The sequence below is a fragment of the Streptomyces sp. NPDC054883 genome (genome assembly GCF_053610645.1).
The window spans coordinates 1-93403 of the sequence record NZ_JBSGYT010000030.1 but is presented as its reverse complement, the minus strand read 5'-3'; the positions used below and the strand labels follow the sequence as shown (position 1 = coordinate 93403).

Here is a 93403-nt window from a genome sequence, read left to right as displayed (position 1 = left end):
GTGCCGGACCATGGCCGGCACCGCCGCGGAGGTACGGACCGTCCGTCAGGAACGGGCTCGCTCGAAGACCGCGACCGTGCGGGACGGAGTGCGGAATTCGCCCGTCGCGGTGTCGTACGCCGCCTGCTTGACCGTGTTGTCGGCGCCCGCCGCCTGTACCGGGTGGAGGGCGTAGGGCGTGCCCGCGAGGGACGCCAGGCGCTGGGACTGCGCGGTGGGGGTGGCGTTGAAGACCACCACCAGGTCCCCCGCGGTCATCGTGATCACCCCGGGCGTCTCGGCCGTCCCCGACAGCGGGAACGCCACGCCCGCCTGGACCGCCTCGGCCGTGGTGAGGGCGAAGGCGGGTTCCGTCGTACGGATGCGCAGCAGGTCGCGGTAGGCGGCCGAGGCACCGGCGATCTCCGTGCAGCCGGGGGCCGGGGTGGTCAGCAGGGGCTTCGCGTAGGGCCACTTGGCGCGGTTGTCGGCGGCGGGCGGCAGGCCCCGGCCGAAGCCGTTGCCGTCGTGGCAGTCCCAGTGGATCGCGTTGAACCAGTCGCCGCTGTCGAAGGAGTTGCGGTCCAGCGACTTCGAGCGGAGCAGGTCCGTCCCGGCCTGGGACAACGACGGGCCCTGCGAGAGGGTGGCCACGGCCAGGGCCAGGACCTGCATCCGGGCCCGGTCCGCGGCCGGTGTCCCGGCGGGCAGCTTGTACGTCAGGGCGTCGGCCAGCGATTCGTTGTCGTGGGCGTCCGCGTACGCGAGGGCGTCGCCGGGGGCGGCCGCGTACCCGGCCGGGGCGCCGTTGTAGTCCAGCTCGGAGCCCTTGATCCGGCGGCCGGCGGTGTCGGTGAAGGCGTACGAGGCCAGGTTGCCGGTCAGCCCCACCTTGATCAGGTCCTGGTCGTGCAGCAGCCGGGCCCGCTGCTGCTCCGGGTTCCCGTTCGCGGCAGCCGGGTTCGGGTCGGTGAACAGGCCGGAGGCGAAGCCCTGTACCCGCGGGTCCTCGTCGAAGGGGCCGCCGCCGCGGACCGCGTCGCGGGAGCGGTCGGAGAAGGTGGCGATCCCGGTACCGGCCATGTTCCGCTGCGTGGCCTGGACGAAGCGGGCGTCGTCGGCGACCTCGCCGAAGTTCCAGCCCTCCCCGTAGAGGACGATCCGCTTGCCGTCCACGCCGTCCTTCTCGACGGTCAGGGCGTCGAGGGCGGCGCGCACGGCGAGGATGCCGGCCTTCGGGTGGTGGCCCATCAGGTCGAAGCGGAAGCCGTCGACCTTGTACTGCTTGGCCCAGGTGACGACCGAGTCCACGACGAGCCGGCCCATCATCGCGTTCTCGGGGGCCGTGTTGGCGCAGCAGCTGGAGGTGGCGACGCTGCCGTCGGCGAGCAGCCGCTGGTAGTAGCCCGGGACGATGCGGTCCAGGACGGACTTGTCCGACTGCCCGGCCGCCGCCGTGTGGTTGTAGACCACGTCCATGACGGTGCGCAGCCCGGCGCCGTTCAGCGACTGCACCATGCGGCGGAACTCGACGGTGCGGGCGGTGCCGTTCGGGTCACTGGCGTACGAGCCCTCGGGCACGGTGTAGTGCAGCGGGTCGTAACCCCAGTTGTAGGCGTCCTTCGCGGCCGCGGCCGCCACGCACGCCTGCTGCTGTTCCGAGTCCGGGGCGTAGACCTTGAGGTCGCAGGCCGGTTCGGTGCGGTCGGACGGCTTCTCCGGGATGGTGGCGATGTCGAAGGAGGGCAGGAGGTGCACGTAGGAGGTGCCCGCGGCGGCCAGCTCGCGCAGGTGCCGCATGCCGGCCGAGGCCGTGTCGGTGAAGGCGAGGTACTGGCCGGGGTGGGCGGAGGTGCGGTCCGCGACGGAGAAGTCCCGGATGTGGAGTTCCTGGATCTGCGCGGAGGTGAAGGGGACGGGCGCGGGCTTGCGCAGCTCGCGCCAGCCGGGCGGCGCCAGCCCGGGGTCGGCGAGGTCCGCCACCAGGCTGTGGGTCGAATCGGTGGTCAGGGCGGTGGAATACGGGTCGGTGACCAGGTTGCGCACCACCTGGCGGACGGTGGGGGCCCAGACCGTGACGGCGTACCGGTAGCGCTTGCCCGTCCAGTTCCGCTCGCCGCGCACCGACCAGACGCCGGTGGTGTCGTCGCGGCGCATGGCGACGTCACGGCCGTCGAGTTCGAGGGAGACCTGCTGGGCGGTGGGCGCCCACACCGACAGGGTGGGGCGGCCGTCCTTGAAGACGGGGCCGAGCGGGGTGTCGTTGGCGTACAGGTCGTCCAGGACTCCGGCGAGCTGCACTCCGGTCGCGGCCAGCACGGCGCCGTTCGCGGCCCGGGCGCTCGCGACGAGCTGGCCGCGCAGGGCGGCGCGGACACGGTCCCGGTCGCGGGGGTCGACGGTGTAGGCGGCGTACGAGGCCAGGTGCGGGAACTTCTGCTGCTGGGCGGCGGTGAGCCGGGAGCGGTTCAGCCGCAGCCACTGCGCGCCGGCCTCGCGCAGGACGCCGTTGTCGGCGGTGACGGCGCCCTCGCGGGAGGCGAGGAGCTGTACGGAGGCGGCCGCCTCCGGGGCGTTCCAGGCGACGGTGTCGCGGTCGATCCAGACGGCGGCGGCCTTGGTGAGGTCCACGGCGGCGGCCGATCCGGCGGGCTGCGGCAGCAGGTACTTCTCCCGGCCGCCCAGCATCCACACCTCGTGGCCGGTGGCCCGCAGGTCCAGGGACTGGTCGGTGGGGAGGTCCTTCTCGTCGCCCTTGTGCAGGATGTAGCTCAGGCTGGTGGCGCCGGCGGCGAGGGGGACCTCGTAGACCGCGCCGTAGGAGTCGGTGCGGACGGGCCGGAGCGGCTTGGTCCAGTCGGTCGGGGTGGCTGCGCCGGTCCAGACGTGCAGGCCCCAGTCGTCGTAGGCGCCGTCGGGGCGCTGGTAGTGCAGGACGGCTTTGGCGGTGTCCTGCGGCGGGTAGGCGGGGCGGTCGGTGCGGGCGGCCTCCTGGCCCTGCTCCAGCCAGATTTCGCCGGACGTGGTCACGTCGAGGGTGCGGTCCGCGCTGACGTCCTTGGTTCCGTCCTTGTCGATGACGAGGTAGCCGAGCGAGGACGCGCCGGGCTTGAGGCGGACGTAGGCGAAGGCGCCGTACGCGTCACGGCCGGTGAAGCCGTGCCCGGCGGGCCAGGGAGTGGCCTCGCCGTCCGCGAGGTCGCCCCAGGCGTACAGCCGCCAGTCGGTGTAGTCGCCGTCGGGACGGTGGTAGTGGACGACGGCGTACTCGCGCTGCGTGGCGGTCGGGAGCTCGACGGGCGGGGCCTGGCCGGCGGTGGAGGCGGCGAGGGCGCTCGCGGTGTGCCCGGCGGCGTCGATGACGACGGCCTTGTAGCGCAGGGGCGTGCCGGCGGCTGCGGTGACGTTCTGGGTGACCTTGTACGGGGCGTGGTCGGCGGAGCCGAGGACCCGCCAGGGGCCGGTGCCGCTCTGGGCGGCGAAGACGACCCGGCCCTGGCCGGCGCCGGCGCCGGTGACGTCGGCGGTGAGCTCGACGGTACCGGTGGCCGCCGCCGGGGCCTTGAGGGTGAGCGCGGGGCGGGTGGTGGGGGCGGCGAGCGGGGTGGCGCCCTGGAGGACCACGGAGCCGAGGGCCGGGACGGTGACGGTGAGCTTCCCGGCGGCGTCGGCGCGCGGGGTGGCGGCGCCGCCGTACAGGGTGCGGTACAGGGCGCCCGCGGGGGCGTCGAGCGTGACCGTGCGGGGCTGGTCGCCGTTGTTGGCGGCCACCAGGTACTCGGTGCGGCTGCGGGCGTCCGTACGGGCGAAGGCGTAGACGGAGCCGTCGGAGAAACGCTCGCTCTGGACGCCGTCGCGCAGGGCCGGGTGGTCCTTCGTCAGCTTCGAGAGAGCACTGATCTCCTTGTAGAGGGGGTGCTCCGGATCGTAAGCATCGCTCGCGTGGGTACGGGCGGTGCCGAGCTGGTCGTCGTCCAGGTAGTCGGCGACGCGGGTGGCGAACAGCGGCTGGCGGGCGTCCTTGTCGCCGCCGGAGCCGGTGAAGCCCTGCTCGTCGCCGGAGTAGACCACCGGGTTGCCGCGGGAGAGGAACATCAGCTCGTTGGCGAGCCGGTAGCGCGCGAGCAGCTCCTGCTCCCCGGCCCCCGGCCGGTCCTGCTTGAGGAAGGCGCCGAAGCGGCCCATGTCGTGGTTGCCGAGGAAGGTCACCTGCTCGTAGGCGTTGGCCTTGTCGGTGGTGTACCGGTAGTCGGCACCGAACACGGAGGCCAGCCGCCCGGCCCCCGCGCCCTGCGAGGCGTAGGCCCGGATCGCGTCCTGGAGCGGGAAGTCGAGGGTGGCGTCGAGCCGGCCGCGGGTCACGTACGGGGAGGTGACGGCGGTGTCGGCGGAGTACACCTCCCCGAACATGAAGAAGTTCTTCCGGCCGCGGCGGGCCGCGTACGCGTCGAGGGCGGTCGCCCACTGGGTCCAGAACGGGGTGTCGACGTGTTTGACGGTGTCGATGCGGAAGCCGTCGACGGCGAAGTCCGAGACCCACTTCTCGTAGATCTTCTCCATGCCGCTGACGACCTCGGGACGCTCGGTCCACAGGTCGTCCAGGCCGGAGAAGTCGCCCTGTTCGGCGGATTCGCCCGCGAAGGTCGAGTCGCCGCGGTTGTGGTACATCGCCGGATCGTTGAGCCAGGCCGGGGACTTCAGGTTCTTCTTCGCCTCGGGGACGAAGGGGGTGCGGGGGAAGGAGCCGGGTCCGGTCGCGGGGAACCTCCGCTTCCCGTCGGCGTAGTCCGCGTCGTCGAAGGGCACCCCGTCCTTGGTCAGGTAGGGGAAGGCGCCCTTCGACAGGTAGCCGTGGGAGCCCTCCCGGTAGTCCACGACATCGGCGGTGTGATTGGTGATGACGTCGAAGAAGACCTTCATCCCCTTCCTGTGCGCCTTGTCGATCAGGCGCTCCAGGTCGGCGTTGGTCCCGAAGTGCGGGTCCACCTGCGTGAAGTCGGTGATCCAGTAGCCGTGGTAGCCGGCCGAAGCGTCGTTCCCCGTCCCTTGCACCGGCTGGTTCTTGAAGATCGGCGCCATCCAGATGGCCGTGGTGCCGAGCCCCTTGATGTAGTCGAGCCGGTCCGTCAGCCCCTTGAGGTCACCGCCCTGGTAGAAGCCCTTGTCCGTCGGGTCCAGACCGGTCTCCAGCCGGCTGCCGGTCAGCCCGCCCCGGTCGTTGCGCGGGTCGCCGTTCGCGAACCGGTCGGGGAGGACGAAGTAGAACTGCTCCCGGGTCAGGTCGTGGCGGGCGGGCTCGGCCGCGAGCTTCGCGTCCGGGGGCGGGGGCGGTGGCGCCTTGGCGGCGGCCGCAGCCGGAAGGGCTGGCAGGAACGTCACGGCCAGGGCGGCCGCGAGCACTCCTGCGACGACGGGGCGTATCACTGCGGATCTCCTCGGAGGGGACGGCGGAAGGTCAGCCGCGCCAGGCGTCGGTCAGCGTGACCTTGCCGTCGGCGGGCACGGTGGCGGTGCGGTTGGCACCGCTCTCCCAGGTGACGTTCCCGGACGCGTCCTTGCGGAGGTACTTGTACGCGAAGGCGGTCCCGGCCGGGAGCGTGACGTCGAGCTTCCAGACGGGGTAGGCCGCCGGGTCGAGCTTGAGGGCGCCGCCGGTGTTCCAGTTGCCGAGGGCCGCCTGGTCGCCGGTGACGTAGGTGTTCTCGCCGGGGACGGTGGTGGCGGTGACGGCGAACGAGGCCCCGGCGGCGGCCGGGGCGGAAGACACGGAGCAGGTTCGGGCGCCGGTGTGCAGGGCGAGCGCGGTGCCGGCCGCGAGGGTGGCGGTGAACTGGCCCGACGAGCCGACGGTGACCGTCCGGCCGCTCTGCACGTCGCAGTAGGCGCCGGCCGGCAGGGAGGTCTGGAAGGTCCGGGTCAGGGACGAGGCCTCGTGGTTGATCGCGACGTACGCCTTCGCCCCGCGCCCGAAGGCGATCTGGTCGCCCCCGTTGTCCCACCAGTCGGTCACCGCCTGGCCGCGCGCCGCGTTGCGGAAGGCGACCATGGAGGAGATCTCCCGCCAGGCGTGCTGGCACTTCCAGCCGTCGGCGTAACAGGCGTTCACCGCACCGCCGTTCGGCGGACCGGCGTCCTTGTCGGTCCACTCGTAACCGGAGTGGACGTCGGGCGAGCCGTAGGGCCAGGCCAGCATGAACACGTTGGCGAGGGCGTAGTCGGAGCCGTACTTGTAGTTGAGGGTGTCGCCGCCGCGCTCGGTGTCGTGGTTGTCGACGAAGACGGCCGCCTGCCCGGCGGGCAGGTAGCCCCACGCCTCGCCGAAGTTCTTGAGGTACGCCAGGTTCTCGCTCTCGAACACCCGCTTGAGGTCGCGGGCGTAGCGGAACTCCTGGACGTCGCCGTTGCCGAGGTACTCGGTGGGCGAGACCGCCTCGCCGGCGCCGTAGATCGCCTCCTGCTTCCAGTAGGCGTTCGGGTCCGTCAGCCGGGACTTTATGTTCGCGAGATCGGCGGCGGGCATGTGCTTGGCGGCGTCGATGCGGAACCCGTCGACCCCGAGGGAGAGCAGGTCGTTGAGGTACCCGGCGATCCGCCCCCGCACGTACTCCTCGCCGGTGTCCAGGTCCGCGAGCTGCACGAGCTCGCAGTTCTGGGCGTTGGCCCGGTCCCGGTAGTCGGAGACCGTCGCCCGGCAGTCGTCCATGTCGGAGCCGGAGTACAGGCCGGGGTAGCCGTACTTCGTGTACGAAGTGCCGCCGGTTCCGACCCCGTCGGCGGCGGCCATGTGGTTGATGACGGAGTCGGCGACGACCTTCACCCCGGCGGCGTGACAGGCGTCGACCATGGCCTTGAAGGCGGCCCGGTCACCGAGCCGCCCGGCGATCTTGTAGCTGACGGGCTGGTACGAGGTCCACCACTGCGGCCCCTGGATGTGCTCCTGCGGCGGCGAGACCTGCACGTACCCGTACCCGGCGGGCCCCAGGCTCTCCCGGCAGGCCTTGGCGACGGAGTCGAAGCGCCACTCGAACAGCACGGCGGTGACGTCCTTGGCCCCGGGCGCGGCGGCCGCGGCGGGGGCCGCCTGTGCGGTGACGCAGGCGACGGCGAGGACGGCGGCGGCGAGCAGGGCTCCGGGGGCGCGCGGGATCGGCGGCATGGGGGGGTTCCTCCTGGCGGAAGAGGCTCGGAACAGGCGGGGACGGGCGTTGAACAGGCGGGGATTGCAGCGACCGTAGGTGCCGGACGGAGCAGCTGCAAGACCTTGCGCAAGAGATTGCAGAAATGTTTCCCGCAGGTGTCGCCCCCGGGGCGCCCGGCCGCGCGCCCCGCCCGGCCCCCCACGCCCCGGCCCACCGCCCCGGGGCGCCGCTCCGCCCGGCGCGCCACCGCCCCGGCCCCCGCGGTCCCGGATATCCGGGGAAATCGCCCTCGCATTTTCCTCATACCTGTCGCGGCAAGCACAGAATTGCGGAGCGGACCCGATGAGCATTTCCCCCCTTCGGGCGTACCCGGACGTTTTTCCGCCGCCTGCCCGGCGATACCGTGCTACTGTGATTTCAGTTGCAGTTGTGGTTCCCAAACTTTCAGCCCCACCCGCCGGACGAAAAATCCGGCGGAAGGCTTCTGTGTGCCGGAAATTTCCGGGCGGGCGATCATCGGCGACTCGAGATCCGCACAGTGCGGACTCTGGGCTGTGCCCCAAAGGAGATTCAACATGGCTAATGGCACCGTGAAGTGGTTCAACGCCGAAAAGGGTTTCGGTTTCATCGAGCAGGAGGGTGGCGGTCCTGACGTGTTCGCCCACTACTCGAACATCGCCTCCCAGGGCTTCCGCGAGCTCCAGGAAGGCCAGAAGGTGACCTTCGACATCGCGCAGGGCCAGAAGGGCCCGACCGCCGAGAACATCGTCACCGCCTGACGCTGACGCATCACCACGCAGCTGGGGCCCGCACCTTGGGGTGCGGGCCCCAGCTCGTTGCGTTACCCCCCGTCTCCGCCCGCCTCCCACGGCCCGCGCGAGCACGCACCGGGTGCCCTGCTCTCCCCGGATTTCCCGCCCGAATGGCGGCCGCCCGCGCGGCATCCATTACGGCGCACACACCACGGCATTTCGGCCGGCATTCGATGCCCCCACTGCCGTTCGCATTCAATCGGCTCGTTCCTGTGAATTCGCGCGACTATTCCGCCGCTGAATTTCCTCGACGCGTGCCGTCCCGTATCGAGGAAGGTTCAGCATGAACCGCACACGCACGAACGACCGCTCTTCCCGCGCCCCCCGCACGACCGGCGGCTTCGCCGGTCGCGGCAGCCGTTTCGGCTCCCCCGCTCCCAGCCGCTCCGGCGGCGCGGGCCGCCCGGGCGGTTACGGCCGCCGCCCGGCCGCCCTCCAGGGTGAGTTCGCCCTGCCCGTCACCCACACCCCGGCACTGCCCGCCGTCGAGGCCTTCGCCGATCTCGACATGCCGGAGCAGCTGCTGGCCGCCCTCGGCGCCGAGGGCGTCTGCGTACCGTTCCCGATCCAGGGCGCGACGCTCCCCAACACCCTCGCCGGGCGCGACGTGTTGGGCCGCGGCCGCACCGGCTCGGGCAAGACCCTGGCCTTCGGCCTCGCCATGCTGGCCCGCACGGCGGGACAGCGCGCGGAACCGCGCCAGCCGCTCGCGCTGGTCCTCGTGCCCACCCGCGAACTGGCGCAGCAGGTCACCGACGCGCTCACGCCCTACGCCCGCTCGCTGAAACTGCGGCTGGCCACGGTCGTCGGCGGAATGTCGATCGGCAAGCAGGCGAGCGCGCTGCGCGGCGGCGTCGAAGTCGTCGTAGCCACTCCCGGGCGCCTCAAGGACCTCATCGACCGCGGTGACTGCCGCCTGAACCAGGTCGCCGTCACCGTGCTCGACGAGGCCGACCAGATGGCCGACATGGGCTTCATGCCCCAGGTCACGGCCCTGCTCGACCAGGTGCGCCCGGAGGGCCAGCGGATGCTGTTCTCCGCGACCCTGGACCGCAACGTCGACCTCCTGGTCCGCCGCTACCTGACCGACCCCGTCGTGCACTCCGTGGACCCCTCGGCCGGCGCGGTCACCACGATGGAGCACCACGTGCTCCACGTCCACGGCACCGACAAGCAGGCCACCACGACCGAGATCGCCGCCCGCGACGGGCGCGTGATCATGTTCCTGGACACCAAGCACGCGGTGGACCGGCTCACGCAGGACCTGCTGAACAGCGGCGTGCGCGCCGCGGCGCTGCACGGCGGCAAGTCCCAGCCGCAACGCACCCGCACCCTCGCGCAGTTCAAGACCGGGCACGTCACCGTGCTGGTGGCGACGAACGTCGCGGCCCGCGGCATCCACGTCGACAACCTCGACCTCGTCGTCAACGTGGACCCGCCGACCGATCCGAAGGACTACCTCCACCGCGGCGGCCGCACCGCCCGTGCCGGCGAGTCCGGCAGCGTCGTCACCCTCGTCACCCCGAACCAGCGCCGCGACATGGCGCGCCTGATGGCCGCCGCCGGGATCACCCCGCAGACCACCCAGGTCCGCTCGGGCGAGGCGGAGCTGAACCGCATCACCGGCGCGCAGGCCCCGTCCGGCGTCCCGGTCACCATCACGGCGCCCCCGGCCGCCCGCACCTCCCGCGGCGGCGCCGCCCGGCGCGGCCGCCGCCGGCCCTTCGGCGCAGCAGCGTAGAACCGCTCACAGCCCTCCCGACAGTTCCCTCCCACCCCTCTGTGAGGTCTCATGCGCTGCGTCATCGCCCGTTTCCCCTTCGAGCTCACCAAGAGCGGAGTGCTGGAGGCGATGAAGGGCGTCAAGCCCGAACCGGTCACCGGTGAGTCCGTGATCATCGGGCGCCGCCAGTACCCCGTGAAGCAGGTGGGCGAGGTCGTCACCCGCCAGGACCGCCGCGACTTCAGCTCCGGCGAGGTGACCCGGGCCATGACGGCCCTCGGCTTCACCTGCCGCACCCTCACCCCCCTCCGCCCGGCCCCCTCCCTCACCCCCCTCGAAGCCGCCTCGGCCCTCCTCGGCTCCCCCACCCCGGCCTGATCAGAGGGCTCAGCGCCCCAGCCGGCCGCAGCCGCCGGCTGGGGCGCTTCCGGTGCGAGTTCCGCAGCCGGCCGCACGCCGTCGGCTGCGAACCCCCGTCAACGAGCGGCGACAAGGCCGTCCACCAGGGCTCGGAGCCCATCGAGGTAGGTGTCTTCGGCGGTGAGCGGCGCCCAGTGGTCCGCGACCTGCGCCAATCGGGGCAGTTCGGCCGGGTCGAGATCGGCGAAGACCCGCTCCCGGTAGGTGAGCCGGTCATCGTCCGCGCGCCGCCGGGCCGCCGTCGCCCGGACCACGATCTCGCCGGCGGTGTAGTACCAGATCGCGCGGTAGCCGTGCACGGCCCGTTCGGGGCGCAGGCCGCATTCGACCAGGCCGTCGACGATCTGCTCGACGAACCACAGGGCGGACGCGGACATCAAGTCGTCGGCGGTCAGCACCTCCACGATCCAGGGGCAGGCGGCGAGCGCCTCGTGGATCGCTGCGGCGGCGACGACGATCCGCTCCCGGGGCTCGACGGGCAGTTCGGGTCGGTGCAGCGTCCGCGCCGCGTAGTCGTCCAGCAGCAGGACGAGCAGTTCTTCCTTGTTGCGGACGTGGTGGTAGAGCGCCATCGGCGTGCTGCCGATCTCCGTGGCCAGCCGTCGCATCGTCAGCCGGCCCACGCCTTCCGCGTCCACGACCCGGCGGGCCGTGTCGACGACCTCCTGGCGGGAGATGCGGGGAGGCCGGCCGAGGGCTTTGCGCGGTGCGGGCGGTTGCGGCATGCCCCCCATCATCCCCCAGGTGTCGACAGCGGCCCTTCCCTGGGGTTACTTTCCTTACGTGTATAAAAACGTACCCGGGCGCCCTGCCGCCGTGTCGGCGGCAGCCGCCACCGCCCAGTTCGGCATCGGCGTCGGACTGGCCCTGGCGCCGGTCGCCGCCGCCCTCTTCGTGCTCGCGGCCGTCGTGGCGATCGGCGTGCTGCCCGCCCCCGGACCGCGACACCTCACCCGCGCCGACCCGACTGGAAGGAACGCCGTCATGACGACGACACCCGTCTCAGCCATCGACCTGTTCGCCTCGGCGCTCCACATCCACCCCGACGGCGATGTCCGTGCTGCCGAGCGGCGGATGACGAGCAGCGACGGCGGAGCCTGGCAGATCGCGACGTTCCACGCGGAGACCGACGCCGACGTGCACGCCGACCACTGGGAGATGCACCCGGAGGCGGAGGAGGCGGTGTGCTGCCTGACCGGCGGTGTCCGCCTCTACTTCCGTCCCGCCGGGACCGGTGCCGCCGAGGACGTGGTGCGGCTGCGGGCGGGTACGGCCGTGATCGTCCCCCGCGGTCGCTGGCACCGCCTGGAGCTGGACGCCCCCAGCGACCTGATGTCGATCACCCTTCGCCAGGGCACCCGCCTCGAAAGGCGCACCGACACCCGCTGAGCGGAACGTGGCCCTGGGGGCTCTGCACCTTCGGGGCACGGTGGTCATGATCCGCGCCGACCGCACGACCGGGAACTCAGCCCATGGCCGGCCGCGGCGCCGTAGGTTGACCCCCTCGCTGCGCTCGGGGCTCCCTGGGACTCCGCCCCAGGCCCCGCGCCTCAAACGCCGGCGAGGCTGCAGTGTCAGGCGGCGCCCGGTCCTGCCGGGGAGCTCCGGCAAGGCTGAAATAACGGCCCGCGGACGCCGTCCCGCAGAAGCGCGTAGCGATCTGCGGCGCCGTAGGCGGGCCCCCTCGCTGCGCTCGGAGCTCCCTGAGGCTCCGCCCCAGAGTCCCCGCTTCCATCGCCGGCGGGGCTGGATTGTGAGCCCGAACGGCCCGGCCGTTCTTCGGGGGCTTCCCGGCAGTCTTTGGCTTTTCGGGGCGGGACGGACAGTCAAGGGTGGCCGGAGGCCATCGCGAAGCGACGCGACGAAGGAGCGCCCTTGACGGGCCGGACCGACACGAAAGGACAGTGGACTGACGGGAAACCCCCAGCACCTCACCGACCCCCCCAAGGGGACACCGCCCCCGGACAGCCGGCGGGCGGGCAGCCGCCGCCCCGCCCGGGCGCCGCGCAGGGGAAGAAGCGGGCCCGCACGGGAACCCCGTACCCCACGCTGCCACCAGCCGCGCGGGCTCCGTACCCCACCCTGCCACCAGTCCGCCCGCGCGCAGCCCCCTACTCCCCCGGCCCCTGCCCCGTCGACCCGCGGACCACCAGCTCCGGCTGGAACACGTACTCCGTGCGCTGGACCGGGGTGCCCGCCACCGCCTCCAGGAGGGCTCCGACCGCCGCCGTCGCCATCGCGCGGACCGGCTGGCGGACCGTCGTCAGCGGCGGGTCCGTGAAGGCGATCAGCGGCGAGTCGTCGAAGCCGACCACCGACACGTCCTCCGGCACCCGCAGCCCCCGCTCGCGCACCGCCCGGATCACCCCCAGCGCCATCGGGTCGCTCCCGCAGACGATCCCGGTGCACCCCCGGTCCAGCAGGGCCCCGCCCGCCGCGTGGCCGCCCTCGACCGTGAACAGGGTGCGCTGGATCAGCCCCTCGGCTTCCGCCCCCGGGACCGCCGCCACGAACCCCTGCTCCTTGCGCGCCGACGGCACGTACCGCGTCGGCCCGATGGCCAGCCCGATCCGGCGGTGGCCCAGGTCCTCCAGGTGCCGCACGGCCATGTCCGCCGCCGCCCGGTCGTCCGGGGAGATGAACGGGGCGTTCACCGCCTCGTTGAACCCGTTGATCAGTACGAACGGCACCCCCCGCGCCGCGAGCCGCTGGTAGCGCGCCGGATCGGCGGACGCGTCCGCGTGCAGGCCGGACAGGAAGACGATCCCGGTGACCCCCCGCTCCTCCAGCTGCTCCACCAGTTCGTCCTCGGTGGCCCCGCCCGGCGTCTGCGTGCACAGCACCGGGGTGTACCCGTGCCCCGCCAGCGCCTGCTCGATGACCTGCGCGAACGCCGGGAAGATGGGATTGGTGAGCTCCGGGATCAGCAGCCCCACCAGGCCGTTGCTGCGCCGCTTGAGCCGCACCGGCCGCTCGTAGCCCAGCAGGTCCATGGCGGCCAGCACCCGGTGCCGGGTGCCGGCCGCCACGCCCGCCTTGCCGTTGAGCACCCGGCTGACGGTCGCCTCGCTGACCCGGGCCTGCGCGGCGATGTCCGTCAGCCGCAGCGGGGAACTCACCCCAGCCACCACACCGCGCTGTCAGCGGGGAGGACGCCCGGATCGGCCAGCTCCGCGCTGGCCAGCAGTACCCGGCCCGCCACCGGCGTCCGTACGGCCTCGGCCGTCGTGTTGACCGTGCAGACGAAGGCGCCCCGCCGGAAGGCCAGTACGCCGGCCGGCGCCTCCAGCCACTCCACCGCGTCGCCCGCCCCGAGCTCGGCCCGCTCGCGGCGGATCCGCAGCGCCGCCCGGTACAGCTCCAGCGTGGAACCGGGGTCACCGGTCTGCGCCTCGACGCTCAGCCCCGCCCACTCGGCCGGCTGCGGCAGCCAGCTGCCACCCTCCCCGAAGCCGTACGGGGCCTCGGTCCCGGACCACGGGATCGGCACGCGGCAGCCGTCGCGGAGCCCGTCCTGGCCGTTCTCCTTGAAGAAGGACGGGTCCTGGCGCACGGCGTCCGGCAGGTCCACCACCTCCGGCAGGCCGAGCTCCTCGCCCTGGTACACGTACGCCGACCCCGGCAGCGCCAGCATCAGCAGCGCGGCCGCCCGCGCCCGGGCCAGGCTGCCGTAGCGGGTCCGGTGCCGTACGACGTCGTGGTTCGACAGCACCCACGTCGTCGGCGCCCCCACCGGCCGCATCGCGTCGAGCGAGTCGTCGATGGCGGCGCGCAGCGCGTCCGAGTCCCAGCCGGTGTTCAGGTAGTGGAAGTTGAAGGCCTGGTGCAGCTCGTCGGGGCGCAGGTAGAGAGCGGTGCGGTCCGCGCTCGGGGTCCAGGCCTCGGCGACGCCGATGCGGTCGCCCGCGTACTCGTCGAGCACCTTGCGCCAGGAGCGGTAGATCTCGTGGACGCCGTCCTGGTCGAAGAACGGCAGCACCTGGTTGCCGAGCAGCTTGAGCTGTTCGTCGCGGCCGAGGTCGGGCAGGCCGGGGGCCTTGACGAGGCCGTGCGCGACGTCGATGCGGAAGCCGTCGGTGCCGAGGTCGAGCCAGAACCGCAGGATGGAGCGGAACTCGTCCTGGACGGCGGGGTGGTCCCAGTTGAAGTCGGGCTGCTCGGGCGCGAACAGGTGCAGGTACCACTGCCCGTCGGCCACCCGGGTCCAGGCCGGGCCGCCGAAGATCGACTCCCAGTCGTTCGGCGGCAGTGAGCCGTCCGCACCCCGGCCCGCGCGGAAGTGGAAGCGTTCGCGCAGCGGGCTGCCCGGCCCCTCGCGCAGCGCCTGCTTGAACCATTCGTGCTGGTCGGAGCAGTGGTTGGGGACGAGGTCGACGATGATGCGCAGGCCGAGGGCGTGGGCTTCGCGGATCACCGCGTCGGCGTCGTGCAGGGTGCCGAACATGGGGTCGATGGCCCGGTAGTCGGCGACGTCGTAGCCGGCGTCGGCCTGCGGGGAGGCGTAGAAGGGGCTGAGCCAGACGGCGTCGACGCCCAGTTCCTTGAGGTAGGGCAGCCGGCTGCGGACGCCTTCGAGGTCCCCCATGCCGTCCCCGTTGGAGTCGGCGAAGCTGCGCGGATAGACCTGGTAGATCACCGCTTCTCTCCACCAGCCGGGCCGCGTGGCGGTCGTGGCGGGGAGTGCGTCGGCGAGGTGCTGGGTCATGGTGTCCTTGGAGAGGTCGGGCCGGAACGGGGAAGCGGGCAGGGTGGTCAGCCCTTGGTCGCGCCCGCTGTCATACCGGCGACGAGGTGACGCTGGGCGAAGAGGAAGAAGAACGCCGCGGGGATGGCGATGAGGACGGAAGCGGCGCTCATCGCTCCCCAGTTGGAGGTGTACTGGGTGACGAAGGTCTGCAGGCCCCCGGCGAGGGTGAGGTGCTCGTCACCGACCATGAACGCGGAGGCGTACGCGACTTCGCCCCAGGCCGTGATGAAGGCGTAGAAGCCGGTGACCGCGAGGCCGGGCTTGGCGAGGGGCAGGATGAGGCGCCAGAAGGTGCCGAAGGGGTTGAGTCCGTCGACGCGGCCGGACTCGTCGATCTCGACCGGGATGGTGTCGAAGAAGCCCTTCATCATCCACGCGCAGAACGGCACGGCGATGGTGAGGTAGGTGATAATCAGGCCGATGGGCTGGTTGAGCAGTCCGAGCTGTCCCATGAGGTTGTACAGCGGGACGATGAGGATGGCCATCGGGAACATCTGCGTGATGAGCAGGGTCCACATCAGCGGCTTCATGCCGGGGAACTTGAACCGGCTGACCGCGTATCCGGTGGTGGCGGCGATGAACACGCCGAGGACCGTGGTGATGCCGGCTACGAGGACGGAGTTGCCGAACCAGGTGAAGAAGGAGGTCGACTCCACCAGGTGGCGGTAGTTGTCGAAAGTGGGTTCCTTCACGAAGTCCGTGGAGATGGCGTACTTCGCGGGCTTGATGGAGGTCAGCAGGACCCACAGCACCGGGAAGACGGCGATCACGGAGGCGACGATCAGGGTGAGGTGCAGTCCGGCGGAGGCGAGCGGGGAGCGCTCGCCCCGCTTGCGTACCGGACCGGAGCGCTCGCCCGGCTTGCGCACGGGACCGGAGCGCTCGCCGCCCTTGCGTACGGGAACGTCGGCCGTCGTCACGGTCACCACACCTCTCCCTGCTTGCGCAGCGAGCGCCGGTAGACCAGCGCGAAGATCATGAGCAGGGCGAGGATCAGCACGCCCCAGGTGGCGGAGCCGGCGAAGTCGCGCGGGCTGGCCACGAAGGCCTCGCGGAAGGCCTGGGTCACGAGGATCTCGGTGGAGTCGCCGGGTCCGCCCCGGGTCAGCAGGAAGATCACCGGGAACATGTTGAAGGTCCAGATGGTGGAGAGCAGGATCACGGTCATGCTCACCGCGCGCAGTCCGGGCAGCGTGATGTGCCGGAACCGCTGCCACGGGGTGGCCCCGTCCATCTCGGCGGCCTCGTACAGCTCGCCGGGGATGGACTGCAGTCCGCCGAGCAGGGCGACCATCATGAAGGGGATGCCGAGCCAGACGTTGACGGCGATGACGGAGACCTTGGCCCAGGTCGGGTCGTCGAGCCAGGGGACCGCGGAGATCCCGCCGCCGTCGAGCAGCTTGTTGAGGATGCCGCTGTCGCGGTTGAAGAGGAACCGCCAGGCGAAGACGGACACGAAGCCGGGGACGGCCCAGGGCAGGATGAGCGCCATGCGGTAGGCGGCCCGGCCGCGGAACTGGCGGTTGAGCATGGTGGCGAGGGCCAGTCCGAGCCCGAAGGTGATCGACACGCACAGGACGGTCCAGGTGACGGTCCACACCAGCCGTTGCAGGAACACCGGGTCGGCGAGGACGTCCGCGTAGTTGTCGAGGCCGACGAACCGGTACGTCGCCTCGATGTGGTTGGCGCCGATGGTGCGGGCGACGTTGCGTTCGTTGGCGTCGGTCAGCGACAGGTAGACGCCCCGGACGAGCGGCCAGCCGATGATCACGCCGAGCACGAGCACCACCGGGGCGACCATGGCCCAGGCGTACCAGTGGGTGGCGAGGGCGCGCCTCGCTCCCCCGCGGTCGTCAGTCCTGCGGCTCCGGCCGCGGACGGCGAGGGCGTCCGTGCCCCCGTCGTCCGCGGCCGTCGCCACCGACTGGCTGGTGTGAGCAGCCATCTTCTCGTCTACTTCCAGCCCTTGAGGATCTTGCGGAACTCGGCGCCGGCCGCCTTCGCCGCGTCCTCGGGGGTCGCCGCGCCGGTGATGGCCTTGGTGTACTCGACCTTGAGGGGCTCGAAGAGCGAGCCGTTCTCGGGGATCCAGGCGCGCTCGACGGCCTTGTCCACGGCGGGCTTGAAGAACTGGACCATCTCGCTGGACTTGACGTCCGGCTGCTCGTAGGCGGCCGTGCGGGTCGGCAGCAGGCTCAGCTCCTTGGCGGACTGGACCTGCACCTCCTGCGAGGTCATGTACTCGACGAAGGCGTGCGAGGCGGCGCGGTTCTTGGAGCCGGCGTAGACGGCGAGGTCGTGGCCGCCCTGCGGGGAGCCGGCCTTCACGGAGCCGGCCGGGACGGGCGCGACGCCGAGGTTGGCCTTGTCCTTGAACTGGTCGCCGGCGTAGGTGTCGGCGACGGCCCACGGACCGTTGATCATCATGGCGGCTTCGCCCGACTTGAAGGCGGTCTGCATGTTGGTCCAGCCGTCGGTGGCGTTGGTGATCGCCGCGCCGGAGGTGACCAGGTCGCGGGCCGTCTTGAAGGCCTTGACGCCCGCCGGGTTGTCGACGGTGACCGTCTTGGTCTTCGCGTCGACCAGGTCGCCGCCCTCGCCGTAGATCAGCGGGAGGAACCAGTAGGAGTCGTCGCCGCGCAGGTACAGGCCGGCCTTGCCGGTCTTCGCCTTGATGGCGGCGGCGGCCGTCTTGACCTCCTCCAGCGTCTTGGGGGGCTCGACGCCGGCGTCGGCGAGCATCTTCTTGTTGTAGAAGAGGCCGAGCGTGTCGATGACCTGGGGAACGGCGTACGTCTTGCCCTCGTACTTGCCGCTGGCCGCGGCCTGCGGCAGGAACTCGGCGTCGACCTTCTTCACCGTGTCGGCGGGGACCTCGTCGAGGTAGCCGAGCGAGGCGAAGTCGGCGACCCAGCCGACGTCGGCGCGGATCACGTCCGGTGCTTCGGAACCACTGCTGAAGGCGTTCTTGACCTTGTTCTGGGCGTCGCCGTACGGCACGTTGACGTACTTGACGGTCACCTTCGGGTGCTTCGCGGTGAACGCCTCGGCGATCTTCTGGAAGCTGGCCTTCTCCGCGTCGTTGGAGGTGTCCCACCACGTCACGGTCCCGGAGAGCTCGCCGCCGGACTGGGTGTCGCCGCTGCTGTCCTTGGTGTCACCGCCGCAAGCCGTCGCCGCGAGTGCCAGGGTCGCGACCAGCGCGGTGGCCGCTATGCCACGCCGCATATGAACTCCTTCGATGATCCCGGCCGCTTCCTCGCGGTCCCGAGTTGCCAGGAACGTAACAAGACTGAAAGCCGACCGAAAGACCTTGCGGCAATTTTCTGCAAGTGCTGGTGATCGTTACATCCGTGTGTCCGTACGGTTGCCGCGGCTTGCTGTTAGTTCGACCCACCTTCGAGTCGTCAGGCCCGCAACCAGGGGCCGGGTGCTCGCGTTGACCCCGATATGACCCATGAGCTGACCGCGTCCCGGCTTGCAAGCGCTTCCAGCGACGGGACCGCGAACGGCGGCTGGTGGCGCGATGCCGTCATCTATCAGGTGTACGTACGGTCCTTCGCCGACAGCGACGGCGACGGCGTGGGCGACCTGCGCGGCGTCCGCGAGCGGCTGCCGCACCTGGCCCGGCTCGGGGTCGACGCCCTCTGGCTGACCCCCTTCTACGTCTCCCCGCAGGCGGACGGCGGCTACGACGTCGCCGACTACCGCGCCGTCGACCCCCTCTTCGGCGACCTCTCCGACGCCGACGACCTCGTACGGGCCGCCCACGACCTCGGGCTGCGGGTCATCGTGGACGTGGTGCCGAACCACACCTCGGACCGGCACCCCTGGTTCCGCGAGGCCCTCGGCGATCCCGCGGCGCGGGCCCGCTACCACTTCCGGCCGGGGCGCGGCCCGGGCGGGGCGCTGCCGCCCAACGACTGGGAGTCCGTCTTCGGCGGCCCGGCCTGGACCCGGGTCGCGGACGGGCAGTGGTACCTGCACCTGTTCGCGCCCGAGCAGCCCGACCTCAACTGGGACCACCCCGAGGTCGCCGAGGAGTTCGCGTCGGTCCTCCGGTTCTGGCTGGACCTCGGCGTGGACGGGTTCCGGGTCGACGTGGCGCACGGGATGGTCAAGGCCGCGGGCCTGCCCGACATCGGGCACGGCGCGCAGGCGACGCTGATCGGCACGCAGCCGCTGCCGTTCTTCGACCAGGACGGCGTGCACGAGATCCACCGCTCGTGGCGGCGGCTGCTCGATTCCTACGAGGGCGCGCGGATCGGGGTCGCCGAGGCGTGGGCGCCGACCTCGGAGCGGCTCGCGCTGTACGTTCGGCCCGACGAACTGCACCAGGCCTTCAACTTCCGCTTCCTGAACTGCCCGTGGGACGCGGTGGCGATGCGGACCGTCATCGACGAGTCCCTGGCCGCCACCGCCTCGGTGGGGGCGCCGACGACGTGGGTGCTGTCGAACCACGACGTCGTACGGCACCGGACCCGCTACGGCAGCCTGGCCCGGGCGCGGGCGGCCGCGCTGCTGATGCTGGCGCTGCCGGGGTCGGCGTACGTGTACCAGGGCGAGGAGCTCGGCCTGCCGGAGGTGGTGGACCTGCCGGACACCGTGCGCCAGGACCCGGCGTTCCACCGCTCCGCCGGGCAGGAGGGGCTGCGCGACGGCTGCCGGATCCCGCTGCCCTGGTCCGGCCAGGAGCCCCCGTACGGCTTCGGCGACGGTGGTACCTGGCTGCCGCAGCCGGCCGACTGGGCGGGGCTGAGCGTCGCCGCCCAGACGGGCGACCCGCACTCCACGCTGGAGCTGTACCGCGCGGCCCTGGAGCTGCGCCGCGCGCTGCCGGGGCTCGGCTCCCCGGACGCGGGCGGGCTGACCTGGCTGCCCGCGCCCGAAGGGGTGCTGCTGTTCACCCGGCCGGGGTTCGCCTGCACCCTCAACAGCCGGTCCGGCGCGCTCGAACTGCCCGCGCCCGGACGGCCCGTACTGTCGAGCGCGCCGGTGGAGACGGACGGGCGCACGGTGCTGCTGCCGCCGGAGTCGTGCACGTGGTGGGCATTGTGACGTGCGACCGGTACAGTCCAATCCCGTGACCGCACGGCTAGCCGACATCGCAGCCCAGGCGGGGGTCAGCGAAGCCACAGTCAGCCGCGTGCTCAACGGCAAGCCCGGTGTGGCCGCGGGCACCCGCGAGTCCGTGCTGGCCGCGCTCGACGTGCTCGGCTACGAGCGGCCGGTACGGCTGCGCCAGCGCAGCGCGGGCCTGGTCGGGCTGATAACCCCCGAGTTGGACAACCCCATCTTCCCGGCGCTCGCCCAGGTGATCGGCCAGGCGCTGACGCGGCAGGGGTACACCCCGGTGCTGGCGACGCAGACGCCCGGCGGGTCCACCGAGGACGAGCTGACGGAGATGCTGGTCGACCGCGGGGTCTCCGGGATCATCTTCGTCTCGGGGCTGCACGCGGACACCACCGCGGACATGGGCCGCTACGACCAACTGCGCGGCCAGGGCGTCCCCTTCGTACTGATCAACGGTTTCTCCGACAAGGTGCGGGCCCCGTTCGTGTCCCCCGACGACCGGGCCGCGATGCAGCTCGCCGTGACGCACCTGAGCGCCCTCGGGCACACCAGGATCGGCCTGGCGGTCGGACCGAAGCGGTTCGTGCCCGTACTGCGCAAGATCGAGGGGTTCCGGCTCGGCATGAAGGAGCGGCTCGGTCTGGGCGGGGCCGAGACGGAGGAGCTGATCCAGCACTCCCTGTATTCGCTGGAGGGCGGGCAGGCCGCGGCCGCCGCGCTGATCTCCCGCGGCTGCACGGCGATCGTCTGCGCCAGCGACATGATGGCGCTCGGGGCGATCCGGGCGGCGCGGCAGCAGGGGCTGCGGGTGCCGCAGGACGTGTCGGTGGTCGGGTTCGACGACTCCCCGCTCATAGCGTTCACCGATCCGCCGCTGACCACCATCCGGCAGCCGGTGCAGGCCATGGGGCAGGCAGCGGTCCGCACGCTGCTGGAGGAGATCGGCGGTACGCCGGCCCCGCACAGCGAATTCGTGTTCCTGCCGGAGCTGGTGGTGCGCGGATCGACCGCTTCCGGTCCCGGGCAGCGGCGGGTCTCGTAGGGGTCCGGCGTACTCCCCAGGGCTGAGCGGCTGCGCCCAAGACCGTCCCGAGGGATGATCGTGGGCAGGAAGCCATCTGGCAGACTCTTTCCCCATGGGTGAATCGAGCGTGAAGACACTGGAAACCCGGACGGACGTCTCGTCACCCCCCGTGACCGAGCAGGAGACCCGCCCGGGCTACCAGGGCACTCTCCTCGCCCGCCTGCGGGTGCCGCGCCGCCCGAGGATCTGGTTCGAGGTCCTGCTCATCGCGATCAGCTACTGGACCTACTCGCTGATCCGCAACGCGGTGCCGGAGCAGAAGACGGCGGCGCTGGCGAACGCCGACTGGATCTGGCGCACCGAGCACGCGCTGGGCATCGCCGTGGAGCACAGCGTCAACCACGCCGTCAACTCGGTGACGTGGCTGATCGTGGGCATGAACTACTACTACGCCACGCTCCACTTCATCGTGACGATCGGCGTGCTGGTCTGGATCTACCGCTTCCATCCCGGGCGTTACGCGGCCACCCGGTTCGTGCTGTTCGCGACGACGGGCGTGGCCCTGCTCGGGTACTACTTCTACCCGCTGGCGCCGCCCCGGCTGATGAACGGGCAGCACTTCGTCGACACGGTGCTCGTGCACCACACCTGGGGCTCGATGGCCTCGGGGAACCTCAAGCACATGTCGAACCAGTACGCTGCGATGCCGTCCATGCACATAGGGTGGTCGCTGTGGTGCGGGCTGACGGTCTTCGCGGTCGCGTCCGCGCCCTGGGCCCGCTTCCTGGGCCTGCTGTACCCGGCGGCGACCCTGGTGGTCATCGTCGCCACCGCGAACCACTTCTGGCTGGACGCCGCTGGCGGCATGCTCTGCCTGGCCTTCGGGTACACGGTCTCGGGCCTCTGGTACGGCTCCCTCCCGCACCGCCTGCCGCGCCGCCCCCGGGCCACGGACCCGCACCCGGTGACGGCCGCGCTGCTCGACCGGGTCCGGCGCTAGGAGCTCTCCCCTTCCCGGTAAGTGATCCGGCCGCCCGACATCGTGAGCCGGACCGGGGCCGCTGCCAGCTCGTCCGGCGGGCACCGCACCGGGTCGAGTGCGAAGGCCGTCAGGTCCGCCCGGTAACCGGCGGCGATCCTGCCCCCCACCCGCTGTTCCCCGGCCGCCAGCGCGGCGTGCGAGGTCATGCCCTCCAGGGCCATCAGCCCCGTCAGCCCCGGGCCGGCCGCGGCCGCGCCGAGCGGGCTCCGGGCGGTGGCCAGGACCTGGCGGGCGTCGTGGTGGGCGATGGGCCAGTCCGAGCCGAGTGCGAGGACGGCGCCGGCGTCGCGCAGGTCGCGGCAGCGCCAGGCCCGGCGGGCCCGGTCGTCGCCGAGGCGCCTGGACCACTCGTCGGTGTGGTCGGCGCGGGTGTACGCGGTGTGCGGGGGCTGCATCGACGCGATCACCCCGAGCTGCGCGAACCGCTCCAGCTGGTCGTCGGGAACGGTCTCGATGTGCTCGATCCGGTGCCGCGTCCGGGCCTGCGGGCCCAGGGCGGCCACGGTGTCGAGGACGTGCCGGACCGCCGCGTCGCCGATGGCGTGGGTCGCGGTGCGCACGCCGGCCGTGTCCAGGATCCGTACGGCGCGGGAGTAGGCCTCGGGGTCGGGCCAGAAGGCGTCCGTGCTCCGGCCGTGGCAGTCGGCGTGCTCCAGCCACGCCGTGCCGCCCTCGACGGTGCCGTCCATGAAGAACTTGACGCCTCCCACCCGCCAGTGGCGGCCGGACCTGTGCTGGAGCGCGATCAGCGCGGCGAGGTCCGCCCCGGTGGCGCCGGGCATGCACCAGGGGGCCAGGGTCAGCCTGAGCGGCAGGTCCGCCGCCTCCTCCACGGCGGCCAGCAGGCCGGGGACGTCGTCCCCGAGGTCCATGACGTGGGCTCCGGTGAGGCCGGTGGCCGCCATGTCGGCGAGCAGGGCCAGCAGGCGGGCCCGGCGCTCGGCGGTGGAGGGTTTGGGTACCAGGGCGGCCACCAGCTCCATCGCCGCGTGCTCGACGAGGTGGCCGGTGGGACGGCCGGTCCGGTCGCAGACGATCTCGGAGCGCTGGGCGAACGGGCGCGGCCCGGTGATCCCGGCGGCGTGCAGGGCCGCGCCGCTGGCGAGGGCGGAGTGGCCGTCGTAGAGGCGCAGGAAGGCGGGGGCGCCGGCCAGGGCGTCCTCGATCAGCTCCCGGTCGACGGGCTGCCCGGCGAACGCGTTGTGGTCGAGGCCGTGACCGGTGACCCAGCCGCCGGGACCCCGCTCGGCGGCGCGCAGGGCGGCGCGGAGCCCGTCGGGGTCCCGGACGGCGGAAAGGTCGGTTCCGGTGGCCATCTCGACTCCCCAGACGGGGTGGCTGTGGGCATCGGTGAGGCCGGGGGTGAGGGTGGCACCGCCGAGGTCGACGACTTCGGTGCCCGGGCCGAGCCAGTCGCGTACGTCGGCCTCCTCGCCGACCGCGAGGACCTCGCCCGCCCGGACGGCTACCGCGCGGGCTTCGGGGCGGCCGGGGTCGAGGGTGCGGACGCGGACTCCGGTGAGGACGGTGTCGGCAGCGGGCACGGGACATCTCCTTGGTGGGGTACTCGGGCGGTTCCGGACGCGGTCGCGCAGGCCGCTCCGGACGGCTCCGCGGCTTCCGGCGGTTCCTGGGCGAACCGCGCGTACACCTCGGGGCGTTGAGTCTCGAGCCGGCGGGCGAGGCCGAGGCCGCCGAGGAAGACGGCGGGGACGAGGGAGACGAGGACGGTGTCGACGGTGGTGGAGGCCATGGTGAACAGGCCGACCTTGGAGACGACCAGGACGATCGCGACGGCCAGCAGCACGGCCGCGGCGACCGGTGCGACGACGGTCCGCCAGCGGCCCTCGGTGTGCGTGACGCGGCGGAAGTAGACGGGTACGGCCAGCGCGGCGAGCAGCATCAGCGCCATCAGGCCGATCATTCCGGGGGTGTTCACCCAGAGCAGCAGTTGCTGGTACGGGTCCGCGCCGGCCAGGGCGAACCCGAGGACGATGACGGCTCCGAGGACGGTCTGGGCGGCGCCGGCCCGGTACGGGGAGCCGTGGCGGGGATGGATCCGCCCGAGGGCGGCGGGCAGGACGCCTTCCTCGGCGAGGGCGAGCCCGTAGCGGTTGATGGCGTTGTGGAAGGCGAGCAGGGAGGCGAAGACGCTGGTGACGATGAACAGGTGCATCAGGTCGGCCGCCCAGGGGCCGACGTAGGCGGTGATGGCGGTGAAGAACAGGCCGCCGGGGTCCTCGCCCGCGGCGGCGACGACCTCCTCGGCGCCGAACGCCTGGATGACCGTCCAGACGACGAACGCGTAGAAGAGGCCGAGGAAGGCGACGGCGATGTAGGTGGCGCGCGGGATGGTCCGGTCGGGGTCGCGGGCCTCGCGGCGGTAGATGACGGTCGACTCGAAGCCGGTGAAGGCGGCGAAGGCGAAGGCGAGAACGGCGGCGGTGCCGGGGACGAGGACGGCTCCGGGGGCGAAGGACCCGGCCGAGAGTCCGTGGGCGCCGCCCTTGAGGAGGACACCGGCGGCCAGGAGGACGAGTATCCCGGTCTCGGCGACGAGGAGGACGCCCAGCACCTTGGCGCCGAAGTCGATGGAGCGGAAGCCGCCGTACCAGACGAGGCCGAGGCCGAGGAGGGAGACGGGCAGCCAGGGCACGTCCAGGCCCCACAGGGCGTGCGCGGTGTCGGCGGTGGTGCTGCCGAGCAGGCCGTAGACGCCGATCTCCATGCCGTTGTAGCCGACCAGGGCGAGGAGGGCGGCGCCGATGCCGACGCGCTTGCCGAGGCCCCGGGTGATGTACGCGTAGAAGGCGCCGGCGCTGCGGACGTGGCGGCTCATGGTGGTGAAGCCGACGGCGAAGACGGCGAGGGTGAGGCCGGCGAGGAGGTACCCGGCGGGGGCGCCGATGCCGCCGAGGAGGATCGCGACGGGGGCGACGCCGGCCATGACGGTGAGCGGTGCGGCGGCGGAGACGACGAAGAAGGAAATGTCGGCGGTCCCGAGCGTGCCCCGGCGGAGGGCGGGTCCGGCTGCTGGTGGCGCTGGCGTTTCGGGCATGCGGAGGCACCCTTCTGCGAACGGCAGGCGGCGGGGAGACGAAAACCTAAAGGCTTTCGGTTCGCGGCAATGTAGCCTCCGGTTTTGGCGTACGGGAAGAGCTCACGGCGGGAGAAACCGATGGCACGGCCGCGCACCCCCCTGCTCGACCGGGAGCGGATTGCCACTGCCGCCCTCCAATTGGTCGCGCAGCAGGGCGAGTTCAGCGTTCCGCAGGTCGCCCGGGCGCTCGGGGTGCAGACCGGTTCGCTGTATCACCACGTGGACGGCCGGGCCGGGGTGGTGGAGTTGATACGCGAGCTGGTGTGCGAGCGGATCACCGACGACGCCCTGGCCCTGGAGCCCTGGGACCGGGCCCTGGAGGAGTGGGCCCGCTCCTACCGGTCGGCCTTCGCCGCCTACCCCCGGGCCATCCCGCTGCTGATGACCACACCGGTGCGGGCCCCGAGGGTGCTCGCGCACTACGAGCGCGCGGTCGGGCTGCTGCTGGCGGCCGGGTTCCGTACGCAGCGGGTGATGCCGCTGCTGACCGGCCTGGAGAACCTGGTCCTGGGCTCGGCGCTGGACCTGGCCGCGCCGGAGGCCATGTGGGAGCCGTCGGCGCGGACCCCGCTGCTGGCCCGCGCCCTGTCCGCGGTCGGCCCCGCCCGCGCGGACGCCGCCTTCGACCTGGCCCTGACGGCCTACCTCGGCCACGCGCGCGGCCTGTTGCAGGGCTGACGCCCCGCGCGGTGCACGGTGCCGGCCCGGGTGGGGCCGGGCGGTGTCCGCGCCGGGCCGGCCGGCACGTGGGCGATCTCCGGCCCGGTCCGGCCCGGGGCGCGCTACCCGCCGTAGAACAGTTCGTCCACGACCGCCCGGGCCCGGCGCGTGGTGCGGCGGTAGTCGTCGAGCAGCTCGCCGACCGTGCCCTCCGCGTAGCCGAGGTAACGGCCCACGGCGGCCAGTTCGCGGGCCTCCGAGGGGAAGGTGTCCCCGGCGCGGCCGCGCACCAGCATGACGGCGTTGCGGACCCGGGTGGCCAGCACCCAGGCCTCGTCGAGGATCTGCGCCTCGTCGGCCGGGATGAGGCCCGCCGCGTGCGCCGCGGCCAGGGCCTCGCGGGTCCGGGTCGTACGCAGGCCCGGCTCGTACCAGGCGTGGCGCATCTGCATCAACTGGACCGTCCACTCGACGTCGCTGAGCCCGCCGCGGCCGAGCTTCGTGTGCAGGGTGGGGTCGGCGCCGCGCGGCATCCGTTCCGTCTCCATGCGGGCCTTGAGCCGGCGGATCTCCCGGACCGCGTTCTCGCCGAGGCCCTCCGCCGGGTAGCGCAGCGGGTCGATCAGGTCGATGAACCGGGCGCCCAGTTCGGGGTCGCCCGCGACCGGTTCGGCGCGCAGCAGGGCCTGGCTCTCCCAGGTCAGGGACCAGCGGCGGTAGTAGGCGGCGTAGGAGGCCAGGGTGCGCACCAGCGGGCCGGACCGCCCCTCGGGCCGCAGGTCGGCGTCGATGAGCAGCGGCGGGTCGGCGGTGGGCAGCTGGAGCAGTCTGCGCATCTCGGCGATCACGGCCTGCGCGGCCTTCGCGGCCTCCTGCTCGTCCACGCCCTCGCGGGGTTCGTGGACGAACAGCACGTCGGCGTCGGAGCCGTAGCCGAGCTCGTGGCCGCCGAAGCGGCCGACGCCGATGACCGCGAACCGGGTCGGCAGGGTGTCGCCCCAGTGGGCCTGCACCGCGGCGCGCAGGGCTCCGCTGACGGTCGCGGCGGTGAGGTCGGAGACGGCCCGGCCGACCCGGTCGACCAGCGCTCCGGGGTCGGTTTCGGCGGGGCTGTCCTCCGTACCGTAGGAGGCGATGATGTCCGCGGCGGCGGTACGGAACAGCTCCCGGCGGCGGACCCCGCGGGCCGCGGCGACGGCGGTCTCGGGGTCTTCGGCGCGTCCGACCGCGGCCAGTACCTCTTGTCCGAGCGCCTCCTGGGTACGGGGCTGGAGGCCTTCCGGGTCGCCCAGCAGCGCGACCGCCTCGGGGGCGCGCATCAGCAGGTCGGGGGCCAGGCGCCCGGCGGACAGCACGCGGGCGAGGTTCTCGGCGGCGGCGCCCTCGTCGCGCAGCAGCCGCAGGTACCAGGGGGTGCGGCCGAGGGCGTCGGAGACCTTGCGGAAGTTGAGGAGTCCGGCGTCGGGGTCGGCGGAGTCCGCGAACCAGCCGAGCATCACGGGCAGCAGGGTGCGCTGGATGGCGGCCTTGCGGCTGACGCCGGAGGCGAGGGCTTCGAGGTGGCGCAGGGCGCTGGCCGGGTCGGCGTAGCCGAGGGCTTCCAGTCGCTGGCCCGCGGCACGCGGGGAGAGCCGGGTCTCGCCGGGGGTGAGCTGGGCGACGGCGTCGAGCAGCGGCCGGTAGAACAGCTTCTCGTGCAGGCGGCGGACGACGGAGGCGTGCCGGCGCCAGGCCTTGTTGAGTTCGGCGACGGGCTCGGTGCGCAGGCCCATGGACCGGCCGAGGCGCCGCAGGTCGTTCTCGTCCTCGGGGACGAGGTGGGTGCGGCGCAGCCGGTAGAGCTGGATGCGGTGCTCCATGGCGCGCAGGAAGCGGTACGCGTCGTGCAGCTGGGCGGCGTCGGCGCGGCCCACGTAGCCGCCGGCCGCCAGGGCGTGCAGGGCGTCGAGGGTGGTGCCGGAGTGGAGGGTGGCGTCGCTGCGGCCGTGCACGAGCTGGAGCAGCTGGACGGCGAACTCGACGTCGCGCAGGCCGCCGGGGCCGAGTTTGAGCTCGCGGTCGACCTGGGCGGCGGGGATGTTGTCCACGACGCGGCGGCGCATCTTCTGGACGTCGGCGACGAAGTTCTCGCGTTCGGCGGCCTGCCACACGAGCGGAGTTATGGCCTCGATGTACTCGGCGCCGAGTTCGGGGTCACCGGCGACGGCGCGCGCCTTGAGCAGGGCCTGGAACTCCCAGGTCTTCGCCCAGCGCTGGTAGTAGGCGAGGTGCGAGGCGAGGGTGCGCACCAGCGGGCCGTTGCGGCCTTCGGGGCGCAGGTTGGCGTCGACGGGCCAGATGGTTCCCTCGACGGTGGTCTCCGAGCAGATCCGCATGAGGTGGGAGGCGAGGCGGGTGGCGGCCTGGACGGCCTGGCCCTCGTCGGTGCCCTTGGCCGCGTCGCCGACGAAGATGACGTCGACGTCGGAGACGTAGTTGAGTTCGTTGCCGCCGCACTTGCCCATGGCGATGACGGCGAGGCGGCAGCGGGCCGCGTCCTCGGGCGCGGCGGCGCTCGCGATGCGCAGGGCCGCGCGCAGGGTGGCGGTGGCGAGGTCGGCGAGTTCCGCGGCGGTCTCGGCGAGGTCGATGGTGCCGCAGACGTCGCGGGCGGCGATGGAGAGCAGGCAGCGGCGGTAGGCGATGCGCAGGGTGACGGGGTCGTGGGCGTCGGCGAGGCCGCGTTCGAAGTCGGCGAGACCGGGGTGGAGGTCGGCGGCCTCGTAGGTGACGAGGGCGTGCCAGTCGCGGGGGTGGCGGGCGAGGTGGTCGGCGAGGGCCTCGGAGGCGCCGAGTACGCCGAGCAGCCGGTCGCGCAGCGGTTTGGCGCTGAGCAGGGTGTCCAGGAGTACGGGCAGTTCCTCGGGCTGCTGCGCCTCGGCGAGCCGTACCAGGCCGAGGAGGGCCAGGTCGGGGTCGGCAGTGGCGCCGAGCGCGTCGAGGAGCACGGGGTCGGTCCGTACGGAGGCCAGCACTGGGCCCTCCAGCAGCCGGGCGGCGGCTGACGGGTCGGTGAACCCGCTCCGCAGCAGCCGGATGAAGGTGCTGCTCCTGCGTCCCGGGACTGTCATCCCGCCGCCTCCCGCGTGCGTCGCTGCCGGGGGTGCGCCCGGCCGGCCTGGGCCGAGCCTAGCCGGAGCGGGCGGGCGGCTCACCGGGGCGCCGGGGGCCGGTGGACGGCGGGCGAGTGGGGCGCGGATTCCGGGGAGGTTCCTCCGAGGGGCGGGCGGAAGGGCTGGCGGAAGGGCCGGCGGACCCGCGCTCGCCGCGGGCCGGGCGGGCCGACGTGAACAACCTCACAGGCCTCGACGGCGGGCACGTCGGCAGGGCCGCGCCGGCGCGGGTCGCGAGGGCGGCCGTTGCCGCGTTTGCACCGGTCACCGTGGTGGGCGGCGCTCCGGCAGGCCCCTGAAAACTACCCAAAACGCCCAATATGCCCATTCAAGACTCAACATCTCATAGCGGGACGTAATTTGGCCCGCGGTACGGGACAAGCGCGTCCGGATGGCGGGCAATTGCCGCGATCGGATCCGCGCAAGGCACAATCACATCCGGTCGTTTTTCGGAAAGCACGAGTCATCGGCGACATCGATGAACCAAGTCGCCCGGATTGACCTCTCTTTGAGTGACCGCTTAGCGGTTCTTCCCGCCCGGAACGACCCCAAGGCGTGACCATGCCCATGACCCGCCGCCGCCTCATGCTGGCCGCCGCCCTGCTGCCCGTCCTGACGGTCGGCACCACCGGCGTACTCGCCATCGCCTCGGGCGAGCAGACGTCGGCCGAGGCCAGCCAGGAGCAGCACCCCGCCGCGCCCGTCATACCCGCGAGCACCACGGCGGGATCGGTGGTCCAGATCGTGGCGCACCCGGACGACGACCTCTTCTTCATGAACCCGGACCTCAGCCGGACCCTGACCGCCGGCATCCCGGTCACCACCGTCTACCTCACCTCCGGCGAGGCCGACGGCCGCAACGAGGCGGCGGGCGGCGCCGCCAAGGACCCGCAGCAGCCCGCCGACCGCGCGCACTACGCGGAGGCCCGGCAGAACGGCATCCGCTGCGCGTACGCGCAGATGGCGACCGGGGACCGCACGAGCGCCTGGCAGCGCACGGTCATACCCACCGTCGGCGGCGGCCACGCCGAAGTCGACGTCCTCCTCGCCCACCCGCAGATCAACCTGGTCTGGCTCCAGCTGCGCGAGGCCCGCAGCACGACGGCGGAGACCCCCGAGAGCCTGCGCGGCCTGTGGAACGGCGAGATACCCGCCCTGGAGGCCCAGCTGGCCTCGGGCACTCCGGTCAAGGAGCCGTTCACGTACACCAAGGACCAGGTGGTCCAGGTCATATCCGGGGTCCTGACGAAGTACCGTCCGACGACGATACGGATGCAGGACCCGACCCCCGGCCTGGAGAAACTGACCGGCAAGTACACCGACCACCAGGACCACATGTACGGCGCCCGCTTCGTGCAGGCCGGTTACGCCGCGTACGCCCGCCAGATCAGCGACCGCCCCCACTTCACGGTCCAGAACTACCTGGGCTACCACACCGGCAGCCTGCCGCACGCGCTGGACCCGCAGACGGCCGAGACGAAGATCGGCTACCTGAAGACCTACGCCTGGATGGACCACGAGAACTACTGCGACAGCGTCGCCGGCTGCGGCGACCGGAAGGTGGCCGGCAGTCCCACCGGCCGCAACTGGGCCCAGTCGCTGCGCTACGCACGCGCCGACAACACCTCCTGGATGACCGAGGGCGCCCTCGGCCGGCTGTATGCCTTCGCGGTACTGGACGGCCGGCTGGCCGTCTGGACCCGGGAGGCCGGCGGCGCCTGGACCGGCCCGGCCCTGCTGCCCGGCGAGGGCATCGACCCGGGTGTCTTCGCCACCCGCCTCCCGGACGGCCGGGTCACGGTCGTCGCGACCCGCACCGCCGTCGGCGTGCAGGGCAGGGACTACCGCCGCGACGTGGTCACCCTCACCCAGACCGTGGCCGGCGGCCCGTTCGGCGCCTGGCAGTCGCTCGGCACGCCCGAGGCGGCGGACGAGCCCGGCACCTCGGCGATCAGCGCCCCCGCGGCGGTGGTCGGCGCGGACGGCCGGCTGACGGTGTACCTGCGCGACTCCCACCGCACCCTGCGCGCGGCCGTCCAGCAGCCCTCGGGCGGCTTCGGCGACTGGCAGCACCTGGGCGGCGCGGACCTGCAGAGCGACCCGGTCGTGGCGGTGGACGCCGCCGGCCGCCGCCACCTCTACGCGACCACCAGCACCTCCGTCCTCGCCTGGACCCAGGCCGCCCCGGACGCCGCCCTCCAGGGGCCCTTCCAGACGAACCTCCCCGCCACCACGGTCCCCCTCACGGCCGCCCCCGAGGGCGCGGGCGTACGGCTCTACTTCCGCCGCCCCGACTCGGGCGTGGTCCGCAGCGCCCTGGTCCTGGCCGGCCCGGGCAGGCCGGAGGTGTCCGGCATCACCGAGGCCGGCGGCCGGGCCGGCTACGGCGCGGTCGGCGTCGCGGGCCGCCTGGTGACGGGCCGCGCCGACACCGGAACCGTCAGCACCACCTCGGTCGGCGGCCCGCCCGCCTGGGCGGAGTCCGGCATGCTCTACACCGGCGCCCCGTCCGCCACCCTCGACCGCACCGGCGCCACGACGACGGCGGTCCTCGGCCTCGACGGCGCCCTCCACACCACGACCACCCCGCCCACCGGCACCCCCCGCCCCACCTGGCACCCGGCGGTCTTCCCCCGCGCCTGACGCCCGCCCGGAGCCGCCGGGCCGGTCCGGCGGGGGCCGTCGGACTTCACGTAACGCGCGGATATCGCGACGTTCCGCGACATCCGACCCTATGGTGGCGCGGTGAACGGTTACCGGGGAGCGCAGGACGAGGAGGGGAGCGCGGCCCGGGTCCTCGCGCTGTCGGACGGCGTCTTCGCCATCGCGATGACGCTGCTGGCACTGGACGTCACGCTGCCCGCCGGGCTGGACCCGGCCGGCTTCGCGGACGCGCTGGGGGAGGTGGTGCCCAACCTGTGGGCGTACGCCCTCAGCTTCGTGGTCATCGCGGCGTTCTGGCGGGGCCACCACCAGGTCTTCCAGTACGTGCGGGAAGTGGACGGGACGGTCGTCAAGCTCGGGCTGCTGAACCTGGGGCTCATCGCCCTGATGCCCTTCCCCACGACCCTGCTGGCCGAGTACGGGGACCAGCCGCAGTCGGTGGCCGTCTACTCCGGCGCCGCCGCGGCCATCGGGGCGGCACAGCTCTTGCTGACGGTCGTGCTGTGGAAGCGCCCGTGGCTGAGCAGAACGGCGATGCCCGATTCCGTGGCGCGCAACGACGTGCTCGATCTGGCGTCGATGGTGCTGGTCTTCGCCGTCGCGGTGCCGCTCGCCTTCGTCTCCCCGACGGGCGCCCAGCTGTGGTGGGCGGTACTGGTCCCGGTGAAGGTGGTGCTGGGCCGGCGGGGCAAGCGCCTGCGCACGGCCGCCTAGGGGGGTGTCCGCGGCGGCCGAGGCATCCCGACGGTGTGCGGCGCCATTCGGGGGAAAGCGGGTGTCGCGCGCCGGGAGGCCGCGGGTGCGGCTCCTACGTTCGGCTGCCATGACGTACGAACCGGGTCGCGCCGCCGGCCCCACCCGTCGCACCGCGCTCGCCGGGCTCGTCGGCGGGGCCGGTGCCGTGCTGGCCGCCGGATGCACCCCGTCGGGTGCCCCGCCCGCGAACGCCCCCGCACCCGGTCCCTCGGAGTCGGCCTCCGCCGCGGCGGGCGGACCCACGCCCGGGGTGATGACCCTCTTCAAGGACCCCGCCTTCAACTTCAGCGCCCTCCTGGCACTCGGCGGGTCCGGTTTCGGCGCCGCCGAGGTGGGCGAGGTACTCACCGCCGTGAACGCGATCAACAAGGCCGGCCTCTCCGCCCAGACGTACACCGAGACCTTCGGGAAACTCGGCGGTCAACTCGTGGCGCCGCCCCCGGGCGGCAAGCCCGACCGGCAGACCACGCGGTTCCGGGCCCTGCGCGCCGCGCAGTACTACGGCCAGGCGCTGTTCTTCGTCCTCGGCTCCGGCGATCCGGGCAGCGAGCAGCGGCTGTACGAGTCCGGGCGCGGCGCCTGGGACGAGTTCTGCGGGCTGTGCGACCCGGCTCCGGTGACGGCGAAGGTCCCGTACGGGAAGACACCGCTGCCGGTGTGGTTCTTCCGGCCGGACACCTCGGGCGAGCCGCGCCCCACCGTGATCCTCACGAACGGCAGCGACGGGCAGGACGTCGACATGTGGACCTACGGCGTCTCGGCCGCTCTGGCGCGCGGCTGGAACGCCCTGGTGTACGACGGGCCGGGCCAGGGGCAGCTGCTCTTCGTCGACCGGGTGGTCTTCACACCGCGCTGGGAGGGGGTCGTGACACCGCTCGTCGACTGGCTCGTGGCCCGCCCGGACGTGGACCCGGACAAGATCGCCCTGACCGGACTGAGCATGGGCGGGAACCTGGCGCCCCGGGCGGCGGCCTTCGAGAACAGGATCGCCGCTCTGGTGGCGATGCCCGGCTGCCTGTCGCCGTGGCTGGGCTTTCCTGCCGAGCTCCGGAAGATCGTGACGCCGGACAAGGAGGCGACCAACACCGTCTGGAACAAGGAGGTCGTCCCCGCGCTGCCCCCGGACGCGGCCGCGACGATCAAGAAGCGCGTCGAGCCCTTCTCCGTGCCGGCGATGCTCGACGCCCGGAAGGGCAAGATGTTCGCCGACTTCTGGACTCCCGCGAAACTCATCGAGTCGATGGACATCACGAACGTCGTCGGCCGCATCAAGATGCCCACACTGGTCCTGGACTACGACTACGAGCAGTTCTATCCCGGCCAGCCGCGGCGGATGTTCGACAAGCTGACGGGTCCCAAGGACTACGTGAAACTCACTGCGGCCACCGGCGCACAGCTGCACTGCTCCCCGATGGCCCCGCAGCAGCACTGCGACGTCGTCTTCGACTGGCTGCAGGAGAAGCTGCCCGGCAGCTGACCCCGGACGGCGACGGGCCGGTGGTCGGTGACCACCGGCCCGTCGGGTCACAGCACCGGCATCATCTTGCGGAGCTCGAAGGCGGTGACCTCGGAGCGGTACTCCTCCCACTCCTGCTTCTTGTTGCGCAGGAAGAAGTCGAATACGTGTTCACCTAGGGTTTCGGCGACCAGTTCGCTGCGTTCCATCAGGGAGATGGCCTCGCCCAGGTTCTGGGGCAGGGGTTCGATGCCCATCGCGCGGCGTTCGGCGTCGGAGAGGGCCCAGACGTCGTCGTCCGCGCCGGCCGGGAGTTCGTAGCCCTCCTCGATGCCCTTGAGGCCCGCCGCGAGGAGGACGGCGTACGTCAGGTAGGGGTTCGCGCCGGAGTCGATCGAGCGGACCTCGATGCGGGAGGAGCCGGTCTTGCCCGGCTTGTACATCGGGACCCGGATCAGGGCGGAGCGGTTGTTGTGGCCCCAGCAGATGTACGACGGGGCCTCGCCGCCCGAGCCGGCGGTGCGGGACGAGCCGCCCCAGATCCGCTTGTACGAGTTGACCCACTGGTTGGTCACGGCGGCGGTCTCCGCGGCGTGCCTGAGCAGGCCCGCGATGAAGGAACGGCCGACCTTCGAGAGCTGGTACTCGGCGCCCGACTCGTAGAACGCGTTGCGGTCGCCCTCGAAGAGGGAGAGGTGGGTGTGCATGCCCGAGCCCGGGTACTCCGAGAACGGCTTCGGCATGAAGGTGGCCTGGACGCCCTGCTCCAGCGCGACCTGCTTCATGACCAGGCGGAAGGTCATGATGTTGTCGGCCGTGGACAGCGCGTCGGCGTAGCGCAGGTCGATCTCCTGCTGGCCGGGGGCGCCCTCGTGGTGGCTGAACTCGACCGAGATGCCCATGGATTCGAGCATGGTGATCGCCTGGCGGCGGAAGTCCATGCCGACGTTCTGCGGGGTGTGGTCGAAGTAGCCGGAATTGTCCGCGGGCACGGGGCGGGTGCCGTCCAGCGGCTTGTCCTTGAGCAGGAAGAACTCGATCTCCGGGTGGGTGTAGAAGGTGAAGCCCAGGTCGGAGGTCTTGTTGAGGATGCGCTTGAGGACGTAGCGGGGGTCCGCGTACGACGGGGAGCCGTCCGGCATCAGGATGTCGCAGAACATCCGGGCGGTCCCGGGGGCCTCGGCGCGCCACGGCAGTATCTGGAAGGTGCCCGGATCGGGTTTGGCGATCATGTCGGACTCGTACACCCGCGCGAAGCCCTCGATCGCGGAGCCGTCGAATCCGATGCCCTCGTCGAAGGCCTGCTCCAGTTCCGCGGGCGCGACCGCGACGGACTTCAGGAAGCCCAGTACGTCGGTGAACCACAGGCGCACGAAGCGGATGTCGCGCTCCTCGAGCGTCCGGAGGACGAATTCCTGCTGCTTGTCCATGCTTTCATCCTCGCAGTTCAGACGGCGTGTGCACCACCGCCCCCCGGAGGGGGAGCACAGTCGGGCCGGTCCAGTATCGCCACCCGTGGTTTCCGCCACATTACGCACCCCTGAAAGCTCGTGGCACCCCCGCACTGACCCCGGGCCGGTCATGAGCATTACCATCTGCGGCCATGGGGGGCTGGAAGCACACGGAGCTCGGGGGCCACACCGGTCCCCCGCCCCGGCGTGCCGCCCGGTCGGCCGCGCTGACGGTCCTGGCCGCCGCGCTCGCCTTCGGGGTGCTGCTGTGGGGTGCCGCGTTCCCCTGTGCGGGGAGCCTGGGGACCCACGGGCCCGGGACGGCCGTCACACAGGCGCACGGCCCGGCGCACGACCTGGCGCGCGGACCAGCGCGGGGACCGGCGCACGCCGACTGCGTGGCCCCGCACGAGCTTCCCGGCTGTGCGCCCCGGTCCGAGGCGCCCCCCGCCGTACTGCCCGTCCCGCCCTCGGCCCTCGCCGCGCCGGGGCCCGTGGTGGCGGCGCTCGCGCGCCCCGCGTACACCGGTCCGGTCCGGGCGCCGGGGGCGCAGGCGCGCGCCCCCGACCTGCACGCCCTCCAGGTACTGCGGACCTGACGCCGCCGGGCGCCGCCCCCGGTGTGCGCCCCTGTAGCGGAACCGCCTTCCACCCCCCTCAGCAGAAGGAAACAGGGCACATGGCCAGCAAGTCCGGCAAGACCACCCCCGACAGCACCGCCCGGCAGGCCCGCATAGCCGAGATGCGCCGCGCCGAGAAAGCACGCGACCGGCGTAACAAGATCATCGCGATCACCGCCTCGACCGCGGTCGTCGCCGCCCTCATCGGCTTCGGCTCATGGATGCTGATCAGCCAGAAGCAGAAGGAGAAGGACGCCGCCGAGGCCCGCAAGGCGCCCGTGAACGGCGAGCAGAGCTGGGACGCCAAGACGCTGGGCCGCAACCACGTCGAGACGCCCGTCAGCTACCCGATGAACCCGCCGGTCGGCGGTGACCACAGCCCCCGCTGGATGAACTGCAACGGCGACGTCTACCCGAACCCGCTGCCCGAGGTGAACGCGGTGCACTCGCTGGAGCACGGCGCGGTCTGGGTGACGTACAACGAGAAGGCCGCCAAGGCCGATGTGGACACCCTGGCCGAAAAGGTCCGCAAGACCCCGTACACGCTGATGAGCCCGGACAAGACGCAGGCCGGGGCGATCATGCTCAGCGCCTGGGGCAAGCAGCTGACCGTGGGCAACGCGGCCGACCCCCGGGTGGCGGAGTTCTTCACCAAGTACGTGCAGGGTCCGCAGACCCCCGAGCCGGGCGCGGCCTGCACCAACGGGCTGGCCGGGAAGTGACCCGGCCGCAGGGGTGGCGCGGTGTGTCCCGTACGTACTGGGGCGCGGGCGCGGCGGTCGTCGTCGCCGCACTGTTCGCGGTCGGGGCCACGGTCGCCGCCGCGAACGGCGGCGACGGGGAGGGCGGTTCGGCCGCCGCCTCCCGGGCGCCGGCGCTCTACTCGGCGGACGCGGGCTTCGCCCGGGACATGGCGGTGCACCACCAGCAGGCCGTGGAGATGTCCTTCGTCGTGCGGGACCGCACCAAGGACGAGGCGGTCCGCAGCCTCGCCTACGACATCGCCAACACCCAGGCCAACCAGCGGGGCATGCTGCTGGGCTGGCTCGACCTGTGGGGGCTGCCGAAGGTGGTGGCGGACGAACCGCCGATGTCCTGGATGGGCAGCGGGGACGGACCCGACATGCCGGGCCATGACATGGCCGGTCACGACATGGGCGGCCACGACATGGGCGGCCACGACATGGGGGGCGCCACCACCAAGCCCGGCGCGCTGATGCCCGGCATGGCCACGAAGGAGGAGCTGGAGCGGCTGGGCTCCGTCGAGGGCCGGGAGGCGGAGGTGCTCTACCTCCAGCTGATGACCGACCACCACAAGGGCGGCGTCGCGATGGCCCAGGGCTGCGCGAGCCGGTGCGCGACTCCGGCGGAGCGGAAGCTGGCCGAGGGGATGGTGGCGGCACAGCGCTCGGAGCTGGCCTTGATGGCCGACATGCTGAAACAGCGCGGGGCCGCGCCGCGCGAGTGAGGGGTGACGCCCGTACGGTGGTGGGAGGCGCCCTCGGCCGATGCCCCGTGGGGCGGGCCGTTCCAGCCTCCCACCTGGCCTTTCGTCCGGCCCCTCACCCGTACGGGCGTACCCCTTTCGGGTGGGGTCGCGTAGTCCGTCCGGCCGGACGGCGACGGGGGCGCCGGGACGGGTGCGTCCGCGCCCGCCCGTACGGCGCGCTCAGGAGGTAGACGCGATGACGACCGCCGCAGACATCATGCACCCCGGGGCCCAGTGGATCCCGGCCGCCGAAACCCTGGACCGGGCCGCGCAGCTGATGGCCCGGCTCAACGTGGGCGCCCTGCCCGTCAGCGACGAGAACGAACGCCTCTGCGGCATCATCACGGACCGCGACATCGTGGTGTCGTGCGTGGCCAAGGGGCACGACCCGTCGGTGGTCACCTGCGGTGACCTCTGTCAGGGGACGCCGCGCTGGATCGACGCCGGAGCGGACGTCTCCGACGTGCTGGACGAGATGGAGAGCCATCAGATCAAGCGGCTCCCGGTGATCCAGGACAAGAGGCTGGTCGGCATGATCAGCGAGGCGGACCTGGCCCAGAACCTCTCGGAGGAGCAGATCGCCGGCTTCGTCGAGAAGGTCTACGCCCGGCGCTGACCGGCGGGACCGGTCCACGGCGCTCGCAGGACCGCCCGTGCCACCTGGCGCGGGCGGTCCAGCATGACCAGGTGCCCGGCCGGCTCCGCGACCTCGAACATGGCCCCGAGCCGGTCCGCGAGCGCGGCCTGCCGGGCCCGCCAGCGCAGGGCCCCGCGCCCGCCCGCCGGGTCGTACGCTGACAGGACCGTGACGGGGGCGGCCGTCGGGTGGGTGGCCCGCAGCGCGAGCAGTTCGGTGGCCACATCGGGGTAGCTGACGTACTCCAGCAGGGCCCCGCGCCAGACCCGGGTGGTGCGGTAGCAGCTGCGTACGAGGTCACGTGCCGCCGGGTCGCCCGCGCCGCGGGCCCGCCCCGCCCGCACCCCGGCCCGGCGCACCGCCGGACCCAGTGCCGCCGGGATCCCGGCGGCGCATCCGGCGCGGCCGAGCAGGCGGGCGGCGCCGGTGCGCAGGGCCGCGCCCCGGGCCGCAGGGGGGAACTCCTCGATGCTGGAGTCGACCAGGACGAGGGCTGCGGTGCGGCCGGGGTGGAGGCGGGCGAAGGCCTCGGCGTGGAACCCCGCGAGGGAGTGCCCGACGACGGTGACGGGCCCGGCGGCGCCGGGCGGGCCCAGCGCGTCCAGCAGTCCGGCGATCCGGTGCGCCTCCCCCGCGGCGCTCGGCGGCGCCACGGCCGGGCCGCTGAGCCCGTGTCCGGGCCGGTCGAAGCGGACGACGGTCCGGCCGGCGGCCACGAGCAGCCGGGCGACGGGTTCCCAGTCGAACCAGGCCATCGCCAGCCCGGCGCTGAGCACGACGACGGGGCCGCTCCCCTCGACGACGGCGTGCAGCGCGACCCCGTCACCCCCGGCCGGGCGCAGGAACAGCCCGGTCACGTCCGCCGCTCCCGGTGCACGGAGTACGCCAGCAGCCCCAGCCAGGAGGCGACCAGCAGCACTTGGAGCCGCTGCCCGGCACCCAGCGCCCACGTCCCGCGCCCGGCGGTGAACAGGGCGATGGCCGACAGCGTCCAGCAGGTGGCGAGGAGTTCCAGCCCGACGAGCGCGGGCCCGTACCGGGCGAGCGGGCCGAGGCGGCGGTAGCGGCGGGCGGCGACGGTGAGGGCCACCATCGCGGTGAGCGCCCCGGCCATGGCGAGGCCGCTGCTGACGGCGTGGGCCTGATGGGTGGCCGGCACCAGCCCGGCGGTCTCCCGGGACGCGCACTCGGGGTCCACGGTCGGCGCGCAGCTCAGCGGTAGCCAGGCGTCGGTGGCGGTGGCGGCGCCGAACAGGGTGACACCGGCCCAGCCGACGACCGCCCAGGGACGCCGTGCGTCGGGGTGGCGGACGAGCCGGAGCAGGGCGAGCAGTCCGCCGCAGAGGACGAGCAGTCCGGCGGTGAAGTCGGTGGCCCGGAAGAGGCCGCCGAGGGGCTGGTCCCGGGCGGCGAGTTCGCTGACGTAGGTCTCGACGGGATCGAGGCCGGTGGACAGCACGACTTCGAGCACCCAGGCGGTGTAGGCGGCGGCGCCGAGGCCGACGAGCGCGGCGACGGACCGGACGCCGGGCCAGGCGCGGCGCGGGGGCGGGCCGTTGGGCGACATGGTGCGGTCATCCTAGTGCGGTGACCGGGAAGGTCCGCCGGGTTGCGGTTCCCCCGGCTACCACCGGGAGGTGCCCCCAGGTGCGGTGCACCGCAAGGCGGAAGGCCGCGGCCCGTACTGGACGTACTCGCGCGGCCCGACAACGCTGGGGGCACCTCCCGGCGGTAGCCGGGGGCCGAGGTGCCGTGCCGGGCGCCGCGACTGGGGGACCCCCAGCGGTAGCCGGGGGAGGGCCTTTCCGGTCACAGTGGGCGGGGCCGGGCCGGTTCCGGGGGAGCGGACCTGTCGGGGCGGGGGCCGAAGCGGTTGGAGGGGCTCTGGGGGCGTGGCAGGGTAGGTGATCACCGCGTCGGCCGCCGACGCGGGGCACCGCCACCGCCGTTCCGAAGGACGCCCCAGGTATGACTACGCCCCCGAACCCGCCGAGCAGCAGCCCGAGCGACCCGCCGACGGAGCCTTCGGGGACCCCGGTACCGGAGGAGTCCGCCCGGCCGGCCGACCCGCTGTCGCTGGCCAAGACCCCGCAGGACGCGCCCGCGCCCGCGGACGCCGCCCCGCAGCCCGCGCCCGCGCACCCCATACCCCAGGACGCGGCCCCGCCCACCGAGCCCCTCTCCCTGGCCAAGACCCCCCGGCCCGCGCCCGAGAACGCCGTCCCGCAGCCCGCGCCCGCGCCCGAGGACACCGCCCCGCAGGGCGCGCCGGTCCCGCAGGGCGCGCCGGTCCCGCAGGGCGCGCCGGTCCCGCAGGGCGCGCCCGCTCAGCCCCCGCCCGCCGCCTCGCAGTTCGCACCGCTCACCCCGCCGCCCACCGCGCCGCAGGCGCCGCCGTCCGGGGCCGCGCCCTACGGCTACCCGGGGCAGCCCGGCCCCGCCGCCAACCCCTTCGCCCCGCCCGGGTTCCCGGGTCAGCCCGGCTACCCGGGTTACCCGGGTTACCCCGCTGCTCCCCGGCCGCCCGCCAACCACCTGGCCATCGCCGCCCTCGTCCTCGGCCTCACCGCCATCTCCTTCGGCATCATCCCGTTCGCCTTCTGGATCGGTGCCCTCCTCGGCTGCACCGGCCTCGGCATCGGCATCGCCGCCATGGTCAGCGCCTCCCGCGGCGCGCCGCGCAAGACGATGTCCCTGATCGCCACGATCCTCTGCGTCCTCGGCCTGTTCGCCTCGGCCGGCGGCTACTTCATCACCATGGCCCTCATCCACAAGGCCTCGGACCACGTGGAGCGCCGGCTGGACCACGACTGGAAGCTGCCGACCGACCCGGACGACACGTACGGCCCGGACGAGACCACCGCCCCCGACCCGGACTCCGGCCGCGGCTTCGACTCCCCCGTCCCCTTCGGCAGCACCGTCAGCTACGCCAACGGCGTCCGCGTGACCCTGTCCGCGCCGAAGAAGTACGTCACGAAGAGCGAGTACATCGAGGTCGGCAACGCGGTGCGGATCGAGATCAGGATCACCAACAGCTCCGATCAGCCCGTCAACGTCATCTACGCGATCCCCTCCGTCCACGACGAGCACGGCGGGCGCGGCAAGCTCGTCTTCGACGGCGACACACCGAAGATGATCACCGGCACCATCGCACCGGGCGCCACCGCCACCGGATCGGCCGCCTACGAGGTCCCCGAGGGCACCACGAGCCTCACCGCGGACGTCTCCCCCGTGATCCCGGCCCCCGCCGCCCGGTTCAGCGGCCCCATCGGTCAGTAGCCGGCCTCGCGGTGGGCCCCGTTCAGGCCTCAGAGGCGCGCGCCCAGGACATCGCGTCAGTAAGACGATTAGAGTGGGTCCGTGCCTCAACTACGCCTCGCTCTGAATCAGATCGACTCCCACGTCGGCGACATCGCCGCCAACGCCGACTCGGTCGTCCACTGGACCCGGCACTCCGCCGAGCAGGGCGCCCACCTGGTGGCGTTCCCGGAGATGATGCTGACCGGGTACCCCGTCGAGGACCTCGCCCTGCGCGGCTCCTTCGTCGAGGCCTCCCGCGAAGCGCTGCGCGGCCTCGCGCGGCGCCTCGCGGACGAGGGTCTGGGCGAGCTGCCCGTCATCGTGGGGTACCTGGACCGCGCCGAACGGGCCGCGCAGCGACTGGGCCTGCCGCCCGGTTCGCCGGAGAACGCGGCGGCCGTACTGCACCGCGGGCAGGTGGTGCTGCGCTTCGCCAAGCACCACCTGCCCAATTACGGCGTCTTCGACGAGTTCCGGTACTTCGTGCCGGGCGACACCCAGCCGGTGATCCGGGTGCGCGGCATCGACGTGGCGCTGGCCATCTGCGAGGACCTGTGGCAGGAGGGCGGCCGCGTCCCGGCGACCCGCTCCGCGGGGGCCGGTCTGCTGGTGTCGGTCAACGCCTCGCCCTACGAGCGCAACAAGGACGACCTGCGCCTGGAGCTGGTCCAGAAGCGTGCCCAGGAGGCCGGCTGCACGCTGGCGTACCTGGCGATGATCGGCGGCCAGGACGAGCTGGTCTTCGACGGGGACTCGATCGTGGTGGACGGCGACGGCGCGGTCATCGCGCGCGCCCCGCAGTTCTCGGAGGGCTGCGTCCTGGTCGACCTCGACCTGCCCGCCGCCCGGCCGGACGCCCCGGAGGGCGTGGTCGAGGACGGCCTGCGCATCCACCGGGTGGTCCTGTCCGAGGAGCCGGCGGAGCCGTACGAGCCGGTCGTGGCGGGCGGCTACGCCGACCGCCTGGACGACGACGAGGAGATCTACGACGCGCTGGTGGTGGGCCTGCGCGCGTACGTCAAGAAGAACGGTTTCCGTTCCGTGCTGATCGGGCTGTCCGGCGGCATCGACTCCGCGCTCGTCGCCGCCATCGCCTGCGACGCCATCGGCGCGCAGAACGTGTACGGCGTCTCGATGCCCTCGAAGTACTCCTCGGACCACTCCAGGGGCGACGCGGCCGAGCTGGCGCGGCGCACCGGCCTGAACTTCCGTACGGTGTCGATCGAGCCGATGTTCGACGCGTACATGGGGTCGCTGGGCCTGACCGGCCTGGCCGAGGAGAACCTCCAGTCCCGGCTGCGCGGCACCATGCTGATGGCGCTCTCCAACCAGGAGGGCCACATCGTGCTGGCCCCGGGCAACAAGTCGGAACTGGCCGTCGGCTATTCGACCCTCTACGGGGACTCCGTGGGCGCCTACGGCCCGATCAAGGACGTCTACAAGACGGTGGTCTTCCGCCTCGCGGAGTACCGCAACCGGGCCGCCGCCGAGCGCGGCGAGACCCCGCCGATCCCGGAGAACTCGATCGTGAAGCCGCCGAGCGCCGAGCTGCGCCCGGGCCAGGTGGACACGGACTCGCTGCCGGACTACCCGGTGCTCGACGCGATCCTGGAGCTGTACGTGGACCGCGACCGCGGGATCGGGGAGATCGTCGCGGCCGGTTACGACCGCGAGCTGGTCGCCAGGATTTTGCGGATGGTGGACACGGCCGAGTACAAGCGCCGCCAGTACCCGCCGGGCACCAAGATCTCCGCGAAGGGCTTCGGCAAGGACCGCCGGCTGCCCATCACGAACGGCTGGCGCGAACACGCGTAGGGCGAGCGGTTCCCGCGCCGGGGCCCGGCGCGGGTACCGGACGGGGCTACGGGGCCATCTCGACCCGCGCCGCGACGGGCAGGTGGTCGCTGCCGGTGCGCGGCAGGGTCCAGGAGGCCTTCGGCGTGACGCCCCGCACCAGGATCTGGTCGATCCTGGCCATGGGGAACCCGGCCGGCCAGGTGAACCCGAAGCCGTCGCCCGCCGCGCCCTGCGTGGAGCGCATCTGCGAGGTGATCTCCGACAGGGACCGGTCGTTCACGGTGCCGTTGAGGTCGCCGAGCAGCGCGACCCGCTTGAGCGGCTCGGCGGCGAGGGCGGCGCCCAGCGCGCCGGCGCTGTTGTCGCGCTGGTTCGCGGTGAACCCGGCGTTCAGCTTGACCCGGACGGACGGCAGGTGGGCGACGAAGGCGGCCAGGTCCCCGTGCGGCGTCTTCACGGTGACGCGCATCGCGCGCGTCCAGCCCATCTTGATGTCGACGGGCCGGCTGGAGGTGAGCGGGTACTTGCTCCAGACTCCGACCGTTCCCTCGACGGCGTGGTACTTGTACGTCGGCTCCAGGGCCTTCTCGTAGGCCGGGACGGCGCCCGCCTTGAGCTCGGTCAGGGCCAGCACGTCCGCCCCGGCCTCGGCGACCGATTCGGCGGTGCCGCGCGGGTCCGGGTTGGCGGCGTCCACGTTGTGGGTGGCGACCGTCAGGTTGCCGCCGGTTCCGGACTTGTCGGTGACCAGGCCGCCGAAGAGGTTCACCCAGACGGCGGCGGTCAGCGCTATCGAGAGCAGCGCGGTCGCCGACTTCCGGACCAGGGCCGCGACCAGCAGCAGCGGGACGGCCAGGCCCAGCCAGGGCAGGAAGGTCTCGGTGAGGCTGCCGAGGTTGCCGACGTCGTTCGGCAGCTCCGCATGGAAGATCATCACCAGCGAGACCAGCGCGGCCAGGGCCGCCGTCACGATCCCGCGCCGCCAGATGCCGCGGTCCTTGCGCCATTCGGCGATTCGGCGCCGCAGACCGGATCCGGAGGGCCCCGGCTCCGAGCCGCCGCCGTTCCCCGTCTCCGTCATGTACGCCTGTGCCATGTGACTGCCCTCGCTGCCGTGCTTGCGCTCCGTCCCCGCCCCTTGACCCTAGGCGATCGACGCAGCCATCCGTGCCGTCCGTTCCGGCCGTACGACCGGGAGGACGAACAGCTGTCCGCCCAGGGTTCCGGTTGTCACGAAACGCGCACATTCGATCCGGCGCGAGTGGAGTGCGGCCTGGATCGGACCGGGAGTGTGACGGACCGGTCATCGCACCACTTCCGCCCCGGGCCCGGAGGGTGCCACCATGGTGGGTGAGTCCGGGGACGTCGTCAGGACGCCTCGAGATGACACAAGGAGCAGCAGCAATGACGCATGCCGTTTCGCCTGCCCGCGAAGCTTCCGGCCCCACCCTGTACGGGGGCACGGCCACCCGCCGCATCACCATCCGCGACCTGGCCCTGGCCAAGGAGCGCGGGGAGAAGTGGCCCATGCTGACGGCGTACGACGCGATGACCGCGTCGGTGTTCGACGAGGCCGGCATCCCGGTCATCCTCGTCGGCGACTCGATGGGCAACTGCCACCTGGGCTACGAGACCACCGTCCCCGTGACGATGGACGAGATGACCCTGCTCTCGGCGGCCGTCGTACGGGGCACCCGCCGTGCCCTGGTCGTCGGCGACCTGCCGTTCGGTTCGTACCAGGAAGGCGCCGTGCAGGCGCTGCGGAGCGCGACCCGGCTGGTCAAGGAGGCGGGTGTCGCCGCGGTCAAGCTGGAGGGCGGCGAGCGTTCGCTGGCCCAGACCGAGCTCATCGTGCAGTCCGGCATCCCGGTCATGTCCCACCTGGGTCTGACCCCGCAGTCCGTGAACGCCATGGGCTACCGGGTGCAGGGCCGCGGCGACGAGGCCGCGCACCAGCTGCTGCGCGACGCGAAGGCGGCACAGGACGCGGGCGCGTTCGCCGTGGTGCTGGAGCTGGTCCCGGCCGAGCTGGCCGCCGAGGTCACCCGGTCGCTGCACATCCCGACGGTCGGCATCGGCGCGGGCTCGGAGTGCGACGCCCAAGTACTGGTGTGGACCGACATGATGGGCCTGACCGGCGGGAAGATGCCGAAGTTCGTCAAGCAGTACGCGAACCTCCGCCAGACCATGGGCGACGCGGCGAAGGCCTTCGCCGAGGACGTGATCGGCGGATCGTTCCCGCAGCCGGAACACGCCTTCCACTGAGGCCCGCTCTCGGGGACGCGTCCTCCCGAGGCCTTCTGACAGTCCGTCGGCCACCGTGCCGGCGGGCTGTCGGCGTTCCGGGCGGGCTGCCGGGGCCGCCGCCGGTGGGCCCGCGGTTCCGGCCCGTCGGTCCGCTGTCGGTCCGCTGTCGGTCCGCTGTCGGCGGTTTGTCAGTGGGGGGTGGTCCCATGGTGGACATGACGCGAAACGACAAGAATCCCCTGAACGGCTCGCACGCCGTAGAGGTACGGGGGCTGGTCAAGCACTACGGCGAGACCAAGGCCCTCGACGGAGTGGACCTCGATGTGCGCGAGGGAACCGTCCTCGGGGTCCTCGGGCCCAACGGCGCCGGCAAGACCACCCTGGTCCGCATCCTGTCCACCCTGATCGCCCCGGACGCCGGGACGGCGACGGTCGCCGGTTTCGACGTGGTCCGCCAGCCGCGGCAACTCCGCCGCACCATAGGCCTGACCGGCCAGTACGCCTCGGTCGACGAGAAGCTCTCCGGCTGGGAGAACCTCTACATGATCGGCCGGCTGCTGGACCTGCCCCGCAAGGAGGCCCGGACCCGCGCCGACGAGCTGCTGGAGCGGTTCTCGCTCACCGAGGCCGCCAAGAAGGCCGCCATGAACTACTCCGGCGGCATGCGCCGCCGGCTCGACCTGGCCGCGTCGATGATCGGCCGCCCGGCCGTCCTGTACTTGGACGAGCCGACCACCGGCCTCGACCCCCGGACCCGTAACGAGGTGTGGGACGAGGTGCAGCGGATGGTCGCGGAGGGCGCGACCGTCCTGCTGACCACCCAGTACATGGAGGAGGCCGAGCAGCTCGCCGACGAGCTGACGGTCATCGACCGGGGCAAGGTCATCGCCAACGGCAAGGTCGACGAGCTGAAGGCCCGGGTCGGCGGCCGCACCCTGCGGATCCGGCCCGTCTCCTCCGCCGACCTGCCGGGCATGGCCCGGGCGTTGGCCGAGGCCGGGCTGGACGGGGCGGCCGGCTCCCAGGCCGTGCCCGACGAGGGCGTGCTGCTGGTGCCGATCCTGAGCGACGAGCAGCTGACCGCGGTGGTCGGGCTGCTGGCCGCCCGGGGCTACGCAATAGCCGACCTCGGCACCTACCTCCCCAGCCTCGACGAGGTGTTCCTTTCCATCACCGGCCAGAAGCCCTCTTCGGAGGCCTCCGCCCAGCAGACCGAGGAGGTCGCGGCATGAGCACCGTCACCACGTCCAAGCCCACTCCCCCCGTGGCCGCTCCGGCCGCTCCGGCCGCGGGACCGGCCGGCGAGGGCCGGATCGGCCTGCGGGCCAACCTGCGGCACATCGGCGCCCTGGTTCGCCGCAACACCCTGCAGATCAAGCAGGACCCCGAGTCGATGTTCGACGTCGTGTTCATGCCGATCATCTTCACCCTGCTGTTCGTGTTCGTCTTCGGCGGCGCCATCTCCGGCAAGGGCCAGCAGGAGGCGTACGTCAACTACGTGGTCCCGGGCCTGATGGCGATGATGGGCATGAACATCGCCATGGGCGTCGGCACGGGGGTGAACGACGACTTCAAGAAGGGCGTGATGGACCGCTTCCGGTCCATGCCCATCGCGCGGTCCTCCGTGCTGATAGCCAAGATCGTGGTCGAACTCGGCCGCATGATGGTCGCCATCGCGATCCTGCTCGGCGTCGGCTTCATGCTGGGCCTGTCGATCAAGACCTCGGTGCTGGACCTGCTCCTGTCCATCGGGCTGTCCGCCGTGTTCGGCGCCTCCTTGATGTGGATCTTCATTCTGCTCGGTCTGACCATGAAGACCGCACAGGCCGTACAGGGCATGGCCATGCTGGTCCTGATGCCGCTCCAGTTCGGCAGCTCGATCTTCGCCCCGCCGTCGACCATGCCTGGGTGGCTGCAGACCTTCACCGACTACAACCCGCTGTCCAACCTGGCCGACGCCGCCCGCGGCCTGATCAACGGCGGCGCGGTCGCCCACCCGGTCTGGGTGACCCTGGCCTGGTCCGTGGCCATCACGCTCGTCACCATGCCGCTCGCGGTGCGCAAGTTCCGCCAGAAGACCTGATCCGGGATCCGGTCCGTTCGGATCGCGTCCCGGACGGACCCCGTACGGGGGGCCGGGTCAGCAGAGGGCGGTGGCCTCCTCCAGGGAGAGGCCGCCGCCTTCGGCGTACGCCGCCTCGAAGCCGGCGTCGCCCAGCACCGCCCGTGCCCGTTCCTCGGCGTGGGCGGCGTCGGTGCGTTCGATGGAGACCGGCATGTGCCCGGGCGGCAGCAGGGCCCGGTAGGCCCCGATCAGCCGGGCCGCGTCGTACGCGTGCCCGGGGCCGCCCAGACCGGTGAGGGAGACGGCGGCCGTGATCAGGAACACGGCCGGGATCTGGGGCGCGACCATCCTCGCGAGCGGGTCCTCGGCGGCGCCCATGGCCTGCCGGGTCAGCTCCAGCGACTCGCGGTACCTGCCCTCCTGGTTGTCGAGCCAGGCCCGGGTCGCGAGCAGCAGGCAGTCGAAGATCGCGAACGCGCCGGTGGAGAACTCCTCGCGCAGCGCGCGGAGCTGGGCACGGGCCTGGGGGATGCGTCCGGTGCGGCCGTAGATGCCCGCGAGGAACATCCGGGCGGCCGGCATGGCTTCGTTGTTGAGCTGGTGGACGTACCCGATGACCTCGTCGAGGATCCTCTCGGCCTCCTCCATCTGGCCGTTCTCGACCAGGGACCCGGCCCGCCGCACCCGCAGGACGGTCACCTGCGCCTCGGCGCCGAGGCGTTCGGCGTAGTCGATGGCGGCCCGGAAGTCCTCGGCGGCCAAGGCGTACTCACCGCGCTTCTCAAGGGATTCGGCGCGGGCCGACAGGGCCTCGGCGCAGCCCCAGGCGTCGCCGAGCTCCCGGAAGACGGCCAGGCTCTCCTCCGCTGCGCGGGCGGCGTCGCCGCTCCAGTCGGCCCGGTTGGCGAGGATGTTGGCGCGCAGCTGGAGGGCGGACGCGTACGCCCAGCGGTCGTCCAGCTCGCGGGAGGTGTCGACGGCGGCGTCCAGGATGGTCCGGAGCAGGTCGGCGTCCCCGTTGATCACGACGGCGTAAAGGTAGATCCAGAGGGCGCCGGGGACCTGGCAGGTCTGCGGGAGGCCGGGGCGGTAGACCCGCACGATGGCCTCGACCTGGGACCGGACCTCGGGGCTGCTCCAGTCACCGCTGGCCTGGTCGCGGGAGGCCAGGCACAGCATCCGCACCCCGCGCCAGGCTTCGGTGAGCAGTTCGCCGGTGTAGGGCGGCGGGGAGTCGAGGATCCGCTCCCAAACGGGCTCGGCGGGGACGGCCGGCGGGGCGAACGGGTCGGGGCCGAGGGCGGCGGCGAGACCGGACCAGTGACGGCTCTCGGCGCGCAGGTCGTGCATGTGCCAGTACCAGATGAGGGAGTGCACCAGGCACAGCACCTCGCCCGCGTCCTTGACGGCGACGGCCCGGCGCAGGGCGGTACGGATGTTCTCGTACTCGGTGGCCAGCCGCTCGCCGGCCTCCCGCTGGCCATGGCCGCGGAGCACCGGCTCGGTGGTGCGGGCGAGTTCGCGGTAGTGGGTGAGGTGGCGGCGCTCGGTGGCCTCGCGGTCGCCGGGGATCTCGGCGAGGCGCTCGGCCGCGTACTCGGCGACGGTCTCCAGCAGCCGGTAGCGCATGTCGCCGCCGGGGCCGGGGGCGGCGACGACGAGGGACTTGTCCACGAGGGAGCCGAGGCAGAAGAGCACGTCGGCACCGTCCCGCACGGCCGGCCCCGCGCCCGGGGCGGCCCCGTCCGGATCCCCGCCATCGGAACAGACGGCTTCGGCGGCGGCCAGGTCGCAGCCGCCCGCGAAGACGGACAGCCGCCCCAGCACGGCCCGTTCGGAGGCGTCGAGGAGGTCCCAGGACCAGTCCACGACGGCGCGCAGGGTCTGCTGGCGGGGCAGCACGGTACGGGAACCGCTGGTCAGCAGCCGGAACCGGTCGTCGAGCCGGTCGGCGATCTGCCGCGCGGTCAGCAACCGCAGGCGGGCGGCGGCGAGTTCGATGGCGAGCGGCAGTCCGTCGAGGCGGCGGCAGATCTCGGCGGCGGCGTCCGGATCGTCCTCGACGCGGAACCCGGGGCGGGCGGCGGCGCCCCGGTCGGCGAGGAGCCGCAGCGCGACCGGGTCGGGCAGCGGTTCCACCGGGCGCAGGGTCTCCCCGGGCACCCCGAGGGGTTCGCGGCTGGTGGCCAGGATGCGTACGCCGGGGCAGCGGGCGAGGAGTTCCTCGGCGAGGCCGGCGGCGGCCTCCACGACGTGCTCGCAGTTGTCCAGGAGCAGCAGGAGCCGCCGCCGCGCGCAGTGGTCGACGAGCCGTTCGAGCGGGTCGTCGTTCCGGTCGGTCAGTGCCCGCAGCTCCTCGGCGGCGGCGCCGCGCAGCTTCGTCTCACGGGCCCCGAGCGCGGTGAGGACCACCTCGGGTACGTCCTCGGGGTCGTCCACGGGTGCCAGCTCGACCAGCCACACCCCGTCGGGCCAGCCGTCGGCGGGCCGCGCTTCGGCGGCCTCCTGCGACAGCCGCGTCTTGCCCGCCCCGCCCGGGCCGAGCAGCGTGACGAGGCGGGCTCGGGCGAGGTCGTCGCCGATGGCCCGGATGTCCTCCTCCCGGCCGACGAAGGTGGTGAGCCGGGACCGCAGGTTGCCCCGGAGCGGCGGCGGTCCGGGCGCGGCGCCAGCGGCGGCCGTAGCGGCGGGGCCGGGCGCGGGCGGCGCCTCCACCGGGGTCAGGAGCTCGGCGTGCAGGGCGCGCAGGGCGGGCCCCGGGTCGGTGCCCAGCCGGTCGGCGAGGTCCCGGCGGACCTCGTCGTAGGCGGCCAGCGCCTCCGCCGGCCGGCCCGCGTCGCGCAGGGCGCGGATCCGCAGCGCCTGCGACGGCTCGTCCAGGGGCTGTTCGGCGCACAGTGCGCCCAGCTCGGGCAGGACCCGCTCCGCCTGCCCGAGCGCGAGGGCCGCCGCCAGCCGGCCCCGGCGCGCGTCGGTCCGTACGGCCTCCCAGCGCGCGGACTCGGCCGCGGGGCCGGGCAGGCAGGCCAGCGCCGGTCCGCGCCACAGCGCGAGGGCCTCGTCGTACAGGGCGGCGGCCCGGGCCGGGTCCGGCTCCGCCGCGGCGGCGCCGGCCAGCCGCTCGAAGCGGTACAGGTCGACGTCGTCCCGGTCGGCGGCCAGCAGGTAGCCGCCCGCGGCGGACCGCACGGCCTCGTGTCCGAGCGCCCGCCGCAGCCGTGCCACGAGCGCCTGGAGGGCGGCGACCGCGTCGGCGGGCGGGTCGCCGTCCCAGACCTGGTCGACGAGCAGGTCCGCCGGCACCGTGCGGCCGGGCCGCAGCGCCAGCGCGGTCAGGAGGGCGCGCAGGCGCGCTCCGCCGACGGCGGCGGGGGTCCCGTCGTCGCGAACTGCCTGGGCGGTGCCGAGAATCGCGTAACGCACCGGCCCATTGTCGCTGCCCGGGCCCCCGGCCCCGACTGATTTCCGGGCCGGGATAGGTTTCGCCGCATGAGTCACCAGGGGAGCCGCGCCGAGCGGCAGATCAGTTCCGTGTTTCTGGGCATCGTCGCCGTCATGGCGATCACGGGCTGGGCCGTGTGGACCGGCTACGCGACGAGCGCCGGACTCGCCGTGTTCCTCTTCGTGACCTCGGCGTGGGTGGTCTCCCTGTGCCTGCACGAGTACGCGCACGCCCGTACCGCCCTGCACGGCGGGGACATCACGGTGGGCGCCAAGGGCTACCTGACGCTGAACCCGCTGAAGTACACGCACGCGCTGCTCAGCATCGTGCTGCCGGTGCTCTTCGTGATCCTGGGCGGTCTGGGTCTGCCCGGTGGCGCGGTGTACATCGAGCGGGACCGGATCCGCGGCCGCTGGAAGCACAGCCTCGTCTCGGCGGCGGGCCCGCTCACGAACGTGCTGTTCGCGGTCGTGTGCACGGCGCCGTTCTGGCTGCACGCGCTCGACGGCGTCCCGTTCGTCTTCCGCTTCGCGCTCGCGTTCCTCGCGCTGCTCCAGGTGTCCGCGGCGATCTTGAACTTCCTGCCGGTGCCGGGCCTGGACGGCTACGGGGTCATCGAGCCCTGGCTGTCCCAGCGGGTGCGCCGCGAGGTCGCACCGCTGGCGCCGTTCGCCCTGATCGGCGTGTTCGCGCTGCTGTGGATCCCCCAGGTGAACGGGTTCTTCTTCGACCGGGTCGACGACGTCCTCGGCGCGCTGGGCGTGTCCGACCTGGAGACGTACTGCGGACACGCCCTGTACCGCTTCTGGGAAGAGACGGACGGCTACTGCCAGATCCCGTCGCGTTAGCGCCGGCCACATCAAGATCAGGCAATCCCGCCGGAAGCGCCAGCGGGCAGGTCAGACCCGCTTCTCCGCCTTGGCCTTGCGCAGGTAGTACCAGGCCATGTTGGAGGTGAGCCCGGCAAGCAGGACCCAGACGATCCCGAGGAAGCTGCCCTCCACGAAGGCGACCACGGCCGCGGCCACGGACAGCAGGCAGACGACAACGGCGAACACGGCAAGGCGGGGCATGCGGCAGAGCTCCTCGGCGGCACAGAAGGGGTCGAGCCCTTCCAGTGTCCCCCATCCCCGCCCGCCCGCCGGACGGCCACCGTCACGGCGGGGCGGCGGGGCGGCGGGGCGGCGGGGTGCATCCTGCGCATTTTCCTCTTCAGCTGATCGTTCGCCCGACGCCCCGTTACGGTTCGCCGGTGGCTGCGTCCACAGGGGCGGATCCGGAGAACGGGGGAAAGGCATGCAGGAGATCTCCAAGGGAGCGAACGTCAGTCTGACGGCTCTCAGCGAGGACGCCGGGGCGGTCGTCGTGAGTCTGGGCTGGACCAGTGCTTCGGGAGCCGGGGACGCGGACGTCTCCGTTCTGCTGCTGGACGCGAACGGCAAGATCCGCAGCGAGCACGACTTCTACTTCTACAACCACCCCGCCGCGGCCGACGGCAGCGTGCAACTACTCGGGAAGACGCCGACCGAGAACGGCGACGAGGACCGCATCAGCCTGGACCTGACCGCGGTACCCGAGGACGTGGCACGGATCGTCGTGGCCGCCAGCCAGTACGGCGGCGCGCGCTTCGGGGACCTCGACGATCTGCGGATGACGGTCTCGGACCGGTCGGGCGAGACCCTGGTCGGGTTCTCCATCGACGACGCGAGCGTCGAAACGGCGTTCGTCTTCGGGGAGCTGTACCGGCGCGGCGAAGAGTGGAAGTTCCGAGCCGTGGGTCAGGGATACGAGACCGGCCTGGCCGGTCTCGCCACCGACTTCGGCATCGTCGTGCTCGAAGACACCGGGGAGGCCGAAGGCACACGGGAGACCGGCGGCACCCGGGATGCCGAGGAGGCTCCCGGAGCCAAGGCCCTCGGCGTGCCCTCGGCAGGCAAGGAAGCGGAAGCACCGCAGGCCCCGGGGGGCGCGGCGGGTCCGGAAGGCCCCCTGGCGGAAGCCGGCACGCCCGTCCCCCCGCAGCGGTCCCGGGCGCCGCGCACCACCAGGAAGAAGGTCACGCTCCCCCAGGTGACCCAGAGTTCGCTCGCCGAGAACGACGCTTGGCAGCCGGCGCGCCTGTTCCCCGTTCCGTCACTCAGGAGCGACCGCGAACGGGAGGTCCGCGCCACCTCCGTGCTGCTGTCCGTGATGGCCCAGGTGCCCGAACTGGGACGTCGCCTCACCGCCGCGTTCGGCGCCCCGGCGGGCCGCATGCAGACCTTCACCGAGGTGTCCCTCCCCCACGGCGACACTCCGCGCCGGCCGGACGGTGTGATCCGGGTGGAACGTGCGGGGAAGCTGTGGACGGCCCTGGTCGAGACGAAGACCAACGGGAACCGGCTCAAGCCCGAGCAGGTGCAGCAGTACGTGGACATCGCCGCCCGCCGCGGCTACGAGGCCGTGATCACCCTCTCCAACGACGTGGCCCTGGAGGGCTCCGCCGTGGTCGACGTCAAGATGGACGGACGGCGCAAGCACAAGGTCGGGCTCTGGCACCTCTCCTGGGCGGAGGTAGCCCACCAGGCCCAGATGCTCATCCGTCACGAGGGAGTGGGCAACGCGGCGCACGCCTGGCTCGTCCAGGAGTTCCTGCAATACCTCCAGCACGAGAACTCCGGCTGTCACGGCTTCCAGAACATGGGGCCCTCCTGGGTGGCGGTGCGCAACGGCATCGAGGACGAGACCCTGTGTGTCGGCGACACCCGGGCCGTGGACGTCGTGGAGAGCTGGGAGCGGCTCATCCGCCAGACGTGCCTGCGCCTCGGCGGGGAGCTGGGGCAGAAGGCGCTGCCGGTACAGCGGACCCGGCGCGGCAGCGACGCCACGGCGCGGCGTCTCGCAGCGGCCGAGGGATTGTGCGTGGACGGCCGGCTGTCTGCGGAGTTCCGGATCGACGGGACCAACCGGGTCGTGGCGGTCACGGCCGACCTCCGGACGGCCAAGATCCGCACCTCCGTGGAAGTCCCGCCGCCCGCGGGCTCGTATCCCCTGGCCATGGTGAAGAAACTGCTGCGGACGCTGGCCGAAGCCCCGGCGGACCTACACGTGGAAACTCTGCTGGAGGGCGGGAACGGGCCGCGCGGCACGTTGGAACGGCTGCGCCCGGAACCGGGCGATCTGCTGCCCAAGGGCGGAACGCCGCCCACCGGATTCCGGCTGTCCCTCGTCAAGGGAATGGGCAACTCCCGGGGCAACACGGATTCCGGCTTCATCCGCAGCGTCGATGACGCCGTGGACCGCTTCTACCACGCGGTCGTCGTCCGACTCGGCGCGCTCGAAGGGCGTACGGACCGGCGCGGCTGACTGGCGCACCGTGCCGCCCGGCGGACCCAGGCGGTCCGCCGGGCGGTTCCTCAGACGTCCGTGACGCGCAGGCCCGCGTGGGCCTTGTAGCGGCGGTTCGTGGAGATGAGGTTGGCGACCAGGGCCTCGACCTGGTGGGCGTTGCGCAGGCGGCCCGCGAAGACGCCGCGCATGCCGGGGACGCGGGCCGTGAGGGCCTGGACCAGGTCGGTGTCGGCGCGGGCTTCGCCGAGGACCATCACGTCGGTGTCGATCTCCTCGACCGACTCGTCCTGGAGCAGCACCGCCGAGAGGTGGTGGAAGGCCGCCGTGACCCGGGAGCCGGGGAGCAGCGCCGCGGCCTGCTGGGCGGCGCTGCCCTCGGGGACCTGGAGGGCGTACGCGCCCTGCTTGTCGAAGCCGAGCGGGTTGACGCAGTCCACCACGAGCTTGCCCGCGAGGTCCTCGCGCAGCGCTTCGAGGGTCTTCGCGTGGCCCTCCCACGGCACCGCGACGATCACGATGTCGCTGCGCCGCGCGCATTCGGCGTTGTCGGCACCCTCCACGCCCAGGCCCAGTTCCCCGGCCGCGGTCCGCGCGCGATCGGCGGCGCGGGAGCCGATGATCACCTTCTGGCCGGCGCGGGCGAAGCGGTAGGCCAGGCCGCGGCCCTGGTCGCCGGTGCCGCCGAGGACGCCGACGACGAGGCCCGAGACGTCCGGGAGGTCCCAGGGGTCCTTGGCCGGCGGCTTCTGCGTGCTGTCTGAGGAAGTCATGGGGGCAAAGGTACTGCCGAGTACCGATCGTCATACCCGTCGTCCCCGTCGTACCCGTCGTACCCGTCGGGGTGTATCGCGGGGAAGTGCCCGCCGCGCGTCCGCCGGGTGCGGCAGGATGCCGCCATGGACGCCGTGAGGGTCGCGTTGTTGCGCGAGGTGCTCGCCGGTACGCAGTGGCCCGGGGCCGCCCGTCGGTTCGCCGGTTCGCTGCGGGGCGCGGTCGTTCCCGCCGGCGGGAACCTGCTGCTGGTGGGCACCGAGGGGTACGAGCCCTGGCACCTGGCGGCGCACCTGGTGGACGAGGCCGCGTGGTCCGGGCTGCCCGAGCTGGCGCCGACCCTCGTGCGCCACCGGGTGCGACCGGGTGAGCCGCCGCACCTGTCGGTCGGGCTGAGCCGGCTTGCGGCGGCCCGGCGCGGGCACACCCTGCTGGTGGTGGCCCCTGAACAGCCGGGCGCGGGGCTGCTGGAGCGGGTCTACGACGCCCGCCGGGCGGGGGCGACCGTGCTGTCCCTGGACGGCGGGGACCCCGACCTGGGCACGCTGGCCCACGAGGCGCTGTCGGTACCGGAAGCCACCGCCGAGCTGGACCTGGACACCGTGCAGCACCTGGTGAGCGCGGCGGCCGGGGAGAACAGCCTGCCGGCCCCCCGCGGCGGTCCGCGCCGGCTGCGGGACCGGCTGGCGCGGCTGGCCGATCAGCTGACGGCGCCGCCGCCCAGCCGCTGGTAGGGCCGCACGGCCGGGGCCCCCGGCGCCGCTACGGCGTCGGCGCGTTCCCGTCCGGTCCGCCGGTCCCGTCGGCCTCGCCGCTCTTGTCGTTCCACTTGGGGTCGTTCTGCCACTCCAGGTTCCGCTCCTCGGCGGTCTGCATGGCGTGCGCCGCCTCCTCCGGGCTGGAATACGGCCCGAACCGGTCCTTGGCCGGGCACTCGGGGCCTTCCTCGACCTTGTTGTGGACCAGGCAGTAGTACCACTCGCCCGGTTTGCCCGTCTGGCGCTTCTTGAACAAGGCCATCGTCCGCCGGCTCCTCTCGTCGCGGCTCTCGCCGCTCTCTGCCCGCCATGCTGCCCCATCACCGCTGGATACACTCGCTTGCATGTCTGGCCAGTCGCTGCTCGTACCCGGCGAGCTCTCCCCCGCCCGTTCCGTTCCCGGCAACATCCGCCGGCCCGAGTACGTGGGCAAGCCCGCACCCACGCCATACACCGGACCGGAGGTGCAGACGCCCGAGACGGTCGAGGCGATGCGCATCGCGGGCCGGATCGCCGCCCGCGCGATGGAAGAGGCCGCGAAGCACATCGCGCCGGGGGTGACCACCGACGAGCTGGACCGGGTCGCGCACGAGTACATGTGCGACCACGGCGCCTATCCCTCGACGCTCGGTTACCGCGGCTTCCCCAAGTCCCTCTGTGCCTCGGTCAACGAGGTGATCTGCCACGGGATCCCCGACTCGACCGTCCTGCGGGACGGCGACATCGTGAACCTCGACGTGACCGCGTACATCGGCGGGGTGCACGGCGACAACAACGCCACCTACCTGTGCGGCGACGTGGACGAGGAGTCGCGGCTGCTGGTGGAGCGCACCCGCGAGTCCCTGAACCGGGCCATCAAGGCGGTCAGGCCGGGCCGGCAGATCAACGTGATCGGCCGGGTCATCGAGTCGTACGCGAAGCGCTTCGGCTACGGCGTGGTCCGGGACTTCACCGGGCACGGCATCAGCACCTCCTTCCACTCGGGCCTGATCGTCCCGCACTACGACAGCCCGCACGCCACCACCGTCATCGAGCCCGGCATGACCTTCACCATCGAGCCGATGCTGACGCTGGGGACGCACGAGTACGACATGTGGGCCGACGGCTGGACGGTCGTCACCAAGGACCGCAAGCGCACCGCGCAGTTCGAGCACACCCTCGTCGTGACCGACTCGGGCGCGGAGATCCTGACCCTGCCCTAGGTTTTTGCCGACAGGGCGTCGGGAAGACTGGTGGGAGACCGGGCGGGGCGGCGGGGCCGTCGCGCCCGCCTCCTCTCCCAGCGAACCCTCCGGAGGTCCGCCTTGGACGCCTTTTCCACGGCCATCCGTGTCGCCTCGCACGAGCAGCACACCGAGGCCGAGACCTCGACGTTCATGAGCGACCTGCTGGGCGGCCGGCTCGGGGTGGCCGCCTACGCCCGCTACACCGAGCAGCTGTGGTTCGTGTACCGGGCGCTGGAGGACGCGGCCGAGGCGCTCAAGGGCGACCCGGTGGCGGGGCCGTTCATCCGGCCCGAGCTGATGCGGGTCGCGCAGATGGAGCGGGACCTGGCGCACCTGCGCGGCCCGCGCTGGCGCGAGTCCCTCTCCGCCCTGCCCGCGACGCGGGCGTACGCGGCCCGGGTCGCGGACTGCGCGGCGACCTGGCCCGGCGGGTACGTCGCCCACCACTACACCCGCTACCTGGGCGACCTGTCGGGCGGCCAGATCATCCGGGACAAGGCGGAGCGGACCTGGGGCTTCGCGCGCAAGGGCGACGGGGTGCGCTTCTACGTCTTCGCGGAGATCGCCAACCCGGCGGCCTTCAAGCGGGGCTATCGGGAGCTGCTCGACGCGATCGCCGCGGACGACCTGGAGAAGCAGCGCATCATCGACGAGTGCAAGCGGGCGTTCGACTACAACGGCGCCGTCTTCCGCGAGCTGGGCGAGCAGTTCCCCCTCAGCGCGTAGGCCCTGGCCAGGCGGTACGTGGGTGGTCGCGGTGCACCGGCCGGGGCCGCGCCGCGGTCGCGGCCGGTGCACCGCACCGCACCGCGGAGGGCCTCCGTACCGGACGTACCGGGCGACGCCGGGCAGCGCTGCTCCCGCCCCAGCAAGGGCGGCGCTGCTCCCGCCCCCAGCAAGGGCAGCGCTGCCCGCGGGGCGGCGGTTTCAGGGGCGGCGGGGGGCGAAGCGGACGCGGCCGCCGACCTCGACGGTGCCGTCCGGGCCGGGTGCGGTGAGGATCTGCGAGCCCGCGCCCTGGGTGATGTTCAGGGCCCGGTTCAGCTCGGCCGTCAGCAGGATCGCCGCCGAGCCGGTGGCCTCGTCCTCGGTGACCGCCCCGTCCGGACGGCGCGGGAAGCCGCGGGCCCGGATCCGTCCGGCGGCCTCGTCCTCCCAGGCCCAGGCGTAGAGCCAGCCCTCGCCGGGCGGCGGCGCGGGCAGCGCCTCCACCTCGGCGGCGCTCGCGTACTGCTCGGTGCGCTTGCCCTCGACCCATTCGGGCCGCGCGGTGATCCAGGTGAACTCCCCGTCGTCGCGGGCCCACACCGAGCCGGCCGGCGGCTGGAGTTCCTCGATGTCGAGCAGCCAGGCGACCCCGACCAAGGGGTGGCCGGCGAAGGCCATCCGGGTGCCGGGGGTGCGGATGTCCACGATCCCGCGTTCGGGGTCGTCCACGAAGACCGTCTCGCTGTATCCGAGCTCCGCAGCCAGGGCCTGCCGGGAGGCGTCGTCGGGGCAGGTGCGGCCGTCGCGCACGACGCCGAGCAGGTTGCCGTGACGGCCGTCTCCCGCACAGAAGACGGAGAGCACGTCGAGATCATTCACCCCGGCATTCAAACACGGGCGCCACCCTTTACCTCGGCTTGACCTTTCCGTGGGCCGGCCATGGGGGCGTCGTGACGGCTCCGTGTCCGCCCGGGAGCGGTGTGCGCCGAATCACTGGACGCGCGGTCCGAGGTCAGGTAAGCCTCGGTTAAGTTAGGTCCGCCTCACCCGGCCGCTCCCGTCCGACGGGGCGGCCGTCTGCCGAACGCCAGACCCGCCAGGAGCCCGCATGCGCCCCGCCCGCCTCACCGTCGTCACCGCGGCCGCCGTCGCGGCCGCGCTCACCGCCGTAACCGGCTGCGCCGAGAAGAGCGGGGCGGGGGCCGAGGGCACGATCCAGGTGGCCGCCTCAGACAGCACCTGTGACGTCTCCAAGAAGGAGTTCCCCTCCGGCAAGGTGACCATCGAGGTCGACAACAAGGGCTCCAAGGTCACCGAGGTCTACGTCCTCTTCCCCGACGACCGGATCGTCGCCGAGCGCGAGAACATCGGCCCCGGCACCAAGGCCACCATCACCGCCGAGATCAAGGCGGGCGACTACGAGGTCAACTGCAAGCCCGGCATGAAGGGCGACGGCATCCGCCAGAAGGTCAAGGCCACCGGCGGCGCCGCGGCCAAGCGCAGCCCCGAGCTGGACGCGGCGGTCGCCGAGTACCGCAAGTACGTGCAGACGCAGGCCGACGAGTCCCTGCCCGCCACCAAGGCCTTCGTGGACGCGGTGAAGTCCGGTGACGTGGAGGCCGCGAAGAAGGCCTACGCCGTCTCCCGCCTCGGCTGGGAGCGCACCGAGCCGGTCGCGGAGTCCTTCGGCGACATCGACCCGAAGGTCGACGTCCGCGAGGACGGCCTGGAGGCGGGCCAGGACCCGGCGAAGGACTGGACCGGCTGGCACCGCCTGGAGAAGTCCCTGTGGGCCGAGAACAAGATCGACGACAACGACAAGAAGCTCGCCGACACGCTGATGGCCGACGTGACCGACTGGCAGAAGAGGATCGGCACGGCGGAGATCACCCCCACCTCGATGGCCAACGGCGCCAAGGAGCTCCTCGACGAGGTCGCCACCGGCAAGGTGACGGGTGAGGAAGAGCGCTACAGCCACACCGACCTGGTCGACTTCAAGGGCAACGTCGAAGGCGCGCAGAAGGCGTACGAGCTGCTCAAGCCGGTCGCCGCGAAGAACGACGCGGAGCTCGCCAAGGCGCTCGACGCCCAGTTCGCGGCGCTGGAGACGCTGCTCGACAAGCACCGTACGGACAAGAACGGCTACGACTTCACCTCCTACGACAAGGTCGGCGACGCGGAGCGCAAGGAGCTCTCGGACGCCGTGAACGCGCTGGCCGAGCCGCTCTCCAAGCTGGCCGCAGCGGTCGCGAAGTAACGGTCGGGAACAGCGGAGCAGGCGGGAGGACCGGGATGACTGACTCGGAGTCGGTGGCGGTGGAAGAGCACGACGACACCCCGGAGGGGGCCGGCGCGCCCTCGCGGCGGGCCGTGCTCGGCTGGGGCGGGGCCGGGCTGGCGCTCGGCGCCGCCGCGGCCGGCGGCGCGGTCGCGGCGTTCGGCGGCACCTCGGACGTGGTGCCGGCGGCTTCGGCCGGGGCGGCCGTGCCGTTCCACGGGGAGCACCAGGCCGGGATCGCGAGCGCCGTCCAGGACCGCCTGCACTTTGCGGCCTTCGACGTGAAGACCAAGGACCGCGCGGAGCTGGTCAAGCTCCTCAAGGAGTGGACCGAGGCGGCCCGGCTGATGACGGCCGGGCACCCCGTCGGCGAGGGCGGCTACGGCGGCCTCCCGGAGGCCCCGCCGGACGACACGGGCGAGGCGCTGGGCCTCAAGGCCTCCCGGCTCACCCTGACGATCGGTTTCGGCCCGGCCCTGTTCGCCAAGGACCGCTTCGGGCTGGAGGACAAGCGCCCCGAGGCCCTGGTGGACCTGGAGCAGTTCCCCGGCGACAACCTGGACCCGGCCCGCTCCGGCGGCGACCTGTGCGTCCAGGCCTGCGCGGACGACCCGCAGGTCGCGGTGCACGCCATCCGCCAGCTGGCCCGCATCGGCTTCGGCAAGACGGCCGTCCGCTGGTCGCAGCTCGGCTTCGGCAAGACCTCGTCCACCACCCCGGACGCGCAGACCCCGCGCAACATGATGGGTTTCAAGGACGGCACCCGGAACATCTCGGGCACCGACCGGGCGGCGCTGGACGAGCACGTCTGGGCGGCCGCGTCCGACGGCAGCCCGTGGATGGCCGGGGGCTCGTACCTGGTCGCCCGCCGCATCCGGATGCACATCGAGACCTGGGACCGCACCTCCCTCCAGGAGCAGGAGGACGTCTTCGGGCGCGACAAGGGCGAGGGCGCCCCCGTCGGCAAGTCCAAGGAGCGCGACGAGCCCTTCCTCAAGGCCATGAAGCCGGAAGCGCACGTCCGCCTCGCCCACCCGGACAGCAACAACGGTGCGCGGATCCTGCGCCGCGGCTACTCCTTCACGGACGGCACGGACGGGCTGGGCCGCCTCGAAGCGGGCCTGTTCTTCCTCGCCTACCAGCGCGACGTCCGCAAGGGCTTCATCCCGGTCCAGCGCAACCTCTCGAAGAACGACGCGCTCAACGAATACATCCAGCACGTGGGTTCGGCCGTCTTCGCCGTCCCGCCGGGCGTCCGCGACAAGGACGACTGGTGGGGCCGGACGCTGTTCGCGTAGACCCGTAGCCGCGTAGGAGGAACCACGTGTTCAGCAATTATCTGATCGGTCTGCGCGAGGGGCTGGAGGCCAGCCTCGTCGTCTGCATCCTCATCGCCTACCTGGTGAAGACCGGCCACAAGGACAAGCTCGGGCCGCTGTGGCTGGGCGTCGGCCTGGCGGCCGCCCTCAGCCTCGGCTTCGGCGCCGCCCTGGAATTCGGCACCGAACAGCTGACGTTCGAGGCGCAGGAGGCGATCGGCGGGTCCTTGTCGGTCATCGCGGTGGGCCTGGTGACCTGGATGGTCTTCTGGATGAAGCGCACCGCGCGGCACCTGAAGGCCGAACTCCACGGGAAGCTGGACGCGGCGCTCGCCATGGGCACCGGCGCGCTGGTCACGACGGCGTTCCTCGCCGTGGGCCGCGAGGGCCTGGAGACGTCCCTGTTCGTGTGGCGCTCGGTGAAGGCGGCCGGTGACGGCGCCGGCCCGCTGACCGGCGTACTGCTGGGCATCGGCTCCTCGGTGCTGCTGGGCTGGCTGTTCTACCGGGGCGCCCTGAGCATCAACCTCGCCAAGTTCTTCACCTGGACCGGCGGCATGCTGGTCGTGGTCGCGGCGGGGGTGCTGGCGTACGGGATCCACGACCTCCAGGAGGCCGCGTTCCTGCCCGGCATCCGGTCGAAGGCGTTCGACATCAGCGAGACGGTGCCGCCGGACAGCTGGTACGGGACCCTGCTGAAGGGGACGCTCAACTTCCAGCCGGACCCGACCGTGCTCCAGCTCGTGGTGTGGGTGCTGTACCTGCTCGTGGTGCTGAGCCTGTTCCTGGCGCCGCTGGGCGCCAAGGGCCGGGGCAAGCCCGCGGACCGGCGGCCGGCGGGCGCTCCCGCCGACGCGCAGGCCTGACGGCCACGCGCGCCGGGAGGACATCCGCGAACGGCGAAGGGCCGGACGACCTCTGTCGTCCGGCCCTTCGTCGTTCGGTCAGCGGCCCAGCGGCCAGGCCACGGCGGCGGGGGTCTGATCGGAGGCCCCCGCGTACAGGGCGCAGGCGTCGGTCAGGGTTTCGAGCAGCGTCAGCGGGTCCGGCAGCGGGTGCTCCACGCCGCGCAGCCACACGACGGCCTGCTCGCCCGGGAGGGCGGCCGGCGGGACGAGGACGTAGCTGCCGCGGCAGTGCCAGCGCAGGCCCGGGTGTTCGTCCATCGTCTCGGGGTGGCAGTCCAGCGCGCAGGGCCACCACTCGTCCTCGTCTTCCGGCGTCCCCCGGGTCGCCGTGAAGAACAGCATGCGGGCCTGGTCGCCCGTACCGCCGGACTCGGCCACCGGGCCGACGTCCACGCCGGAGGCCAGCAGGCGGGTGAGGGCGTCGCGGCCGGCGTCCAGCGGTACGTCCAGGACGTCGTGGACCATGCCGGTGGCGGTGATGAAGTTGGCCCGGGGCTCGTTGCGCGCCCAGCGCTCGACCTGTGCGCGGTCGGTGGTCGCCTGGGTCTGCCAGGCGAAGGAGACCGGGTGCCGCGCGGGCGTCGGACAGCCGATGCGGTCGCAGGAACAGCGGTAGCCGGCGGGGTGGGCGGCGGGGGCTATCGGGAGGCCGGCGGCGGCGACGGCCAGCAGCAGGGCCTCTCGTTCCCCGCCCGGGTCTTCGGGAGCCGGTTTCGAGCGGCGGCGCAGCCACTGGGAAATCCTGCTCTGCTCGCCGCGTTTGACGCGGCCGGACTCGGACCCCATCTATCCCCTCACCTCACCGTTGCCCCCGGCGGACCTTCCCATGGTCCCACCCTCCGGGGCGCCGGGTGACCGCGCCCCCGGCACCGGCCCGCGCATAACGGACGATTTCGGCCATATGTTCTCGGTCACGCGGACCCGGCGGCCCGGCCCCCGGTACCCACAGCGGCTCCCAGCACCGCGTCCACCAGCGCGTCCGTGAACGCGTGCGTCAGGGGAGCCGTCCGCAGCAGCCAGCGGTACGTCAGGGGGCCGAGCAGCAGCTCCGTCATCAGCCGCAGATCCGCTCCGTCCGCCAGCTGCCCCGCCTCCCGCGCGCTGCGCAACCTGGCCTCGTACAGGGCGAGCTGGGGGGCCAGCAGCCGTTCGGTGAAGCGCGCCCCCAGCACCGGGTCGTTCGCCCCGGCGGCGGTCAGTGCGCGCAGGGGGGCGTCGTGGGCCGGGTCGTTGAACTCGTCCACCGTGGCCCGCAGCACCCGTTTCAGGTCGGCGGCCAGGTCACCGGTGTCCGGGAGTCCCGGCCGGCCCTCCCCCTCCGGTACGTCCCCGGCCAGTGCCAGGGAGGCGTCGAGCAGCACGGCCGCCTTCGACGGCCACCAGCGGTAGATGGTCTGCTTGCCGACCCCGGCGCGGGCGGCGATCGCCTCGATGGTCAGCCTGTTGTAGCCGACCTCCCCGACGAGGGCGAGCGCGGCGTCCAGGATGGCCCGCCGGGACCGGTCGCTGCGGCGGGCCGGATCGGGCGTCTTGGCCGCGGGCGCCTTGGTCGGGGCGGTGGCGGCGTGGGGAGTCCTGCTCATGCCCTCAACGTATCAACGCGAGACGGACCGTCTTCCGGTTCCGGTCATTCCGATAAACCACCCAATCAGTTCACTGCGCGGTCCCCCTTGAGGAGAGACGATTCTCTGCACACGCACAGCACACGCACCGCGAGTCAGTCGTGAGGAGCCTTCTTTGCGCAGAGACGCCACACCCCGGCGCTACCTGATGTGCCCACCCGCACACTTCAAGGTCACGTACTCCATCAACCCGTGGATGGACCCCGCGAAACCGGTGGACCTGCCCCTCGCCCAAGCCCAGTGGGAAGACCTGAGGGACCGCTACCGCTCCCTCGGCCACACCGTCGAGACCCTCGTCCCCGATCCCGGACTGCCCGACATGGTCTACGCGGCGAACGGCGCCCTGGTCATCGACGGCCGCGTGCTCGGGGCCCGGTTCGCCTACCCGGAACGCACCGCCGAGGCGGAGATCCACCTGGAGTGGTTCCGCGCCCACGGCTTCCGGGACATCCACGAGCCGTCGCACATCAACGAGGGCGAGGGCGACTTCGCCGTCACCGCCACCTACATCCTGGCGGGCCGGGGCTACCGCTCCAGCCCGCTCTCGCACGACGAGGCCCAGGAGTTCTTCGGCCGCCCCGTCATCGGCCTCGACCTGGTGGACCCGCGCTTCTACCACCTGGACACCGCCCTGTGCGTCCTCGACGGCGACGAGATCATGTACCACCCGCCGGCCTTCTCGCCCGGCAGCCAGGCCGTGCTGCGGCGGCTGTTCCCCGACGCGCTGGTCGTGGACGCCGAGGACGCGGCGGCCTTCGGCCTCAACTCGGTCTGCGACGGGCTGCACGTGCTGCTGCCCCAGGCCGCGGCCGGCCTGCTCGCACCCCTGCGCGACCGGGGCTTCGAGCCGATCCCGATGGACCTGGGCGAGCTGCTCAAGGGCGGCGGCAGCGTCAAGTGCTGCACCCAGGAGCTGCGGCCCTGACGGCACCCGCGCTCAGGCGGAGGGCGGCCACTCCCGGCCCCAGTCGGCGTCCCGCGCGGCCTTGTAGAGGTCACCGTGGCGCTTGGTCACGGTGACCCGGGTCAGGCCGTCCTCCGGCGGACCGCACAGGTCCAGCAGCACCAGTCCCTTGCGGATCTGCGGCTTGCGCGTGATCCGGGAGGCGGCCGGCCCGACGGGGAACCGCGTCGCGGCCACGTAGCTGAACTTCTCGTCCTCGTAGGGCAGGGAGCCGCCCTTGACCTGCCGGTGCAGCGAGGAACGGCTGACCCGCGCCGAGAAGTGGCACCAGTCCTGGCCGGTCTCGATCGGGCAGGCGCCGTCGTGCGGGCAGGGCGCGGCCACCGTCAGCCCGGCCGCGATCAACTGCTCGCGGGCCTCGCGGATGCGCAGGTAGCCCTCGGGGGTGCCCGGCTCGATCAGCACCACCGCCCGGCCGGCCCGGGCCGCCTCGGCGACGACCGCCCGGCGGGCCTCCGCGGTGAGTTCGCCGAGCACGTACGACACGGTCACCAGGTCGGCCTCGGGGAGCGCGATCCCGGCGCCGACGACCGCCCGGCGCCACTGCGCCGCGCGCAGTACGGGCGAGGAGGAGCGGGACGCCAGTTCCCGGCCCAGGGCCAGCGCCGGCTCCGCCCAGTCCAGCACCGTCGTACTGCGCGGGCCGTCCCAGGTGGCGTCCGCCGCCCAGGTCGCCGCGCCGGTGCCGCCGCCCACGTCGACGTGGGAGCCCGGCGTCCACTGCGGCGCGGCCTCCGCCAGGGCGCCGAGGGCGGAGCGTACGGCTTCGAAGGTGGCCGGCATCCGGTACGCCGCGTACGCCGCCACGTCCGAGCGGTCGCGCAGCACGGGCGCGTCGGTGGGGATCGTGCCCCGGTAGTTGGCGATCAGCCGCTCGACGGCGGCCGAGGCCTGCTTCGGCGGGAGCCCGTCGAGCAGCCCGCCGAGCGCGGAGCGCAGGGTCTCGGCGGTGGTGGGACCGGGAGCGGGAAGGGCGGCGGAGGCGTTCACCTGGGAAGTTTACGGCGCCCGGCGCGGCCCGCGCCCCGGCGCACCCTCCCCGGCTGCCGCTACGCCCCGGCCGCCGCCAGCGGCTCCCGGCTCTGCCACGGACGGCACAGCCCCAGGAAGCAGGCCGCCGCCAGCAGCGAGCAGACGAGCTGGACCACTGCCATCGGCACCGCCGTCCCCTCCCCCGCGATCCCGACCAGCGGCGAGGCGACCGCACCGACCAGGAACGAGGAGGTGCCCAGCAGCGCCGACGCCGATCCGGCGGCGTGCGGCGTACGCATCAGCGCCTGCGCGTTGGTGTTCGGCATCAGCACGCCCATCGCCGACATCAGCACGAACAGCCCGACCGCCATCGGCAGCAGCCCGGCCTTCCCGAACGCGCCGCCCGCCATCAGCAGCAGCGCGACCGAGTCCACGATGACGACCGCGAGCCCGCAGGCCAGGACCTTGTCCAGGCTGACCCGGCCCACCAGCAGCTTGCCGTTGATCTGGCCGACCGTTATCAGGCCGACCGAGTTCAGGCCGAACAGCAGGCTGAACTGCTGCGGCGAAGCCCCGTAGATCTCCTGCACCACGAACGGCGACGCGGAGATGTACGAGAACAGCACCGCGAACGCGAAGCCGCCGGCCAGGGTGTACCCGGCGAAGACCCGGTCGCCGAGCAGCCCGCGCATCGTCCGCAGGGCGGCGCCCACGCCCCCGGTGTGGCGCCGCTCGGGCGGCAGCGTCTCGCCGAGCCTGCGCCACACCACCAGGGTCAGGGCCGTGCCGACCGCGGTGAGGACGACGAAGACCCCGCGCCAGTCGGCGAAGCGCAGCACCTGGCCCCCGATGAGCGGGGCGATGATCGGGGCGGCGCCGGAGATGAGCATCAGGGTGGAGAAGAACCGGGCCATCTCGACCCCGTCGTAGAGGTCGCGCACGACGGCGCGGGCGATGACGATCGCCGCCGCGCCGGCCAGGCCCTGGGCCAGCCGGAAACCCACGAGCAGTTCGGTGGTGGGGGCGAGCGCGCAGACGGCGGTGGCCAGCACGTAGACGATCATGCCGGTCAGCAGCGGCCGCCGGCGGCCCCACTTGTCGCTCATCGGGCCGATGACGAGCTGGCCCAGCGCCATGCCGGCGAGGCAGGAGGTGAGGGTCAGCTGCACCGTGGCGGCCGGACTGTGCAGGGCGGAGGTGACCTGCGGCAGCGCCGGCAGGTACATGTCCATGGACAGCGGGGGCAGCGCGGTCAGCCCGCCGAGTATGAAGGTGACCAGCAGGCCGGTGCGGCGCGCCGTGGGAGAGGAGCTCTGGGCGATGGACGACGGCTTCCGGTCACGGGCCGTCCCGGGGGCTCTCTCCGGCATGCGGAACTCCACTCTCGTCGTCTGTTTTCGCACCCTGACCGGCCCATGCTCTCAGCTGTCGGAACGTCCGTGTTCGAATGTCCGGTGTGACGTACTCTGCGGCCCCATGAACGCACCTGGGAAGAAGATCGCTGTGGTGACCGGGGCCGGCTCCGGCATCGGCCGCTCCGTCGCCCTCGCCCTGGCGGGCGCGGGCTGGTCGGTGGCCGTGGCCGGACGCCGCCCGCAGCCGCTGGCGGACACCGCCGAGGCGGCCGGATCCGGCGCGGACGTGCTGTGCGTACCGGCCGACGTGAGCGATCCGGACGAGGTGAACGCCCTCTTCGAGACCGTCCGCGCCCGGTACGGGCGGCTCGACCTGCTCTTCAACAACGCCGGTACCTTCGGCCCGGGCGGGGTTCCGCTGGAGGACATCACGTACGAAGCCTGGCGGGCGGTCGTGGACGTCAACCTGACCGGCTCCTTCCTCTGCGCGCAGGCCGCGTTCCGGCTCATGAAGGAGCAGGACCCGCAGGGCGGCCGGATCATCAACAACGGCTCCGTCTCGGCGCACGTGCCGCGCCCGCACTCGATCGCCTACACCGCGACCAAGCACGCGATGACGGGCCTGACGAAGGCGCTTTCGCTGGACGGGCGCCCGTACCGGATCGCGTGCGGGCAGATCGACATCGGCAACGCGGCGACCGAGATGACCGAGCGGATGCAGAGCGGCATCCTCCAGGCCAACGGGCAGCTGGCCGTCGAGCCGGTGATGGACGCGGCCGACGTGGCGCGCACGGTGGTGCACATGGCGGAGCTGCCGCTGGAGGCGAACGTGCAGTTCGCGACGGTGATGGCGACGGCCATGCCGTACATCGGGCGGGGCTGAGGGCGGGGCCGCGGGCGGGGCGGGGAATGCCCGCCGCCGTCCCCGGAGTTGAGCTGATCATGACTGATACGACGGGACAGCCGGCGGTACTGCGCTACACCGCCTTCACCACCGACCCCGCGGGCGGCAACCCCGCCGGCGTCGTGCTCGACGCGAGCGCACTGGACGACGCGCGGATGCTCGCGATCGCGGCGGAGCTGGGCTACAGCGAGACCGCCTTCGTGACGGACCCGCCGCAGGACCTGGGCGCCGCGCCCGGACGGGGCTTCACCCTGCGGTTCTTCAGCCCGAAGGCGGAGGTCTCCTTCTGCGGGCACGCCACCGTCGCGACCGCCGTGGCGCTGGGCGAGCGGATCGGACCCGGCGAACTCGTCTTCGCGACCCCGGCGGGCACGGTACCGGTCTCGGTGACCGAGGCCGACGGTGGCCTGCGGGCCGTGCTGACCAGCGTCGAACCGCACACCGAGGCCGTGTCGCCCGAGGACCTCGCGGAGGCGCTGGCCGCGCTGGACTGGCCGGCCGGCGACCTCGACCCGGCCTTCCCGCCGCGCATCGCCTACGCCGGGGCCCGTCACCTCGTGCTCGGCGCCGCCACCCGCGCCCGCCTCGCCGCCCTGGACTACGACTTCGCCCGGCTGGAGGCGCTGATGCGCCGCCTGGGCCTCACCACGGTCCAGCTGGTGCACCGGGAGGGGCCGGAGCTGTTCCACGTACGGGACCCGTTCCCGGTCGGCGGCGTCGTCGAGGACCCGGCCACCGGGGCGGCGGCCGCCGCGTTCGGGGCGTACGCGCGCGAACTCGGGCTGGTCCCGGACGGCGCGACGCTGACGCTGCGCCAGGGCGAGGACATGGGCCGCCCGGGCGTCCTGACGGTGGAACTGCGGCCGGGCGACGCCCGGGTCCGGGTGGGCGGCGCGGCGGTGGCCATCGCGTGACGGGCCCGAGCCGCGGGATCGGCGTGTACGCAGCGCTCCCGGCCGGCCTCGCCGCGCAGGTCGGGGCGCTGGAGGCGGCGGCGTGGCCGGGTGCGGGGGCCGGGCACGACCCGGCGCTGGCCCCGCGCACCGTCCTGCTGCGGGAGGGGGGCGCGGCCGGGGCGGTGGCCGCCTGCCTGACGCTGCTGCACAAGGAGATCCGGCTCGGCGGCGGCAGCTACCGCGCGGCCGGGCTCAGCGCGGTGGTGACCCGGCCGGACCTGCGCGGGCGGGGCCTCGGGAGCCGCCTGGTGACGGCGGCCCGCCAGGTGCTGGCCGCCGACCCGGGCGTGGACCTGGCCCTGTTCAGCTGTGACCGGGAGCTGACCCCGTTCTACGAGGCGGCTGGCTTCGAACGCCTCCCGGGCACGGTGCTGCTGGGCGGCACCCCGGCCGATCCGCTGCCCAGCGACCGGCCCGGCTTCGACAAGTCGGTCCTGGCGGCCTTCTTCACCCCGGACCCCGCGGCCGCCCGCGCGGTGTTCACCGGCGCGCGGGTCCCGCTGTATCCGGGGCCGACCGACCGCCTGTGGTAGGCACGTCGTGGATCCGGCTCAGTGGATCCGGGTCACCACGACGTCCAGCGCCCAGGCCTTCGCGGGCTTGGCCGGTTCCTGCGCCTCCACCACGTACCCCAGCGCCCGCAGCGCCTCCACCAGCTCCGCGGGGCTGCCCGGGACCGCGCCCGCCAGCAGCAGGTCCCGGACCAGCCGGCCCTTCGTCGCCTTGTTGAAGTGGCTCACCACCGACCGCTTCTCCACCCCGTCGACCAGCTGGGAGTGCAGCACCCGCACGGTCGCGGTGCGCCCGGCGACCTCCCCCTTCGGCTTCCAGGCGGCCGCGTACGCGGAGGAGCGCAGGTCCAGGACGAGTCCGTCCCCCGCCGCCTCGGGCATGACCTCCGCCATCGGCGCCCGCCAGTACGCCCCCAGCGCTCCCAGCCCCGGCAGCTTGACGCCCATCGAGCAGCGGTAGGAGGGGATCCGGTCCGTCATCCGCACCGCGCCCCACAGCCCGGAGAACACCAGCAGCGACCGCTCGGCCAGCGCCTGCGCCCCGTCGGGCAGACCGGCCAGGCCGAGGGCGTCGTACAGCACCCCCGTGTAGATCTCCCCGGCGGGCCGCGCGACCGCCGACCGCAGCTCCGCGTTCTTGGCGACCTCGCCCCGCAGGCCCTCGCTCAGGCCGAGCACCTCGCGCGCCTTCGTCTCGTCGCCCGCGCACAGCTCGACCAGCTCTTCGAGCACGGCCGCCCGCGCCCCGGCCAGGCCCGGCAACGACAGCGCCCCCGGGTCCAGCGGTGCGCCGGAGCCCCCGGCGGCCTTTCCCTCAGAGGGCGGCAGCAGCACGAGCACGGTGGTTCTCCTTCGGTACGACACGGCGCAGGGGGTGCGGCCCCCGGCGCCCAGCGTAGACGGCGCGGCGCGGGCGGCTCGCCGGAGCTCCTCACCGCCGGGCCGCTGCGAACGCAGGCGCGGCGGCTCGACGGGCAGCCCTGGCCCGCCCCCCATAGGCTCGGTCCATGCCACGCCGTCACCTGCACATGACCGGCGCAGACGGGGCTGCCCTGCGGGCCGCGCTGCGCGCACTGCGGACGGGGCTGGACGTTCCGGCGCAGTTCCCCGCCGCCGTGCTCGCCGAGGCGGAACGGGCCGCCGCCCATCCCCGGCTCCCGTCGGCCGACGCGACCGGCATCCCCTTCTTCACCGTCGACCCGCCCGGCTCCGTCGACCTCGACCAGGCCATGCACCTGGCGAAACGTCCCTCCGGCGGCTACCGCGTGCACTACGCCATCGCCGACGTCGCCGCCTTCGTCACCCCCGGCGGCGCCCTCGACGCCGAAGCCCACCGCCGGGTCACCACCCTCTACTTCCCCGACGGGAAGGTCCCGCTGCACCCGGCCGTGCTCTCGGAGGGCGCGGCCAGCCTGCTGCCCGACCGGACCCGGCCCGCGCTGGTGTGGCGGTTCGACCTGGACGCCGAGGGCCGGGTGGAGAGCGCCGAGGTGCGCCGGGCCCTGGTCCGCAGCCGGGCGAAGCTCGACTACGCCACCGTCCAGCGGGCCGTCGACTCCGGCACGGCGGACGAGTCCGTGGCGCTGCTCAAGGTCATCGGAATGCTCCGCGAGGCCCTGGAGGAGGAACGCGGCGGCATCTCGCTGGCCGTGCCCGAGCAGGAGGTCGTCGCGCAGGACGGCTCGTACTCCCTCGCCTACCGGGCCCCGCTGCCGGCGGACGGCTGGAACGCCCAGATCTCCCTGATGACGGGCATGGCCGCCGCCGAGCTGATGCTCGCAGCCGGAACCGGGATCCTGCGCACCCTGCCGAGCGCCCCCGACGGCGCGGTCGGCCGGCTGCGGCGCGCGGCGAAGGCCCTGCGGATCGACTGGCCCCACCACGTCCCGTACGCGGAACTCGTCCGCTCGCTCGACCCGGACCGGCCCGCCCACGCCGCCTTCCTCCAGGAGTGCACGACCCTGCTGCGCGGCGCCGGGTACACGCCCTTCACCCCCGGCGTGACCCCCGATCCGTTGCTGCACGCCGCCGTGGCCGCCCCGTACGCGCACTGCACCGCCCCGCTGCGCCGGCTCGTCGACCGGTACGCCGGGGAGCTGAGCGCGGCGGCGTCCGCCGGGGCCGAGCCGCCGGAGTGGGCCGTCGCCGCGCTGGAGGCGCTGCCGCACGAGATGGCGGAGGGCACCCGGCTGGCCAACACCGCCGAGCGTGAGTGCGTGGACCTGGTGGAGGCGGCCCTGCTCAAGGACCGGGTCGGCGAGACCTTCGAGGCGACGGTGATCGACGTCAGGGAACACGAACCCCTGGTCGGCACGGTCTGCCTGACGGACCCGGCGGTGGTGGGCCGCGTCGAGTCCCCGACCACGCGGTTGCCGCTGGGCGAACGCATCCGGGTCCGGCTGACCCGGGCCGACCCCGGCACGGCGAAAATCCTCTTCGCTCCCGCCTAGAACAGGCCGTCCGCCGGCTGTCGTGATCGGCGCAGCGCGCCCGACGGGCCGCGCAACGCCGCGGGGAGGGGCCGCAGACGGGTTCCGTCGACACGCCTACGAGACCCCCCGCCCCCGCGCTGCGCCCGCACATCGTCAACTGCCTCGGCTTCCGTACGGAATTCAGCGCGCCCCGGCGCAGGCTGGACCTGCCCACCGGCTTCGTCGCGCTCGTCTTCACCTTCGGCGAGGGCCTGTGGATCTCCCGTGCCACCGACGGGCTGGGCGCGGCCGAACTGCGACCGGCGTCCCCCGCCCTGATCAGCGGGCCTCGCACGGTCCCGGCGGTCGGCGTGCACGCGGGTGCGGTGCACGGCCTGGAGGTGAACATGAGCCCGCTCGGCGCCGGGATCCCGATGGTGCACTTCCAGGACACCCGGGTGGACCTCGCCGAGGTGCTCGGCCCCGCCGAACGCCACCTGGCCGAACGGCTCCGGTCGCCGGCCACGTGGGACGAGCGCTTCGGTCTGCTGGACGCCGTCTTCACCGCCCGGCTGCGCGAGCGGGGCCCGGCCGTCGCGCCCAAGGCGCGGGGGGCGCTGGCCCGGCTCTGGCTGGACGGCGGTTCGCTGTCCGGGCGACCGCGGAGTGCGGGTGGAGCGCCCGGACCTTGCGGGCGCGGTTCCGGGAGCAGGTCGGACTGTCGCCGAAGGCGGTCGCCCGGCTGTTCCGGCTCCAGCACGCCCTGCGCCGGCTCGCGGCGGGCACGGCTCCGGCCCGGGTCGCCGCGGCCTGCGGCTACCACGGCCAGGCCCACCTCAGGACGTGAAGGGCCTGACCGGCCTGACCCCCTCCGCCTTCACCGAGCCCGGGGGCAGGCCGGCGCGCAGTCCGCTCCTGGACCGGATGCCGGGCCGCATCACCAGCGTCCTCCTGTAGCGGCTGCCCGGCGGATCGCCCCCCGGCGCCGTTTTCGACAAGACAACCCGGCCCCGGCTTGTCACCCTCACCCCACGGCCCGCGCCGCGGCAGCCCGTCACGGGGGTGCGGACGGCCGCAGCGCGGCGACCACCGCCCCCGGCTCATCGGCATGAAACCGCACCGCCCCCACCCGCCCCGACCCCCCGAGCGGCCGGTCAAGCCGTCACGGCGCAGCCGGTAGCATGGGCGGCACGACAGACGAGTCGGCCGGGCGGCCGCGTCGGGGTCCTTGGATCCCGCCGAGGAACGTCCGGGCTCCACAGGGCAGGGTGGTGGGTAACGCCCACCCGGGGTGACCCGCGGGACAGTGCCACAGAAAACAGACCGCCGGGGGCTTCGGTCCCCGGTAAGGGTGAAACGGTGGTGTAAGAGACCACCAGCGCCTGAGGTGACTCAGGCGGCTCGGTAAACCCCACCCGGAGCAAGGTCAAGAGGGGTCGTTCTCGGACGGCCCTGCGCGAACGTCCGAGGGCTGCCCGCCCGAGTTCGCGGGTAGACCGCACGAGGCCGGCGGCAACGCCGGTCCTAGATGGATGGCCGTCTCCCCGGCGACCGCGAGGTCTCCGGGCGACAGAACCCGGCGTACAGGCCGGCTCGTCTGTCCTCGCCGTACGTATGCCGGAGCCCCCGCCACGTCTGTGGCGGGGGCTCCGGCGTTGCGGGGTTCAGCGCAGGTGCGAGGTGTCGTTCAGGAGGCGGACCGAGGCGTTGCCGTCGGCGTAGTAGGCCACCGCCGAGAGGGAGGCGGCCGACAGTTCCATCTTGAACAGGGACTCCGGGGGCGCGCCGAGCGCGAGCCGGACCAGCGTCTTGACCGGGGTCACGTGCGTGACCAGCAGCACCGTGCGGCCCGCGTACGCGGTCAGCAGGCGGTCGCGGGCGGCGGAGACCCGGCGGGTGACGGCGGTGAAGCTTTCGCCGCCGCCCGAGGGGGCCGCCCTCGGGGAGTCCAGCCACGCCTGGAGGTCGTCCGGGAACCGCTCCCGCACCTCGGCGAAGGTGAGCCCCTCCCAGGCGCCGAAGTCCGTTTCGCGCAGGCCCTCTTCGACCACGACCGGCAGCCCGAGCCGGTCGGCGACGGCCTGCGCGGTCTCCCGGCAGCGGCGCAGCGGGGAGCTGACGACGGCCTCGACGGTGCCCCGCGCGGCGAGCGCCCCGGCCACCGCGGCGGCCTGGCGGCGGCCGGCCGGGGACAGCTCGGGGTCGGTGCCGCCGCTGCCGGAGAAGCGCTTCTGCGGGGTCAGCGCGGTCTCGCCGTGGCGCAGCAGCACGAAGGTGGCCGGGGTACCCAGGTCGGGACCCCATCCGGCCGACGGCGCCGCCGTGGCCGGGCCGGGCTCCGCGAACAGGGTGTCCGCCGCCTGCTCGGCCCCCGCCGCGGGGGCCGGCGTACCGGAAGAGGCGGCGAGGGCCGCGCGGACCGCGGCCGCTCCGGCCGTGGCGTCGCCGGGCGGGCCCGCGGGCGGCGGGGTCGCCAGGGCGCGCGCCGCCGAGGTGTCCAGGGCGGCGGAGGAGGCCGACGGCTCCCACTGCCGGCCGCGCTTGCCCGCGTCCATCGCCTCGTTCGCGAGCCGGTCCGCGTGCTTGTTGCGCTCGCGCGGGATCCACTCGTACGTCACCTGCGCGCGCGGCAGGATCGTGGCCGCCTCGGTGGCCAGCGGCTTCATGTCCGGGTGCTTGATCTTCCAGCGGCCCGACATCTGCTCGACGACGAGCTTGGAGTCCATCCGTACGAGGACCACCGCGTCCGCCGCCAGCTCGCGGGCGGCCTTCAGCCCGGCGATGAGCCCCTTGTACTCGGCCACGTTGTTCGTCGCGACGCCGATGTACTCGGCGCGCTCGGCCAGCGTCTCGCCCGTGGCCGGGTCGAGGACCACCGCGCCGTAGCCGGCGGGCCCCGGGTTGCCCCGGGACCCGCCGTCCGCCTCCACGACGAACCGGACAAGCCTCGGCATCAGATGCCCGAGTCCGCCGTACGGACCAGGATGCGGCCGCAGTTGTCGTGTCGTACGACCTGGTCGCGGGCGGCGGCCTTGATCTCGTTGACCTCGGCCATGTCGAGCTCCAGGCGGCAGCCCTCGCAGCGGCGCTGGTACAGGCGCGCGGCGCCGACCCCGCCCTGCTTGGCGCGGATCTTCTCGTACAGGGCCATCAGCGCGTCCGGCATCGAGGCGACGATGACCTCGCGGTCCTTGGCGATGCCCGCGGCCTCGGCGTCGAGTTCGGCGGTGGCGGCGTCGCGGCGCGCGGTGGCGTCCGCGAGCTTGGCCTCCAGGCCGGAGACCCGCTCGGTCAGTTCGGTGACGCGCGCCTGCGCGGCCTCCAGGCGTTCCATGACCTCCAGGACCACGTCCTCCAGGTCGCCCTGCCGCTTGGCGAGGGAGACGACCTCGCTCTGGAGGTTCGCCAGGTCCCGGGCCGAGATGCCCGCGCCGGAGTCCAGTCGCGCCTGGTCGCGGGCCGCGCGCTGGCGGACCTGGTCGACGTCCTGCTCCGCCTTGGTCTGCTCCCGGGCGGCGTCGCTGGCCTGCGTCTGGGCGGCGACGAGCAGGTCCCGCTGCTGGGTGAGGTCCTTGGTCAGGGAGTCGACCTCGGCGTGCTCGGGCAGCGACTTGCGCTTGTGGACGAGCTGAGACAGCCGGACGTCCAGGGCCTGGACGTCGAGAAGTCGGATCTGGTCGGCGGGCTCGGCGTTCAGTTGGGGGCTCCAGGGTTGGTAGGGGAGGTGACGGACGGCGCGTGCGCCGTCCACGGGTCGGTGACCGTGCGCGAGACGTGGGTGCGCAGACCCCAGCCGTGGCGCTCGGAGATCGCGTCGAGCTGCGCGGCGGCCTGCTCGCACCAGGGCCACTCGGTGGCCCAGTGGGCGGCGTCGAGGAGCGCGAGCGGGCTCTGCCCGCGGGCCTCGGACGCGGGGTGGTGGCGCAGGTCGGCGGTGAGGAAGGCGTCCACGCCCGCCGCGCGGACCTGCGCGAACAGGCTGTCGCCGGAGCCGCCGCTGACGGCGACGGTGCGGATCAGCGCGTCCGGGTCGCCGGCGAAGCGGATGCCCTGCGCGGTGTGCGGCAGCCGGGCGGCGGCCCGGGCGGCGAAGTCGCGCAGGGTCTCGGGGTGGTCGAGTTCGCAGATCCGGCCGAGGCCGCGGCGGCCCGCGGGGTCGGTGGGGTCGGGCACGAGGGGGCCGGTGACGCGCAGGTCCAGGGCGCCGGCGAGGGCGTCGGAGACGCCGGGGTCGGCGGTGTCGGCGTTGGTGTGGGCGACGTGCAGCGCGATGTCGTTCTTGATCAGCGTGTGCACGACGCGGCCCTTGAAGGTGCCCGCCTCGACGGTGGTGGTGCCGCGCAGGTAGAGGGGGTGGTGGGTGACGATCAGGTCGGCGCCGAGCGTGACGGCTTCGTCGACGATCTCCCGTACGGGGTCGACGGCGAACAGGACCCGGGTGACTTCGGCGTCGGGGTCACCGCAGACGGTGCCGACGGCATCCCACTGCTCGGCCCGCGCGGGGGGCCAGAGAGCGTCGAGGGCGGCGATGACTTCGGAGAGACGGGGCACGGGCCAAGGCTACCGTCCGTGGCGGCCCCCGGTCGCGGTGCCGGGGGACCTCGGCACCGCACAGCACAACGACCCCCCGCGCCACACCTGAACCGCCGCGCCGCCACCCGTATGTGTGAAGCCGGGAAGGTCGTGTTGTTCGGCAGGAAGTGCGAAAACTAGCTTCCTCACCGGAGGTGACGCACGGATGACTGTCTGTGCCATCGAGATGACGACGGCTGCCGCGTTCACGATCGCGGCGGACGGGGCGTACGCCGCGCGGCTGGCCGGCGCCGGCCAGGCCCGGTACCCGGAGCGCTGGACCCTTGACGGGCCCGAGCCGTACGCGGTGCCTCTGCCGCTCGCGCAGCCGGAGGAGGCGGACAGCGAGGTGCTGCCGCTGGCCGACGGGCGGGTGCTGATCCACCGCCGGGTCGCGGACCGGCACGCCTTCTCGCTGCTGTACCCGACGGGCGGCCCCGGGGCCGGGCCGCGCACCGGCGAACTGCCGCTGGGCGCGGTCGAGCGGGCCGGGCAGGACGTACGGGTCGGCCTGCTGCCGCCGTCCCCGGACGGGCACGGCGCCTTCGCCCTGGCGGTGGGCGCCGAGGAGACGGTGCTCTGGCAGGTGGCCGGAGCCCCCGGCGGGCCCCGACGGGCGGCCGTCGTCCCGGGCCGCTGCTCGGGCGGCGTCTGGCTGGACCGGGCGGGGCGGCTGCTGGCGCTGGACCGCGAGCTGGACGGGCGCACCAAGGCCGTGGCCGTGGACCTGGCCCGGGACGGGCAGGTCACCCCGCTGCTCCAGATCACGGACGGCAGCGACGACCGGCTGCTGCTGGCCGAGCCGGACAGCGGGCTGCTGCTGATCCGCTCGGACGCGCCGGGCGAGCCGCGGCTGGGCTGGGGGGTGCTGGGCAGCGAGCGCCCGGTCCGCTTCCCGGAGTGCCTGCGGGCGGCGGACGCGGTGCCGTTCGCGGTGCAGCCGGGGCAGGTGCTGATGCCGGAGAGCTGCGGGGTGGCGCTGCGGGTGCCCGAGGGCATCGCGCTGTGGCGCCCGGCCGACCGGCACGCGTTCCGGCTCTCCGCCCCGGCGGGCTGGCTGGGTACCGGCCTGTGGACGGCCCAGGGGGTGCTGCGCCTCCCGTACGCCACCCCGGAGGTGCCGTGCGGGATCGTCACCCTGGCCCAGCCGGTGGCGCCGCCGCCCCCGGCCCGGATCGCCCCGCCCACGGCCCCGCGCCCGGTGCCGCTCCAGCAGGCCCCGCTGAACTGAGTTGCCGCGGCCGGGGTTTCCGGCGGATCCGGACCCCGGCCGGGCCGCGCGGCGCCCGGCAGAGTCCCTAGCCGTGCTTGAGGCTCAGGACGTCCGCCGCCGCGAAGGTCTCGTTCGGCGGGCGGGAGTCGTAGTAGGCGGTGAGGAGCGCGTCGAGCTCCTCGAAGCCGAACGCCTCCTTGGCCGTGTCGAACTTCGCCGCCACCTTGGGCCGTTCCATTACCACCACGATCCCGCCGTGCACCACGAACAGCTGCCCGTTGGCCTTGGCGGCGGCCGGTGAGGCCAGGTAGCCGACCAGCGGGGCGACGTGCTCGGGGGCGAGGGCGTCCAGCTTGCCCTCCTCCGGCTCCTGGAAGCCCGCGAACACGTCCTCGGTCATCCGGGTACGGGCACGCGGGCAGATGGCGTTGGCCGTGACCCCGTACTTGGCCAGGGCCAGGGCGGTCGAGGTGGTCAGGCCCACGATGCCGCCCTTGGCCGCCGCGTAGTTCGGCTGGCCGGCGCTGCCGCCGAGGAAGGCCTCGGAGGAGGTGTTGACGATCCGGCCGTAGACCGGGCCGCCCGCCGCCTTGGACCGCTCCCGCCAGTGCGCGGAGGCGAAGTGGGTGGTGTTGAAGTGGCCCTTGAGGTGGACGCGTATCACCGAGTCCCACTCCTCCTCCGACATGGAGAAGATCATCCGGTCGCGCAGGATGCCCGCGTTGTTGACCAGGACGTCGAGTTTGCCGAAGCTCTCGACCGCCAGCTCGACCAGCTCGCGCGCCTGCGCGAAGTCGGCCACGTCACCGAGGTGCGCCACCGCCTGCCCGCCCGCGGCCCGGATCTCGTCGGCCACCTCCTGCGCCGGGGCCGCCGACGCCTCCCCGGAGCCGTCGCGCCCGGGCTGCCCGAAGTCGTTGACGACCACGCTCGCCCCGAGCCGCGCCAGCTCGATCGCCTCGGCCCGGCCGAGCCCGCGGCCCGCGCCGGTCACGATGGCGCTGAGCCCCTCAAGTGGCAGTGACATCTACCGCATTCCTCTCGTCGCTCAGAGTTCGATGCAGGTGCGCAGGGCCACGCCCGTACGCATCTGGTCGAGGGCGTCGTTGATCTCCCCGAGCCGCACCCGGTGCGTGATGAGGCCGGCCAGGTCCACCCGGCCGGCCCGCCACAGCGCGATGGTGCGCTCGTAGGAGCGGAGCACGTCACCGCCCCCGTACATCGAGGGCAGGATCTTCTTCTCGTCGAAGAACAGCGAGAACATGTTGACGGAGTAGTTGTCGTCCAGCGCTCCGGCGCCGACCACCACGACGGAGCCGCCGCGCCGGGTCATCTCGTACGCGGTCCGCGTCGTCGCGGACTTGCCGACCACCTCGAAGACGTAGTCGAAGCCCTCCCCGGCCGTGATCCGGTTCTTGGCGTCGCCGAAGGCGTCCGGCGCGACCGCCTCCGTCGCTCCGAACCGCAGCGCCGCCTCGCGGCGCGAGGCGACCGGGTCGACGGCGGTGATCTGCGCCGCGCCCTGCACCTTCGCACCCTGGATGACGGATATGCCGACGCCGCCGCAGCCGATGACCGCGACCGAGGAGCCGGCCTCCACCTTCGCGGTGTTGATCGCCGCGCCGAGCCCGGTGGTCACGCCGCAGCCGATCAGGGCGGCGATGTCGTACGGCAGGTCGTCGGGGATCGGCACTGCGCACCCGGCCGGGACGACGACCTCCTCGGCGAAGGTGCCGGTACCGGCGAAGCCGAAGACCTCACCGCCCGCGCGGCGGAAGTTGGGGGTGGCGACGTTCCCGAAGGCCTCCAGGCACAGGTGCCCCTGGCCGCGCTTGCAGGAGGGACAGTGGCCGCACGGCGGCAGCCAGCACACCAGCACCCGGTCGCCGGTCTTGAGCTGGGTGACGCCGTCGCCGACGTCGGTGATCTCGCCCGAGCCCTCGTGGCCCGGGACGAAGGGGGCGGGCTGCGGAAGTACGCCGCTCATCGCGGACAGGTCCGAGTGGCACAGGCCGGTGGCCTTGATCCGGATCCTGACCTTGCCGGGACCGAAGCCCACGGCCTCCATGTCCTCGACGACCTCCAGCTTGTCCTGGCCGATCTCGCTCTGCAGCGCTGCGCGCACGGTGCGGCTCCTTCGGTTCGTTCGTGAACGTGGGCGGGCGTGGTTACGCGTGTTCCACGACGGTGTCGGCGAGGACGGGCGCGTCGTCCCGTTCGACGGCGGCCACCGCCACCCGCACCCGGCCGGGCTCCTCCCACATCCGGATGCGCAGGGTCTCGCCCGGGAAGACGATCCCGGCGAAGCGCGTGCGGTAGGCGCGGACCCGGGACACGTCCCCCGCCAGGACGGTGTCGACGACGGCCTTGAGGGTGATCCCGTACGAGCACAGGCCGTGCAGGATCGGCCGGTCGAAACCGGCGAGCTTGGCGAACTCCGGGTCGGCGTGCAGCGGGTTCCAGTCGCCGGAGAGCCGGTAGAGCAGCGCCTGGTCCTCACGGATGTGCCGCTCGACGGTGCGGTCGGGGTCCCGGTCGGGCGCGTCCTCCCGGGCGGAGGGCCCGCGCTCGCCGCCGAACCCGCCCTCGCCGCGTACGAAGAGCTGCGCGTCGCTGGTCCACAGCGGCCCGTCGGCGTCCTCGACCTCGGAGCGCAGCACGATGACCGCCGCCTTGCCCTTGTCGTAGACGGCGGCGACCTTGGAGCTGGAGGTGGCCCGGCCCTTGACGGGGATCGGGCGGTGCAGCTCGACGCTGTGGCCGCCGTGCAGGACGGCGGCGAGGTCGACGTCGATGCCGGGGGCGGCGAGGCCGCCCAGCATGGCCATGCCGGCGCCGGCGACGGTCGCGAAGCTGGGCAGTACGTGGAGCTTGGACTCCAGCGTGTAGCGCAGCTCGTCGGGATCGGTGGCGGGCCGGCCGGCGCCGACGCCGAGGTGGTAGAGCTGGACGTCCTTGTGGCCCCAGGCGATGTCCCCGCGGCGGGGTTCGGCGGCGAGGGCCTTCGCGGCATCGATCGGCATTCGGATGCTGCTCCTTGCTGAGCGGGTGCTCCGTGGGTGGAAGACCTCGGCGCGGTCGTCCGCACCGTCGGCCGCGCCGAGGTCGTCTGCGGGGGCCGCCGCCCGGGTAGAACGCGTTCTAGGCGGCCGGTGAGGCCATGTATAACGCACCCCCCAACAGTTGGGAAGACCGCTGACTCAACGTCAGATCATCGGTTTCCGGCGTTTTTTCCCGGCGCGCCGGGGCCGGGACCCTACCCTGGCGGGATGGACGGAACCGGTCGCTCCCTGCGGGTCCTGCTGTGGCCCGCGAACCCGGCGCTGGCGCTGCGGCTGGGCATGGAGCAGGACATCGAGGTGGTGGCCTCGCCGCTGGGCCGCCCGGCAGCGGCGCTCGTGGAGTCGGTGGCCGGGGTACGGGAGGTACGGGAGGCGGCGCCGGAGTGCGCGGTCCTGCTGGCGGTGGGCTCCGCCCGGGCGGGGCTGCGGGAAGCCGCCCTGGCGGCGGGCGCGACGGGCCTGGTCCTGCGCGACGGCCCGGTCGCGGACCTGGCCCGGGCCCTCCACCGCGCCTCCCGCGGTGAACCGTCGACCGACCCCGCCCTGGACGTCCCGTAACCCCTACCCGGCCCGGTCCAGCCTCGTGGGGTCCCCGACGGAGTCCGGCGGCGCCGCACACGAGGGCTCCCGCTACCCCCGGCCGCCGCCACCCGCCCCGAGCCCCCGGCACTCGCCGGCCGTCACCACCACCGGCCGCTCCCGCAGGATCGTCCGCGCCCGGTACTCGCCCAGGCTCGTCGCGTACCACGGCCGGCCACCGCCATCCCGCAATCCGTCCCGGATCCCGATCAGCGCGCACGACCGCAGCGGCTCCGGCAGCCGGTCCAGAGCGGGCGCCGCGTCCGCGGACAGCGAGCGGGCGTAGGCCAGGTCGATCTTGCCGTCCTGCCGGAACCGGGTCACGTTGCTCTCGGCGGTGATCCCGTCGGGGGAGAGCAGCCCGAAGGCCAGCACGGTCGCCGCCGCACTGCCGACCACCGCTCGGGCGAGCCAGCGCCCGCCCGCCGCCCCGGCCGCCATCAGCAGCGCGATCACCAGGCCGAGCCACAGTTCCATGGTGACCACCGACAGCCGCAGCCTGGTCAGCCCGTACGCGTCGACGTACAGGTCCATCCGGCGCACGGCGGAGGCGACCACGACCAGCGTCAGCAGGCACAGAACGCCCAGCACGATCCGGACGAAACGGCGGTCGCCGACCGTGCCGCGCGGCGCCCAGCGGAGCGCGAGCGCGATGACGGCGAGGACGAAGACGGTGGCCCAGAGCAGCTGCCAGAACCCCTGGCGCGCGTACTCGGCGTACGTGAGCCCGGTGCTCTCCAGCACCTTGTCGTAACCGCCGAACAGCACCGCCAGCTGCACCGCGATGAAGGCCGCGAACAGCAGGTTCAGCACGATCAGCGGCAGGCCCCACTCCACCCTGGACCGCGCCCTGCCCGGGGCCACCGCGATGCGGTCCCAGCGGTGCGGAGCCGCGGCGGTGCGGGCGGCGGCGAGCGCGACGACCGCGCCGGCCAGGAAGAGCAGAATCCGGACCGGGCCGTCCCCCACGGAGACGTCGGGGGTCAGGCCCCCCAGCAGGTCCGCGAAGGCGGCGTCCGCGGAGGCGAACAGCGCCCCGAACACCAGCAGCAGGCCGACGGCCACCGCGCTCGCCTTGACGACGGGCAGCCAGCGCTCCCGGCCGAGCCCGCCGCCGCGCGCACGCACACCCGCCCAGGCCCAGCCGGTCCCGCTGGCCGCGGTGCCCAGGAATCCGAGCGGGCTGAGCAGCACGCCGGGCCACCTCCGGCTGCCGTGCAGGGCCAGCGCGGCCAGGAGCACGGCGGCCAGGACCGCCAGCGTGGCGGGCCAAGCGGAGTCGCGCAGGGCGGGAACGGCGAGCAGCGCCACGCAGCCGAGCGCCCACAGCACGGTCCACGGGCGCGGGCTACGGCCGGCCGCGCGGGCCGAGGCGTACGCGGCCACCATGGCGGGCAGCGCCGCGAGCAGCAGGCCCGGGCCCACGCCGTCCCCGAGGAAGACTGCGGTCGCGAGGCCGGCGACGAGCACGGCCACCAGGGTGACGGTACGGATCGGGGCGGCCTCGGCGGGGCGCACGCGGCGGCCCATCGAGGAGGCCGCCTTCGCGGCGGCCTCGGCCTGCGCCTGCTGCCAGCGGGCCTGCTGCTGGTGGGTCAGCCAGAGGTGCCAGGCGGCGGGGTCGTGCCCGGGCAGCCCGGGCGCGGCCGGCGGCACCGGCGCATGGGCTGCGGCTGCGGCCCCGCCTCCGGCCGGGTCGCGTTTCGCCTGGTCGGCGTTGTCGGACATCGGGTTCCTCCCCCTGTCGGCCGCCCCGGGATACCGGGGCGGAGCGGACAGGGTAGGCACGGGCCGCAGAGTTTTGAACGTATTCAATTCACCCTGTGCCAGGACCGTGACAAAGCAACCGGGCGGGCTCGTTCCGCCCCCGGCTACCGCCGCAGCAGCGTCACCACCGCCGCCCCGCCCAGCCCGACGTTGTGCGCGAGCCCCACCCCCGCCCCCGGCACCTGCCGCCCGCCGGCCTCTCCGCGCAGCTGCCACACCAGCTCCGCCGCCTGCGCCAGCCCCGTCGCCCCCAGCGGGTGGCCCTTCGAGATCAGGCCCCCGGACGGGTTCACCACCCACCGGCCCCCGTACGTCGTCGCCCCGCTCTGCACCAGCTCCCCGGCCCCGCCCTCCGCGCACATCCCCAGCGCCTCGTAGGTCAGCAACTCGTTGATCGAGAAGCAGTCGTGCAGCTCGATCACGTCCACGTCCTCGACGCCCAGCCCCGACGCCTCGAACACCGCCCGCCCCGCCGCCGCCGACATCGGCTTGCCGACCACGTCGATGCACGAGCCCGACGCGAACGACGCCTCCGTGTCCGTCGTCATCGCCTGCGCCACGATCTCCACCGCCTTGTCGTGCAGCCCGTGAGCGACCACGAACCGCTCCGACACCACCACCGCAGCCGCCGCCCCGTCCGAGGTCGGCGAGCACTGCAGCTTCGTCAGCGGCTCGTGGATGGTCTTGGCCGCGAGGATCTCGTCCACCTCGTACACGTTGCGGAACTGCGCGTTGGGATTGTCCGCCGAGTGCCGGTGGTTCTTCGCCGCCACCGCCGCCAGTTGCGCGGCCGTCGTCCCGTACCGCTCCATGTGCTCCCGCGCCGCGTTCCCGAAGATCTGCGCGGTCGGCGGCGACATTTCGAAGCCGTGCCCGGCGGCCATGATCCCGTAGTGCCGGGCGACCGGCGAGACCTTGAAGTCACCGCCGTCGGCGCCCCCGCCCAGCGCGCCCTTCTTCATCTTCTCGAAGCCCAGCGCCAGCACGCAGTCGCTGATCCCGCCCTCCACGAACTGCCGCGCCAGCATCAGCGCCGTCGAACCGGTCGCGCAGTTGTTGTTGACGTTGTAGACGGGCACCCCGCTCAGTCCCAGCTCGTACACCGCCCGCTGCCCGGCCGTCGACGCCTGGAAGCAGTACCCCACCGGCACCTGCTCCACCAGCTCGTACCCGATCCCGGCGTCCGCCAGCGCCGCGCTCCCCGCCTCCTTCGCCATGTCCCAGTACTGCCAGTCCCGCGACTCCGGCTTCTCGAACTTCGTCATGCCCACGCCCACGATGTACGACTTCATCCCTGCCACTCCTCCGTCAGTCCCTGGGAAGGCCGAGGATCCGCTCGGCGACGACGTTCAGCTGGACCTGCGTGGTGCCCCCGGCGATGGTCAGACAGCGGGACATGAGCATCCCGTGCACCGCCCGCTCCCCCGCCCCCTCGCACACCGCGCCCGCCGGTCCCAGCAGTTCCAGCGCCAGTTCGGCCAGTCGCTGCTGGTGCGGGGTCTGGACGAGTTTGCGTACGGACGCACCCGCGCCCGGTTCCAGCCCCGACACCTGCCGCAGCGTGGTCCGCAGGCCGATGCAGGCCAGCGCGTGCGCCTCGGCGGCCAGCGCGCCGATCCGCAGCCGGTAGGAGTCGTCCGGTCCGGCGGCGCAGGAGGCGATCAGCGCCTCCAGCCCCGTGTCGAAGGTCATCTGGTCCGCCATGTGCACGCGTTCGTTGCCGAGGGTGTTGCGGGCCACCTTCCAGCCTTCGTCGGCCGCCCCCACCAGCGCGTCGGCCGGGAGCGCGACGTCGTCGAAGTAGACCTCGTTGAAGAGCGCCTCCCCGGTGATCTCCTTGAGGGGCCGGACGTCGATGCCGGGCGTGCGCATGTCGACCACGAAGTACCCGAGGCCCTTGTGTTTGGGCGCTTGCGGGTCGGTCCGGGCGAGGAGGATCCCGAAGTCGGCGCTGTGCGCGGAACTCGTCCACACCTTCTGTCCGTTGACGGTCCAGCCGCCCCCGGCCGCCGGTTCCGCCCTGGTGCGCAACGAGGCCAGGTCCGAGCCCGCGTCCGGCTCCGAGAAGAGCTGGCACCAGGTCACGTCCCCGCGCAGGGTGGGCAGCAGGTACGTCTCCCGCTGGCGTGCGCTCCCGTAGGCGAGCAGCGAGGGCACGACCCAGGTGGCGATCCCGAGGTCGGCGAGCCGGACCCCGGCCGCCGCCAGTTCCTGCTCCACCACCAGCTGTTCGACGGGCCGGGCACCCAGCCCGTACGGCGGCGGCAGGTACGGGGCGGCGTAGCCGGTCGGCGCCAGCACCCTGCGGGCGGCCGCCGGATCGAGGCCCCGCGCCCGCCCGATGACGCCGCGGGCCCTGGTGCGGTACGCCTCCGCCTCCGCCGGGAGTTCCAGGCGCAGCTCCCGCCGCGCACCGGCCGCCGCGTACCCGGCGGCCCGCAGCCGGTGGGCGTCGCCGGGGCCGAGCAGCTGGCGGGCGACGACCGCCCGGCGCAGTTGGACGTGCGCGTCGTGCTCCCAGGTGAAGCCGATCCCGCCGAGCACCTGGATGCAGTCCTTGGCGCAGGAGTAGGCGGCGTCCAGGGCGGTCGCGGCCGCGAGCGCCGTCACGAGCGAGCGCGCGCCTCCGGGTCCGTCCAGTACCCGGGCGGCGTCCCAGGCCAGCGCCCGGGCCTGCTCCAGCCGCACCAGCATGTCGGCGCACAGGTGTTTGACGCCCTGGAACTGCCCGATGGGCCGGCCGAACTGCTCGCGCACCTTCGCGTACTCGGCTGCGGTGTGCACCGCCCGGGCGGCGGTCCCGCAGGCGTCGGCGGCGAACAGCGCGCAGGCCGTGTCCCGCACCAGGTCGGGGTCCAGCTCCAGCAGCCGCCCCGCCGGTACGGTGACCGTCCTCGCCCGCACCTCGGCGGTGGGCCGGGTCGGGTCGGCGCTGTCGTGGGTGCGGACCTCCAGGGCGGCGGAGTCGACGGCGAACCAGCGCGTCCCGTGCCCGGTCCCGGCGGCGAGCAGCACGAGCTCCGCCTCCCCGGCGCCGAGTACGGGCGGGGCGAGGCCGTCCAGCAGGTGGCCGCCCCCCTTGGCGGCGACGGCGGTCACGGTCCCGGGCCCGAGCGCGACGGCGCCCACCCGCCCGCCGAGCGGCTCGGCCCCGGCCCGCTCCAGGAGTACGGACGCCAGCGCGCTCGGCAGGTAGGCCCCGGGCAGCGCCGCCCGGGCGGCCTCCTCCACGACGACGGCGAGGTCGAGCAGGGTCCCGCCCTCCAGGTGCGGAAACAGCAGCCCGGAGCCGGCCAGGGCGTCCCAGTACCCGGGCCGCGCCCCGGTCTGCGGCGGGGCGTCGAGCAGCTTGCGCGCTTCCTCGGCCGGCGCGGCCCGCGCGATCCACCCGCGCACGGCGTCGGCCAACTCCCGTTGCTCTTGCGTGATTCCGATGCCCATGCGCGGCAGGCTAGAACACGTTCCATTCTGACGGAAGGTCAGATCGCCCCCGGTTCCGGCCGAACTCGCGGTCCGGCGCCGGACACGACGAAGGCCCGGTTCCGGCGCGAGGGGTCGACCTCACGCCGGAACCGGGCCCGGAACCCGTTTCAGAGGCCGCGCACGAACACCGCGAAGGCGTCCGGGCTCACGGTGAAGGCGGGGCCGCCGGGGTCCTTGGAGTCCCGGACGGCGACGAGGCAGGGCTGGGCGGCGACCTCGACGCACTCACCGCCGGTGGTCCCGCTGTACGAAGACTTACGCCAAGCGGCTGCGCCGAGCGGGGCGCACTCGACGCAGTCACCGCCGGTGTCGGAGCTGTACGAAGACTTACGCCACGACGGGCCCGTCATGTGCTGGATGGTGTCCATAACGCTCCTCCATTACGCGGGCGATCCGTGCCGCCGAGTCCTCCACGGAGAGCGCGGCGGCCTGTAGAAGATCGTATCGGAGCGCACCCTCCCTGAGGGTTTGCGGATTGGCCGTCATATGTCCCTGGACGAAGTCCTCGGTGTAGAGCATGTCGTGCCCGTCGTCGAACCGCAGCAGGGTGAACGAACCATCGAGCCCGACATGGGCGCCCGCCTCGAACGGCAGGATCTGCACCTGCACCCACTCCCGCCGCTGCCGCTCCAGCAGATGGGCCAGTTGCTCCCGCATGACCTCCCGGCCGCCAATCTCCTGGTGCAGGACGGCCTCGCCCATCACCACCCACATCAGCGGCGGGTCCTCGCGGTCCAGGATCCGCTGCCGGTCCAGCCGCGCGGCCACCTTCGCGTCGAGGTCGCCGCCGCTCCGTGCCCCCAGCACCGCCCGTGCGTACGCCGGGGTCTGCAACAGGCCGTAGACCAACTGCGCCTGGAAGGTGGAGATGTACCCGGCCCGCGCCTCCATCTCCGCGTACGCCTGGAACCACGTCGGCAGCTGGCTCCGCAGCACCAGCCCCACCAGCCGGGAGAAGAAGCCGCCCGTGCCGAGCGCCGCGTCCACCCGCTCGGAGAAGTCCCGGGTCGGCACCCGGCGGGCCTTCTCGATCATGCCGATCAGCGAGCCGGTGCAGAAGACGCTGCTCCCGAGCTGCGCTTGTTTCAGTCCGGCGTCTTCCCGGAAGCGGCGCAGTTCCGCGCCGTAGTAGTCCAGCGGCGAGGCGCCGGGATCGAGTTCGCGACTGCTGACCATGGAGCGGTCACTTCCAGGTACACGCCCTGCGGCGTACGTGTTCGTCTGTCGCCGAGCGTAATCACGCCATGGCGTCCGCCGGGCCGCAATGCCCCGGCTTCCCCCGCAGGAGCGGAAATCGCCCCGCACCCGCCGCCCGCTCCTGCCGAGCCGGACCCCGGCCGTGGTGGCCTACCGGGCGGTAGGGCACCATGGGCCGCCCACGCGCACCCCGCTCAGCAGGAGGAACACCATGGCCAGCCCCAAGCCGGAGACCCTCGCCGCCTTCGAGGCCGCCAAGGGGTTCATGCCCGTGGGCGAGGGGCTCGCCCTGTACGCCGCCGCCTCCGGGGCGGCCGCGCTCGGCCTGCCGCTGCTGGAGGTCGGCACGTACTGCGGCCGCTCCACCATCCTGCTGGCCGACGCCGCCCGCGAGGCGGGCGTGGCCGCCCTCACCGTCGACCACCACCGGGGCAGCGAGGAGCAGCAGCCCGGCTGGGAGTACCACGACCCGACGGTGGTGGACCCCGAGATCGGGCTGATGGACACGCTGCCGGCCTTCCGCCGCACCCTGCACCGGGCCGGCCTGGAGGAGCACGTGATCGCGATCGTCGGCCGGTCCCCGCAGGTCGCGGCCGCCTGGGGCGGTCCGCTCGGCTTCGTCTTCATCGACGGCGGCCACACCGACGAGCACGCGAACGGCGACTACGAAGGCTGGGCCCCGCACCTCGCGGTGGGCGGCACCCTGGTGATCCACGACGTCTTCCCGGACCCGGCCGACGGCGGGCAGGCCCCGTACCGGATCTACTTGCGCGCGCTCGCCTCCGGGGCCTTCGAGGAGGTCTCGGTGACCGACTCGCTGCGCGTCCTGCGGCGCACCCGCGAAGGCATCTGACGCCCCACAGGCACACCGGCTTCGGGCATATAAGCCGACCACGCCCTCGGATGGCCCAGCCCCGGCCTCCCGGGGCGGGGGCGGTCTAGCATCGCGACGTGCGCTACGACGACAGTCCCCCGCCCCCGGAGTCCGCCTCTTCGATCAGCCCGGACCGGCGCTGGTTCGTGCGCCGCTCCGCCCTGACCATCGCGGTCGCGTCCCTGGTCCCGGCCGCGCTGGCGGCCTGGGTGCTGACCCAGGCCCTGACCGGGTCCGACGCGGACCGGCAGCCGCCCCGGGCCGTTCCGCTGCCCGCCTCCCACGCCACCGGCCTGGACGGCAAGCCGAACCCGGCGGCCGGCGCCTCGGCCGCCGGCCCCACCACCCCCTCCGCGCAGCCGCCCGCCAAGGGGCCGCTGGCCGGCCGGACCGTGGTCATCGACCCCGGCCACAACACCGGCAACTTCGACCACACCACCGAGATCGACCGCCAGGTGGACATCGGCACCAACCTCAAGGAGTGCGACACCACCGGCACGACCACCAACTCGGGCTACATGGAAGCCGAGTTCACCATGGACGTCTCCCGCCGGCTGCGCACCGTCCTGGAGGCCAAGGGCCTCAAGGTGGTGTTCACCCACGAAACGGACCGCGCCTGGGGCCCCTGCATCGACGAGCGGGCCCGCATCGGCAACGAGGCCAAGGCCGACGCCGTCGTCTCCGTCCACGCGGACGGCGTCTCCGAAGGCAGCCGCGGCTACCACGTGATCCTCCCGGCCGAGGTCAAGAGCGGGAAGGCGGACACCGCGAAGATCGTGGAGCCCTCCCGGATGCTCGGCGAACGCATCGCGAGCAACTTCGCCCGTACGACGGGATTCAGCCCGGCCAACTACCTCGGCGGCGGCACCGGTTTGGTCATCCGTGACGATCTGGGCGGACTGAACCTCTCAACCCGCCCCAAGGTGTTCATCGAATGCGGCAACATGCGTGACAGCAAGGACGCTGCGCAGCTGAAGAGTCCGCAGTGGCGCCAGAAGGCCGCGCAGGGCATCGCGGACGGCATCGTCGGGTTCCTGGGCGGGTAGGTCCTCTCCGGGGCCGCCCGCCGCCCCGGCCCTCTCGGCCACGGAAAACCTCCGTACCATGGTGCCGCCCGCCCCGCTCCAGCTCTGATCTGCGACCGCGGCACCACGAGACGACCGAGACCGAGAAGGACACCTAAGACGTGAACATCCGCTCCCTCACTCGAGGCGACGGCGTGGTGATCGGAGCAGCGGTGCTGCTGTTCATCGCCTCGTTCCTCGATTTCTACACCGTCACCGGCGCCGACATGCCGAGCGTGTGGAACACCGACTACAGCGGCCTCGCCCTGCCCGCCGTCTTCCTGCTCGGCTTCGTCGCGGCGGGGCTGCTGATCGCCGCGCGCTTCCAGCCGGAGTCCCGCAAGGTCCTCGGCCTGCCCCTGGCCACCTGGGGCACGGTGCTCGCCGTCGCGGCCGCGTGGAACGCGCTCTGGGCCCTGATCGTCTGCCCGCCCAGGGTGGACCTCGGCGCCGGCTGCATCCTGTCCTTCCTCGCCGTCCTCGCGCTGGCCGGGGTGGCCGTCGCCGGGCCGAAGATCCCGGCGCTGGCCGGTCAGCTCATCCCGGAGCAGCGGCCGACGGCCGTCCCGCCGTACGGTGGCCAGCCCGGCGCCGGGTACGGCTACCCGGGCGCCCAGCAGCAGCCGTACGGGTCCGCCCCGCAGCCGGTGCCGCCGTACGGCGGCACCCCGACGTCCGCCCCCGGCCCGCAGGACGCGGCCCCGGCCCCCGCGCCGGCGGCGGACTTCTCCCCGTTCTGGTTCGCCGTCCCGGTGGCCCGGCCGCTCTTCCCGGAGGACGGCTCGCCCACCCCGATCGCGGAACTCGCCCCCGGTACCTGGTACCTGGCCGTCGAGCAGCGCGGCGAGTCCACCCTGATCGCCCAGACCCAGGACGGCCGCCGCGGCGTGCTGAACGACACCTCGGGCATCCAGCGCGGCTGACTCCCCGGGCGTCCCCAAGGCCCCCCGCCCTTCCGGGCGGGGGGCCTTTGCCCTACAGTCCCCTGACGCACCGTCAGCTCAGCCCGGCGGCGGACCACCGGTCCGCGGGGACTCACGGACACGCACAGGGGGACCGACATGCGCCTGGGACTCGCACTCGGCTACTGGGGCCGCGGGCCCGGCCGGGACCACCTCGCCCTCGCGACGGAGGCGGAACGGCTCGGGTACGACTCGGTGTGGACCGCCGAGGCCTGGGGGTCCGACGCCTTCACCCCGCTGACCTGGATCGCCGCGCACACCTCCCGCATCCGGCTCGGCACCGCCATCGCACAGATGGCCGCCCGCAGCCCCACCGCCACGGCCATGCACGCGCTGACCCTGGACCACCTCTCGGGCGGCCGGCTGATGCTGGGCCTCGGCCTGTCGGGGCCGCAGGTGGTGGAGGGCTGGTACGGGCGCCCGTTCCCGGCGAGCCCGCTCACCGCGACCCGGGAGTACGTCGACGTCATCCGCCAAGTGCTGCGCCGCGAGGCCCCCGTCGCCCTCGACGGCCGCTTCCACAGTCACCCGTACCGCGGCGCCGACGGCACCGGGCTCGGCAAGGCCCTCAAGCCCATCACCCACCCGCTGCGCCCGGACCTGCCCCTCCTGCTCGGCGCGGAGGGCCCGAAGAACATCGCCCAGACCACCCGGATCGCGGACGGCTGGCTGCCCCTGTACTGGTCGCCCGCCCGCACCGACGTCTACCAGACCTCCCTCACCGCGCTCCCCGAGGACTTCATGATCGCGCCGATGGCCCGGGCCGAGGTCTGCGACGACGTCGCGGAAGGGCTGCTGCCGGTGAAGGCGATGCTGGGCTTCTACATCGGCGGCATGGGCCACGCGGCCCGCAACTTCCACGCCGACCTGATGGCCCGGATGGGGTACGAGGAGGATGCCCGCCGGATCCAGGACCTCTTCCTGGCCGGCCGCAAGGAGGAGGCGGTGCTGGCGGTCCCCGACGCGTTCGCGGACGAGATCTCCCTGATCGGGCCGCGCGAGCGGATCGCGGAGCGGCTCGACCTCTGGCGCAAGGGCCCGGTCACCGACCTGCTCGTCACCGCCCCCGACCCGCACACCCTCCGCGTCCTCGCGGAGCTCAACAGCTAACCGGCGTCCTCCGCCCCGGCCTGCGGCACCGCCGCCAGCAGTTCCGCCAGGTCCTGCGGCATCACCGCGATCTCGATGTCCGGGCCGGCCGCGATCGCGCAGCCGACGATGCGGGAGCCGGGGTTGATGGAGAGCCCCTCCCGTACCGACGGCGGCCGGACGCCGGTGGTGCGGGCGTCGGACAGGCCGACGGCCGGGCCCCGCCGGGGGAGCCAGCGGGCCGCGCCCTGGTCGGCGTACACCCGGCCGGCCCGCCAGCGCCCGCGGCCCGCGGGGTGGCGGGCCATGCAGGGGATGCCGGCGGGCGGGCCGGCCGCCGCTCGCCGGCGCCGTACGCGTCTCAGCAGCAGGCCGGTCACCGCGGCCACGACGGCGAGGAAGAGGAATCCGAACATCCGCCCATCTTGGGTTCCGGCCGTGCACCGCACAAATCACGGGCCGGAGGGCGGGTGCAGCCGCCCTCCGGCCCGCCGGAGGCCCCCTATCCGCGCAGCTGGGACAGGCTCGGGACCTGGTCCTGTACGGGGGCGCCGGCGCTCTTGCCCGCGTCCTTCACACCGCCGATGACGTTCTGGAAGGAACTGATGTCGGCGTCGTTCGCGTCACCCTTGCGGAGCTTGGAGCCGAGGCCCTTGAGGGACTCGATGCCCGCCGTCAGCGGGGCCACCGCCTTCGACAGCAGCGGGTCGCCCTTGGCGTTGTTCAGGGCCGCCTTGAGCCGGTTGTAGGCGAAGGCGCCGGCCAGACCGGCCTTGACGAGCGCGAACGTACGGCCCTTCGCGCCCTTCTTGAAGGTGCCCGCCTTGTACGGCTTGATGATCCACTGGTACGTCGCCCCGGCCGCGAGACCGGCGTTGGCGACGAAGCGGGTCTTGGCGAACTTCTGCCGCTCGGCCGAGGTGCTGGGCGTCGGCTCGGCGGCGGCCGCCTGCGCGTCCGCGGCCGAGGCGGCCCCTTCGGCTTCGGCGAAGGCGGCCACGGCGACCGAGACGTCGTCGTTCTCGGCCCTCGCCCCCGCGCCGGAGCCGCCGCCGGAACCACAGGCGGTCGCACCGGCCAGGAGCGCGCAGGAGAGCAGGGCCGCCGTCAGCGCGCGGCGGATTCGGACGGTCGTGGTGGGTTGGGACACGGTTGCCTCCGGGGACTGAGGTGTCCTCCGCAGCCTGTCCCGGGCCGCGTGACTCCGCTACTCGGGGGACCCGTTCGGGGTTTGTTCCGCCGCGCGGCGGCAAGACGCGGGACATGCGGACATACACCAGAGCACCCGCCCGAGGTAGCGGCCTGGGCCGGGCCGTCGCCGTGCTGGCCGACGTGCTGGCTTTCGTGATCGGCCTGTGGATCCTGCTCTACCTGCTGGACGCCAACCGGGGGAACGCGTTCGTCGACTTCGTCCACGACGCCGCGACCTGGCTCGCCGGCTGGTCGTACGACCTGTTCACCTTCGACCGCGAGTGGGTCCAGGTGGTGGTCGGGTACGGCCTGGCGGCCGTGGTCTACCTCTTCATCGGCCACGTCGTCTCGGGCTGGCTCTACCGCCGCTGAGCCCGAACCCGCCCCCGGCCGCCGCCTGCGACGCGGCGGCCGCCGGCGTACGGGGACCGGAGGGGGTACGAAGCGCCGGGCGCGGCCCGCCCTGCTAGGGCCTGTGTGATGTCGTGATCAGCTTCTGAGTTCTTCACTCTTCGCGGAGTGGGATCCGGTAGGACTGTGGTCGTGACCCGTAGGCAACTC

Annotated in this window: 79 protein-coding genes and 1 other RNA gene; 42 read left to right on the top strand and 38 right to left on the bottom strand. The window is 73.2% G+C overall.

Going from position 1 to position 93403, the window contains the following annotated elements; all coding sequences use genetic code 11:
• Window positions 1-45: 45 nt before the first annotated feature.
• On the bottom strand, window positions 46-5403 hold the full coding sequence (gene pulA / locus ACWGH1_RS22330) for a pullulanase-type alpha-1,6-glucosidase (protein ID WP_453354685.1): 5358 nt from the start codon (window positions 5401-5403) through the stop codon (window positions 46-48).
• A gap of 31 nt (window positions 5404-5434) precedes the next feature.
• Window positions 5435-7135 carry a carbohydrate-binding module family 20 domain-containing protein gene (locus ACWGH1_RS22325; protein ID WP_453354686.1) on the bottom strand — a complete coding sequence of 567 codons (1701 nt, stop codon included), beginning with the start codon at window positions 7133-7135 and terminating at the stop codon, window positions 5435-5437.
• Window positions 7136-7693: 558 nt separating this feature from the next.
• Between ACWGH1_RS22325 and ACWGH1_RS22320 the strand changes: the two genes are divergently transcribed.
• The 3 genes from ACWGH1_RS22320 (at window position 7694) to ACWGH1_RS22310 (ending at window position 10031) form a co-directional block, all read left to right on the top strand.
• The gene (locus ACWGH1_RS22320; RefSeq protein WP_453354687.1) at window positions 7694-7897 is read left to right on the top strand and encodes a cold-shock protein; all 204 of its coding nucleotides are present in this window, start codon (window positions 7694-7696) and stop codon (window positions 7895-7897) included.
• A gap of 316 nt (window positions 7898-8213) precedes the next feature.
• Window positions 8214-9671 (top strand): DEAD/DEAH box helicase, encoded by a 1458-nt coding sequence (locus ACWGH1_RS22315; protein ID WP_453357506.1) that lies wholly within the window; start codon window positions 8214-8216, stop codon window positions 9669-9671.
• A gap of 51 nt (window positions 9672-9722) precedes the next feature.
• On the top strand, window positions 9723-10031 hold the full coding sequence (locus tag ACWGH1_RS22310; protein WP_453357507.1) for an SCO5918 family protein: 309 nt from the start codon (window positions 9723-9725) through the stop codon (window positions 10029-10031).
• A gap of 98 nt (window positions 10032-10129) precedes the next feature.
• On the opposite strand, the gene ACWGH1_RS22305 is transcribed toward ACWGH1_RS22310, so the two are convergent.
• Window positions 10130-10798, bottom strand: coding sequence for a TetR/AcrR family transcriptional regulator (locus ACWGH1_RS22305; protein WP_453408948.1), 669 nt, complete (start codon window positions 10796-10798; stop codon window positions 10130-10132).
• Between the two features lie 259 nt (window positions 10799-11057).
• Between ACWGH1_RS22305 and ACWGH1_RS22300 the strand changes: the two genes are divergently transcribed.
• On the top strand, window positions 11058-11462 hold the full coding sequence (locus tag ACWGH1_RS22300) for a cupin domain-containing protein (RefSeq protein WP_453408950.1): 405 nt from the start codon (window positions 11058-11060) through the stop codon (window positions 11460-11462).
• A gap of 722 nt (window positions 11463-12184) precedes the next feature.
• On the opposite strand, the gene ACWGH1_RS22295 is transcribed toward ACWGH1_RS22300, so the two are convergent.
• Genes ACWGH1_RS22295 through ACWGH1_RS22275 form a run of 5 tightly spaced genes read right to left on the bottom strand, consistent with a single transcriptional unit; the run spans window position 12185 to window position 18048 of the window.
• Complete coding sequence (locus ACWGH1_RS22295) at window positions 12185-13201, bottom strand: LacI family DNA-binding transcriptional regulator (RefSeq protein ID WP_453408947.1); 1017 nt, start codon at window positions 13199-13201, stop codon at window positions 12185-12187.
• Window positions 13189-14778 carry a glycoside hydrolase family 13 protein gene (locus tag ACWGH1_RS22290; RefSeq protein ID WP_453356738.1) on the bottom strand — a complete coding sequence of 530 codons (1590 nt, stop codon included), beginning with the start codon at window positions 14776-14778 and terminating at the stop codon, window positions 13189-13191. The genes ACWGH1_RS22295 and ACWGH1_RS22290 overlap by 13 nt, the downstream gene beginning before the upstream one ends.
• Before the next feature lie 47 nt (window positions 14779-14825).
• Entirely contained in the window at window positions 14826-15689 is an 864-nt protein-coding gene (locus tag ACWGH1_RS22285; protein WP_453356741.1) for a sugar ABC transporter permease, read from the bottom strand.
• A gap of 53 nt (window positions 15690-15742) precedes the next feature.
• The gene (locus tag ACWGH1_RS22280; RefSeq protein ID WP_453408946.1) at window positions 15743-16765 is read right to left on the bottom strand and encodes a carbohydrate ABC transporter permease; all 1023 of its coding nucleotides are present in this window, start codon (window positions 16763-16765) and stop codon (window positions 15743-15745) included.
• 8 nt (window positions 16766-16773) lie between these two features.
• On the bottom strand, window positions 16774-18048 hold the full coding sequence (locus ACWGH1_RS22275) for an extracellular solute-binding protein (protein WP_453408945.1): 1275 nt from the start codon (window positions 18046-18048) through the stop codon (window positions 16774-16776).
• A 222-nt stretch (window positions 18049-18270) separates the two neighbouring features.
• On the opposite strand from ACWGH1_RS22275, the gene ACWGH1_RS22270 reads away from it, so the two are divergent.
• The 3 genes from ACWGH1_RS22270 (at window position 18271) to ACWGH1_RS22260 (ending at window position 21917) form a co-directional block, all read left to right on the top strand.
• The gene (locus ACWGH1_RS22270) at window positions 18271-19878 is read left to right on the top strand and encodes a glycoside hydrolase family 13 protein (RefSeq protein WP_453408944.1); all 1608 of its coding nucleotides are present in this window, start codon (window positions 18271-18273) and stop codon (window positions 19876-19878) included.
• A gap of 25 nt (window positions 19879-19903) precedes the next feature.
• The gene (locus ACWGH1_RS22265) at window positions 19904-20935 is read left to right on the top strand and encodes a LacI family DNA-binding transcriptional regulator (protein ID WP_453354934.1); all 1032 of its coding nucleotides are present in this window, start codon (window positions 19904-19906) and stop codon (window positions 20933-20935) included.
• 94 nt (window positions 20936-21029) lie between these two features.
• Window positions 21030-21917, top strand: coding sequence for a phosphatase PAP2 family protein (locus ACWGH1_RS22260; RefSeq protein ID WP_453354935.1), 888 nt, complete (start codon window positions 21030-21032; stop codon window positions 21915-21917).
• Here ACWGH1_RS22260 and ACWGH1_RS22255 read toward each other — a convergent pair.
• Together ACWGH1_RS22255 and ACWGH1_RS22250 are read right to left on the bottom strand one after the other, a co-directional pair.
• Window positions 21914-23503, bottom strand: a complete 1590-nt coding sequence (locus ACWGH1_RS22255; RefSeq protein WP_453408943.1) for an amidohydrolase — start codon at window positions 23501-23503, stop codon at window positions 21914-21916. The genes ACWGH1_RS22260 and ACWGH1_RS22255 overlap by 4 nt on opposite strands.
• On the bottom strand, window positions 23425-25017 hold the full coding sequence (locus ACWGH1_RS22250; protein ID WP_453354937.1) for an APC family permease: 1593 nt from the start codon (window positions 25015-25017) through the stop codon (window positions 23425-23427). The genes ACWGH1_RS22255 and ACWGH1_RS22250 overlap by 79 nt, the downstream gene beginning before the upstream one ends.
• A gap of 120 nt (window positions 25018-25137) precedes the next feature.
• Between ACWGH1_RS22250 and ACWGH1_RS22245 the strand changes: the two genes are divergently transcribed.
• Window positions 25138-25737 (top strand): TetR/AcrR family transcriptional regulator, encoded by a 600-nt coding sequence (locus ACWGH1_RS22245; RefSeq protein WP_453354938.1) that lies wholly within the window; start codon window positions 25138-25140, stop codon window positions 25735-25737.
• A 104-nt stretch (window positions 25738-25841) separates the two neighbouring features.
• On the opposite strand, the gene ACWGH1_RS22240 is transcribed toward ACWGH1_RS22245, so the two are convergent.
• Entirely contained in the window at window positions 25842-28829 is a 2988-nt protein-coding gene (locus ACWGH1_RS22240; RefSeq protein ID WP_453408942.1) for a bifunctional [glutamine synthetase] adenylyltransferase/[glutamine synthetase]-adenylyl-L-tyrosine phosphorylase, read from the bottom strand.
• A 603-nt stretch (window positions 28830-29432) separates the two neighbouring features.
• Between ACWGH1_RS22240 and ACWGH1_RS22235 the strand changes: the two genes are divergently transcribed.
• From ACWGH1_RS22235 to ACWGH1_RS22225, 3 genes are all read left to right on the top strand, one after another.
• Complete coding sequence (locus tag ACWGH1_RS22235; RefSeq protein WP_453408941.1) at window positions 29433-31514, top strand: PIG-L family deacetylase; 2082 nt, start codon at window positions 29433-29435, stop codon at window positions 31512-31514.
• A 102-nt stretch (window positions 31515-31616) separates the two neighbouring features.
• Entirely contained in the window at window positions 31617-32249 is a 633-nt protein-coding gene (locus tag ACWGH1_RS22230; protein WP_453408940.1) for a TMEM175 family protein, read from the top strand.
• Between the two features lie 109 nt (window positions 32250-32358).
• On the top strand, window positions 32359-33768 hold the full coding sequence (locus ACWGH1_RS22225) for an alpha/beta hydrolase family protein (RefSeq protein WP_453356894.1): 1410 nt from the start codon (window positions 32359-32361) through the stop codon (window positions 33766-33768).
• A 47-nt stretch (window positions 33769-33815) separates the two neighbouring features.
• Here ACWGH1_RS22225 and glnA read toward each other — a convergent pair whose 3' ends face one another.
• Entirely contained in the window at window positions 33816-35177 is a 1362-nt protein-coding gene (glnA, locus tag ACWGH1_RS22220; protein ID WP_190182251.1) for a type I glutamate--ammonia ligase, read from the bottom strand.
• Between the two features lie 173 nt (window positions 35178-35350).
• Here glnA and ACWGH1_RS22215 point away from each other — a divergent pair, with 173 nt between their 5' ends.
• From ACWGH1_RS22215 to ACWGH1_RS22200, 4 genes are all read left to right on the top strand, one after another.
• Window positions 35351-35797 (top strand): hypothetical protein, encoded by a 447-nt coding sequence (locus ACWGH1_RS22215; RefSeq protein ID WP_453408939.1) that lies wholly within the window; start codon window positions 35351-35353, stop codon window positions 35795-35797.
• An 80-nt stretch (window positions 35798-35877) separates the two neighbouring features.
• The gene (locus ACWGH1_RS22210; RefSeq protein ID WP_453357449.1) at window positions 35878-36540 is read left to right on the top strand and encodes a DUF3105 domain-containing protein; all 663 of its coding nucleotides are present in this window, start codon (window positions 35878-35880) and stop codon (window positions 36538-36540) included.
• A gap of 23 nt (window positions 36541-36563) precedes the next feature.
• Complete coding sequence (locus tag ACWGH1_RS22205; RefSeq protein WP_453357448.1) at window positions 36564-37286, top strand: DUF305 domain-containing protein; 723 nt, start codon at window positions 36564-36566, stop codon at window positions 37284-37286.
• Window positions 37287-37503: 217 nt separating this feature from the next.
• Window positions 37504-37923, top strand: a complete 420-nt coding sequence (locus ACWGH1_RS22200; RefSeq protein WP_453357447.1) for a CBS domain-containing protein — start codon at window positions 37504-37506, stop codon at window positions 37921-37923.
• On the opposite strand, the gene ACWGH1_RS22195 is transcribed toward ACWGH1_RS22200, so the two are convergent.
• A complete protein-coding gene (locus ACWGH1_RS22195) occupies window positions 37908-38792 on the bottom strand; it encodes an alpha/beta fold hydrolase (protein ID WP_453408949.1) in 885 nt (294 codons plus the stop codon). The two genes, ACWGH1_RS22200 and ACWGH1_RS22195, sit on opposite strands and share 16 nt — an antisense overlap.
• A gap of 5 nt (window positions 38793-38797) precedes the next feature.
• Entirely contained in the window at window positions 38798-39511 is a 714-nt protein-coding gene (locus ACWGH1_RS22190; RefSeq protein WP_453353164.1) for a DUF998 domain-containing protein, read from the bottom strand.
• Window positions 39512-39912: 401 nt separating this feature from the next.
• Here ACWGH1_RS22190 and ACWGH1_RS22185 point away from each other — a divergent pair, with 401 nt between their 5' ends.
• Together ACWGH1_RS22185 and ACWGH1_RS22180 are read left to right on the top strand one after the other, a co-directional pair.
• The gene (locus ACWGH1_RS22185) at window positions 39913-41223 is read left to right on the top strand and encodes a hypothetical protein (protein WP_453353165.1); all 1311 of its coding nucleotides are present in this window, start codon (window positions 39913-39915) and stop codon (window positions 41221-41223) included.
• An 81-nt stretch (window positions 41224-41304) separates the two neighbouring features.
• Entirely contained in the window at window positions 41305-43059 is a 1755-nt protein-coding gene (locus ACWGH1_RS22180; protein WP_453353166.1) for an NAD+ synthase, read from the top strand.
• A gap of 46 nt (window positions 43060-43105) precedes the next feature.
• Here the strand turns inward: ACWGH1_RS22180 and ACWGH1_RS22175 are convergent, their stop codons facing one another.
• Window positions 43106-44137 carry an endonuclease/exonuclease/phosphatase family protein gene (locus ACWGH1_RS22175; protein WP_453408938.1) on the bottom strand — a complete coding sequence of 344 codons (1032 nt, stop codon included), beginning with the start codon at window positions 44135-44137 and terminating at the stop codon, window positions 43106-43108.
• 287 nt (window positions 44138-44424) lie between these two features.
• Here ACWGH1_RS22175 and panB point away from each other — a divergent pair, with 287 nt between their 5' ends.
• From panB to ACWGH1_RS22160, 3 genes are all read left to right on the top strand, one after another.
• A complete protein-coding gene (panB, locus tag ACWGH1_RS22170; RefSeq protein ID WP_453353168.1) occupies window positions 44425-45306 on the top strand; it encodes a 3-methyl-2-oxobutanoate hydroxymethyltransferase in 882 nt (293 codons plus the stop codon).
• 188 nt (window positions 45307-45494) lie between these two features.
• Window positions 45495-46520 (top strand): ATP-binding cassette domain-containing protein, encoded by a 1026-nt coding sequence (locus ACWGH1_RS22165; protein ID WP_453353169.1) that lies wholly within the window; start codon window positions 45495-45497, stop codon window positions 46518-46520.
• The gene (locus ACWGH1_RS22160; RefSeq protein WP_453353170.1) at window positions 46517-47371 is read left to right on the top strand and encodes an ABC transporter permease; all 855 of its coding nucleotides are present in this window, start codon (window positions 46517-46519) and stop codon (window positions 47369-47371) included. The genes ACWGH1_RS22165 and ACWGH1_RS22160 overlap by 4 nt, the downstream gene beginning before the upstream one ends.
• 57 nt (window positions 47372-47428) lie before the next feature.
• Here the strand turns inward: ACWGH1_RS22160 and ACWGH1_RS22155 are convergent, their stop codons facing one another.
• On the bottom strand, window positions 47429-50776 hold the full coding sequence (locus ACWGH1_RS22155; RefSeq protein WP_453408937.1) for an ATP-binding protein: 3348 nt from the start codon (window positions 50774-50776) through the stop codon (window positions 47429-47431).
• Between the two features lie 66 nt (window positions 50777-50842).
• Between ACWGH1_RS22155 and ACWGH1_RS22150 the strand changes: the two genes are divergently transcribed.
• On the top strand, window positions 50843-51643 hold the full coding sequence (locus tag ACWGH1_RS22150; protein WP_453356762.1) for a site-2 protease family protein: 801 nt from the start codon (window positions 50843-50845) through the stop codon (window positions 51641-51643).
• Window positions 51644-51694: 51 nt separating this feature from the next.
• Here ACWGH1_RS22150 and ACWGH1_RS22145 read toward each other — a convergent pair whose 3' ends face one another.
• On the bottom strand, window positions 51695-51868 hold the full coding sequence (locus tag ACWGH1_RS22145; RefSeq protein WP_453356761.1) for a hypothetical protein: 174 nt from the start codon (window positions 51866-51868) through the stop codon (window positions 51695-51697).
• A 223-nt stretch (window positions 51869-52091) separates the two neighbouring features.
• On the opposite strand from ACWGH1_RS22145, the gene ACWGH1_RS22140 reads away from it, so the two are divergent.
• Window positions 52092-54140: a TerD family protein gene (locus ACWGH1_RS22140; protein ID WP_453408936.1), complete on the top strand. Its 2049-nt coding sequence runs from the start codon at window positions 52092-52094 to the stop codon at window positions 54138-54140.
• A 50-nt stretch (window positions 54141-54190) separates the two neighbouring features.
• On the opposite strand, the gene npdG is transcribed toward ACWGH1_RS22140, so the two are convergent.
• Window positions 54191-54895 (bottom strand): NADPH-dependent F420 reductase, encoded by a 705-nt coding sequence (gene npdG / locus ACWGH1_RS22135; protein WP_453356826.1) that lies wholly within the window; start codon window positions 54893-54895, stop codon window positions 54191-54193.
• A gap of 126 nt (window positions 54896-55021) precedes the next feature.
• Between npdG and ACWGH1_RS22130 the strand changes: the two genes are divergently transcribed.
• Window positions 55022-55630: a hypothetical protein gene (locus ACWGH1_RS22130; RefSeq protein ID WP_453356827.1), complete on the top strand. Its 609-nt coding sequence runs from the start codon at window positions 55022-55024 to the stop codon at window positions 55628-55630.
• A gap of 28 nt (window positions 55631-55658) precedes the next feature.
• Here the strand turns inward: ACWGH1_RS22130 and ACWGH1_RS22125 are convergent, their stop codons facing one another.
• Window positions 55659-55916, bottom strand: coding sequence for a hypothetical protein (locus ACWGH1_RS22125; protein ID WP_453356828.1), 258 nt, complete (start codon window positions 55914-55916; stop codon window positions 55659-55661).
• Window positions 55917-55998: 82 nt separating this feature from the next.
• Here ACWGH1_RS22125 and map point away from each other — a divergent pair, with 82 nt between their 5' ends.
• Together map and ACWGH1_RS22115 are read left to right on the top strand one after the other, a co-directional pair.
• A complete protein-coding gene (gene map, locus ACWGH1_RS22120) occupies window positions 55999-56856 on the top strand; it encodes a type I methionyl aminopeptidase (protein WP_453356829.1) in 858 nt (285 codons plus the stop codon).
• 102 nt (window positions 56857-56958) lie between these two features.
• Complete coding sequence (locus tag ACWGH1_RS22115; protein WP_453356830.1) at window positions 56959-57606, top strand: biliverdin-producing heme oxygenase; 648 nt, start codon at window positions 56959-56961, stop codon at window positions 57604-57606.
• 201 nt (window positions 57607-57807) lie between these two features.
• Here ACWGH1_RS22115 and ACWGH1_RS22110 read toward each other — a convergent pair whose 3' ends face one another.
• Window positions 57808-58467, bottom strand: a complete 660-nt coding sequence (locus ACWGH1_RS22110; protein WP_453357832.1) for a PhzF family phenazine biosynthesis protein — start codon at window positions 58465-58467, stop codon at window positions 57808-57810.
• A 229-nt stretch (window positions 58468-58696) separates the two neighbouring features.
• Here ACWGH1_RS22110 and efeO point away from each other — a divergent pair, with 229 nt between their 5' ends.
• From efeO to efeU, 3 genes are read left to right on the top strand one after another with little or no spacing between them, the layout of a single operon-like run.
• A complete protein-coding gene (gene efeO / locus ACWGH1_RS22105; protein ID WP_453408935.1) occupies window positions 58697-59845 on the top strand; it encodes an iron uptake system protein EfeO in 1149 nt (382 codons plus the stop codon).
• A gap of 35 nt (window positions 59846-59880) precedes the next feature.
• The gene (gene efeB / locus ACWGH1_RS22100) at window positions 59881-61164 is read left to right on the top strand and encodes an iron uptake transporter deferrochelatase/peroxidase subunit (protein ID WP_453356923.1); all 1284 of its coding nucleotides are present in this window, start codon (window positions 59881-59883) and stop codon (window positions 61162-61164) included.
• A 26-nt stretch (window positions 61165-61190) separates the two neighbouring features.
• A complete protein-coding gene (efeU, locus tag ACWGH1_RS22095) occupies window positions 61191-62051 on the top strand; it encodes an iron uptake transporter permease EfeU (protein WP_453356922.1) in 861 nt (286 codons plus the stop codon).
• A gap of 78 nt (window positions 62052-62129) precedes the next feature.
• Here the strand turns inward: efeU and ACWGH1_RS22090 are convergent, their stop codons facing one another.
• Together ACWGH1_RS22090 and ACWGH1_RS22085 are read right to left on the bottom strand one after the other, a co-directional pair.
• Window positions 62130-62879, bottom strand: a complete 750-nt coding sequence (locus tag ACWGH1_RS22090; RefSeq protein ID WP_453355940.1) for a bifunctional DNA primase/polymerase — start codon at window positions 62877-62879, stop codon at window positions 62130-62132.
• A gap of 125 nt (window positions 62880-63004) precedes the next feature.
• The gene (locus ACWGH1_RS22085; RefSeq protein WP_453355939.1) at window positions 63005-63676 is read right to left on the bottom strand and encodes a TetR/AcrR family transcriptional regulator; all 672 of its coding nucleotides are present in this window, start codon (window positions 63674-63676) and stop codon (window positions 63005-63007) included.
• A gap of 100 nt (window positions 63677-63776) precedes the next feature.
• On the opposite strand from ACWGH1_RS22085, the gene ddaH reads away from it, so the two are divergent.
• Entirely contained in the window at window positions 63777-64640 is an 864-nt protein-coding gene (ddaH, locus tag ACWGH1_RS22080) for a dimethylargininase (RefSeq protein ID WP_453355941.1), read from the top strand.
• Between the two features lie 12 nt (window positions 64641-64652).
• On the opposite strand, the gene ACWGH1_RS22075 is transcribed toward ddaH, so the two are convergent.
• Together ACWGH1_RS22075 and ACWGH1_RS22070 are read right to left on the bottom strand one after the other, a co-directional pair.
• Entirely contained in the window at window positions 64653-65669 is a 1017-nt protein-coding gene (locus tag ACWGH1_RS22075; RefSeq protein ID WP_453355938.1) for a small ribosomal subunit Rsm22 family protein, read from the bottom strand.
• 59 nt (window positions 65670-65728) lie between these two features.
• Window positions 65729-67021: a Bcr/CflA family multidrug efflux MFS transporter gene (locus ACWGH1_RS22070; RefSeq protein ID WP_453355937.1), complete on the bottom strand. Its 1293-nt coding sequence runs from the start codon at window positions 67019-67021 to the stop codon at window positions 65729-65731.
• Between the two features lie 106 nt (window positions 67022-67127).
• Here ACWGH1_RS22070 and ACWGH1_RS22065 point away from each other — a divergent pair, with 106 nt between their 5' ends.
• From ACWGH1_RS22065 to ACWGH1_RS22055, 3 genes are read left to right on the top strand one after another with little or no spacing between them, the layout of a single operon-like run.
• Window positions 67128-67889 carry an SDR family oxidoreductase gene (locus tag ACWGH1_RS22065; protein ID WP_453408934.1) on the top strand — a complete coding sequence of 254 codons (762 nt, stop codon included), beginning with the start codon at window positions 67128-67130 and terminating at the stop codon, window positions 67887-67889.
• 59 nt (window positions 67890-67948) lie between these two features.
• The gene (locus tag ACWGH1_RS22060; RefSeq protein WP_453355460.1) at window positions 67949-68824 is read left to right on the top strand and encodes a PhzF family phenazine biosynthesis protein; all 876 of its coding nucleotides are present in this window, start codon (window positions 67949-67951) and stop codon (window positions 68822-68824) included.
• A complete protein-coding gene (locus ACWGH1_RS22055) occupies window positions 68821-69399 on the top strand; it encodes a GNAT family N-acetyltransferase (RefSeq protein WP_453355459.1) in 579 nt (192 codons plus the stop codon). The genes ACWGH1_RS22060 and ACWGH1_RS22055 overlap by 4 nt, the downstream gene beginning before the upstream one ends.
• Window positions 69400-69417: 18 nt before the next feature.
• Here ACWGH1_RS22055 and yaaA read toward each other — a convergent pair whose 3' ends face one another.
• Complete coding sequence (gene yaaA / locus ACWGH1_RS22050) at window positions 69418-70218, bottom strand: peroxide stress protein YaaA (RefSeq protein WP_453355458.1); 801 nt, start codon at window positions 70216-70218, stop codon at window positions 69418-69420.
• A 167-nt stretch (window positions 70219-70385) separates the two neighbouring features.
• On the opposite strand from yaaA, the gene ACWGH1_RS22045 reads away from it, so the two are divergent.
• The 3 genes from ACWGH1_RS22045 to rnpB all read left to right on the top strand — a co-directional run bounded on the left by ACWGH1_RS22045 (window position 70386) and on the right by rnpB (window position 73389).
• Window positions 70386-71828 (top strand): RNB domain-containing ribonuclease, encoded by a 1443-nt coding sequence (locus ACWGH1_RS22045; protein ID WP_453355457.1) that lies wholly within the window; start codon window positions 70386-70388, stop codon window positions 71826-71828.
• A 22-nt stretch (window positions 71829-71850) separates the two neighbouring features.
• Entirely contained in the window at window positions 71851-72636 is a 786-nt protein-coding gene (locus tag ACWGH1_RS22040; protein WP_453355456.1) for a helix-turn-helix domain-containing protein, read from the top strand.
• A 351-nt stretch (window positions 72637-72987) separates the two neighbouring features.
• An RNA gene (rnpB, locus tag ACWGH1_RS22035) (RNase P RNA component class A) lies at window positions 72988-73389 on the top strand.
• 64 nt (window positions 73390-73453) lie between these two features.
• On the opposite strand, the gene ACWGH1_RS22030 is transcribed toward rnpB, so the two are convergent.
• The 3 genes from ACWGH1_RS22030 to ACWGH1_RS22020 are packed head-to-tail and all read right to left on the bottom strand — an operon-like array spanning window position 73454 to window position 76340.
• Entirely contained in the window at window positions 73454-74743 is a 1290-nt protein-coding gene (locus tag ACWGH1_RS22030) for a bifunctional RNase H/acid phosphatase (RefSeq protein ID WP_453408933.1), read from the bottom strand.
• Window positions 74743-75486, bottom strand: coding sequence for a zinc ribbon domain-containing protein (locus ACWGH1_RS22025; protein WP_453356414.1), 744 nt, complete (start codon window positions 75484-75486; stop codon window positions 74743-74745). Before ACWGH1_RS22025 ends, ACWGH1_RS22030 begins: the two co-directional genes overlap by 1 nt.
• Window positions 75483-76340, bottom strand: coding sequence for a Nif3-like dinuclear metal center hexameric protein (locus ACWGH1_RS22020; RefSeq protein ID WP_453356413.1), 858 nt, complete (start codon window positions 76338-76340; stop codon window positions 75483-75485). Before ACWGH1_RS22020 ends, ACWGH1_RS22025 begins: the two co-directional genes overlap by 4 nt.
• A gap of 187 nt (window positions 76341-76527) precedes the next feature.
• Here ACWGH1_RS22020 and ACWGH1_RS22015 point away from each other — a divergent pair, with 187 nt between their 5' ends.
• Window positions 76528-77592, top strand: a complete 1065-nt coding sequence (locus tag ACWGH1_RS22015) for a hypothetical protein (RefSeq protein ID WP_453356412.1) — start codon at window positions 76528-76530, stop codon at window positions 77590-77592.
• A gap of 67 nt (window positions 77593-77659) precedes the next feature.
• Here ACWGH1_RS22015 and ACWGH1_RS22010 read toward each other — a convergent pair whose 3' ends face one another.
• Genes ACWGH1_RS22010 through ACWGH1_RS22000 form a run of 3 tightly spaced genes read right to left on the bottom strand, consistent with a single transcriptional unit; the run spans window position 77660 to window position 80597 of the window.
• Window positions 77660-78601, bottom strand: coding sequence for a 3-oxoacyl-ACP reductase (locus ACWGH1_RS22010; RefSeq protein ID WP_453356411.1), 942 nt, complete (start codon window positions 78599-78601; stop codon window positions 77660-77662).
• A 21-nt stretch (window positions 78602-78622) separates the two neighbouring features.
• On the bottom strand, window positions 78623-79699 hold the full coding sequence (locus ACWGH1_RS22005) for a Zn-dependent alcohol dehydrogenase (RefSeq protein ID WP_453408932.1): 1077 nt from the start codon (window positions 79697-79699) through the stop codon (window positions 78623-78625).
• A gap of 43 nt (window positions 79700-79742) precedes the next feature.
• Window positions 79743-80597: a MaoC/PaaZ C-terminal domain-containing protein gene (locus ACWGH1_RS22000; protein ID WP_453355368.1), complete on the bottom strand. Its 855-nt coding sequence runs from the start codon at window positions 80595-80597 to the stop codon at window positions 79743-79745.
• A gap of 246 nt (window positions 80598-80843) precedes the next feature.
• Between ACWGH1_RS22000 and ACWGH1_RS21995 the strand changes: the two genes are divergently transcribed.
• Entirely contained in the window at window positions 80844-81194 is a 351-nt protein-coding gene (locus ACWGH1_RS21995; protein ID WP_453355369.1) for a DNA-binding response regulator, read from the top strand.
• Between the two features lie 72 nt (window positions 81195-81266).
• On the opposite strand, the gene ACWGH1_RS21990 is transcribed toward ACWGH1_RS21995, so the two are convergent.
• From ACWGH1_RS21990 to ACWGH1_RS21970, 5 genes are all read right to left on the bottom strand, one after another.
• A complete protein-coding gene (locus ACWGH1_RS21990) occupies window positions 81267-82943 on the bottom strand; it encodes a DUF4153 domain-containing protein (RefSeq protein ID WP_453355370.1) in 1677 nt (558 codons plus the stop codon).
• A 143-nt stretch (window positions 82944-83086) separates the two neighbouring features.
• Entirely contained in the window at window positions 83087-84274 is a 1188-nt protein-coding gene (locus ACWGH1_RS21985; RefSeq protein ID WP_453355371.1) for a lipid-transfer protein, read from the bottom strand.
• Window positions 84275-84290: 16 nt separating this feature from the next.
• Window positions 84291-86423: an acyl-CoA dehydrogenase family protein gene (locus ACWGH1_RS21980; protein WP_453408931.1), complete on the bottom strand. Its 2133-nt coding sequence runs from the start codon at window positions 86421-86423 to the stop codon at window positions 84291-84293.
• A 149-nt stretch (window positions 86424-86572) separates the two neighbouring features.
• Window positions 86573-86833, bottom strand: a complete 261-nt coding sequence (locus ACWGH1_RS21975; protein ID WP_453356782.1) for a DUF397 domain-containing protein — start codon at window positions 86831-86833, stop codon at window positions 86573-86575.
• Window positions 86793-87641, bottom strand: coding sequence for a helix-turn-helix domain-containing protein (locus tag ACWGH1_RS21970; protein WP_453356781.1), 849 nt, complete (start codon window positions 87639-87641; stop codon window positions 86793-86795). The genes ACWGH1_RS21975 and ACWGH1_RS21970 overlap by 41 nt, the downstream gene beginning before the upstream one ends.
• 232 nt (window positions 87642-87873) lie before the next feature.
• Here ACWGH1_RS21970 and ACWGH1_RS21965 point away from each other — a divergent pair, with 232 nt between their 5' ends.
• The 4 genes from ACWGH1_RS21965 (at window position 87874) to ACWGH1_RS21950 (ending at window position 91672) form a co-directional block, all read left to right on the top strand.
• Window positions 87874-88515 carry a class I SAM-dependent methyltransferase gene (locus tag ACWGH1_RS21965; RefSeq protein WP_453356780.1) on the top strand — a complete coding sequence of 214 codons (642 nt, stop codon included), beginning with the start codon at window positions 87874-87876 and terminating at the stop codon, window positions 88513-88515.
• Window positions 88516-88613: 98 nt separating this feature from the next.
• A complete protein-coding gene (locus tag ACWGH1_RS21960; RefSeq protein ID WP_453408930.1) occupies window positions 88614-89582 on the top strand; it encodes an N-acetylmuramoyl-L-alanine amidase in 969 nt (322 codons plus the stop codon).
• A gap of 140 nt (window positions 89583-89722) precedes the next feature.
• Window positions 89723-90523 (top strand): hypothetical protein, encoded by an 801-nt coding sequence (locus ACWGH1_RS21955; RefSeq protein ID WP_453408929.1) that lies wholly within the window; start codon window positions 89723-89725, stop codon window positions 90521-90523.
• A gap of 138 nt (window positions 90524-90661) precedes the next feature.
• Window positions 90662-91672 carry an LLM class F420-dependent oxidoreductase gene (locus ACWGH1_RS21950; protein WP_453357751.1) on the top strand — a complete coding sequence of 337 codons (1011 nt, stop codon included), beginning with the start codon at window positions 90662-90664 and terminating at the stop codon, window positions 91670-91672.
• On the opposite strand, the gene ACWGH1_RS21945 is transcribed toward ACWGH1_RS21950, so the two are convergent.
• Window positions 91669-92067 (bottom strand): hypothetical protein, encoded by a 399-nt coding sequence (locus ACWGH1_RS21945; RefSeq protein ID WP_453408928.1) that lies wholly within the window; start codon window positions 92065-92067, stop codon window positions 91669-91671. The two genes, ACWGH1_RS21950 and ACWGH1_RS21945, sit on opposite strands and share 4 nt — an antisense overlap.
• 86 nt (window positions 92068-92153) lie before the next feature.
• The gene (locus ACWGH1_RS21940; RefSeq protein ID WP_453357807.1) at window positions 92154-92801 is read right to left on the bottom strand and encodes a hypothetical protein; all 648 of its coding nucleotides are present in this window, start codon (window positions 92799-92801) and stop codon (window positions 92154-92156) included.
• Window positions 92802-92914: 113 nt separating this feature from the next.
• On the opposite strand from ACWGH1_RS21940, the gene ACWGH1_RS21935 reads away from it, so the two are divergent.
• Window positions 92915-93214, top strand: a complete 300-nt coding sequence (locus ACWGH1_RS21935) for a hypothetical protein (protein WP_329194873.1) — start codon at window positions 92915-92917, stop codon at window positions 93212-93214.
• Window positions 93215-93403: the final 189 nt, after the last annotated feature.

Excerpts from the sequence above, each read along its gene's own strand:
- npdG (WP_453356826.1), bottom strand. The coding sequence starts at position 54,895 with ATGACTTCCTCAGACAGCACGCAGAAGCCGCCGGCCAAGGACCCCTGG.
- ACWGH1_RS22125 (WP_453356828.1), bottom strand. The coding sequence starts at position 55,916 with ATGGCCTTGTTCAAGAAGCGCCAGACGGGCAAACCGGGCGAGTGGTAC.
- ACWGH1_RS22085 (WP_453355939.1), bottom strand. The coding sequence starts at position 63,676 with ATGAGCAGGACTCCCCACGCCGCCACCGCCCCGACCAAGGCGCCCGCG.
- ACWGH1_RS22305 (WP_453408948.1), bottom strand. The coding sequence starts at position 10,798 with ATGCCGCAACCGCCCGCACCGCGCAAAGCCCTCGGCCGGCCTCCCCGC.
- ACWGH1_RS22015 (WP_453356412.1), top strand. The coding sequence starts at position 76,528 with ATGACTGTCTGTGCCATCGAGATGACGACGGCTGCCGCGTTCACGATC.
- ACWGH1_RS22300 (WP_453408950.1), top strand. The coding sequence starts at position 11,058 with ATGACGACGACACCCGTCTCAGCCATCGACCTGTTCGCCTCGGCGCTC.
- ACWGH1_RS22000 (WP_453355368.1), bottom strand. The coding sequence starts at position 80,597 with ATGCCGATCGATGCCGCGAAGGCCCTCGCCGCCGAACCCCGCCGCGGG.
- ACWGH1_RS22060 (WP_453355460.1), top strand. The coding sequence starts at position 67,949 with ATGACTGATACGACGGGACAGCCGGCGGTACTGCGCTACACCGCCTTC.
- ACWGH1_RS21935 (WP_329194873.1), top strand. The coding sequence starts at position 92,915 with ATGCGGACATACACCAGAGCACCCGCCCGAGGTAGCGGCCTGGGCCGG.
- ACWGH1_RS22045 (WP_453355457.1), top strand. The coding sequence starts at position 70,386 with ATGCCACGCCGTCACCTGCACATGACCGGCGCAGACGGGGCTGCCCTG.
- ACWGH1_RS22010 (WP_453356411.1), bottom strand. The coding sequence starts at position 78,601 with ATGTCACTGCCACTTGAGGGGCTCAGCGCCATCGTGACCGGCGCGGGC.
- ACWGH1_RS22250 (WP_453354937.1), bottom strand. The coding sequence starts at position 25,017 with ATGCCCGAAACGCCAGCGCCACCAGCAGCCGGACCCGCCCTCCGCCGG.
- ACWGH1_RS22260 (WP_453354935.1), top strand. The coding sequence starts at position 21,030 with ATGGGTGAATCGAGCGTGAAGACACTGGAAACCCGGACGGACGTCTCG.
- ACWGH1_RS21975 (WP_453356782.1), bottom strand. The coding sequence starts at position 86,833 with ATGGACACCATCCAGCACATGACGGGCCCGTCGTGGCGTAAGTCTTCG.
- ACWGH1_RS22070 (WP_453355937.1), bottom strand. The coding sequence starts at position 67,021 with ATGCCGGAGAGAGCCCCCGGGACGGCCCGTGACCGGAAGCCGTCGTCC.
- ACWGH1_RS21980 (WP_453408931.1), bottom strand. The coding sequence starts at position 86,423 with ATGGGCATCGGAATCACGCAAGAGCAACGGGAGTTGGCCGACGCCGTG.
- efeB (WP_453356923.1), top strand. The coding sequence starts at position 59,881 with ATGACTGACTCGGAGTCGGTGGCGGTGGAAGAGCACGACGACACCCCG.
- ACWGH1_RS21950 (WP_453357751.1), top strand. The coding sequence starts at position 90,662 with ATGCGCCTGGGACTCGCACTCGGCTACTGGGGCCGCGGGCCCGGCCGG.
- ACWGH1_RS22235 (WP_453408941.1), top strand. The coding sequence starts at position 29,433 with ATGCCCATGACCCGCCGCCGCCTCATGCTGGCCGCCGCCCTGCTGCCC.
- ACWGH1_RS22280 (WP_453408946.1), bottom strand. The coding sequence starts at position 16,765 with ATGGCTGCTCACACCAGCCAGTCGGTGGCGACGGCCGCGGACGACGGG.
- ACWGH1_RS21985 (WP_453355371.1), bottom strand. The coding sequence starts at position 84,274 with ATGAAGTCGTACATCGTGGGCGTGGGCATGACGAAGTTCGAGAAGCCG.
- ACWGH1_RS22325 (WP_453354686.1), bottom strand. The coding sequence starts at position 7,135 with ATGCCGCCGATCCCGCGCGCCCCCGGAGCCCTGCTCGCCGCCGCCGTC.
- ACWGH1_RS21990 (WP_453355370.1), bottom strand. The coding sequence starts at position 82,943 with ATGTCCGACAACGCCGACCAGGCGAAACGCGACCCGGCCGGAGGCGGG.
- ACWGH1_RS22270 (WP_453408944.1), top strand. The coding sequence starts at position 18,271 with ATGACCCATGAGCTGACCGCGTCCCGGCTTGCAAGCGCTTCCAGCGAC.
- ACWGH1_RS22275 (WP_453408945.1), bottom strand. The coding sequence starts at position 18,048 with ATGCGGCGTGGCATAGCGGCCACCGCGCTGGTCGCGACCCTGGCACTC.
- ACWGH1_RS22315 (WP_453357506.1), top strand. The coding sequence starts at position 8,214 with ATGAACCGCACACGCACGAACGACCGCTCTTCCCGCGCCCCCCGCACG.
- panB (WP_453353168.1), top strand. The coding sequence starts at position 44,425 with ATGACACAAGGAGCAGCAGCAATGACGCATGCCGTTTCGCCTGCCCGC.
- ACWGH1_RS22215 (WP_453408939.1), top strand. The coding sequence starts at position 35,351 with ATGGGGGGCTGGAAGCACACGGAGCTCGGGGGCCACACCGGTCCCCCG.
- ACWGH1_RS22065 (WP_453408934.1), top strand. The coding sequence starts at position 67,128 with ATGAACGCACCTGGGAAGAAGATCGCTGTGGTGACCGGGGCCGGCTCC.
- ACWGH1_RS22030 (WP_453408933.1), bottom strand. The coding sequence starts at position 74,743 with ATGCCGAGGCTTGTCCGGTTCGTCGTGGAGGCGGACGGCGGGTCCCGG.
- ACWGH1_RS22160 (WP_453353170.1), top strand. The coding sequence starts at position 46,517 with ATGAGCACCGTCACCACGTCCAAGCCCACTCCCCCCGTGGCCGCTCCG.
- ACWGH1_RS22210 (WP_453357449.1), top strand. The coding sequence starts at position 35,878 with ATGGCCAGCAAGTCCGGCAAGACCACCCCCGACAGCACCGCCCGGCAG.
- ACWGH1_RS22200 (WP_453357447.1), top strand. The coding sequence starts at position 37,504 with ATGACGACCGCCGCAGACATCATGCACCCCGGGGCCCAGTGGATCCCG.
- ACWGH1_RS22130 (WP_453356827.1), top strand. The coding sequence starts at position 55,022 with ATGGACGCCGTGAGGGTCGCGTTGTTGCGCGAGGTGCTCGCCGGTACG.
- ACWGH1_RS22090 (WP_453355940.1), bottom strand. The coding sequence starts at position 62,879 with ATGGGGTCCGAGTCCGGCCGCGTCAAACGCGGCGAGCAGAGCAGGATT.
- ACWGH1_RS22245 (WP_453354938.1), top strand. The coding sequence starts at position 25,138 with ATGGCACGGCCGCGCACCCCCCTGCTCGACCGGGAGCGGATTGCCACT.
- ACWGH1_RS22140 (WP_453408936.1), top strand. The coding sequence starts at position 52,092 with ATGCAGGAGATCTCCAAGGGAGCGAACGTCAGTCTGACGGCTCTCAGC.
- ACWGH1_RS21945 (WP_453408928.1), bottom strand. The coding sequence starts at position 92,067 with ATGTTCGGATTCCTCTTCCTCGCCGTCGTGGCCGCGGTGACCGGCCTG.
- ACWGH1_RS22185 (WP_453353165.1), top strand. The coding sequence starts at position 39,913 with ATGACTACGCCCCCGAACCCGCCGAGCAGCAGCCCGAGCGACCCGCCG.
- efeO (WP_453408935.1), top strand. The coding sequence starts at position 58,697 with ATGCGCCCCGCCCGCCTCACCGTCGTCACCGCGGCCGCCGTCGCGGCC.
- ACWGH1_RS22175 (WP_453408938.1), bottom strand. The coding sequence starts at position 44,137 with ATGGCACAGGCGTACATGACGGAGACGGGGAACGGCGGCGGCTCGGAG.
- ACWGH1_RS22165 (WP_453353169.1), top strand. The coding sequence starts at position 45,495 with ATGGTGGACATGACGCGAAACGACAAGAATCCCCTGAACGGCTCGCAC.
- ACWGH1_RS22190 (WP_453353164.1), bottom strand. The coding sequence starts at position 39,511 with ATGTCGCCCAACGGCCCGCCCCCGCGCCGCGCCTGGCCCGGCGTCCGG.
- ACWGH1_RS22290 (WP_453356738.1), bottom strand. The coding sequence starts at position 14,778 with ATGACCCAGCACCTCGCCGACGCACTCCCCGCCACGACCGCCACGCGG.
- ACWGH1_RS22310 (WP_453357507.1), top strand. The coding sequence starts at position 9,723 with ATGCGCTGCGTCATCGCCCGTTTCCCCTTCGAGCTCACCAAGAGCGGA.
- ACWGH1_RS22150 (WP_453356762.1), top strand. The coding sequence starts at position 50,843 with ATGAGTCACCAGGGGAGCCGCGCCGAGCGGCAGATCAGTTCCGTGTTT.
- ACWGH1_RS22225 (WP_453356894.1), top strand. The coding sequence starts at position 32,359 with ATGACGTACGAACCGGGTCGCGCCGCCGGCCCCACCCGTCGCACCGCG.
- ACWGH1_RS22320 (WP_453354687.1), top strand. The coding sequence starts at position 7,694 with ATGGCTAATGGCACCGTGAAGTGGTTCAACGCCGAAAAGGGTTTCGGT.
- glnA (WP_190182251.1), bottom strand. The coding sequence starts at position 35,177 with ATGGACAAGCAGCAGGAATTCGTCCTCCGGACGCTCGAGGAGCGCGAC.
- ACWGH1_RS21965 (WP_453356780.1), top strand. The coding sequence starts at position 87,874 with ATGGCCAGCCCCAAGCCGGAGACCCTCGCCGCCTTCGAGGCCGCCAAG.
- ACWGH1_RS22240 (WP_453408942.1), bottom strand. The coding sequence starts at position 28,829 with ATGACAGTCCCGGGACGCAGGAGCAGCACCTTCATCCGGCTGCTGCGG.
- ACWGH1_RS22145 (WP_453356761.1), bottom strand. The coding sequence starts at position 51,868 with ATGCCCCGCCTTGCCGTGTTCGCCGTTGTCGTCTGCCTGCTGTCCGTG.
- ACWGH1_RS21970 (WP_453356781.1), bottom strand. The coding sequence starts at position 87,641 with ATGGTCAGCAGTCGCGAACTCGATCCCGGCGCCTCGCCGCTGGACTAC.
- map (WP_453356829.1), top strand. The coding sequence starts at position 55,999 with ATGTCTGGCCAGTCGCTGCTCGTACCCGGCGAGCTCTCCCCCGCCCGT.
- ACWGH1_RS21995 (WP_453355369.1), top strand. The coding sequence starts at position 80,844 with ATGGACGGAACCGGTCGCTCCCTGCGGGTCCTGCTGTGGCCCGCGAAC.